Source organism: Agrobacterium sp. Azo12 (assembly GCF_029193765.2).
Lineage (GTDB): Bacteria > Pseudomonadota > Alphaproteobacteria > Rhizobiales > Rhizobiaceae > Agrobacterium.
The window spans coordinates 978,322-1,093,664 of sequence record NZ_JARFYO020000002.1; the positions used below are offsets into that span (position 1 = coordinate 978,322).

97 protein-coding genes and 1 pseudogene (1 of these 98 running past the window's edge) are annotated in these 115,343 nt (G+C 51.7%); 38 read left to right on the forward strand and 60 right to left on the reverse strand.

From position 1 onward, the window contains the following. The 3 genes in view from PYL13_RS20875 to PYL13_RS20885 are tightly spaced (each overlapping or abutting the next) and all read right to left on the reverse strand, a layout consistent with a single transcriptional unit that may run on beyond the window. Positions 1-146, reverse strand: the 5' end (the start) of a protein-coding gene (locus PYL13_RS20875; RefSeq protein WP_192489109.1) for an ABC transporter permease. The gene continues 679 nt to the left of window position 1, outside the view; only the first 146 of its 825 coding nucleotides appear in the window; the start codon lies at positions 144-146; the stop codon falls past the left edge of the window. Continuing rightward, positions 143-1,090, reverse strand: coding sequence for an ABC transporter permease (locus PYL13_RS20880; protein ID WP_192489110.1), 948 nt, complete (start codon positions 1,088-1,090; stop codon positions 143-145). Before PYL13_RS20880 ends, PYL13_RS20875 begins: the two co-directional genes overlap by 4 nt. Then, positions 1,090-2,652, reverse strand: coding sequence for an ABC transporter substrate-binding protein (locus PYL13_RS20885; protein WP_275642193.1), 1,563 nt, complete (start codon positions 2,650-2,652; stop codon positions 1,090-1,092). The genes PYL13_RS20880 and PYL13_RS20885 overlap by 1 nt, the downstream gene beginning before the upstream one ends. A gap of 241 nt (positions 2,653-2,893) precedes the next feature. On the opposite strand from PYL13_RS20885, the gene PYL13_RS20890 reads away from it, so the two are divergent. Beyond that, complete coding sequence (locus PYL13_RS20890) at positions 2,894-3,160, forward strand: CBU_0592 family membrane protein (protein WP_192489112.1); 267 nt, start codon at positions 2,894-2,896, stop codon at positions 3,158-3,160. A gap of 102 nt (positions 3,161-3,262) precedes the next feature. Here the strand turns inward: PYL13_RS20890 and PYL13_RS20895 are convergent, their stop codons facing one another. The 12 genes from PYL13_RS20895 to PYL13_RS20950 all read right to left on the reverse strand — a co-directional run bounded on the left by PYL13_RS20895 (position 3,263) and on the right by PYL13_RS20950 (position 16,656). Next, positions 3,263-4,162 (reverse strand): LysR substrate-binding domain-containing protein, encoded by a 900-nt coding sequence (locus tag PYL13_RS20895; RefSeq protein ID WP_259147097.1) that lies wholly within the window; start codon positions 4,160-4,162, stop codon positions 3,263-3,265. Between the two features lie 147 nt (positions 4,163-4,309). Then, positions 4,310-5,290, reverse strand: coding sequence for a galactofuranose ABC transporter, permease protein YjfF (gene yjfF / locus PYL13_RS20900; RefSeq protein WP_076846325.1), 981 nt, complete (start codon positions 5,288-5,290; stop codon positions 4,310-4,312). Continuing rightward, the gene (locus tag PYL13_RS20905; RefSeq protein WP_275642194.1) at positions 5,287-6,327 is read right to left on the reverse strand and encodes an ABC transporter permease; all 1,041 of its coding nucleotides are present in this window, start codon (positions 6,325-6,327) and stop codon (positions 5,287-5,289) included. The genes yjfF and PYL13_RS20905 overlap by 4 nt, the downstream gene beginning before the upstream one ends. Then, the gene (locus PYL13_RS20910) at positions 6,327-7,859 is read right to left on the reverse strand and encodes a sugar ABC transporter ATP-binding protein (protein ID WP_275642195.1); all 1,533 of its coding nucleotides are present in this window, start codon (positions 7,857-7,859) and stop codon (positions 6,327-6,329) included. The genes PYL13_RS20905 and PYL13_RS20910 overlap by 1 nt, the downstream gene beginning before the upstream one ends. Before the next feature lie 261 nt (positions 7,860-8,120). After that, positions 8,121-9,122, reverse strand: coding sequence for a galactofuranose ABC transporter, galactofuranose-binding protein YtfQ (gene ytfQ / locus PYL13_RS20915; RefSeq protein ID WP_275642196.1), 1,002 nt, complete (start codon positions 9,120-9,122; stop codon positions 8,121-8,123). A 252-nt stretch (positions 9,123-9,374) separates the two neighbouring features. After that, a complete protein-coding gene (locus PYL13_RS20920) occupies positions 9,375-10,499 on the reverse strand; it encodes a glycoside hydrolase family 88/105 protein (RefSeq protein WP_275642197.1) in 1,125 nt (374 codons plus the stop codon). Next, a complete protein-coding gene (gene pglA / locus PYL13_RS20925) occupies positions 10,496-12,007 on the reverse strand; it encodes a polygalacturonase PglA (protein ID WP_275642198.1) in 1,512 nt (503 codons plus the stop codon). The genes PYL13_RS20920 and pglA overlap by 4 nt, the downstream gene beginning before the upstream one ends. Positions 12,008-12,068: 61 nt before the next feature. Then, entirely contained in the window at positions 12,069-13,340 is a 1,272-nt protein-coding gene (locus PYL13_RS20930) for an ABC transporter substrate-binding protein (protein ID WP_275642199.1), read from the reverse strand. A 41-nt stretch (positions 13,341-13,381) separates the two neighbouring features. Beyond that, positions 13,382-14,491, reverse strand: a complete 1,110-nt coding sequence (locus PYL13_RS20935; RefSeq protein ID WP_192489120.1) for an ABC transporter ATP-binding protein — start codon at positions 14,489-14,491, stop codon at positions 13,382-13,384. Between the two features lie 4 nt (positions 14,492-14,495). After that, complete coding sequence (locus tag PYL13_RS20940; protein WP_192489121.1) at positions 14,496-15,401, reverse strand: carbohydrate ABC transporter permease; 906 nt, start codon at positions 15,399-15,401, stop codon at positions 14,496-14,498. Positions 15,402-15,403: 2 nt separating this feature from the next. Next, positions 15,404-16,288 carry a carbohydrate ABC transporter permease gene (locus PYL13_RS20945; protein WP_192489122.1) on the reverse strand — a complete coding sequence of 295 codons (885 nt, stop codon included), beginning with the start codon at positions 16,286-16,288 and terminating at the stop codon, positions 15,404-15,406. Further along, positions 16,285-16,656: a family 4 glycosyl hydrolase gene (locus tag PYL13_RS20950; RefSeq protein ID WP_275642200.1), complete on the reverse strand. Its 372-nt coding sequence runs from the start codon at positions 16,654-16,656 to the stop codon at positions 16,285-16,287. Before PYL13_RS20950 ends, PYL13_RS20945 begins: the two co-directional genes overlap by 4 nt. Positions 16,657-16,821: 165 nt before the next feature. Here PYL13_RS20950 and PYL13_RS20955 point away from each other — a divergent pair, with 165 nt between their 5' ends. The 4 genes from PYL13_RS20955 to kduD all read left to right on the forward strand — a co-directional run bounded on the left by PYL13_RS20955 (position 16,822) and on the right by kduD (position 20,240). Beyond that, positions 16,822-17,784: a helix-turn-helix domain-containing protein gene (locus PYL13_RS20955; RefSeq protein ID WP_275642201.1), complete on the forward strand. Its 963-nt coding sequence runs from the start codon at positions 16,822-16,824 to the stop codon at positions 17,782-17,784. Between the two features lie 148 nt (positions 17,785-17,932). Continuing rightward, positions 17,933-18,604 (forward strand): GntR family transcriptional regulator, encoded by a 672-nt coding sequence (locus PYL13_RS20960; protein WP_275642202.1) that lies wholly within the window; start codon positions 17,933-17,935, stop codon positions 18,602-18,604. A gap of 21 nt (positions 18,605-18,625) precedes the next feature. Continuing rightward, positions 18,626-19,474, forward strand: coding sequence for a 5-dehydro-4-deoxy-D-glucuronate isomerase (gene kduI / locus PYL13_RS20965; RefSeq protein WP_275642203.1), 849 nt, complete (start codon positions 18,626-18,628; stop codon positions 19,472-19,474). Positions 19,475-19,484: 10 nt separating this feature from the next. Continuing rightward, on the forward strand, positions 19,485-20,240 hold the full coding sequence (gene kduD / locus PYL13_RS20970; protein WP_275642204.1) for a 2-dehydro-3-deoxy-D-gluconate 5-dehydrogenase KduD: 756 nt from the start codon (positions 19,485-19,487) through the stop codon (positions 20,238-20,240). 187 nt (positions 20,241-20,427) lie between these two features. On the opposite strand, the gene PYL13_RS20975 is transcribed toward kduD, so the two are convergent. Next, the gene (locus tag PYL13_RS20975) at positions 20,428-21,150 is read right to left on the reverse strand and encodes a response regulator transcription factor (RefSeq protein ID WP_192489128.1); all 723 of its coding nucleotides are present in this window, start codon (positions 21,148-21,150) and stop codon (positions 20,428-20,430) included. Continuing rightward, positions 21,151-22,389 (reverse strand): sensor histidine kinase, encoded by a 1,239-nt coding sequence (locus tag PYL13_RS20980; protein WP_275642205.1) that lies wholly within the window; start codon positions 22,387-22,389, stop codon positions 21,151-21,153. It lies immediately after the preceding gene. Between the two features lie 298 nt (positions 22,390-22,687). On the opposite strand from PYL13_RS20980, the gene PYL13_RS20985 reads away from it, so the two are divergent. From PYL13_RS20985 to PYL13_RS21005, 5 genes are all read left to right on the forward strand, one after another. After that, entirely contained in the window at positions 22,688-23,698 is a 1,011-nt protein-coding gene (locus PYL13_RS20985) for an ABC transporter substrate-binding protein (RefSeq protein ID WP_275642206.1), read from the forward strand. 83 nt (positions 23,699-23,781) lie between these two features. Continuing rightward, positions 23,782-25,242 (forward strand): ATP-binding cassette domain-containing protein, encoded by a 1,461-nt coding sequence (locus PYL13_RS20990; protein ID WP_275642207.1) that lies wholly within the window; start codon positions 23,782-23,784, stop codon positions 25,240-25,242. After that, positions 25,242-26,183 carry an ABC transporter permease gene (locus tag PYL13_RS20995; protein ID WP_259147069.1) on the forward strand — a complete coding sequence of 314 codons (942 nt, stop codon included), beginning with the start codon at positions 25,242-25,244 and terminating at the stop codon, positions 26,181-26,183. Before PYL13_RS20990 ends, PYL13_RS20995 begins: the two co-directional genes overlap by 1 nt. Beyond that, complete coding sequence (locus tag PYL13_RS21000; protein WP_275642208.1) at positions 26,180-27,127, forward strand: ABC transporter permease; 948 nt, start codon at positions 26,180-26,182, stop codon at positions 27,125-27,127. The genes PYL13_RS20995 and PYL13_RS21000 overlap by 4 nt, the downstream gene beginning before the upstream one ends. A gap of 48 nt (positions 27,128-27,175) precedes the next feature. After that, on the forward strand, positions 27,176-28,090 hold the full coding sequence (locus tag PYL13_RS21005; RefSeq protein WP_250984908.1) for an SMP-30/gluconolactonase/LRE family protein: 915 nt from the start codon (positions 27,176-27,178) through the stop codon (positions 28,088-28,090). Positions 28,091-28,117: 27 nt separating this feature from the next. Here PYL13_RS21005 and zigA read toward each other — a convergent pair whose 3' ends face one another. Next, positions 28,118-29,347 (reverse strand): zinc metallochaperone GTPase ZigA, encoded by a 1,230-nt coding sequence (zigA, locus tag PYL13_RS21010; protein ID WP_275642209.1) that lies wholly within the window; start codon positions 29,345-29,347, stop codon positions 28,118-28,120. A gap of 406 nt (positions 29,348-29,753) precedes the next feature. Between zigA and PYL13_RS21015 the strand changes: the two genes are divergently transcribed. The 8 genes and pseudogenes from PYL13_RS21015 (at position 29,754) to PYL13_RS21050 (ending at position 38,909) form a co-directional block, all read left to right on the forward strand. Continuing rightward, entirely contained in the window at positions 29,754-30,683 is a 930-nt protein-coding gene (locus PYL13_RS21015; protein WP_275642210.1) for a sulfurtransferase, read from the forward strand. A 151-nt stretch (positions 30,684-30,834) separates the two neighbouring features. After that, the gene (locus tag PYL13_RS21020) at positions 30,835-32,016 is read left to right on the forward strand and encodes a YeeE/YedE family protein (protein WP_275642211.1); all 1,182 of its coding nucleotides are present in this window, start codon (positions 30,835-30,837) and stop codon (positions 32,014-32,016) included. A 29-nt stretch (positions 32,017-32,045) separates the two neighbouring features. Beyond that, a pseudogene (locus PYL13_RS21025) lies at positions 32,046-32,177 on the forward strand (phosphonate ABC transporter, permease protein PhnE); the annotation flags it as partial. 142 nt (positions 32,178-32,319) lie between these two features. Next, complete coding sequence (locus tag PYL13_RS21030; protein ID WP_275642212.1) at positions 32,320-34,227, forward strand: MDR family MFS transporter; 1,908 nt, start codon at positions 32,320-32,322, stop codon at positions 34,225-34,227. A gap of 986 nt (positions 34,228-35,213) precedes the next feature. Continuing rightward, on the forward strand, positions 35,214-36,068 hold the full coding sequence (locus PYL13_RS21035) for a sugar phosphate isomerase/epimerase family protein (RefSeq protein WP_275642213.1): 855 nt from the start codon (positions 35,214-35,216) through the stop codon (positions 36,066-36,068). 135 nt (positions 36,069-36,203) lie between these two features. Continuing rightward, complete coding sequence (locus tag PYL13_RS21040; protein WP_275642214.1) at positions 36,204-37,889, forward strand: GMC oxidoreductase; 1,686 nt, start codon at positions 36,204-36,206, stop codon at positions 37,887-37,889. After that, on the forward strand, positions 37,889-38,446 hold the full coding sequence (locus tag PYL13_RS21045) for a gluconate 2-dehydrogenase subunit 3 family protein (RefSeq protein ID WP_275642215.1): 558 nt from the start codon (positions 37,889-37,891) through the stop codon (positions 38,444-38,446). The genes PYL13_RS21040 and PYL13_RS21045 overlap by 1 nt, the downstream gene beginning before the upstream one ends. Before the next feature lie 67 nt (positions 38,447-38,513). Then, on the forward strand, positions 38,514-38,909 hold the full coding sequence (locus PYL13_RS21050) for a c-type cytochrome (protein ID WP_192489428.1): 396 nt from the start codon (positions 38,514-38,516) through the stop codon (positions 38,907-38,909). 160 nt (positions 38,910-39,069) lie between these two features. On the opposite strand, the gene PYL13_RS21055 is transcribed toward PYL13_RS21050, so the two are convergent. Then, the gene (locus PYL13_RS21055; RefSeq protein WP_275642217.1) at positions 39,070-40,485 is read right to left on the reverse strand and encodes a phospholipase D-like domain-containing protein; all 1,416 of its coding nucleotides are present in this window, start codon (positions 40,483-40,485) and stop codon (positions 39,070-39,072) included. 446 nt (positions 40,486-40,931) lie between these two features. On the opposite strand from PYL13_RS21055, the gene PYL13_RS21060 reads away from it, so the two are divergent. The 5 genes from PYL13_RS21060 (at position 40,932) to PYL13_RS21080 (ending at position 43,262) form a co-directional block, all read left to right on the forward strand. Further along, complete coding sequence (locus tag PYL13_RS21060) at positions 40,932-41,183, forward strand: glycine zipper domain-containing protein (protein ID WP_192489141.1); 252 nt, start codon at positions 40,932-40,934, stop codon at positions 41,181-41,183. Positions 41,184-41,379: 196 nt separating this feature from the next. Then, positions 41,380-41,601 (forward strand): hypothetical protein, encoded by a 222-nt coding sequence (locus PYL13_RS21065; RefSeq protein ID WP_192489142.1) that lies wholly within the window; start codon positions 41,380-41,382, stop codon positions 41,599-41,601. Between the two features lie 209 nt (positions 41,602-41,810). Then, the gene (locus PYL13_RS21070; protein WP_275642218.1) at positions 41,811-42,044 is read left to right on the forward strand and encodes a hypothetical protein; all 234 of its coding nucleotides are present in this window, start codon (positions 41,811-41,813) and stop codon (positions 42,042-42,044) included. 190 nt (positions 42,045-42,234) lie between these two features. After that, a complete protein-coding gene (locus PYL13_RS21075) occupies positions 42,235-42,591 on the forward strand; it encodes a hypothetical protein (RefSeq protein ID WP_275642219.1) in 357 nt (118 codons plus the stop codon). A 269-nt stretch (positions 42,592-42,860) separates the two neighbouring features. After that, a complete protein-coding gene (locus tag PYL13_RS21080) occupies positions 42,861-43,262 on the forward strand; it encodes a response regulator (protein ID WP_192489145.1) in 402 nt (133 codons plus the stop codon). Between the two features lie 149 nt (positions 43,263-43,411). Here the strand turns inward: PYL13_RS21080 and PYL13_RS21085 are convergent, their stop codons facing one another. Together PYL13_RS21085 and PYL13_RS21090 are read right to left on the reverse strand one after the other, a co-directional pair. Further along, positions 43,412-44,032: a response regulator transcription factor gene (locus PYL13_RS21085; protein WP_275642220.1), complete on the reverse strand. Its 621-nt coding sequence runs from the start codon at positions 44,030-44,032 to the stop codon at positions 43,412-43,414. Beyond that, positions 44,022-45,923, reverse strand: coding sequence for a PAS domain-containing sensor histidine kinase (locus PYL13_RS21090; protein WP_275642221.1), 1,902 nt, complete (start codon positions 45,921-45,923; stop codon positions 44,022-44,024). The genes PYL13_RS21085 and PYL13_RS21090 overlap by 11 nt, the downstream gene beginning before the upstream one ends. Positions 45,924-46,221: 298 nt before the next feature. On the opposite strand from PYL13_RS21090, the gene PYL13_RS21095 reads away from it, so the two are divergent. From PYL13_RS21095 to PYL13_RS21110, 4 genes are all read left to right on the forward strand, one after another. Further along, a complete protein-coding gene (locus tag PYL13_RS21095; protein WP_275642555.1) occupies positions 46,222-47,208 on the forward strand; it encodes an MBL fold metallo-hydrolase in 987 nt (328 codons plus the stop codon). Positions 47,209-47,327: 119 nt separating this feature from the next. Then, positions 47,328-47,945 carry a pyridoxamine 5'-phosphate oxidase family protein gene (locus PYL13_RS21100; protein WP_275642222.1) on the forward strand — a complete coding sequence of 206 codons (618 nt, stop codon included), beginning with the start codon at positions 47,328-47,330 and terminating at the stop codon, positions 47,943-47,945. Between the two features lies 1 nt (position 47,946). Next, a complete protein-coding gene (locus PYL13_RS21105; RefSeq protein WP_259147028.1) occupies positions 47,947-48,420 on the forward strand; it encodes a nuclear transport factor 2 family protein in 474 nt (157 codons plus the stop codon). Between the two features lie 124 nt (positions 48,421-48,544). After that, a complete protein-coding gene (locus PYL13_RS21110) occupies positions 48,545-49,285 on the forward strand; it encodes a GNAT family N-acetyltransferase (RefSeq protein WP_275642223.1) in 741 nt (246 codons plus the stop codon). An 88-nt stretch (positions 49,286-49,373) separates the two neighbouring features. On the opposite strand, the gene PYL13_RS27080 is transcribed toward PYL13_RS21110, so the two are convergent. Beyond that, the gene (locus PYL13_RS27080) at positions 49,374-50,156 is read right to left on the reverse strand and encodes a cell wall hydrolase (RefSeq protein ID WP_371815313.1); all 783 of its coding nucleotides are present in this window, start codon (positions 50,154-50,156) and stop codon (positions 49,374-49,376) included. Positions 50,157-50,697: 541 nt separating this feature from the next. Further along, positions 50,698-51,009 (reverse strand): hypothetical protein, encoded by a 312-nt coding sequence (locus PYL13_RS21120; RefSeq protein WP_275642224.1) that lies wholly within the window; start codon positions 51,007-51,009, stop codon positions 50,698-50,700. A 243-nt stretch (positions 51,010-51,252) separates the two neighbouring features. Here PYL13_RS21120 and PYL13_RS21125 point away from each other — a divergent pair, with 243 nt between their 5' ends. Then, positions 51,253-53,193 carry a DUF4139 domain-containing protein gene (locus PYL13_RS21125; RefSeq protein WP_275642225.1) on the forward strand — a complete coding sequence of 647 codons (1,941 nt, stop codon included), beginning with the start codon at positions 51,253-51,255 and terminating at the stop codon, positions 53,191-53,193. A gap of 121 nt (positions 53,194-53,314) precedes the next feature. On the opposite strand, the gene PYL13_RS21130 is transcribed toward PYL13_RS21125, so the two are convergent. After that, entirely contained in the window at positions 53,315-53,704 is a 390-nt protein-coding gene (locus PYL13_RS21130; protein WP_285200999.1) for a hypothetical protein, read from the reverse strand. Between the two features lie 709 nt (positions 53,705-54,413). Here PYL13_RS21130 and PYL13_RS21135 point away from each other — a divergent pair. Continuing rightward, positions 54,414-55,151, forward strand: coding sequence for a hypothetical protein (locus PYL13_RS21135; protein ID WP_250985362.1), 738 nt, complete (start codon positions 54,414-54,416; stop codon positions 55,149-55,151). Between the two features lie 5 nt (positions 55,152-55,156). Here the strand turns inward: PYL13_RS21135 and PYL13_RS21140 are convergent, their stop codons facing one another. The 4 genes from PYL13_RS21140 to dsr1 form a co-directional block, all read right to left on the reverse strand. Continuing rightward, positions 55,157-56,578: an ISNCY family transposase gene (locus PYL13_RS21140; RefSeq protein ID WP_250985346.1), complete on the reverse strand. Its 1,422-nt coding sequence runs from the start codon at positions 56,576-56,578 to the stop codon at positions 55,157-55,159. A 737-nt stretch (positions 56,579-57,315) separates the two neighbouring features. Continuing rightward, the gene (locus tag PYL13_RS21145) at positions 57,316-58,953 is read right to left on the reverse strand and encodes a DUF262 domain-containing protein (protein ID WP_275642556.1); all 1,638 of its coding nucleotides are present in this window, start codon (positions 58,951-58,953) and stop codon (positions 57,316-57,318) included. Between the two features lie 550 nt (positions 58,954-59,503). Further along, on the reverse strand, positions 59,504-61,219 hold the full coding sequence (locus PYL13_RS21150) for a restriction endonuclease (RefSeq protein WP_275642226.1): 1,716 nt from the start codon (positions 61,217-61,219) through the stop codon (positions 59,504-59,506). 547 nt (positions 61,220-61,766) lie between these two features. After that, a complete protein-coding gene (gene dsr1, locus PYL13_RS21155) occupies positions 61,767-65,483 on the reverse strand; it encodes an anti-phage defense-associated sirtuin Dsr1 (protein ID WP_275642227.1) in 3,717 nt (1,238 codons plus the stop codon). Positions 65,484-65,711: 228 nt separating this feature from the next. Between dsr1 and PYL13_RS21160 the strand changes: the two genes are divergently transcribed. Next, complete coding sequence (locus PYL13_RS21160) at positions 65,712-66,461, forward strand: metallophosphoesterase (RefSeq protein ID WP_275642228.1); 750 nt, start codon at positions 65,712-65,714, stop codon at positions 66,459-66,461. A 15-nt stretch (positions 66,462-66,476) separates the two neighbouring features. Here PYL13_RS21160 and PYL13_RS21165 read toward each other — a convergent pair whose 3' ends face one another. Next, positions 66,477-67,145 carry a hypothetical protein gene (locus tag PYL13_RS21165; protein WP_275642229.1) on the reverse strand — a complete coding sequence of 223 codons (669 nt, stop codon included), beginning with the start codon at positions 67,143-67,145 and terminating at the stop codon, positions 66,477-66,479. A gap of 154 nt (positions 67,146-67,299) precedes the next feature. Next, a complete protein-coding gene (locus PYL13_RS21170; RefSeq protein ID WP_275642230.1) occupies positions 67,300-67,530 on the reverse strand; it encodes a hypothetical protein in 231 nt (76 codons plus the stop codon). 114 nt (positions 67,531-67,644) lie between these two features. Here PYL13_RS21170 and PYL13_RS21175 point away from each other — a divergent pair, with 114 nt between their 5' ends. Next, positions 67,645-68,163 carry a PIN domain-containing protein gene (locus PYL13_RS21175; RefSeq protein WP_275642231.1) on the forward strand — a complete coding sequence of 173 codons (519 nt, stop codon included), beginning with the start codon at positions 67,645-67,647 and terminating at the stop codon, positions 68,161-68,163. Between the two features lie 7 nt (positions 68,164-68,170). Here the strand turns inward: PYL13_RS21175 and PYL13_RS21180 are convergent, their stop codons facing one another. Continuing rightward, positions 68,171-70,114, reverse strand: coding sequence for an AAA family ATPase (locus PYL13_RS21180; protein ID WP_275642232.1), 1,944 nt, complete (start codon positions 70,112-70,114; stop codon positions 68,171-68,173). Between the two features lie 36 nt (positions 70,115-70,150). After that, the gene (locus tag PYL13_RS21185) at positions 70,151-70,735 is read right to left on the reverse strand and encodes a hypothetical protein (RefSeq protein ID WP_275642233.1); all 585 of its coding nucleotides are present in this window, start codon (positions 70,733-70,735) and stop codon (positions 70,151-70,153) included. A 606-nt stretch (positions 70,736-71,341) separates the two neighbouring features. Here PYL13_RS21185 and PYL13_RS21190 point away from each other — a divergent pair. Next, complete coding sequence (locus PYL13_RS21190; RefSeq protein ID WP_275642234.1) at positions 71,342-71,584, forward strand: helix-turn-helix domain-containing protein; 243 nt, start codon at positions 71,342-71,344, stop codon at positions 71,582-71,584. A gap of 195 nt (positions 71,585-71,779) precedes the next feature. On the opposite strand, the gene PYL13_RS21195 is transcribed toward PYL13_RS21190, so the two are convergent. From PYL13_RS21195 to PYL13_RS21260, 14 genes are all read right to left on the reverse strand, one after another. Further along, a complete protein-coding gene (locus PYL13_RS21195) occupies positions 71,780-72,049 on the reverse strand; it encodes a MafI family immunity protein (protein WP_275642235.1) in 270 nt (89 codons plus the stop codon). 146 nt (positions 72,050-72,195) lie between these two features. Next, a complete protein-coding gene (locus PYL13_RS21200; RefSeq protein ID WP_275642236.1) occupies positions 72,196-72,459 on the reverse strand; it encodes a hypothetical protein in 264 nt (87 codons plus the stop codon). Positions 72,460-72,807: 348 nt separating this feature from the next. Further along, a complete protein-coding gene (locus tag PYL13_RS21205; RefSeq protein WP_275642237.1) occupies positions 72,808-73,131 on the reverse strand; it encodes a hypothetical protein in 324 nt (107 codons plus the stop codon). Positions 73,132-73,257: 126 nt separating this feature from the next. Then, entirely contained in the window at positions 73,258-73,692 is a 435-nt protein-coding gene (locus tag PYL13_RS21210; RefSeq protein ID WP_275642238.1) for a hypothetical protein, read from the reverse strand. Continuing rightward, positions 73,667-73,963, reverse strand: a complete 297-nt coding sequence (locus tag PYL13_RS21215) for a hypothetical protein (RefSeq protein WP_303299129.1) — start codon at positions 73,961-73,963, stop codon at positions 73,667-73,669. Before PYL13_RS21215 ends, PYL13_RS21210 begins: the two co-directional genes overlap by 26 nt. 45 nt (positions 73,964-74,008) lie before the next feature. Further along, complete coding sequence (locus tag PYL13_RS21220; protein ID WP_275642240.1) at positions 74,009-74,872, reverse strand: hypothetical protein; 864 nt, start codon at positions 74,870-74,872, stop codon at positions 74,009-74,011. 157 nt (positions 74,873-75,029) lie between these two features. Next, positions 75,030-75,299, reverse strand: a complete 270-nt coding sequence (locus tag PYL13_RS21225) for a hypothetical protein (RefSeq protein WP_275642241.1) — start codon at positions 75,297-75,299, stop codon at positions 75,030-75,032. A 32-nt stretch (positions 75,300-75,331) separates the two neighbouring features. Beyond that, the gene (locus PYL13_RS21230) at positions 75,332-76,186 is read right to left on the reverse strand and encodes a hypothetical protein (RefSeq protein ID WP_275642242.1); all 855 of its coding nucleotides are present in this window, start codon (positions 76,184-76,186) and stop codon (positions 75,332-75,334) included. 30 nt (positions 76,187-76,216) lie between these two features. Then, positions 76,217-84,232 carry a two-partner secretion domain-containing protein gene (locus PYL13_RS21235; protein ID WP_275642243.1) on the reverse strand — a complete coding sequence of 2,672 codons (8,016 nt, stop codon included), beginning with the start codon at positions 84,230-84,232 and terminating at the stop codon, positions 76,217-76,219. Between the two features lie 128 nt (positions 84,233-84,360). Then, positions 84,361-85,215 carry a tetratricopeptide repeat protein gene (locus PYL13_RS21240; RefSeq protein WP_275642244.1) on the reverse strand — a complete coding sequence of 285 codons (855 nt, stop codon included), beginning with the start codon at positions 85,213-85,215 and terminating at the stop codon, positions 84,361-84,363. Next, positions 85,215-86,981 (reverse strand): ShlB/FhaC/HecB family hemolysin secretion/activation protein, encoded by a 1,767-nt coding sequence (locus PYL13_RS21245; protein ID WP_275642245.1) that lies wholly within the window; start codon positions 86,979-86,981, stop codon positions 85,215-85,217. The genes PYL13_RS21240 and PYL13_RS21245 overlap by 1 nt, the downstream gene beginning before the upstream one ends. Further along, positions 86,978-89,002, reverse strand: coding sequence for a filamentous hemagglutinin N-terminal domain-containing protein (locus tag PYL13_RS21250; protein ID WP_275642246.1), 2,025 nt, complete (start codon positions 89,000-89,002; stop codon positions 86,978-86,980). The genes PYL13_RS21245 and PYL13_RS21250 overlap by 4 nt, the downstream gene beginning before the upstream one ends. After that, entirely contained in the window at positions 88,999-89,529 is a 531-nt protein-coding gene (locus PYL13_RS21255) for an invasion associated locus B family protein (RefSeq protein WP_275642247.1), read from the reverse strand. The genes PYL13_RS21250 and PYL13_RS21255 overlap by 4 nt, the downstream gene beginning before the upstream one ends. Before the next feature lie 397 nt (positions 89,530-89,926). Then, positions 89,927-90,679 (reverse strand): helix-turn-helix domain-containing protein, encoded by a 753-nt coding sequence (locus tag PYL13_RS21260; RefSeq protein WP_275642248.1) that lies wholly within the window; start codon positions 90,677-90,679, stop codon positions 89,927-89,929. A 29-nt stretch (positions 90,680-90,708) separates the two neighbouring features. Here PYL13_RS21260 and PYL13_RS21265 point away from each other — a divergent pair, with 29 nt between their 5' ends. Further along, on the forward strand, positions 90,709-91,380 hold the full coding sequence (locus PYL13_RS21265; protein ID WP_368077695.1) for a recombinase family protein: 672 nt from the start codon (positions 90,709-90,711) through the stop codon (positions 91,378-91,380). Here the strand turns inward: PYL13_RS21265 and PYL13_RS21270 are convergent, their stop codons facing one another. After that, entirely contained in the window at positions 91,381-93,075 is a 1,695-nt protein-coding gene (locus PYL13_RS21270) for a flagellin N-terminal helical domain-containing protein (protein ID WP_275642249.1), read from the reverse strand. 213 nt (positions 93,076-93,288) lie between these two features. On the opposite strand from PYL13_RS21270, the gene PYL13_RS21275 reads away from it, so the two are divergent. Both PYL13_RS21275 and PYL13_RS21280 read left to right on the forward strand, forming a co-directional pair. Further along, positions 93,289-94,116: a hypothetical protein gene (locus PYL13_RS21275; RefSeq protein ID WP_275642250.1), complete on the forward strand. Its 828-nt coding sequence runs from the start codon at positions 93,289-93,291 to the stop codon at positions 94,114-94,116. 253 nt (positions 94,117-94,369) lie between these two features. Next, positions 94,370-95,236 (forward strand): competence protein CoiA family protein, encoded by an 867-nt coding sequence (locus PYL13_RS21280; RefSeq protein ID WP_441296682.1) that lies wholly within the window; start codon positions 94,370-94,372, stop codon positions 95,234-95,236. A gap of 354 nt (positions 95,237-95,590) precedes the next feature. Here the strand turns inward: PYL13_RS21280 and PYL13_RS21285 are convergent, their stop codons facing one another. From PYL13_RS21285 to PYL13_RS21335, 11 genes are all read right to left on the reverse strand, one after another. Next, entirely contained in the window at positions 95,591-96,562 is a 972-nt protein-coding gene (locus PYL13_RS21285) for an uL13 family ribosomal protein (protein WP_275642251.1), read from the reverse strand. 7 nt (positions 96,563-96,569) lie between these two features. Beyond that, entirely contained in the window at positions 96,570-96,941 is a 372-nt protein-coding gene (locus tag PYL13_RS21290; RefSeq protein ID WP_275642252.1) for a hypothetical protein, read from the reverse strand. Between the two features lie 361 nt (positions 96,942-97,302). Then, entirely contained in the window at positions 97,303-98,400 is a 1,098-nt protein-coding gene (locus tag PYL13_RS21295) for a hypothetical protein (protein WP_275642253.1), read from the reverse strand. Continuing rightward, positions 98,397-99,848: a methyl-accepting chemotaxis protein gene (locus PYL13_RS21300; RefSeq protein ID WP_275642254.1), complete on the reverse strand. Its 1,452-nt coding sequence runs from the start codon at positions 99,846-99,848 to the stop codon at positions 98,397-98,399. Before PYL13_RS21300 ends, PYL13_RS21295 begins: the two co-directional genes overlap by 4 nt. After that, positions 99,849-100,661: a hypothetical protein gene (locus PYL13_RS21305; RefSeq protein WP_275642255.1), complete on the reverse strand. Its 813-nt coding sequence runs from the start codon at positions 100,659-100,661 to the stop codon at positions 99,849-99,851. Next, positions 100,648-102,093, reverse strand: a complete 1,446-nt coding sequence (locus PYL13_RS21310) for a hypothetical protein (protein ID WP_275642256.1) — start codon at positions 102,091-102,093, stop codon at positions 100,648-100,650. The genes PYL13_RS21305 and PYL13_RS21310 overlap by 14 nt, the downstream gene beginning before the upstream one ends. 53 nt (positions 102,094-102,146) lie before the next feature. Further along, positions 102,147-102,806, reverse strand: coding sequence for a thermonuclease family protein (locus PYL13_RS21315; protein ID WP_275642257.1), 660 nt, complete (start codon positions 102,804-102,806; stop codon positions 102,147-102,149). A gap of 108 nt (positions 102,807-102,914) precedes the next feature. Beyond that, on the reverse strand, positions 102,915-103,589 hold the full coding sequence (locus tag PYL13_RS21320) for an SH3 domain-containing protein (protein WP_275642258.1): 675 nt from the start codon (positions 103,587-103,589) through the stop codon (positions 102,915-102,917). Positions 103,590-103,811: 222 nt separating this feature from the next. Then, entirely contained in the window at positions 103,812-104,237 is a 426-nt protein-coding gene (locus PYL13_RS21325) for a hypothetical protein (RefSeq protein WP_275642259.1), read from the reverse strand. Between the two features lie 12 nt (positions 104,238-104,249). Continuing rightward, a complete protein-coding gene (locus tag PYL13_RS21330) occupies positions 104,250-104,924 on the reverse strand; it encodes a hypothetical protein (protein WP_275642260.1) in 675 nt (224 codons plus the stop codon). Positions 104,925-105,558: 634 nt separating this feature from the next. Next, complete coding sequence (locus PYL13_RS21335) at positions 105,559-107,424, reverse strand: AAA family ATPase (protein WP_368077696.1); 1,866 nt, start codon at positions 107,422-107,424, stop codon at positions 105,559-105,561. 79 nt (positions 107,425-107,503) lie between these two features. Here PYL13_RS21335 and PYL13_RS21340 point away from each other — a divergent pair, with 79 nt between their 5' ends. Continuing rightward, on the forward strand, positions 107,504-108,559 hold the full coding sequence (locus PYL13_RS21340) for a restriction endonuclease (RefSeq protein WP_275642263.1): 1,056 nt from the start codon (positions 107,504-107,506) through the stop codon (positions 108,557-108,559). Between the two features lie 912 nt (positions 108,560-109,471). Continuing rightward, complete coding sequence (locus PYL13_RS21345; protein ID WP_275642264.1) at positions 109,472-110,983, forward strand: AlbA family DNA-binding domain-containing protein; 1,512 nt, start codon at positions 109,472-109,474, stop codon at positions 110,981-110,983. Between the two features lie 271 nt (positions 110,984-111,254). Here PYL13_RS21345 and PYL13_RS21350 read toward each other — a convergent pair whose 3' ends face one another. Then, complete coding sequence (locus PYL13_RS21350; RefSeq protein ID WP_275642265.1) at positions 111,255-112,550, reverse strand: hypothetical protein; 1,296 nt, start codon at positions 112,548-112,550, stop codon at positions 111,255-111,257. A gap of 111 nt (positions 112,551-112,661) precedes the next feature. Between PYL13_RS21350 and PYL13_RS21355 the strand changes: the two genes are divergently transcribed. After that, positions 112,662-113,012, forward strand: coding sequence for a hypothetical protein (locus tag PYL13_RS21355; RefSeq protein WP_275642266.1), 351 nt, complete (start codon positions 112,662-112,664; stop codon positions 113,010-113,012). 771 nt (positions 113,013-113,783) lie between these two features. Here PYL13_RS21355 and PYL13_RS21360 read toward each other — a convergent pair. Next, positions 113,784-114,662 (reverse strand): hypothetical protein, encoded by an 879-nt coding sequence (locus PYL13_RS21360; RefSeq protein WP_275642267.1) that lies wholly within the window; start codon positions 114,660-114,662, stop codon positions 113,784-113,786. Positions 114,663-115,343: the final 681 nt, after the last annotated feature.

Consider the following 115,343-nt stretch of genomic DNA (forward strand, 5'->3'; position numbering starts at 1 on the left):
GCCGACGGAGCGTCAAACGGTGCGCCAACAATTTCTTCCTGTCCAAATGGTGCAATGCTTGGCCCCAGAACAAACAGGATGATGTTGACGGAAATGATAAACAGACCGACCCATGCGGTCGGAGTGATGGAACGAATGGTTTTCATCGTGGATGCCTCAAACGCGGGTTGAGGGCGATTGCCGAAACATCGGCGATGATGTTCAGAATGACATAAGCGGCACCAAAGACCAGTGCAGCCGCCTGAACCAGAGGCAAATCGCGTTTCGAAACAGCGTCAACCATGAACCGGCCAAGGCCGTTATAGTTGAACACCGCTTCCACCAGCACAACGCCGGTAATGAGATAGGCAATGTTGAACGAGACAACATTGACGATGGGAGCCGCAGCATTGGGAAGTGCGTGACGCATCACAGCACGTTTGGTACGCAAACCCTTGAGGTATGCCGTTTCCACGTAGGCCTGATCCATAACCGCCAGAACGGCAGTACGGGTCATACGCAGCATCTGGGCAACCGTAACCAGGACCAGCGTCAAGGCTGGCAATGTTGTCGCCTTTAACCAATCGGTAAAGCTCATGCCAGGATAGATATCAGCAAGGCTTGGTAGCAGGTTGTAATGCACCGATACGAACAGGATTAGCAGCAGGCCGAGAAAATATTCTGGCAGGGAAACAAATCCCAGCGCAACGACATTGACGATCCGGTCGAAAAGGCTACCGCGCCAGATAGCACTGAGGAGGCCGAGAAGGATGGCAACGGGTACACTGACGAGAGCGGCATAAAGCGCCAGCGCCATGGTGTTCCAAAAGCGTGGCCACAGAAGATCCGCGACAGGCTGACGGTTGGCCAAAGAGTTTCCGAGATCGCCGGTTACAAAACCGCCGAGCCAAGTGAAATAGCGTTGCAGGAGAGGCTGGTCCAGACCGAGATCGGCGCGAAGGACGGCAAGGGATTCAGGCGTAGCGTTCTGGCCGAGTATCGCTGACGCCACATCACCGGGCAGAAGCTGAGTGCCGGCGAAAATAAGCGCCGACACCAGCAGTAGCGTCAAAATACCCAAAGCAACGCGCTTCAGGATAAGTTTTGTCATTATTCTTCCAACCAGACCTTTTCAGCAAGGCGTGCGCCCATGAAGTTGAACATGGGGTGGGTGGTCACGCCCTTCAGTTTCTTGGAAGCAGCGTCAAGGTAATCGCCGAACATCGGGATAATCGCGCCGCCGTCATCGGAAATCAGGCCCTGAAGTTCAGCGTAGATTTCTTTGCGCTTTGCATCATCGAGCAATGCGCGCGCTTCGACCAGCTTCTTGTCGAAGCTGTCATTTTTCCAATGCGTATCGTTCTGTGCCGATGTCGAGGCATAAGCGATGGTCAGCATCTGGTCTGCAGTCGGACGGCCGCCCCAGTAGGACATGCAGAACGGCGCCTTCATCCAGACGTTATCCCAGTAACCATCAGCTGGTTCGCGCTTCAGCGAAATTTCGATGCCGCTTGCAGCAGCAGCTGTGCGGAAGATCGCAGCCGCATCGACAGCACCGGAGAACGCTGCTTCAGACGCAGATAGCTCAACCTTCAGGCTGTCGAGACCTGCCTGCTTGAGGTAGAACTTCGCCTTTTCAGGATCGTAAGGGCGCTGTGGCAGGTCCGCCGCATAAAAACGGTCCGAGCTTGGGATCGGATGGTCGTTACCGATGCGGCCGTACCCACGCAGCGCGGTTTTCAGCAACTGCTCACGGTCGATCGAGTGCTTCAGTGCCAGACGGACGTTGTTGTCCGTGTAAGGCGCCTGTGTGCAATCCATCAAAAATGTGAAGTGCTGGCCACCGGCCGACTGAACGATATTGAGGTTCGGGTTGCGGCGCAGCAGGTCAACGGTCTTAAAGTCGAGCTGGTTGATCGCATGAACCTGACCGGACATCATGGCGTTGGTACGGGCCGAAATGTCATTGATAACGATAACTTCTACCGCATCGACGTGGGCCGCATTCGGCTTCCAGTAGTTTGGGTTGCGGGTGAAGCGCGAACGGACGCCTGGATCATAGCTCTCGTAAACGAACGGTCCTGTGCCGACAGGCTTGCTGAAATCCGTCCAGCCATCGGGAACGACCAGGAAGTGGTAATCGGATAGAATGTAAGGCAGGTCAGCGTTGCCGCTTTCCAGCACGATCTTCACTTCGCTTTCGGAGACCTTCTCGACTGCCTTCAAGGCTGCCGCAACCGAGCGAGCAGCTGATGTGGTTTCACCACGGTGCAGGTTGATCGAGTAGATGACGTCTTCAACTGTCAGGGCCTTGCCGTTGTGGAACGTGACACCTTGACGCAGTTTGAAGGTCCACTCAACCGCACCAGGTTGCGCTTCCCAGCTTTCAAACAGTTCAGGAACAGCCTGATTGTTGGCATCGATTTCGACAAGGCCGTTCATGATCATGAAGGCCTGGTTGACCGGAACCCAGTCTTTCAGAATGCGCGGATCGAGGTTGTCAGTCGTGCTGCCACCGCCGATACCAAGCTTCAAAACACCGCCTTTTTTCGGAGTTTCGGCACCTTGGGCGCGCGCATCGGTAATGAAACCGGCAGAAAGCGCAGTCAAACCGGCGGCACCAGCAAGGAAGCCTCGCCGATTGATTGCAAAGGATAAGGGTGAAGACGTCATACTATGGGTTCCCTGTTTTTATCCAAGCCGCAGCGAGGCTCGGCCGAGGCCATTGCCCTATCGTACTCCATCGTTCGGTACTAGCTAAGCGACGCTCCGAGGGGGTATGATTTTTATGCATGGGGGCATGAAATCTCAATGTATTGGTTTCTTTTTCAAGCGGAGTAGATGAGCAACGCCGGAGCCTGTCCGGTGTCATTATTCCCCTGAGACACAGGGGTTATCGCGTATGGAGTGAACCATGGGGCTTGCTGATTTTGTTGGCCTTGCAGGAGCTTTTTTCTATCTCTTCGCCTATGCTCTGTTGCAGCTGCGTTTCCTGACGATTGAAGACGGGCGTTACACGCTTCTCAACGTTCTGGGCGGTGTTGCACTCATCTATTCGCTGATGTGGAACTTCAATATCGGCTCACTCATCTCGCAGGTAGCGTGGCTGATTTTTACGATTATCGGCTACACGCGTTTCCTGATGGAAAAGCGTCGTAAAGCCCGTGTTGTGCCTGTCTAGGATTGATCGTTGACGTATGTCAACCGCCACCAAAGCGCGTCAAAGACATGTTGCGCTTTGGTTTCTACGTATGGTTTTAGCAAACAGCGCAACTGTGCCGTATTACAAATTTTCCCGTGTAGTTTCCTGATTATTGGCGATAAGCCAATCTGAAACCTCGCGCACAATTTTGCGCTGATGGCGATCTGACGGACGCATAAGATAGAACTTTCCCTCAGAGCGCATGGTGTGCGAATGCATGGGAACAAGCGCACCGCTATCCAGCTGATCGCGGATAAGCCATGTCCAGCCCAAGGTTACTCCAAGCCCTTGCGATGCCGCAGCAACGCAAAGACCGTAGTCGCCAAGCCGCCATTGAATAGCGTCCTGCGGTGGGGTGATCTGTGATGAATGCCACCAGTCGCGCCAGTCCTGCCATTCGCGCATCGAATCTTCAATCGAGATCAGAACGGGCGCTTTCTGGTCCATGAGGTCAGGCATCCCCCCCTTGGAAACCGGCACCACTTCCTCCCGCCCAAGTTCGGACAACCAGACACCGATCGGGCGTTCCTTGCGGTAGAAAATTGCCAGATCAAATTCATCAAGACGCAGATGCGCGACATCATCGGTCACCCGCAGTCTAAGTTCGACACCGGCGATGTCCTGCTTCAGTTTCGAGAGGCGGGGTAAAAACCACTGGTCAGCAATACCGCGTGAACAGGCGATGGTGATCTGTCGTGCGCCAGACCATGAGCGCACACTATCTGTCACGCTGGCTATTTCGGAAATGAGCCGTGAGACGTCGATCGAATAGTTTTCACCCATCGTCGTCAGACGGACACCAGTCGGTACGCGATCAAACAACTTGGAACCAATGAATGCCTCCAGTTTGCTGATCTGGCGACTGACGGCACTCTGCGTCAGGCCCAATTCAATGCCCGCACGGGAAAAGCTGCCGAGCCGCGAAGCGGTTTCAAAAACCACCAGAGCCTCCAGCGGCGGAAGCCGAGTTGCCGTTCCCATGTGCCATCTCCAGATTTGAAGCAAATCATGGCCTGGGTTGCCTTTTTAGCCCTTATTCAGCACCCCGCTCATGCATTCAGCCTTATACGGCTGGACGGCCTTAATTTTCAACTGTCAAGAAAGGGCCTGCAACGGGAACGTTACCTATCAGGCATGCGCTGCTGCAGTCAGCTTGCGGTTGGAGTACCAGACAATTCCTCGCTGCAAGACAATAAAGACAAACAGCAGAATGCCGATGACAATCTTTGTCCACCACGACGACAGCGTCCCTTCGAACACGATATAAGTCTGGATCAATCCCTGAATGAGCAGGCCAATGAAGGTGCCCGCCACCAGACCGGCCCCGCCTGTCAAAAGTGTGCCACCAATCACTACGGCCGCGATAGCATCCAGCTCAACACCAACGGTTGCCAGTGAATAACCGGACGATGTGTAAAGCGTGTAGGCAATTCCTGCCAAACCCGACAGGAAGCCGGACAAAGCGTAGATGCCAATGGTGGTAGCGCCAACCGGCACACCCATCAGTTCCGCCGACTGTTGATTGCCGCCCAGCGCATAAACATTGGCACCAAAGCGGGTTCTGCTGGCAATGATGATGCCAGCTGCAAACACCAGCAACATGACGATTGCCAGTGCAGTCAATCGGCCGCCGCCAGGAAAACGGAAATAGAAGCCCTGAATGGCGTCAATAACCGGGTGCGAGATCGGCACCGACTGGGTGGAAATGAGATAGGCAGCGCCACGCGCCAGAAACATGCCAGCCAGCGTTACAACAAACGGGGGAATGCCGAGAAAGCGGATCATGCCGCCCATCAGGCATCCGAACAGCGTCGAGATAACCAGAACCGCTGCGAAAGCGACCAGCGGATGAACGCCATACGATCCAACCAGCACCGCGACAAAGACACTGGCAAAGGCAATGACAGAGCCGATGGACAGATCGATACCGCCGGACAGAATGACAAAGGTCATGCCAACGGCGGCAATGCCGAGAAACGCATTATCCGTCAGAAGATTACCGATAACACGGGTCGACAACATATTGGGGAATTGCGCCACGCAAAGCGCGTAAGCGATGAGAAAGATTACCAGAGCGGCCAGAAAGGGCAGATTGCGGGTGTGGATCATTGTGCCGGCCCTTCTCTGGTAACATTTGATGTCGTTGTCTTTTGTTTTGGCTTTTCAGGTCTCAGAAAACTGATGAAAGTCGAGATCGCCGGCGACTGCAGCGTCAGGACGATGATGATGATCCCGGCCTTGATGATCAGGTTGAATTCCGGCGGGAAACCGGAAACCAGAATGCCGGTGTTGATCGCCTGAATAATCAAGGCGCCGATCAATGACGCAGCGATAGAAAAACGACCGCCATTCAGTGAGGTGCCACCAATAACCACGGCAAGGATTGCATCCAATTCCAGCCACAGGCCGGCATTGTTAGCGTCCGCACCTCTGATATCGGCGGTCACAATCAGTCCTGCCAGTGCCGCACAAAGCCCGGAAATAGCATAGACAAAAAACAACAACACACGCGCTTTGACGCCAGCAAGTGAAGCAGCCCGGCGATTGATGCCGGTCGCTTCAATCAACAAGCCAAGCGCACTTCGCCGCACAAGAATGCCGATGATGAGCGCCGCACCGATCCAGATCAACACGGGCAGTGGAACGCCTGCAAATGACCCGGATCCGATGGCTGCAAAAGTGTCGTTGTTGAAGGTTAGAATAACACCCTCGGTAATCAGCTGTGCAATGCCACGCCCGGCAACCATCAGGATGAGGGTGGCGATGATCGGCTGGATGTCGAGAACCGCCACGAGTAGGCCGTTCCAGAGACCGCAAGCAATGCCGACCGCCAATGAAACGATGATAACCACAGGCAACGAGTGGCCATCACTGATGAGCGTGGCGGCAACTGCGCCGCAGATCGCGATCACTGCCCCAATCGAAAGATCGATACCACGCGTCGCAATCACGAGCGTCATGCCAATGGTGAGAAGTGCGACAGGCGCAGCACGCACCAGAATATCGATCAAGCTGCCATAAAGGCGGCCCTGCTGAAATGAGATCGTCAGGAAACCAGGTGATAGGACCGCAATGACTGCGAGGATAATGGCAAGCGCACAAAGCTGCGGCGCAAGACGTTTGAAGCGCGAAACAATCATGGTCATCACGCGGCCTCCGTTCTAGATGCGGCAGCGGCATCTGCAATCGCCTGCATGATGGCATCCGCATTGACGGCATCACCGCTCAATTCGGCGACGTGCTTGCGATCAGAGAGAACGATGACACGATGCGCAATCGCCGTCAGCTCCTCCAGCTCGGAGGAAATGACGACCAGAGACATGCCCTGTTCGCAGAGCCTCTCGATCATTTTCAGGATTTCCGCATGCGCACCAATATCGATGCCGCGTGTCGGCTCATCCAGAATCAGCAGCCGTGGATTGGTGGCAAGCCACCGTGCCAGAATGGCTTTTTGCTGGTTGCCACCGGACAAAAACTTGATCGGGCGCTCACGGTCAGCAGGGCGGATGTCCAGTGACTTGATAAAATCATCTGCCAAGGCAGCCTTCTGGCGTCGCGACAATGGTTTTGCCCAACCCTGCCGTGCCTGCAAGGCAAGCGCGATGTTATCAGCCACTGAAAAATCGCCAATAATGCCGTCGGTCTTGCGCTCTTCGGGACAGAAGCCAAAGCCATATGCAATCGCCGTTTCCGGTGTCGAAAGGCTGATCTGCTGTCCGTCAACCGTGGCAGTGCCACTATCGGATTTATCCACGCCAAATAGTAGAAATGCCGTTTCAGTACGGCCTGATCCTAGCAAACCGGCAATGCCAACAACCTCACCGTGGCGAATGGACAGATTGAACGGCGCAACACTGCCGCGCTTTCCATATCCTTCAAACCGGATCGGCGCCGTGCCATCCGCAACGGTTTCTTCCGTCGCATGGCTGTGATGTGTGACCTGCTGCAACTCGCGGCCCAGCATCATGGAAATAAGTTCCGAGCGCGGCAGACTGGCAATCTCGCGAGAGCCAACCAGACGACCATTGCGCAAAACTGTCACACGGTCGGCAATGTCATATACCTGATTAAGAAAATGGGTGATGATAACGATACCAAGGCCCTCATCACGCAACTGGCGAAGCACCGCAAACAGCATCTCGACCTCATGGCTGTCGAGACTGGCAGTCGGTTCATCAAGCACCAACACTTTCCCTGAGAGGTCAACAGCACGTGCAATGGCTATAATCTGCTGTACGGCGACAGAATAGCTGGAAAGCAATGACGTGACATCAATCGACAGACCGTAGCGGGCCAGCAAAACAGTCGCTCTGCGGTTCATTTCCTTGCGGTCAACCAGACCGAAACGTCGTGGCTGGCGTCCGAGAAACAGGTTTTCGGCGACAGTCAGGTTCTCAAGAAGGTTCACCTCTTGATACACCGTACCGATCCCCAGAAGCTGGGCCTCACCGACATTGGAGGGGGAGATTTCATCGCCATCCAAAAAAATCGCACCGCGATCACGCGTGTAAACGCCAGTCAGAATTTTGATGAGAGTGGATTTTCCTGCACCGTTTTCACCCAGAAGGGCATGGACTTCACCTTCGTTCAGCGTGAAGTCAACTCCATCCAGCGCGGGAATACCAAGGAATGATTTTCCAATGGTGCGCGCTTCAAGAAGTGGGGCCTTTACTGCCATATATCAGGTTCCTGCCAACTGCCTGCATCAAACCCTTGGGAACGCGGATAACCAGGGATTACGCAGCATTTCGAACACGTTACAGAGCCAGGGCTGCGGCACGCACAAACGGCGCGGCATTGTCCTCGCACTGTAGGGAAGACGCGGTGAGCTGCCCCCACCGCATCTCTCTCGATTGCAGGTAGGGCACTCCCGCTCAAAACCGCATCACGGGAATGCCCTATCTTTTGTCTTGTTGTTTCGACGGGAAGTTCCTGCGACTTAGTAGCCGAGGCCCTTCTTCGCTTCGTAGACCTTCATCGGATCATCAGCAGCGGTGTACAATTTGGATTCCGTCTGGATCCACTTTGCAGGCTCTTTCTTGTCCTTCAGATACGCATCCAGCGCATCAAAGGCAGGGCCAGCCATGTCAGGCGTCAACTCGACTGTCGCGTTGGCCTCACCATCAGCCATTGCCTTGAAGATATCCGGCACGGCATCGATCGATACGACCTTGATGTCCGTACCAGGCTTGAGGCCAGCTTCCTTGATTGCCTGGATGGCACCGACAGCCATGTCATCATTGTGCGCATAAACGGCACAGATGTCCTTGCCGCCGCCTTCAGCCTTGATGAAGCTTTCCATGACTTCCTTACCCTTGGTACGGGTAAAGTCACCTGTCTGCGAACGCACGATCTTTATGTTTGCCTGCGAAGCAATGGCTTCTTCAAAGCCTTTCTTACGGTTGATGGCAGGGGACGAACCGGTTGTGCCCTGAAGCTCCACCACCTTGCAGTCCTTGGAGCCAACATCCTTGACCAGCCATTCACCGGCGACCTTGCCTTCATGAACCTGATCCGAGGTGACGGCAGTCAGATAAAGGTCATCCGGAGCTTCGATCTGACGGTCAAGAAGGATTACCGGAATCTTTTCTTCCTTGGCTTCCTTCAAAACAGCATCCCAGCCAGTTGCAACAACCGGCGCAATAAGGATGGCATCAACGCCCTGCGCGATAAAGCCACGCACGGCCTTGATCTGGTTTTCCTGCTTTTGCTGGGCATCAGCGAACTTCAGTGTGATGCCACGCTTCTCCGCTTGCTGCTTGGTGACGGTAGTTTCAGCAGCACGCCAACCGGATTCAGATCCGATCTGCGAGAAGCCAACTGTAAGCGATTGAGCCGAAACGCCTGATGCAAGGCACACGGAAAAAGCGACAGTAAATGCCGCGAGTGCTTTTCTCACCTTAAATCCTCCCAGAGATGATAGTAGCAATGACACAACCATATGAGCATATAGTATTACTCTTGGGAAGAAGTTTTTATGTGCCTCCAAACAATTCCTGCGACAATTCAAAAAAATGCAAAACAAAACAACATAAAAACAGATATTTAGTATGACTTTTGCAACAAAAACCTTCAACGACAACAGCACGAAAACCTACGCGGTCACGAATTAAAAGTATGATAAATAGGCAAAAAAACGCCGGTTCTTCACCGGCGTTTTGTATAGATTGCTATTGTGTGACGAACAGTAGGGTTAGCTGGCTATACGTGCTGTCTGTTCCGAGACACCAACCATTGCAAGCAAACGCTCCGCATGTGCCATCATTAGCGGAGCAACACCCTTGATATCGTCATCCCTCAGGGTTTCAGAAACATAGTAGGCAGGCGTCCCGTCACGGTAGTTGCCTTCGAAACCACCAAGACCCGCCACACAACATATATCCTGAAGAACAATACGCCCGCTGGCATTTGGCTTCAGGGCATTCTCTTCCAGACTTGTGAGTGCCTTTATCCCAACCGTCGCGTCACCATTCTTGACGCCCAGGCGTGCCGCCTTGATGAAGGCATAGGCGAACATTGCCGTTGCGGAACTCTCGGCATAATTGCCGTCAAGTTGCGGTTGATCGATAACCTGCAGCCAACGACCATCGGCTGTCCGCAATGCCTCAAGCCGCACCAAAAGGCTTGCAAACCACTGAGACAAGGCATCGCGCTTTTCACTGGGCGGCGCAACCTCGATCGTGTCGGCAAGCGCCATACAGAGCCAGCCAATCGACCGCGCCCAATGGGCCGGCGAAAGTCCGGTCTGCGGGTTTGCCCATGCTTGCAGACGTTCCTCATCATAGCCGTGACGGAAAAGACCACTCGGCGCATCGAAGGTCAATTCGAGCGCTGTCAACATTTCATCCAGCGCCTCATCCACCAAGGCATTGTCACCTATAAGCGCGGCATATTCGACCTTGAAGGGCAGGGCCATATAAAGGCCGTCCAACCAGATCTGATGCGGATAACGCAGCTTGTGCCAATGCGGACCCGCCGATGTGCGCGGATGACTTTGCAACTGGCGAAGCAGGTGGTCCAGCGCCTTACGGTAGCGGGGCTGTGGATCTGCCATGTAGAGTGTAATCAGTGCCCGGCCGGGCAGAATGTGATCGATATTATATTCGGGAATGGAATAACCACGCAGTTCTCCATTGTCGCTGATCTGACCATCGACAAGACGTTTCATATGGCTGAACCATTGCCGGTTTCCGCTTGCCCCAAAAAGGGCGATCAGCCCGCGATAGAGGCAACCATCCTCGTAGCACCAGCTTCCGCCTTTGTAATAGCTGTAGTCACTGGCATAGGCGTTGAAATATTCATCAAGATTGAGGGTCATACGGCACTACTCTGGCTGATAGTCGACAAGACGATGCCTTCCTTTTTTAGGAATGCAGCGTTTTCACTGATGATGCCCGCGTGGCGGACAGGCTCCATATGGCAAGCCATGTCGGGGGCATCGGCGACCGCGTGAGGGTCAAATGTCACGCGATAATTTTCGATAGTGATTTTTTCAACCGGCGCTTCCGGCAGGCCGTAGAATGCAGCGGCGGCAATCGCAACACGATCGGCCACGACGTTGCGCACGGTAACTCCCGAAACACGCGGGGTCGCATCATTGATCGGCAAAGCCTCTCGGCTCTGTACGTAATCCGATCGTCCATCCTCATCACAGAAATAAAATGCATTGATGACCAGCGGCGCCTGAACACCGCGCATGGCACAGTCCTCAACGCTGATATTCTCAACAAGGCCGCCACGCCCGCGGCGCGTCTTGATGCGCAGACCGCGGTCAGTATCGACCATCTCACAGCGCCGAACCTGAACGTTGCGGACCGTACCGCTCATTTCGCTGCCAATGACGACACCGCCGTGCCCACGTTCCATGAGGCAATTCTCAATGCGGATATCCTCGCACGGCTGGTCCAGCCCACCTTTTGGGTCACGTTTGCCAGCCTTGATTGCGATGCAATCATCTCCAACCGAGAAACGAATACCTTGCAGCAAAACATTGGTGCAGCATTCCGGGTTAAGACCATCTGTATTGGGTGAGTTGGGATCATTCTCTATCGTCAGCCCGATGGCTCTGACATCGCGGCTCAACACCGGATGAACCGTCCATGCAGGGGAATTGCGCACCACGATGCCCGAAATCGTTACGCCGCGGCTGCCGGAGACAAAAATCGTGCGTGGACGGCGTGCGCCATCACGTGTTTCCTTGGGCCATGTCCACCAGTCGCCACGATCTCCGCCGCCATCGATTACGCCGGCACCGGTGATTGTCAGGTCTTCACAGTCGATTGCCGTAACAAGGCTTGCGTAACAGGCTTCAGAAACACCTTCCCATGTGCCAAGCACACGTCCATCATCATGTCTTGGTGGCAGGATTGGATAGGCCGCGCGATCCGAGAGGCCAGTGAGTACGGCACCATCCTCGACCAAAAACGTCATACGACTTTTCAGGAACAATGGTCCGCTTTGCCATTCGCCAGCTGGAATTCGTAAAGTACCATAATCCGGCAGAGCATCGATTGCTGCCTGAATGGCTGCTGTATTGTCGGGCGATTGGGGTGAGGCGCCGAATTTGGAGATATCGATCACACGGCTTTCCGCAGCCGTGTCAAAGGTGATTTTCTCTCCGCCCATCTCCAGCCAGTATGTCGATTTCGGCTCAAGATCGCACAGAGTGAATACAACGGTATTGCTTTCCCCTTTGGCGAGCGGTTGACCATCACCACCCAGCAAAGACCAGACCACCGGTTGGGTCAGGGCATGCAGATACTGGCCAGCACCAAAGGCGAAACTGGCGGTGCGTGCCGTTGCGGTTAACAGATCTATGCGCGCCATGCTGTTTAAATTCCTTTTCATTCAATGCGGTGGGCTATCTCAGCCCACCGCAATTTCTGCATTAGATGCCGCCAAGGGCGTCATCGACGCTTGCAATAATTTCTGCCGCCGTGTCTTCCGCAGACTGCTGGCCATAGGCGAAGGCTTCGAGGTTGGTATCGAAGGCATCCGTGACGCGCGGATGTTCATTGAGAGGTGAAACGCTCGGACCTTCCGATTCCATTACGATCTTGTAGGCATCGGCCTGCACGGGTTTGATCTTGCCCGCATCGGTCAGCGTCTTGATTGCAACTTTGCTGGAAGGAATGCCGCGTGTCGCACCAAGAATGGTGACAGCTTCAGGATCGTTGAGAAGGCAATTGATGATCTCCGCAGCGGCCTTTGGTTCCTTGCTGTTCTTGGAAATGGCGAGCAGCATGGACGGCTTACGGTAGATACCCTCGGTCTTGCCGCCCTCTGAGGTCAGCGACTTGGTTGGGACCAGTTCCTGACCCGCTTCAAGCGGACCGGCAATTTTTCCGTAGGTGCTGTCCCACTGGTAGGAACTGGCATAACGACCATTTGCCCATTTCGGGTTTTCAAACAGCGGTCGGTTACCCCCAGCCGATGAACTCTTCCAGGATTCGATAACACCCTTGTCGACCATGGACTGGTAGAAGTTCAGCGCTTCGGTCAGTTCTTCAGGCGACCATGCGACCTTGTTGGTTTCAGGGTCGATGAAGCTCTTGCCAGTCATTTGCGTTGCGCGCAGGATAACGACGATACGTGCATTCAGACCGTTCCCTTCAGAAGGAGCAGCCTCAAACGGATAATAGTCCGCTCCCAGCTTTTCTTTAAGAACAGGAGCGGATGCGAACAGCTCATCCCAGGTGGTCGGCAGGGCAACACCAGCTTTTTCATAGGTAGTCTTATTGAACATGAAGATACGGGCAGTCGTTGAGACCGGCACGCCGTTGAGCTTGCCCTTGACGGCGCCGCTTTCCAGATCGGCATCTGTCCACTGGCTGAGGTCGATTACATCCTTGTACTGGTTGAGGTCAGCAAAACCTTCACCGCCCTTGGAGAAAATCGGCAACCATGGCCAGTTGATCTGCATGATGTCAGCTTCGGTGCGTCCAGCTAGCTGAGTTGCAATCTTTTCCTGGTGCCCGCCCCAACCGGTAAACTCTGGCGAAATCGTGTGACCGAACTTCGCGCCGCAAACCTTCAGCGCTTCCTGCGTCGCAAGATGGCGGTCATCACTGCCCCACCACGACATGCGCAGATTGGCAGCAGTGGCGCTACTCAGGCTCGTGGCAGCAAACAGCACCGCTGTAATAAGTACTCTTTTCATAATAACTCCTCCCAAGGAATGACTGTTGAATGATGGATGGGTCAGTCCAGACTAATGTTGTCACCGGACTGGCGGTTGAAAATGTGGGCCGATGCAGCATCGGCGCTCAGCCAAACCTGATCATCGCGAAGGCTTTTGCGGTCATAGGCATGCGACGGAACAACCGCGATCAGACGATTTTTACCGGCCTGCACATGCAAATAGACTTCATGACCCATGAATTCGACATGGCTGATCTTGCCGGACAACGCGTTGGCGGTATCTGGTGCAGCAAGGCTGAAATGCTGCGGACGTATGCCCAGAATGATGTCCTTTGGCGCATTTGCTGCCAGGCGATCCATCAACTGCGGACCAAGTTGCAGTTTTTGACCGGCAATATTGATCGACCTATCACTATCAAGCGTCGCATCGATCAGGTTCATCTCCGGGCTACCGATGAAACCTGCCACGAATGAGTTGGCCGGTTTGTTGTACAGCGTCACCGGATCAGCCACCTGCATGATGTGGCCTTCCTTCATGACGCAGATCCGGTCACCCATCGTCATGGCTTCGGTCTGATCATGGGTCACGTAAACAACGGTTGCCTGCTGCCCCTCAGCCTTCAGACGCTTGTGCAGATCGGTAATACGAACCCGCATCGAGGCACGCAGCTTCGCGTCCAGATTGGACAAAGGCTCATCGAACAGGAAGACCTGCGGTTTTTTGATCAATGCGCGGCCCACCGCCACGCGCTGCGCCTGACCGCCGGAAAGCTGTTTGGGCAGGCGATCCAGCAAAGCTTCGATTTCCAGCGTTTTGGAAACATCCTGCGTTGCGTCTTCGATTTCGTCCTTCGGGCGACGCTTCAAACGCATACTGAACGACAGGTTCTTGCGCACCTTCATATGCGGATAAAGCGCGTAGTTCTGAAACACCATCGAAATGCCACGCTCGCCCGGTGGCTTGTCGTTGACAAGTTCACCACCGATCCGAATTTCCCCGCCGGTAATGCGTTCCAGACCGGCAATCATCCGTAAGGTCGTCGACTTGGCACAGCCGGAAGGTCCCACCAGCACCATAAATTCACCGTCCTCGATGTCGAGGTTGATGCCATGCACGGCGCGGAAAGAAGCGTAGTCTTTTTCGAGATTTCTGAGTTGAAGACGAGCCATTTTGTTATCCTTTGATGCCGCCAGCAGAGATGCCGTCGATGAAGTATTTCTGCGCGACGAAGAACACGACGAGTGCAGGGGTGATGGCCAGGACCGACATGGCCAAAATACGGTTCCAGTCAAATGCCTCTGTCGTATCGATCGACAGTTTGAGGGCTAGCGAGACGGGGTATTTCTCGACCGACGACAGATAGATGAGCGGACCGAGGAAGTCGTTCATTGTCCACATGAACTGGAACAGGCACACCGATATCAAGGCCGGCATCAGCAGCGGCACGACGATGAACAGCAATGTCTGCATGGTGGACGCACCGTCCACACGGGCAGCTTCTTCCATGTCGCGCGGGATGGCGCGCAGGAATTGCACCAGCATGAACACAAAGAATGCGTCGCCAGCAAAAGCGGATGGCACCCAAAGCGGCAGGTAAGTGTCGAGCCAGCCGAGATCACGAAACAGCAGGTACTGCGGAATGCGCGTGACGACATTCGGCAGAAGCAGTGTCGCAATCAGCGTTGCGAAGAGGATTTTCTTGAACGGAAAATCAAACCGCGCAAAGCCGTAAGCCACTGCCGTGCAGGAGATCGCTGTACCAATCATCTTTGGCAATACGATCCACAGCGTATTCAGGAAGAACGTGCCAAATGTGTACGGCGTCGATGTCTTCCAGCCATTGATATAGCCGTCAAGCGTTGGGTTTTCTGGCCAAAAGCCTGGATTATTGAAAATCTCGGCATTGGTCTTGAAGGATGCACCAACCAGCCAGATCAGCGGGTAAAGCATCAGCAAACCAACCCCTCCCAACATGGCATAACGAAGGACTGCACCGATGCGCTGGCGACGGACTTCCTTGTCGCGAATGCGCTCTGCTTCCGTGACACCCTGAATATTTGAAACAGTCTGATCGACCATAATCAGCTCCTCTTGTCGCCGGCGTAGTAGACCCAGTGGCGCGAGGACCAGAAGGCAACAACCGTAAGAACCATGATGATGACGAACAGCACCCATGCGATTGCCGAGGCATACCCCATATCGAACCGCTTGAAGGCCTCGTCATAGATGTACAGCGGCAGAAGATAAGTCGACTTCAACGGGCCGCCCTGCGTGATGATGTAGGGGCCGTTAAACTCCTGGAATGCCTGAACCATCTGCATGATTAGATTGAAGAAAATTACTGGCGTGATCAGCGGAAGGGTAATGTGGACAAAGGTTTTCCACTTGCCAGCACCATCAATCGATGCTGCCTCGTAGAGCGAGTTATCAACGCTCTGCAGGGCCGCAAGGAAGATCACCATGGCTGAACCAAACTGCCAAATGCGCAGCATGGTGATGGTGAACAACGCATTTGTGGGGTCACCAAACCAATTGATCGGCTCCATGCCAAATACCGCAAGGCCCATATTGACCAGACCGGTATCGGCAAAGATGTAGCGCCACAGAACTGCGATAGCGATGGAGCCGCCGAGGATCGACGGCACATAATAGGCCGTGCGGAAGAAATTGATGAACTTCAGCTTGTAGTTCAGGATCACCGCAATGAAGAGCGCAAAAGCCAGCTTCAGCGGCACCGTCGTGAACACATAAATGAGTGTCACCCATAGCGACTTGCGGAACGTACGGTCACTGGTGAACAGCTTGATGTAATTGGCAAGTCCGGTGAACGTGGGCGAGTCCAGCAGGTTGTAGTTCGTAAAGCTCAAATAGAGCGATGCAACGAAGGGCAGGGTCGTGAAGACCAGCAACCCGATGATGTAGGGCGTCAGATAGAACAGCCCGAGAAAACGGTTGTCTCCACTCATGCAGCAACTCCGGAGGTCAGTTCTTCCGGCAGGTAGTGACGTGTAGCGGCCACCCTTTCCCGGAACATTGTCGTGGTCTTGTCTGGCCCTATAGGCTGGACAAGCGGATGGGAAAGAGCATCTGCCGCACGAATGTCCTCGGCACGCTCTGCGTGATATACGACCTTCTCGCCGTCCGACGCCGCAGAATATCGCGTGCCGATTGCCGCGTTTCGCTCAGCTGCCGCATGATCGATGTCACAGAGTTTGATTGTTGCCGGGATAGTACCGTCATGGGCGAGGTCGCCCATCAGTTTCGTCGCCCAGTTGAGAGATCCGCCGCCTACATGGACGATACGGACAGGGTTTGTATATTCCGAATTGTGCATCCTCACTTCGATGGCTGAACAAGGAGAATCACCCCATACAGGGTAATTTCCCAGAACAGCCTCGCTCCTCCCATTGAAAAGGCCGTCAATCTGGTCAATCTGACACTTGCCGGGTAATATCAGCCGATGTTTTGTGAAAAAGAATAGATTCTTCGGGACAAAAAGATGGACAAAAGCGAACAAGGTATTCTCGGCAGCATTCCTGTTCAGGCGCTCAGCCTTTCCCTGACGCGCTCCGCCATCAAGATGGAGCACTCATCAAGCTGGCGGATCGATAAAACCAATAGTGTTCATGACCTTGTCATCTGCCTGACCGGTCGTGCGGAGTATGAAATCGAGGGCGAAAGAGTGGTGATGGAGCCCGGCTGCGCCATGCTGATTGAGGCCAATACCCGTTTCGTCGGTCAAGCTTTGTCGCGGGAGTTATACACCGGCGTCGCGCAACATTTCACGCTGGATGTGTTTGGCCGCATCGATATGATTTCACAGATGGAAAAGCGCCGCTGGGTGATGATGCCACGCTGGCACATGCTGGAACCGCTGGTACGGCACTTTCGCGAAACCGTGCCCCTGTCATCGACCACACTTGTTCAGCATCACCAATTCATGGTTTTTCTGATCGACTTTCTCGAAACAGCATTTATCGGTTGGCGACAGCAGAAACAGGCTCCCGTCGACAATCCGGATGCATTGTCACTGGCGATCATGGTGGCTGCCAGCCAGATCGCCGCTGAGCCACTCGACGATGAGATCGTGGAAAAATCGCTGACAGCAACGCCATACAATCCCGACTATTTCCGTCGAATGTTCAGGAAACAAGTAGGGCTAACGCCGGCAAAATATCAGGAATTCAAGCGCATGGAACGCGCCATGGGGCTTCTGGCAGGTGGCAGTTCGGTCAAAAAAACCGCTGAATTGGTTGGCTATAGCGACAGCTATTATTTCTCACGCATGTTCCGGCAATATATCGGTGTCAGTCCAGCCGGCTACAAAGCCGCAGAACGGCGCAACAGGGACGGACAGTTCCCGCGCGGCGAAGAAGATGGGCAAGTCAATTACCCCAAAATAAACAGAACACAGCCATCGCTGCAGGATTTGCAAATGGCTGACAAACTTAGTCACGACTGAAATCCCCAAGCAAAAGTTGCCCTAGGCATGGCTCGCACGCCGAAAGCAGCGGACTGTGCGAAATGCAGTTAAGCGCAGTTGCATGGTATTGTCGTTCATTGTATGGAAGTGTCGTCAATTATTGATGACCTCATCGAAGGCGAGCGCCATGAGCGGAAAAACAGCGTCAGAAAGCATGGCCCACAAGGTGGAGCGGCAATTGCGTGGCGATATTCTTTCGCTTGCCCTGCCGCCGGGCTCCCGTATTTCGGAACAGGAAATCGGCGAGCGGTACGGCTCCTCACGCCAACCGGGGCGCGAAGCGCTGATTGCACTTACCAAAAGCCGCTTGGTCGAGGTTTTGCCGCAGCGTGGCGCTGTTATCGCGAAAATCTCGGTCGCCAAGCTGATGCAAGCCGCCTTCATTCGCGAAACGATCGAGAAAGCCGTCGCAAAGACCGCCAGCCGTACCTTTCACTTCCATGCTCGTTCACGAATGGAAGACTGTCTGCGGGAGCAGGAAAGGGCGGCCGAGATTGGCGACCATGTCGAATTTCGACGATACGACGATCTGTTTCACAAAATTCTAGCCGAGGGAGCTGGTATTCCAATGGCCTGGCCGGTTGTCGAGGATTTGAAGGCGCATATCGACCGGGCCTGCAGCCTGTCGATCCACGATGCGTCCTCCTTCACGCGGCTCATCGGCGAACATCGCGCCATTCTCACCGCAATTGATGCGCGAGACGAAGAGGCTGCAGAAAAAGCGATGACAGCCCACCTTTCCGAACTGCTTCGTGACCTGCCAAGGCTGGAAGCAAAACATCCTGATCTTTTTGAGTAAACCAAGGGAGGTTTAAAACCCATGACAACGAAAATCGAAACACTCCACGCCGTTCACTACACCCAGTCGGAACGCATGACGAGCGGCGAACTACGCGAAAACTTCCTGATGGAAAGCCTGTTTGTCGCCGGTGAAGTCAATGCCGTCTACACCCATTACGACCGCCTTCTGTTGGCAGGTATCATTCCGCTTGCCTCCTCCTTGAGCTTTGGCGAAGAGATTGCCAAGACAGTCGGCACCTCGTTCCTGCTCGAACGCCGTGAGCTTGGCCTCATCAACATCGGTGGCGCAGGCCGCGTGATTGCCGACGGAAAGACCTATGAGATCGGTTTCCAGGATGCACTTTATCTGGGCATGGGCACCAAGGAAATCAGCTTCGAAAGCGTTGACGAAGCAGCACCCGCAAAGTTCTACATCAACAGTGCACCAGCCCATGCAACGTATCCATCGCGGACCGTCAGCGTAACGGAAGCCATCGAGAACAATCTCGGCGATAGCGCGACATCCAATAAGCGCAAACTTTACCAGTACTTGCACCCGGATGTCCTCCCAACCTGCCAATTGCTGATGGGTCTGACACGTCTTGAAGGTGGTAGCGTCTGGAACACTATGCCAGCCCACCTGCACGACCGCCGCATGGAAGCCTATCTCTATTTCGAAATTCCAAAAGAATCGTTTGTTGTACATCTGATGGGGCGCCCACAGGCGACCAACCACCTGATCGTTCGCAGCGAACAGGCTGTGGTTTCTCCTTCCTGGTCCATCCATTGTGGCGCAGGCACCGGCTCTTACGCCTTCATCTGGAGCATGGCTGGCGATAATCAGTCCTTCAAGGACATGGACTTCGTGCCCATGGGCGACCTGAAGTAAGGAGCGTCGAATGACCCTTTTTGATTTCACTGGAAAGCGTGCGCTTGTGACGGGCGCACGCAAGGGATTGGGCCAGGGCTTGGCTCTTGCCCTGGCTTCAGCTGGCGCTGACATCATTGCGCTTGGCTCACAGGAAATGCCGGAAACCCGTGAAAAGGTTGAGGCACTCGGACGCAAGTTTGAGGAGGTCGTTTACGACCTCACCAACCCCTCGGGACTGGCGGATGTGGTCACGTCTCTCACCACGGGCGGACGCAACATCGACATTCTGGTCAACAATGCCGGCCAGATCCGCCGCGCCGACTTTACGGAGTTTTCCGAACAGGATTGGGATGATGTGATGAACATCAACCTCAAAAGCATCTTCATGCTCTCGCAGGCTGTCGTACGCCATATGACGGATCAGAAAATAGCTGGCCGTATCGTCAATATTGCTTCGCTGCTGTCGTTTCAGGGCGGCATTCGTGTGGCATCCTATACCGCAAGCAAACATGCGGTCGCTGGCCTTACACGTCTGATGGCCAACGAGCTGGCTGTTAAAGGCATCACCGTCAACGCCATTGCACCGGGTTATATGGAAACGGACAACACTGAAGCACTGCGTAACGACCCTGACAGAAACCGCAGCATCATGGAGCGTATTCCGGCTGGACGCTGGGGCACTCCTTCTGATCTCGATACTGCACTTTTGTTTTTTGCAGCACCAGCAAGCAGCTACGTCACGGGCCAGATCCTCGCCGTCGATGGCGGCTGGATGGCACGTTAAGTTGTAAAAAGTACTTTCAATCGCCAAGATTGAATGTATGTATGTACGGAATTCCTGCCACTTAAGGGGGGCGGGAAGGTGATGAGGGGCATATCCAGCCATGTTGGGCAATATGGCTGGAGTTGGAGTGGGGGCTTTATGCCCCTCATCATCATGATTTCACAGAAGATCACGGCTCTTTACGCCGTCAATGGTGGCTGACCCATTCCGCCAGATCTTTTTCGGCTTTTTCAAGCGCGTTATAGTTCAACAACTTGCGCAGGATTGCGATCGTCACAGCGCGAGTGCGGAGATTATAGCGACCATCCGGCTCATCCTCACCGGTTGCTTGATAGACGTTCAACTTCTCATACAGCGCCTGAAGACGGTTCTGCACACTGCGCAGCGAGAGATTACGCCGCCGCGCTATCGTCTTGTCGGTCAGACCCAGCGCGATATCGATCAGTATTTCATATTCAGAATCACTGACGCCATTGACTTTGCCAAGGCTCTTTTCCTGCAGGCCACGCACCTCACGGTCGATGACACATTGTGCTTCGATGAAGATACCGCGCAATGCCAGCCGCAAACGTTCGTCAGATGCGGATTTGAGAACATATCCGTAAGCCGCACCTTCAGGAACGATACGGGACACGCCACGAACATAGGCCTCATCGGCATAGTTCGACCAGAACAGGATGCGTGTATCGGGGCGTTCCTTCCAGATGGTGCGGGCAGCCTCGATGCCATTGCGTTCATTCATCTGCAAATCCATGACAATATGGGCTGTGCGGTTTTCCCGCGCCAGTTTTTCGCCCACCTTACCGTTCTCCGCCTCCAGCACCCTTGCGCATTCCGGCAGGGCATTGCGCACGACTTCATTCAAGTAAGCACGGTGCAGAACATCATCTTCAACGATCAGCACGTCCATTTAACTCTCCTCCGCCGTTTTTCCCGCCAAACCGGGCTTTACGCTGACACCGACGCAAGTCCCCGGCCCATGACGATTTTTTCCAATCCCGAAACGGGCCGATATCAGCCTCGCTCGGGTTTTCATATTGCCAATGCCATGGCCAGTTGAGTTGCCGGATGCATCAAGACCGGCTCCGTCATCGTTTATCTCAACCGTCAGCCAGTCATCGCGACGGCGAAGCGTCACTAAAATACGATCTGGCTGCCCATGTCGTATGGCATTATTGATGGCTTCCTGCACGATCCGGAACAGCGAAGTAGCGACACCTTGCTCCAGTTCATCCACCATGCCCTTGCTGTCATCCACAATTTCCCAATGGATTGACGCACCGCTGTCGCGGACGGAGCGATCCAAATATGTTTCAATCGCCTGCACCATTCCAAAGAGTTGCAGGATCGAAGGTTTTGCCTCTTCGATGATCTGACGCAGATCATGCATGCAAAATTGCAAACTGCGCGCCAGTGGCTCCAGCATTTCACCGCTTACTTCAGGCAGATGGGTCATGCGCTCAACACGCCTAGTCAGCCGTGTCAAATCCGCCAGCGTCTGGTCATGCAGATCCATGCCGATACGCTGCCTTTCCGCTTCCAATGCCTGGGTGAGTTTCAAGGCGCCGGAGCGCAGTCCTTCCTCACGCGCAGTCGCTTCTGCCTCTTCAATGGCAGACCGTTTTGCCTGCTCGGCAGCGCGAATTGCAAAGAAATAGGGCGCCAACAGGTCTGCCACCGCACGTGCATTAAACACATCATCCATCGTGTAAGCGTCTGTCGTGTGAGACGAACAACTCAGCGCACCGATGATGTCGCCATGCACCTTCAAGGGAACATGCAAGCGGCTGTGCAATGACAGCGTAATGATCGGGCTGGAAAACGCTCCCTCGAAATGAAAGCGCGGATCAACGCAGGCATTGCCACTCAACAGAAACTCGACCTCGCCAGCCAGCAACGAACGGATCGGACTACCGGTCAACAGCGCAGGCGGATGTTTGCTCCAGTCGCTTTCCAGGCCGCTTTCATAGGCAATGTGATATTTGTCATCGACCAGCTTGATACAGACGTCGAGATGATCATGCGGAATGATATGGGATATTTCCGTCGCAACAGCCTGAATGATGGAGTTAAACTCCAACTGCCCCGCCAGCAAACGGGAAATACCGAGATAATGCTCGAATAACGAACTACGTAGGGAATTAAGCATTCTCGGCGCCCTCCCAAGCACCTGCGGCACAGTTTTCAACACATGCGAAGAACCATGCTTCTACCTGTCATTGTGCGCCTTGTAACGAGCCTCGTACTGCATTTTTGCGCACATTATGTGCGGGTTCCCGCAAATGGTTTGCCAAGATCAGCCTATACAACTGCGCCTTTGTTGGTCATGCTGGCGTTTACTGGGGGAGGAGCCTCAGGGCCATAAAAATCCGTTGAAAATCCGCGTCTTTTGCGGAGGGATCTCTATGCCCCGGTTATAGTTTTGTGAGCCATCAGGGAGGAAATCAATGGCTATCAAAAAAATGCTTATGGCTTCAGTCACGCTTGCATGCGCTGCCTTGCCGATGGTGGCACAGGCGGACACATCCGCAAAGAAAATCGCACTGTCCAACAACTACGCCGGCAACTCCTGGCGTCAGGCCATGTTGACCAGCTGGGACAAGATCACCAAAGAGGCTGTATCCAAGGGAACGGTTGCTGCTGCAGACGCTTTCACAACGGCTGAAAATCAGGCGACCGAACAGGCAGCGCAAATCCAGAACCTCATTCTTCAGGGTTATGACGCAATCGTCATCAACGCGGCTTCGCCAACTGCGCTCAACGGCGCCGTAAAAGAAGCCTGTGATGCCGGCATTACCGTCGTTTCCTTTGACGGTGTGGTGACGGAGCCTTGCGCATGGCGCATCGCCGTTGACTTCAAGTCGATGGGCGAAAGCCAGGTCGACTTCCTGGCAAAAAAGTACCCTAACGGCGGTAACCTGCTCGAAATTCGCGGCCTGGCCGGCGTATTCGTGGATGATGAAATCCACGCAGGTATCCAGGCCGGCATTGCCAAGCATCCAAACTTCAAAATTGCCAGTTCTGTAAACGGTGACTGGGCGCAGGACGTTGCACAGCGTGCCGTTGCCGGCATTCTGCCAAGCCTGCCGGAAATCACCGCTGTGGTGACACAGGGTGGTGATGGTTACGGTGCTGCACAGGCATTTGCAGCTGCAAAACGCCCAACCCCAACCATCGTCATGGGTAACCGTGAAGACGAGCTGGTGTGGTGGAAACAGCAGAAGGATGCCAGCGGTTATGAAACGATGTCAGTTTCGATCGCACCAGGCGTTTCAACACTTGCTTTCTGGGTTGCACAGCAAATCCTCGACGGCAAGGACGTGAAGAAGGATCTGGTTGTTCCTGTTCTGCGTATCGATCAGGCAAACCTTGAAGACGGTCTGGCAAAGACCGAAAAGGGCGGCGTTTCCAACATCGAATATTCGCAGGAAGACGCCCAGAAAGTTATCGCCCAATAACTTTTCCGATACCGCGATATCACCGCACGGCGCCGCTTTAGGGCGCCGTGTACCGCCTATCCCAATAAATCTGTGTCGTGCTGATGAACGAAATCCTGTCGAGAGAAGAGGTTGTCGCCGCACGTGGCGTCAAGGTGACCTTTGGTGCCGTAAAGGCACTGGATGGTGCCGACCTCATTATTCATTCTGGCGAATGTCTTGGTCTCGTCGGCCACAACGGTGCCGGCAAGTCCACCATCGTCAACGTCATCAACGGCAATCTCACGCCCCATGAAGGCACCTTGTCTTATCGTGGCGGCCAGGGAGAACACGGTATCGCCGTGGCACGCGCCAATGGCGTACGCTGTGTGTTTCAGGAATTGTCTCTTTGTCCCAATCTGACGATTGGCGAGAATGTCCGCATCATGCATGCTGATATGAAGGGCAGCAGATGGCGCGGTCGCGCGACCAGCCTCATTCAGCAGCAACTCGACGATATTTTCCCCGGCAGCGGCATTGACTGCACGGCAACCATTAGCGAACTTTCCATTGCCGAACGGCAGATGGTCGAAATCGCCATCAATTTCGCAGGTGTCGAAAACAAGCCAAGGCTAGTCATTCTCGATGAACCGACCTCGTCACTTGATGCCGGCCTTGCAGAACAGCTTATGGATTATGTCCGTCGTTTTGTGCGCTCCGGCGGCTCTGTTCTGCTGATCTCCCATATCCTTGGAGAAATCCTCTCAACCGCCACCCGCATCGTTGTGATGAAGGACGGCAAGGTGGTTGCAGACCGCCCCGCTTCGGAATTCAGCACCCGCAGCCTTGTCGAAACCATGGGCAGCGTGGTGAAGGAAAGCGGCTGGGAGCGATCGACAATTCAAAGAACCGGACAACCTGTTCTATCCATGCCTGCCCGCAAGGGCGAGGGCCATACGTTCAAAGCCTATAGAGGCGAAATCATTGGTCTCGCAGGATTGGGCGGCCACGGCCAGACCGAAGCACTGCTCGATCTTTATTTGTCGCGCAACAGCAACTGGTTTCCGACCAGACAGCAGGACATTGCCTTTGTTGCTGGCGATCGCAGCCTGAATGGCACGTTCCCGCTGTGGAGCATTCTGAAAAACCTTAGCATTGCATCGCTACGCGACCTCTCCAGTCTCAGTCTCGTCAACCACAAGCGTGAGGACGAACTTGGCGACAACTGGAAAAAGCGCATCGAAATTCGCACGCCCAACATGGGCAACAAGATCCTGTCGCTGTCCGGCGGCAACCAGCAAAAAGTGCTCTTTGCCCGCGCGTTAGCCACGACAGCCGAAACCGTTTTGATGGATGACCCGATGCGCGGTGTCGATATCGGCACCAAACAGGAAGTCTATGAAATCCTGCGCACCGAAGCGCGCCATGGCCGCACCTTCGTCTGGTACTCGACCGAGATGGACGAAATCCAGCTTTGTGATCGCGTCTACGTGTTCCGCGACGGCGTCATCCACGCGGAACTCGTCGGTGACGACATCACTGAACAGAACGTGCTTGCAGCGTCCTTTGCAGGGGAAGGCCACTGATGAAAATTTCTGCCAATACCATGCGACTTGTCATTCCGGCGGCATCCCTTGCCGTGCTGCTGGCCGCAGTCTTTTACATGCAGCCGCGGGCCATGAGCTACACAGGCCTGAACCTTCTTTTCAATCTGGCCGTTCCAATCATTCTGGCGACCATCGCCCAGATGCTGATCATGTCGGTCAATGACCTTGATTTGTCGATGGGCACATTTGTCAGCTTTTGCGCCTGCGTCACCGCGACCTTTTTGCAAACATCACCTGTGGTCGGCATTCTGATTTTCGCAGGCGCAATCGCGGTTTACGCGGCAATCGGCGCCATCATTCACATACGCTCGCTGCCATCCATCGTGGTGACACTCGGTATGAGTTTCGTCTGGGGTGGCCTTGCTGTTCTTATCCTTCCGTCTCCCGGCGGCACGGCACCGGGCTGGATCCGCTGGCTGATGACGTCAAAGCCACCGCTCATTCCAGTGGCGATCGTTGCCAGTATTCTGATCGCCATCATTGCCCATCTGATCGTCAGCCGATCGTCCTTCGGCGTGCTGATGCGCGGTGTGGGCGGCAATTTCCGCTCGGTGGAACGGGCAGGTTGGTCCGTGGTTGGTATTCGCGCTGCAACCTTCGCGCTTGCCGGTTTTTTCGCAGTGTTGGCCGGTATCGCACTTGTCGGTCTGACGACGTCGGCCGATGCCAATATCGCACTTCGTTATACGCTGTTGTCGATTGCCGGTGTAATCCTCGGAGGCGGTGAATTTGTGGGCGGCCGTGTGTCGCCGGTTGGTGCGGTTATTGGCGCGCTGACCCTGACACTTGCCGGCTCCTTCCTGTCCTTCATGCGCATTTCGCCGGACTGGCAGATCGGTGCACAGGGCGCCATCCTGATCGTTGTCCTGGCGCTGCGTATTCTGCTCAACCGGCTTGAAAAGCGGGAGAAAAATCAATGAGTGCTTTTCAAACCATCTCACGCAAACCCTGGATCTGGTCTTTTACGGCAACAATCGTGGTCTGGCTGGCAACGGTCATGTTCACTGGCGGTGCTAGTTCATTCGGCCTGTCGCACGCGGCTCTGACATTTGCTGCATTTTCGGTGATTGTCGGTATTGGCCAGATGTTTGTTATCACGCTCGGTCCCGGCAATATCGACCTCTGCGTGCCCGCGACTATGACACTGTCAGGCACGCTTGCCCTGAAATTCATGGATGTTTCCGACAGTCTGATCCTCCCAGGTCTGCTGATCGCCGTGCTGATCGGCATCGGCGTTGGCATTGGCAACTACCTGCTCATCAAGGCGCTGCGCATTCCGCCAATCATTGCGACACTGTCCATGAGCTTTATCGTGCAGTCGATTGCCATCTGGTCAAACCGGGGCCTTCGCATCAAGCCGCCGGAAAGCCTTGCCAGCTTTGCAACAGGAAGCACGCTTGCCATTCCGAATGTCGCGCTGGTTGCGCTTCTGCTCTCCGTCACTGCCTGGCTGTTGCTCGATCGCAGCTTCTATGGCCGCTGGATTTCTGCCATTGGTCAAAGCACCTTTGCAGCGCGCATGACCGGCATTCCCGTCGATGGCGCACGTTTTGTCACCTATGTGCTTTGCGCCGTTCTGGCCGCTGTCGCCGGTTACCTGCTTGCCAGCTTTTCCGGTGGCGCGGCCCTCAATATGGGCTCGGAATATCTGCTGATGTCGATTGCCGTCGTGGTGATTGGTGGCACTGCCGTGGCAGGTGGAGATTCCAACGTGCCGGGCATCTGGGGAGCGTCGCTGTTTATGTTCCTCGTGGTCTCGATGCTCAACACCTATGGTTTCGGGGCTGGCATACGCCTCATTCTGACAGGTCTCATCATCATCTCCGTCATCCTGCTGGCCGGCGGGCCCAAACCTAACCGCTGATCAGGCGACCCTGCGCGACTGACTGCGAAAGACAATATGGATAAAGCCATGCAATTCGACCCTTCGTTCCCCTATGACATCCGTGACGAGCGTTTCCGTCAGTACATTGTTGGAAATGCCGGACTGGAAGAACTCTACTCCGGCTGCCGCTGGGCAGAAGGCCCCGTCTGGTTTGCCGACATGGATTGCCTGTTGTGGAGCGACATTCCCAACCAGCGCATTCTGCGCTGGGTTCCTGATGGACATGTCTCGGTTTTTCGCCAGCCATCCAATTTCACCAACGGTAACACCCGTGATCGCCAGGGCAGGCTCGTATCCTGCGAACATGGCGGCCGACGTGTCACACGCACCGAAATAGACGGATCGATTACCGTTCTGGCTGATAGCTATAACGGCAAGCGGCTCAACTCACCCAACGACGTCGTCGTCCGCTCAGATGACACGATCTGGTTTACCGATCCGACCTACGGCATCCTCTCCGACTACGAGGGTTACAAGGCAGAACCCGAACAGCAGACACGTAATGTCTACCGCCTCGACCCGGCGTCCGGTGAAATCACCATCGTGGTGGATGACTTTGGGCAGCCGAACGGCCTGGCCTTCTCGCCCGATGAAACAAAGCTTTATGTCGCGGATTCATCATCCAGCCACGACATCACTCGCCCACGCCATATTCGCGTCTTTGACGTTGTTGACGGCAAGACCCTGGCGAATGGCCGGGAATTCTGCGCACTGGACAATGGTCTGCCAGACGGGTTCCGCCTCGATACGCTCGGCAATGTCTGGACGAGCGCTGCCGATGGCGTGCACTGCTTCTCGCCAGAAGGAAAACTGCTCGGCAAGGTTTTGGTGCCGCAGACGGTTGCCAATGTCACTTTCGGCGGTCCCCGCAAGAACCGCCTGTTCATCACCGCAACCAAATCGCTTTATTCGGTTTATGTTGCGGTGACCGGAGCCGTTTGACGCCTGAAATTTCAGGTAACCGCAGGCTCACGCAGCCTGCGGACGCCCCCAGATCGGGAACGGGTCGGGCAGGTCGCGATACATCTCGGCTTCAAAATGCTGCAGATCCGTTCCGACGAGGCAGGCGTCAAGCGCAGCACGAATGGCCTGTTCATCCATACCCGAACCAATAAATACCAATTCCTGTCGGCGATCACCCCAAACCGGATGCCAGCGCTTCTCCATTGCATCGAGAAAATCGGGATGGTCCGGCCAGCGGTTTTTTGGCACCGACACCCACCAACGCCCCATGGGCGACACGCGGGCAATGGCACCGGCCAACGAAAAGTCGCCAGCCCATTCCGGGCGGGTCGCCAGCCAGAAATGTCCTTTGGCACGGATCAAACCGGGCCATGTCTTGTCGACAAATTCTTGAAATTTCTCCGGGTGAAAGGGCTGTTGTGAACGGTAGACGAAACTCTGAATGCCATACTCTTCAGTCTCTGGCACATGATCGGCAAAGCCATACAGTTCCTTGAACCACAAAGGATGTGTCTCGGCCTTTTCCTCGTTGAACAAGCCGGTGTCGAGAACGTCGCTCAATGCGACTTTGCTGAAGTCGGTTTCAATAATCCGTGCATCAGCATTAAGGGCCATGATGATCTTGCGCACGACATCGCGTTGCTCTTCGCTGATATCGGAAACTTTGTTGAGGACGATAACATCGGCAAATTCGATTTGCTCAACCAGCAAATCCACAATCGTCCGTTCATCAGCATCGCCGTTTGATTCACCGCGTTCGCGTAAAAAATCATTCGATCCGTAGTCTTTCAGCAGGTTGATCGCATCAACAACCGTAACCATGGTGTCCAGCCGCGCAATATCCGAGAGGCTGGCGTCATTGTCGTCGCGGAATGAAAAGGTTGCAGCAACCGGCAAAGGCTCTGCAATCCCGGTTCCCTCGATCAGAAGATAGTCGAAACGTTTTTCCTCTGACAATCGACGGACTTCAACAAGCAAATCGTCACGCAATGTGCAACAGATGCAGCCATTCGTCATCTCGACCAGCTTTTCTTCCGAACGCGACAGGTTGCCACCGCCTTCACGAACCAATTCAGCGTCGATGTTTACCTCACTCATATCATTCACAATAACCGCAACGCGCTTTCCTTCACGGTTGTTGAGAATGTGATTAAGCAGTGTCGTCTTTCCCGCACCAAGAAAGCCGGAGAGCACTGTCACCGGCAGTCTGCGATCAATGATATTTGCTGTGGGCATCGGCTATCTTTCTAAAATGTTATAACGTTACATTTAATTATTCGAACCTGACGAACTGTCAAGTTGCAAACGTATATCGATTGGAAAATTGGCCGTGATGACCAGACAAGAGGGCAGTTTGTCACGGTGCCCAGAACGGACAAGGTATGTTCTTTGCCATCACCCTATGCAGCTAACAGTTCATCAGGAAATCAACAGTAAATTGCAATTCGTAAGCCATATATCGTACCGATCAGACTTTTTGCCAATTTTGCTATCATTGCGTGTTTTTCCGCAAAACGTCACTTGTGCACATGAATGTTCAAAATCGATACAAACTATAGAATTTTATAACTTCAACCTGCACCTTGTTTCATCGATGCTTTGGAGGACTGACCAATCACACCACGCATATTGAGGAGACACCATGACAACAATTACGAAGCCGGGCATCATCGCAACGACAACTCTTGCCGCGCTCTTGCTGGCTGGACAGGCTTCCGCGTCAGACGCACTGGTTGACGCCGACTGGCTACAGAAAAACCTCGACAATCCAAAGGTGCGTGTCTTCGAAGTAAGTGTTGATACCGGCGTTTATGAACGTGGTCACATCCCCGGTGCTTTGAATATCAATTGGCATAGAGATTTGGTCGACAAGGAACGTCGTGACATCGCCAAGAAAGAGGACTTTGAAAAGCTTCTGCAAGCATCCGGTGTCGACAAGGACACAACGATCATCCTCTACGGCGACAACAACAATTGGTTTGCAGCCTGGGGTGCATGGATATTCGAAACCTACGGTCTTGGTCAGCAGGTAAAATTGCTCGATGGTGGTCGCAAACTCTGGGAAGCCAAGGGCCTGCCTATAGATACGGCAGCGAAGGAACAGACACCAACCACATTGGCACTGCCGGAGCGTGACACCGCAATTCGTGCGCGCTTTACAGACGTCGTAGCCGTGGCCGAAGGAAAGCACGACATCAAGCTCATCGATATCCGCTCGGCGGATGAGTATTCCGGGAAGATTTTCGCCCCCGAAGGTGTTAAAGAGTTGTCCGTACGTGCCGGTCATATTCCCGGCGCGGTCAACGTGCCTTGGGGCAGCATCGTCAATCAGGACGGCACCTTCAAAAGCGTTGATGAAATCAAAAAGATTTACGCAGACAAAGGTGTTGATGGCAGTGCGCCCATCATTACCTATTGCCGCATTGGTGAGCGTTCCAGCCACACATGGTTCGCGCTGAAAAAGATCCTCGGTTACGACGTCAAAAACTACGACGGCTCCTGGACGGAATATGGCAATGCCGTTGGCGTTCCCATCAGCAATCCATCCGGCACCGTCTGGACTGGCAAATAAACACATTTCGGCTTGAGCTTTTCATGGGCTTTTCAATATGACGAGCGGCGTGATCTCTGCGCCGCTCGTCAATGTGTAAATTCGATTGATCAGAGCGGTCCACGCGGACCTGATGCAGTAAAGTGGCTCTGAAAGCATAATGAGAGTGTTTATGAGCCCATCAATCGGCCGGGCGGCCATTTCTCTGTTGCTGATCGCTCTGGTCAGTTGGTGGTCCATTTCTCTCGCAACAGATGCCACTGGCCGAATACTCTCGCTGTCTCTTATTCTTGGCTTGCTTTTTGGCATCGTCCTTCAGCGCGGACGTTTCTGCTTTCTCTGCAATTTCAGAGACTTTATCGAGCACCGTAAAATAGATGGTGTTCTATCCATTCTGATCGCCCTCGGTTTTGGGATCGTTTTTTACACTGTGATCATCATGGCCTGGGTTCCTGTGCCACAGCCAGATCGTCTGCCACCCAATGCCCATATCAGTCCAGTCGGTTGGGTTATGGCGCTTGCGTCGACTGCCTTTGGTTTCGGTGCAGCCCTCTCCGGCTCTTGCCTGTCAGGACATCTCTACCGGATTGGCGAGGGTGCTTTCGGATCCATTATTGCCATCCTTGGCGCTGCCTTGGGTTTTCTGATCGGCTTCCTGACATGGAACAGTCTGTTCACATTGGCGGTGCATGATGACCCTCCTCTGTGGTTACCCCATATATTCGGGCATGGCGGCGCACTTATCGCCGGGCTTATCGGCGTGGTTGCACTCATCATCATCACCTTGTGGCTTGGCAAACGGCAACCACAGCCTCCTTCCGATGACAACAAAAACTACCTGTCATTAGCAGGACAGGCGGTCTTCTCACACCGATGGCCGCCGGTCCTGACCGGCATCCTCGTTGCCGCAATCGGCGCGTTCGCCTATCTCAGAATTGCGCCTATCGGCGTCACTGCAGAACTCGGCAGTCTGGTGCGCACAGCCGCCACACCCACCGGTTTCGCACCGCAAACCCTCGCTGGTCTCGATACGTTGCGAGGCTGTGTTGCGGCCGTTAAAATCACACTCCTGTCTCCCAATGGTGTGTTTGTCATCGGTCTAATCATCGGTGCTTTTGCAAGCGCAGTAAATGCCAGACAGTTCCAACCGTCCTGGCCGGATGGAAAGGGCTTGGCGCGTCGGCTCATTGGTGGGGTGCTGATGGGTTGGGGGGCAATGACCGGACTGGGTTGCACAATCGGCGTTCTGCTTTCCGGCATTCAGGCAGGCGCTGTCTCTGGCTGGGTTTTCCTTGTCTTTTGTTCGCTCGGCGCTGCCGTTGGCCTTTTGACCCTCAGACGCGGTTGGCTTTGATCCCCAGAAGTTATCATTCAGACCTATGTCTCGGTCTGAAGCTGCAGTCATCACTGAATATGCTGGCATGGCCACAAGTCACAACGATCTTTGTCGTCATTCTTGCCACCGTGGTTGTGTCTGAATGGATTTTTGCCGGGGTGAGAAAGGCAATCAGCTGATAACTCCGGCATCAGCTCTCGCGAAAACATAATAGTCTAAACTACCATCATCAGACGACATACCGCGACAACCGACGTTGTCGCGGATCTACGGAACTAAATCGCCGGCGGAACGGTTTTTGACGACGCGCACGGAGATGTCATGACAGCCGCCGGAGAAAACCAGCCCCGCATTCGCACGGTCTTTGCTGCCTTGATGGTGGTGATGCTGCTCGCTTCACTTGATCAGACGATCGTTTCAACCGCCTTGCCAACCATTGTCGGTGAACTCGGCGGTCTGGAACATCTGTCCTGGATCGTGACCTCCTACATGTTGGCGACAACGGTGGTGACACCGCTGTATGGCAAATTGGGTGATCTCTACGGTCGCAAGGTCGTGTTGCAGACGGCAATCGTGCTGTTTCTTCTCGGCTCGGCCCTTTGCGGCATGAGCACCTCGATGTTCGAGCTGATTGTCTACCGGGCTCTTCAGGGTTTTGGTGGTGGCGGCCTGATGGTCACGACCATGGCAGTCGTCGGAGATATCATTCCACCGAAGGAACGGGGGCGGTATCAGGGCCTTTTCGGCGCGGTGTTCGGATTGGCAACGGTGCTGGGACCGCTGATCGGCGGCTTTATGGTTGATCATCTCACATGGCGCTGGATCTTCTACATCAACCTGCCGCTCGGGCTGATTGCCGTGCTTGTCATTGGTGCGGTCCTGCCTCGCACAACAGTTGGATCGCGCCCGAGCATTGATTATGCCGGTGCGGTGCTGCTGGCCACATGCCTGACGTCACTCATATTGCTGACCAGCCTTGGTGGACAAACATTGGGCTGGACGTCTGCGGGGGCGCTTGGACTCGTTGCGGTGATGATCGTATCGTTCGTGTCATTTATTGCCATGGAGCGTCGGGCGACAGCACCGATCTTTCCGTTGCACCTGTTCTCCATCAGGATTTTCGCGGTTTGCGCAGCGGTCAGCCTGGTCGTCGGATTGGCGATGTTCGGCTCCGTCACCTATCTGCCGCTTTACATGCAGGTTGTGAAAGGTTTGTCGCCGCTATCGGCTGGCATGCACCTTACGCCGATGATGGCAGGGGTTCTGGTCAGTTCGATTGCCAGTGGCCAGATCATCAGTCGTACCGGGCGCTATCGACTGTTCCCTATTGTCGGGACTGCGGTCATGACAACAGGTCTCTGGCTTTTATCGACACTGTCTGTCGATACGCCCGTCTGGACTGCGGCGGGTTACGCGCTGGTGCTGGGTTTTGGTCTGGGCATGGTGATGCAGGTTCTCGTACTGGCCGCGCAAAATGCCGTCCGTTATGAGGATCTCGGCGTGGCAACCTCGGGTGTTACGCTTTTCCGCTCGATTGGCGGTTCTGTCGGTGTTTCGATCTTCGGGGCAATCTTTGTCGCCGCCCTAGCAGCCGGCATTGCCGGGCTCGGTGGAAACATACCAACAGGGCTGGATCCGGCAGCAATTGCTGCGCTTCCGCAGGAAACACGTAACCTTTACCACCATGCATTCACAGAAGCATTACATCCGATTTTTGTGACGGCGGCGGTCATTGCTGCTGTGGCGTTTCTTCTGACGCTTCTTCTTAAGGACATCCCACTTCGCGCATCACACCGATCCGAAGATATCGTGACAACGCTGGCCATGCCGCGCAACGCGCATTCAGTTGACGAGTTGGAGCGGATCGTAATCGCGCTGGAGCAGCAGGAAAACAGGGCTGCAGTGCTGAAGGATGTAGCCCTGACGGCCAATCTCGACATGCCCCCGCCTGTACTCTGGGTTCTACTAAAAACCGGAAAGGAGGGCGCAATTTCACCTGACGATCCCGCCATGGCTGCACCGCTGATTGATCTGACATTACTCCGGAAAATCGATGGCAGTGATGTTGAACTCACGCAGGCGGGACACATCATCTACGATCGAATAGTGGCCATTTATCAAGACCGCTTCGCAAAGCTCGTTGCCAACTGGGAACCTGAGCACCACGACGAGGCGAGGGCAATGCTCAATCGCCTGGCGACATCTATTCTGTCAGAACCACCGGTATGACGGCTTCTGTCGGCATGAGACCTGCAGATAGTTTCAATTGGCACGGCATTGTCGAAAGTTTTTAGATCAATTGAATAGAAAGTTTGTTTGCCAAGCTTATACAGGAAAATATACGATGCCATCAATCATGTGCCGGTGCGGTACAAGACTTCGTTACGGAGAAATACCAAATCCTATAGAGTGGTTGGCTATTTCAGATACCAACTACGATCAGTTCACAAACACCGTTGAAGCTGAACAGCTTTACTCAGAGTTCACGCATATACTCAAATGCCAAAACTGCGGTCGGCTTTGGATTTACTGCGACGGATTTGGCAACGAGCCGACTTGTTATTTGCCCGAGCGAATAGACCTGCCTTAGGTCAGATAGGGCTGTCTTACAAACCGACCGCTGACGATCTTCTGTGAATGAGCGGCTTCATGCGACCGTCAAAATTCCCGTCATAGATGGCGTGGCATGAGAAGCGGCGATGTCGAAAAAAGCAGAAAGGCTGCCTTGGCTCTTATTCCCTGAAACTCAGTGCTTAGAGCCGATTTCTGTACAACGTCAGCTCCCGGTCTATGAGCCAAGAATTGATAAACCAAAATTTGTAGATTGACACATATATGAAACCGGTTACATTTACCGATGTAAACGGTTTCATTGGAAAATCCGTTGCTTGGAGGAGCAAAATTTTCATGTCCATACACTTGAGGTTTGCTGCAACAAAAGTTTGCGCAGACTAACGTCCGCTTTTGACATTGTTGTCCCAACTTCTTCGATTTCGTCCTCGACGTAATGGAAGCTGGGGCAGACGTTTGTTCATTGATGCGGCAGTACGGTCCAGTCAGACCACGTCTTGGGTCGGGATCGACATCTAACCCGCAGTCTATCTGAAACAGACGACACCACACATTGGAGGCTGCTTTTTCACCTCCGGCTGCAGGGCCGGGGAGGGTGGCGCTTGCGTGTCGTTTATCGCTCAAACGAAAAGGGAGTTACGCGTTTGAAATCCTTGAAATCAACATTCACAGGTATGGCATTTGTCGCAGCAATGGCGGCAGTTATCGCAAATCCTGTTCTGGCTGACGACAACAAAACCCTGCCAATCGCAGCGCAGATGTACACATTGCGCGATGCAGGCACGCTTGAAGAGCAGTTTGCCATTCTCAACCGCGCCGGCGTCTCGGCAGTGGAAACCGTCGACATGCAGAAGGTCAGCGCAGAAGAATTGTCCGCGCTGCTTGAGAAACACAAGATCAAGGTGATCTCGTCACATGTGCCTATCGACAAGCTGCGCGGCAATCTGGACGACGTCATTGCCGAGCAGAAGGCCGTTGGCAACCCGGTTGTGACCGTGCCATTCCTCAAGCCGGAAGATCGCCCAGCGGATGCTGCTGCATGGACGGCATTTGGCAAGGAGCTTGGTGGTTACGCAGACAAGCTGGCTGCTGCCGGTTTGGCCATGTCCTATCACAATCATGACTTTGAAATGGTCAAGTTTGACGGCAAGACAGCACTTGAGCTTCTGCTCGACGCTGCCGGTCCCAAGCTTCAGAGCGAGCTTGATGTTGCCTGGGTAGCACGCAGCGGCACGGACCCGGCAGAGTTTCTCGGCACATTGAACGGGCGGGTATTTGCGATCCACGCGAAGGATAATGCACCTGCGGGCACAGCGGAAAATGAACGTGGTTTTGCCACCCTCGGCACCGGCGTTCTGGATTGGAAAACAATCTTGCCAGCGGCCAAAAAGGCCGGCGCGAAATGGTTCATCCTTGAACACGACATGCCGCTTGATGCCGAAGCCGTCCTGACCAAGGGCAACTCCTTCCTCAACGAACACCTGCCAACAATTCAGTAATGCAACAACCATTCCCCGGTGGTCACACTACCGGGGAATAGCAGGCGCATGTGATCAACATAATTTTTCCCGTCGATATCTCGGCAGGACCGATGAGTTGCGCCTTTTTTCCAAACAACAGTTAGAGGGATTATCATGGCGAACAATCATTACGACGCGATTGTTGTCGGTTCGGGGATCAGCGGAGGCTGGGCCGCAAAAGAACTCACACAAAAGGGTCTAAAAGTTCTTCTTCTTGAACGTGGCAGAAACATCGAACACATTACCGATTACCAGAATGCGGACAAGGAAGCCTGGGACTACCCTCACCGCAATCGTGCCACGCAGGAAATGAAGGCAAAGTATCCGGTTCTAAGCCGCGATTATCTGTTGGAAGAAGCCACACTCGGCATGTGGGCCGATGAACAGGAAACGCCTTATGTCGAAGAAAAACGTTTCGACTGGTTCCGCGGATATCATGTCGGTGGTCGCTCGCTCCTTTGGGGACGCCAGACCTATCGCTGGTCACAGACCGATTTCGAGGCCAACGCCAAGGAAGGCATCGCAGTCGACTGGCCTATTCGCTACCAGGATGTTGCACCATGGTATGACTACGTTGAACGGTTTGCAGGCATTTCCGGCAGCAAAGAAGGGCTCGATATCCTTCCTGATGGTGAATTCCTCCCACCAATCCCTTTGAACTGTGTCGAAGAAGATGTGGCACGTCGACTGAAGGACAGGTTCAAGGGCACGCGTCACCTGATCAATTCCCGCTGCGCCAACATCACGCAGGAACTCCCTGATCAGGATCGCACCCGCTGTCAGTTCAGAAACAAGTGTCGGTTGGGCTGTCCGTTCGGCGGCTATTTCAGCACGCAGTCATCGACCCTGCCTGCAGCCGTCGCGACCGGCAATCTTACCCTGCGGCCGTTCTCAATCGTCAAGGAAATCCTTTACGACAAGGACAAGAAGAAGGCCCGCGGTGTCGAGATCATCGATGCCGAAACCAACATGACCTACGAATATACCGCGGACATTATCTTCCTGAATGCCTCGACGTTGAATTCGACGTGGGTGCTGATGAACTCAGCCACCGACGTGTGGGAAGGGGGATTGGGAAGCAGTTCCGGCGAACTCGGCCACAATGTCATGGACCATCATTTCCGCATGGGTGCGACGGGTGAGGTCGAAGGATTTGACGAGTTCTATTTCAAGGGACGCCGCCCGGCAGGTTTCTACATTCCTCGCTTCCGCAACATCGGCGATGAAAAGCGTAAATATCTGCGTGGTTTTGGTTATCAGGGTTCGGCAAGCCGCTCCCGCTGGGAGCGCGAAATCGCCGAGATGAATATTGGAGCAGATTATAAAGACGCGTTGACTGAACCAGGCGGCTGGACAATCGGCATGACAGCCTTTGGCGAGATGCTGCCCTACCACGAAAATCGCGTGAAGCTTGACCAGAACAAAAAGGACAAATGGGGGCTGCCGGTCCTTTCGATGAATGTCGAGTTGAAACAAAACGAACTCGATATGCGTGAAGACATGGTGAATGACGCTGTTGAAATGTTTGAGGCCGTCGGCATCAAAAACGTCAAACCGACCCGAGGCAGCTATGCACCCGGTATGGGTATTCACGAAATGGGAACGGCGCGCATGGGCCGCGATCCAAAGTCTTCGGTTCTGAATGGCAACAACCAGGTGTGGGATGCTCCTAATGTGTTCGTGACAGATGGTGCCTGCATGACGTCTGCCGCCTGTGTAAATCCGTCTCTCACCTACATGGCGCTGACGGCACGTGCTGCCGATTTTGCGGTGTCAGAGCTCAAGAAGGGAAATCTGTAATGAACAGACGTGAACTGCTAAGACTTATCACGGTTGCGACAGGCATCTCTCTCGTCGGCGCCGATGTCGCCTTCAGTCTGGATAAAGCCGCTGCGGCAAAGCCCGACCAACTGTTTACTCCGGAGGACATCCGTTTCCTGGATGAGGTGGCTGAAACCATCATCCCTCGGACATCCACCCCCGGCGCGAAAGACGCCGAGGTCGGCGCCTTCATGGCTGTTTATGCTGCCGATTGTTATACGGAAGACCAAAAGAAGCTCTTCCATTCTTCAATTTCACAGATTGAAGGCAGCAGCCAGGAAAAACATAAAAAGCCATTTCTCAGCCTGACAGCTAAAGAGCGGGAGGATGTCATTCTGGCTTTGGACAAAAAGGCCAGGGCAGAACAGACCCCAACCAATCCACAGGCATTCACCCTCGTCAAGCAGCTGACATTGTTCGGCTTTTTCACATCGAAAATCGGTGCAACCGAAGTTCTTGTATATGACGAAATCCCGGGCGAATACGAAACCTGCGTCCCTTACAAAAAGGGTACGCCCGCTTGGGGCACAGCCTGAGTTTATGTCCGTTCGTCCCGCGCGCCCCGCGTGCGGGACTTTTGATTTGCAAGACAAGGATGAAAAAATGCGTATTTCAATATTGTTGGCAGCGGTCTTGATGGCTGCGAGCGCTATGCCGGCGCGATCCGAGGGCGATGCCGCCAAGGGTGAAACAGTATTCAAACGCTGTTCGGCCTGTCATGCCATCGGGGAGGGCGCCAAAAACAAAGTTGGTCCCCAACTCAATGCTATCATTGGCCGTACTGCTGGCAGCTTGCCGGAGTACAATTATTCCAACGCCATGAAAAAGGCGGGTGAAGAAGGCCAAATCTGGACCTCGGAAGAATTGAAGGCGTTTCTCAGCGCTCCCAAAAAGAAAATACCTGGTAACAAAATGTCTTCAGCCGGAGTGAGCAAACCGGCAGACCTCGACAATCTCATCGCTTACATTGAGAGCGCATCGAAGTCCTCGGCGGACTAATCACGCCAGGATTTGATAAAAACCGCCTGGGGACGCATGGAACAAAAAGTCGAAACGAAAGTTTTGACACAGCCAAACCTCGTTTTCCCCCCGGGGTGTGGCTCTCGATGCGATCTCGGCACGTCTTTCAACAGGACGTGCCACTTTTTTGCGCTCGACCTTAACTGAGCGGCAGCGGTGTAGGACGACGGAAACGTTGTTGCAGAAAACTTGCCGTCTTGTACCGCACTCCCGCAGGTCTTTCCGGATCCGCAAATTCTGATTCAGCGAACACCTCATCAGCAGCGGTGAGTTCACGGATAGGCACAGGAATCAGGCCGCGGCCTGCATGCTGATTGAGGGTCTCGACAGCTTTGATCAATGAGCCCGAGGCTTTGATCTCCTCAGACACCCTTTCAACCGCGCATCCGAGGTGTTCGGCAATAAGCGTGTCTCTTATTCTGGTGATTGTTGCACGCGTTGAGTAATCATTTGCTTCAATCGCGATGTCACATTCCGTATCAAAACCCATTGAACGATTGTTGAGATTGGCTGAACCAAGTTTCAGAATATTCTCATCGGCAATCATGATCTTTGCATGAACATAGATCGGTGAGCGATTTTCATTCACTGGGTACAGCACCCGGAAGCGGTCGAAAATATCGGCATCCGTAACAAGTTTCATCAACCGAACGCGAGCAGAATCCATCGTTTTTGCCTCGAGCCAACCTCCTGCGCCTTCAGGATTGATGACCAGCACCTCCGGCCCGTCTTGCTCTCCGAGACGCGCAGCAATCGCCTCTGCGATGCGCCTCGATGCAAAATACTGGCTTTCGATGTATAGAGATTTTCGCGCCGACGCGATCATTGCGAGTTTGACCGTCTCAACTTCGCTGATCTGCGGTCTGCTTTCGTACTGCGGTGCGGTTCTGGAAATGGCGATCTCGACACCAGACAAGTCGACATCGAGACCATCCGGCCAGATTTGATCTGCACCTTCGCTTTTCGAAAGCTTTTCACCTGTCGCATAATACCAACGAGTTCGAGCCAATTCACCCAGCGCTGCCGCCGCCGGGCCTGACACGCACGTCGTGGCGTCATGCCAAGGACCTTGCGCAAAGCCCATGGGTGATCGACGTCGAGGTTCATTATCGCGGTGGTCAGTTGTGTCCCAACGCCCAACAGTCATATCGATCCCGCCACAAAATGCGAGCTCATCGTCAATGACAAGAAGTTTCATGTGATGAGCCGACATTGCGGGATGCGCACCGTCGAGCTTCAGGTGGATTTGATTGGAAAACATCCATTTCAAAACGTAGAAGGGCGTCTCTCCTCGCGCCAGCGAATTGATCACGCCGAGGTCCCACTTCAGAATCCGTATTTCGAGATCGGAATTGCGCGCCGCCAGCCAATCCAGCAACGGCCCTACTTTCACAGGCGCTTCATCATCCTTGCCATCATGTGCAAGCTCGATCCGGGTATCGAAATCCCATCCGATCAACATGATGTTGCGTTTGGCTTTCAGCATCGCATTGCGCGCATGCCTGAAGAATTTGTCCGCATCGACGATCACCGAAGCGCGATCTGCCTTAATCAAGCGCCAACATGTTTCGCCAGCCACCAAAATCGACACTTTGCCACCTTTTCAAAATGCTAACACATAAACTGCTCGTCACGACCGGAATGACACTTCGACTTCAATCTCGATTAGGGACTTTCGGTGCTTGAATACCCCACGCGCGTACGACCGCGATGTGAACGGGAGAGGAGCAAAATCGTTCCCTCTTCCGATCAGTGGTCACATGCAAATATCAATATTACAGGACAACCCGTTGCATGCCTTACGACAAAGGAGAGAACGGCTGCTTACAAGCAGGTTAAAACTGGCAAAGTTGAGAAAACTTACAGACGCCTCAAATATCGCTACTTCCTTGTTTTTGAGGTTTTTTGAAGATGATCGGCTGCTGCTTTAGAGTCCAAACCTAAAATAATCGGAACAAAACGCCTCTGGCATGGTTTGGTTTTTGAGAGAAGGAGACCACAATGCAAAAAATCATTATTCCAGTTCTTGTTGCTCTGTCGCTGGCAGCATGTTCCTCAACGGAGCGCGGTGCAACCGTCGGCGCAGCAGGTGGCGCCATCATAGGTGGCGCAGCAACCGGCAATCTGCGCGGTGCGGCTGTCGGTGCTGCAGTAGGCGGTGTTTCGGGCGCATTGATCGGTAGCGTCGCGGACCAGCCAGGCCAGTGCTACTACCGTGACCGCAACGGAAATCGTTACATCGACCGTTGCTGATCATCTTTCAACACCGCCGCAATGGTATAGCCACCCGCAGATAAGCTTATGCGGGTGGCTATATCTATACCGGCGCATTGCACTATTGTGCGCAATGAGAAATCAAGGCCACAGTGCATCCCTTGGATTCAATATCAACAACGAGATTATCAGCTTGTCTCGCAACAGGACAATCACAACAGGGCAATCGCCACTCATGAGCCGGTTTGAAGATACTGAAATCGCCATTTCCCAGCGACTTAAAGCGTTGAAGGCAAAGCCTGACAAAACACTCAATCGGCCTGATATTGATGAGCCATTAAAGGCAGATGGGTTCACCGACGACGAAATTACGGCTGTCCTGAATGCGCTCGAACAAGATAAAGTCCTTGCCTTTTTACCGGGGAACAGGCTGTCGGTGCTCAAAGCAATTCCATAAACTGTCGAATTAAAAGGCCTAGCATTGACAGGTTTGGCTTGTCGAATGTCAATACAGCGCCCCGGGGGCACTACTTATGTGACATTTGAGGTCGATGGTTGCCGCTTCGGCTGCAGCCCTGCATAGAGGTACAGTTTCTCAGGGTTGACTTTGTGCTAAAATAGAACAAAATGAGAACATTCACGGAATGTTATTCTCGGGAGTTCTCCATGTCTCAACAACTCGCTTTTAATATTTATCCTGATGACATCACCGGGCCCGTCTCTGGCGAAGTCGATCTAGCTGCGGCCGTGCTGGCGGCCCATGACGGGGATGCGCTGTCTGCAATCAGAAACCTTATGGCAGATGCCGACTTCTTGCGCGATCAATTATATCGAGCCTCTAAGGTCATGAGCCATGGAATGGTTCGGGGGTGGAGGCCACGTTACGAGCGCCCGGCGTAAAGCATGAGATAAACTCTGCCAGTTGCCGCGATTGGGGACATTCCCTTTCAATTATTGGCATACTACCAGTCGATTGTCCTTTGACGTACCGAGACCGATTGAGATGATCCGAGCCTTGCAAATGTTTCCGGGCCATTCATACTCATCTCTAAAACATCGCGGTAAAGCGGATCCGTGGAGAGGAAACAGGTTGAACAGGAAGATTTTTCAGAACCGAACGGAATGGTATAATGTAAATGGCCAGATCCATAACGATAATGGGCCTGCCATCAGTTACAATAATGGCAAACAGGAATGGCTGGTAAACGGCCGACATCACCGTGTTGATGGTCCAGCCCTATCTTCACCAAATGGCTATTGTGAGTGGTGGCTTGATGGTAAACGCCATCGCAAGGACGGGCCTGCAATAGAGTGGCCTAACGGTGATCAACAGTGGTACTTGAATGGCGAGCTTCACCGCCTTGATGGACCAGCGATCATGATTCAAAGCACCAGATTTTATTATATCGCGGGCGAGGGCCGCCCCGAGGAAGAATTTCAGGCATGAGTTCGGGCTGATGAGTAAGCCACAGATGAAATTTATCCTCAGCTGATCTCGGATCGTCATAACGTTCTTGGCCAATAATCAGTGAGAAATGTGGAGCAGGGTTCAATCCACCCAAAGAATTGAAAGCAATAATAGGCTGCCGGCTGTGGATAAAGGACAATCGATGAGATTGTTCGTATTTTATTAAGTTTGTTCCCAAAGACTACCTCACGGGGGCGATCTTAATCTGAACACGCACGTTGTATGCGTGATCACAATGGAGCCGACCCATGTTTCTGCGTACCGTGCTTATCGTCGATGACGAGCCTCTGATTAGAATAATGCTCACTGAAGTCCTCGAAGATGAGGGCTATCAAGTAATCCAGGCCAAAAACGCTCTGGAAGCGATCGTCGCTCTTGAAGCGCGCCAAGTCGATGCTGTTATTACTGATGTAGAAATGCCCTGCGGCATCAATGGCGTCGATCTCGCCCGACATATAAGGTCCACCAAAGCCAGCATATCCGTTATCGTGACTTCGGGTGGTCGATCTATCGGCGCTGACGAGCTGCCAAACGGTGTGAAATTTATTCCAAAACCTTACGACGTCGGTTTTCTTATCGACACGCTGAGTGAGCTGCTTTCCCACTGGGGTGAAAATCAACCATCACGCGTGGTCGGTCGAGGAGCCTGAGGTTCGCAGCCTGCTCCTTAGCAGTATCCTGGCGCAAGAGTTTGCGACCATGAAGGACCGATTATCGGCGCTGAGGCGCCGTGGTCGACCCCTATACTTTCCGCTACAAGCTAGATTTCACCGGAGCCCATAACAGCCCACTAATCGGTCTATACAAGCCCATCGGAAATTTTGACCAGTTGCGCCACCGATGTCGCTTTCATCTTACGCATCATGTGCCCTCGGTGAAGTTTCACCGTAGGCTCGGCGAGCTCCAGCTCTGCCGCGATCTGCTTGTTCAGCTTACCGGCAATGACAAATGTCATGATCTGCCGCTCACGTTCCGTCAGCGTCATATATCTTGAATGGGTCACAGCTTTTGCTTTTCTTTCGTTGCGGCGCGCAGCATCGTTGGCGATCGCACGGTTTACCGCCTCCAAAAGATCCTGTTCTCGAACCGGCTTGCTGAGAACGTCTATAGCGCCAGCTTTCATGGCCCGCACTGCCATGGGCACATCAACATGGGCGCTAATCAGGACGATCGACCGCGGAAGGTTGCTCTTCGCCAACGCTTCCTGAAATTCCAGGCCGCTTTGCCCGGGAAGCCGGATGTCGAGCACGATACAACCGGCTTTTTCAGGATCATCTGCCGCCATGAACTCCGTGACAGAACCATGCGTTTCGGCAGCAAGCCCCACCGATTCGAACAGCCCTTTCAGCGCTTCGCGTACGTTTTGATCGTCATCAATGATGATGACGGTAGGTTGCCGGTTCTTCCGTTCATCGATCAACGGGTGTTTCCTTAAAATGAGAGAGCGTGAATGTTAACGTGCTTCCACACGGATCGTTAGCGGTTGCCCAGATACGTCCTCCATGCGCTTCCACTATTGAGCGGCAGATGGAAAGGCCCATCCCAATCCCATCAGATTTTGTCGTATAAAACGGCTCGAATATTCTATCGAGTTCGTCAGTAGGTATTCCATTGCCGAAATCGGAAACACTGACCTCAACGTCACCCATCTGGCCCACGTTACAACTGATTTTGATAACAGCTTCCGGACGTTGTGATGTCGCCTCAGCGGCATTCATGATCAAATTTACCAGGACCTGCTGAAGTTGAGTACGATCGCCGAGAACCTCGATAGGTTCAGCCTTCAGTTCTGCAATGACGCCCAAGCCACGCGACCGCAATTCGCCGTGTAAGAGATCCAAAACATCCCTTAGCGCGAGGCTGAAATCCGTGCGTTGTATTTGTGCTGGCGTCTTCTGCGCCATGGAGCGAATGCTTGTTACGATTTCACCGGCACGATGACCGTCATGAACGATCCGTCCGGCGGCCAATCGCGCTTGTTCAAGATCGGTATGTCCCTCCTGAAGCCATCTGAGACAGGTGCCTGCATTGGTTACAATTGCCATGAGCGGCTGATTGATCTCATGAGCAATCGAAACGGCAAGCTCTCCGATCGTCGTCACTCTGGTAACGTGTGCGAGTTGACTTTGACTCTGACGAAGCGAGTCCTCTGCACGTTTGCGGTCTTCAATGTCGACAACGATGCCATACCACCGAACGACGTTGCCGTGAGTATCCAGAAGTGGGCTTTGTCGCAGATTAAACCACCTGTACTGGCCATCGAATCTTCTGATCCGGGCGTCAACAGGCTTGGGTTTTTTCGTCGTGACAACCTCTTCCCAACTCTCACGCATCCGTTCGACATCATCGGGATGAAACATGCGGTAGAACCCGAATCCGACAATCTCTTCAAATGGCAGGCCCACAAAATCGATCAGATTCTGGTTCCAGTATTCAAGTCGGCCATCCGGCGTACAGGACCAGGCCATGGCAGGAATGGTGTTGATGATGAGGCTGAGCTTATGTTCACTTTCCCTAAGTGCCGCTTCGCTTGATCGAAGGGCATCTTCAGCGCATTGCAGGTTTTCAATGTCGATATTGACACCAAACCAGCGCACGACACCATTCGCATCTATCAGCTTTCGTCCCGCAAAATAAAACCAGCGATAGGTTCCATCTGCCCCACGAATGCGCCCTTTCAATCGGGTATGATCTGAATGTTCGAGGTCTCGTTTCCAGATTTCCACCATCTCTGGAATATCGTCGGGGTGATAGAGGTCCAGAAAGCCCCATTCGAGAATTTCGGCGGCTGGTAATCCGGCATAATCAAGCCAGTTCTGGTTCACGAAATCCGCACTTCCATCCGGGCGTGCGGACCAGACCAGGACTGGAAGCGAATTGATGATAAGCCTCAGGTTCTCTTCACTTGCAGCAAGCGCAGATTTGGTCTCTCTGAGAGAGTCTTCAGCCAGTTTCCGATCTTCAATATCGAGAACGACACCGTACCATTTGATGACATCTCCGCCAGAATCAAACCGGGGTTTTTGCCGAAGCGAACACCACCGATATTCGCCGTCGGCACGCCTCAACCTGCCTTCGACTTCCCTCCCTATTTTGGAGATCATGATAGCGCGCCACTCGGAAGCAAGCCGAGTTGTGTCATCGGGGTGGAATAGGAGGTAAAAATTTTCACCCGCAATGTCTGCAAGCGGCAAACCGACATATTCGAGAAAATGCTGATTGGCAAAATCGAGCATGCCGTCAGACGTCGTCGACCACGCCATTGCCGGGATAAGGTCGATGATCGCATCGGTATCCTTATGCTTGTCCAACTTGGTCCCCTACCATTTCGTTGAGCGTAAACGCCCCATGTCAGGTTACGCTGTTTCTCGCCACCGTGTTAGGCGAGATTGATAGACGATGGTCTATTTTCGCACTGCCTTGGTCTAGTTTGCTGTGACCTAGATCGCAATTGAGGGCGGGCCTGAACCGACCTATTCATAAAAAAGATGGTTGAACCTGGCGCCGAACAATGACGGCTTGGGCGAAAACCCGTTTGCCAATCGCAGCCAATATACCGGCACATTTGCCGACGCCACCACATCATCAATCGATATGAAGGAAGACGCCATGCCGCAACTTTCACGCCGTGCATTTGCCAGTGCCTTGCCTCTTGGCCTCGTTGGAGGAAGTCTCCTCAGCGGGGGATTGGTTAGTGCTTCATCTGTGCAAGCCGCGACGCAGGCAGTCGACAAAACTCCTGTTGCAATAACCCCATTCGCACAGATACGGATCGGTCGCTTCACTGTTACAGCGCTGACGGATGGATATGCCGACATGCCCTATGACTACTTCCCGGGACGATCAGCCCCGGAGGTCGAGAAGGCGGCAAGCGCACAATTTACCGCCAGGCCAAGTGGCGTACGTTTCCTGTTCAATCAATATCTCGTCGAAGATGGTGAGCGCCGCATCCTGATTGACGCCGGTGCGGCAGGCTCTATCGGCCAGACAGGAAAACTGCCACAAGCACTCGCCAACTATGGTCTTCGACCCGATCAGATCGACGCAATCATCGTGACGCATATGCACCAGGATCATATGGGCGGGTTGGTACTGGCAGGCAAGAACAACTACCCTGACGCCGAACTCTTTATAGATCGTCGCGACGTTACCCACTGGACCGACCCAGCCAAGAAAAACGGTGCTCCTGATTTTCTGCAGCCAAGTTTCAACATGGCAGAAGAAGTGGTGCGGCTATATCCGAAACTCCAGGCAATAGATGGAGAGCGCGAGATCACACCGGGCGTTTCGATTGTTGACCTGACCGGCCACACGCCGGGCCACATCGGCGTGCGGATCGAAGATGGCGGCAGGAGCCTGATCATGGTTTCAGACATGATTTTCCCGGTTGTACATCCCGCCGCTACCGATGTGTTCTTCCTGTTTGAGCAGGACCGTGTCGCAGCAAAAGCCATGCGCGATCGTTTCTTTCCGCTTGCGGCATCGGAGGGTGCGCTTATCGCCGCCACCCACATGCCTTTTCCCGGTCTCGGTCGCGTCGTGGCTGATCGTGGGGAGATGCGGTGGGAGGTAGCAGACTGGGCCTTGCAGGAGTAATCTTTGTTTTAGGGGCCTCGGAGGACACAAAGTTCCTAACAAGAGGCGTTGCCAAAAGACATATCCATGCACGCATCGTGTTAAATCGATGCGTGCATGGCCGAACAAGGAGATCAGGCATGCCATATCATTTCCTTGAGGTGGCCGTGACACCGAGTGTCAGGGCAGTTCAAGCTGACATGGGCGCGGATCAGATATGGCTGGGATCTCATGACCGTCCTTCAGATACCCTGACAGACGCCGAAATCGCTTTCATCACGACACGCGACAGCTTCTATATGGCATCCGTCTCCGAAACGGGCTGGCCGTACGTTCAGCATCGAGGAGGCAAAGCCGGTTTCCTAAAGGTCGTCGACCAGCAGACCATGGCCTTCGCAGACTATCGCGGAAATCGCCAGTACATCAGTGCCGGCAATTTTGCAGCCAATGATCGCACCTGCCTGTTTCTAATGGACTATGTCCGGAGAGCCCGGCTCAAAATCTATGCCTATGTGGAACAAGTGGAGCTGGATGCGGACCAGCAGCTCGCAAAGTTTGTTTCCGATTCGGATTACAGGGGCAGGGCAGAGCGTATCTTCAAGCTGCGACTTGAGGCCTTTGATTGGAACTGCCCGCAGCACATCACCCCGCGCTACACCGAGCACGAGGTCGGACAAGCAATCGCTCCACTTCGCGACCGACTGCAGCAACTGGAAGCGGAGAACGCCGCCTTGCGGGCACGTCTGGAGGACCTTTGAGATGAGCGACGCTGAACGACCACCTAATCCTCCGTTTACATCAGAAAGTGCGGCCCAGAAAGTCAGGTTGGCTGAAGACGGTTGGAACAGCAGAGACCCTGTCAGGGTCTCACTGGCTTATACCGTTGACTGCCGGTGGCGGAACCGTGCCGAGTTTGTGACTGGCCGGGATGCAATACAGACGTTTTTAGCGACGAAGTGGCGGAGAGAGCTTGATTATAGATTGATCAAGGAACTCTGGGCTTTCGACAATAATCGGATCGCAGTTAGATTTGCTTACGAGTGGCATGACGACAGTGGCAACTGGTTCCGATCATTCGGCAACGAGAACTGGGAGTTCGATGATCGTGGCTTGATGCGAAAACGCTACGCCAGCATCAATGACCTGCCGATCAGCATCCAGAACCGCAGCTTTCACTGGCCACTCGGCCGAAGACCCGATGACCATCCCAGTCTCAGTGAACTTGGCTTTTAATCGAAGTACCCTGCTAACGCTCATATGACCCCAATCGTTACGGCTTAAGGAGCCTGTCTTGAATTTTCAGTCTTCAAAAAGCTTTGTCCCAACGGCTGAAGAGGCTATCGAGGCCGCGGCCTTCTTGAGCCTGCACAAGCTCTCACCGAACAGTTTCCGTGCCAGGGAAGTTTTTGACTGCATCACCATCAACGGCGGATGCGCAATCTCTCTGCCAAATGCCCCTGCAATAGGTCTCAATCGTATTCTCGGCTTGGGTACGGTCAATGATCTGGATAAGGCATATGACTGGATGCAGGGCAGGGCCGGCAACAGGTATCTGCAATTGAACCTTGAAGCCGTTGCGGATGATGTGAGAAGCTGGGTGAGCACAAAGGGACTTCATGAACATGGTCCCGGCTGGTCGAAGCTTACCCTAGACGCGTCATTACACAGCATCGATATGCCAGTTCGTGTCAGCACCCGAACGGTGCGCGCCGCCGAAGCTCCGCAGTTCGGATCAATGATGTGTAGCGGGTTCAGCTTTCCACCGACTTTGTCGGCCTTTTGGTCGGCCATCGTCGGGAAAGAAGGATGGTTGTGTTTTTTTGCCCTGGACGGTGAAACGCCTGTCGGCACCGGCGCCATCTATGTGTCAGGTTCATATGCATGGTTGGGCGGAGGTACGACAGTGCCTGAGTTTCGAAATCGCGGCGCTCAAAAGGCGCTCATCGCCGCTCGCATTAACGAGGGCATCGCGAATGGCGTGTCTACATTCGTGGTTGAAACAGAGGCGCCATCAATAGGCAGACCCAACATTTCCTACGAAAACCTGAGAAAAATTGGATTTCGGCGCGCATACGACCGTAAGAATTTCAAGCTGTAGTTCCGGGCTGACCGTCCTGATAGAACACATCAGTCTTGAAGCACAACGACAAAGACACATTCAGGCCACGATAGAAGACGGTGTGAGTCTATTGCCAGCTGTTGCTTGTGCGTAAAGCCCAATTTGCCTGACTAAGGCGTGGTGAACCATTTGCCGCTGCGCTTCCCGCAACTGGCCGGTTCTGCGCATCCGGGCGTGCTGCAGGCAATGGAACGCGTGCTCCGCTCTGAAGGCTGACCTGACGAAGACCACCAGAATTATAGGAGGAATTCTGCGGAACTGCGTGATCGGTCGCAAAAGTCTCTTCGATGCCTGAACGTATAATTTCTTCGGTAATGACCGGCGCCGCCGATGGATTCGGTGATGCAGAAGCGACCTGCACAGCATCAGCGGACGCAGTGTTTTCCAATGGTGTAACAGCCTGTGTCTGGGTCGGTGTCGCCGATGCGCTGGCCACGTCCGTCCCTGTCGCGGCTGCAACTGACGCTTCTGCAATGATCGATGAAGATAGGGCAGGATTCTGCTCTGGATCATTGGACGAGTAAGCGAGTATGTAGCTGTTGGCAGGCTTGGGCGCTACGGTTTGCAGATTGCCGTCTTCGTCGCGTTTTTCGTAGAATACATTACCGCCGGCTGCGGCAACGTAATGCATGTTGTTGTAGGGGAAAGTGTACCCCTCGGTATGGAAGAACATGGCGTTCTTCACGTCAGGATGGCGGGCGCCCTTCAGAACAGCATCTGCAGCAATGTTGAGGCTGGGTGCGGTCGACTCATCCATTTTGCGTGTCATGACACCAGGTGCAAACTGATTCTTCTGGCTGACAACGCCACAAATGCTTTCAGGATAGATGCCGGAAGTGAGCCGGTTCATGATGACGCTACCGACAGCAAGGAACCCGTTTTCGCTTGATCGTTTTGACTCGAAGTACATCGCGCGCTTCAAACACTCACGATCTTTGTTCGTATAGCTGTAAACCGTCTTTTGAGGCTCAACTGGCAGCTTGGTCGACTGGTGACTGGTGTCCACAGAAACGGTCTGTGCGCTCGTGCATGCAGAAAGCAGCATTGCTGTCGAAAGGCATAAAGCTGCCCTGCTAACAGCCGTCTGTAACTTTATCATCGTGCCGCCCAAAAATTTCAGAATATACACGTGGTAGGAATAACATACCTAAAAGCTAAAACTTTATCAATGCCCTACCAGAAACTCAAAAATATCTGAAATTCCATTCCCTTAAGAGGCTTGCCCTACATATTAAGATCGAACCGCGTCATCATGCTCCAGCTATTTGATGAGTCTATAGATGAGCGGAACTACACTGTCGTAACCCCACTATTGCTGCCCAAACGTGGTCTAGCGTTTTGGAGAGGTATGACACGCCTGAAGATGCAAAACCACGAATTACGCTGGCCTTTTACCTCACATGGTAGGCTGCCTTGCTTGCGGGGTAGGCGTGTGGCTGGCCATCCTGCAAGATGAAGCCCTTGCGCGACATGCAACGGCGTATTTCGGCAGAACCGTAGTCTCCACCGTAAAAACCAACCCTTTGATGTCTGTAATATCCCTCATAGCTGCAGTGGTCGAGAGCGGCGCGATAGGCGGCCTCAAGCACCGGATCACCCGCCACGGGAACCGCGCCGTAGAGATGCCAGTTGTTGTGCGCCTGCGCCGCTGCTGCCGAAAAGCCAACACCCAATACCACGCTCAAAACAAGCTTCAGTTTCATCTGATGTCTCCAAAGGAATTATCGCCAAGCAGAACGGCAATTTCGACTTATTTGTTCCACCGTTTGTAGCGCTCCAGCATTCTTTGCGCAGGAGCACCAACCAATGCCTTGTTATCAAAACAGGTCGATGACAGCTGTTTGCGGTTTTATTTGCCTCAAATAGCGCCAAAACCTACAATCATATGCGGTGAATGCAGCTGGGAGCTGCGTGGCTTTTTGCCATAGTTACAGTCGGGAGTTTTCATGATCACCACCAAACGCGTTCTTCCAGCCCTTTTTTTCGCACTTGTTTCAACCACAGCCTTTGCTGCCGTCAATGGACCCGTTAAGTCAGTGACGCTGTCGTCCGGGGGGCTTGCGGAAATTGTCCGGTCCGCTGAGGTGAGGCAGGATTCTGAAATCACCATAGAAGTACCGCTCGACCAGATCGATGATGTTCTCAAAAGCCTCGTGGTTCGGGACAAGGAGGGCAGGGTCAAGAACCTGTCGCTGGCTGGCCCAAACCCGCTGGAAGAGACATTCCGCACATTGCCGTTCAAGGCATCCGATCTCTCCTCCATGCCGAAGCTACTGGATGCCATCAAGGGAACGCGGGTGAAGGCGGGCGACAAACAGGGCGTTGTTCTTGGTGTCACGGCTAGTGAAAATGAAAAGACGGCAAAGAGCTGGCAACTATCACTGATGACCGATGACGGCGAAATCGCCATGGCGGCGATACCCGGCACCAAGGTTGAAATTCTCGATGCTGCCGTCAAAGACAAACTCAAGACCGCAATGGATGTGATTGCCAAGGGCAACACGGATGGCGCGCGAACCGTGACCCTGAAACTGGGTGGCGCAGCCCAAAGGGAGGTTGATATCTCCTATGTCGTGCCAGCGCCCATCTGGAAGACATCTTATCGCCTTGTCACCAGCAAGGAAGGTGAGGTGCGCCTACAGGCGTGGGCGGTTTTTGAAAATGCCTCTGGAGAGGACTGGAACAGTGTTGGCGTCACGCTGTCGTCCGGCAAGCCGGTCACTCTCAAACAGGCGCTCCATCGGCACTTCATGCGTGAGCGCATAGAGGTGCCGGTTGATACTGCCGCAGCTAGCCTGCCAGCGGGTTCGATGGCAAAACCCATGGTGGCGCGAAACAGCATGGGCGGTGCAGATTTTCTGGCATCCGCCCCCATGGCAGAGGCAATGGCTGCTGAAGCGCCGGCACCGTTTGCCATGGCAAGCGGCCAAGAGGCCAGTGCTGCCGAGCAGGATGTAACATCAACTTTCGCGCTGCAAGGCAGCTATGACATCAAGAATGGCGACACGATCTCTGTGCCGATCCTTGATCAGGGCGTGAAGGCAGAAATGGTTTCGCTTTACCGGGCCGGCATGGCCGGTGAACATCCGGTGGCTGCGGCACTGATTGAAAACAATGCCGGCATCAGCCTGCCGCCCGGCATCATGACGGTTTATGACGACAGTGTCGGTTATGTTGGGGACGCCCAAATCAATGGCCTCCCACGCGACCAGAAGCAATCGGTCAGCTTTGCCGTGGACCAGAAGGTCAATATCGGTACTACGGTGAAAACAAGCCAGAACATTGTCAGCCTGAAAGTTGTCGATGGCATGATCCACACCAAGTCCTCGACTGTTGAGGTAGCGACCTACGACATAACAGGCGCGCAAGACGGTGAGCGCATAGTCGTGGTCGAGGTTCCAAAACGCAGCGGCTGGACGTTTAGCGCTGAGGGACAGGACGAAGCGACAGCCAGTGACTACCGCATCAAAACCAGCCTGAAGGCCGGGGAAAAAAAGACGGTCGAAACCCGCTATGAGTTGGTCAATGACGAGACAGTCTCACTGATTGATGCTGACGCCTTTACGCTGGTTGCTTGGCAGGAGGCTGCCGCAGATGACGAGACAAAGGCCAAACTGATCGAACTTGCCGATGCTCGCCGCAGCCAGAATGACGCGCAATTGAAGCTGCAGGTGCTTGATGAGGATTATAGCCGCACGTCAGACGAACAGGCGAGGGTGCGTGAGAATCTGCAGGCCGTCGGCGATGGCGATACGAAAAACCGCTTCGACAAGCAGCTCAACGTGCTGGAGGACAAATTGACTGCCATCGAGGGTCAACGGATCGAACAACGCAAGGTGCTGGAAGATTTCACCGCGAAAGTTGGTGACATTATCAGGACGTTCTGAAGCGATTTACCGCAAAGTGAGTGGATGCGGCGCAAGCGCTTCATATGCATGCCTGACTAACTGGACCAGAGAGCAAGTGAGTGCCGACAGGGCGTTCGGCACAACTTGGCTCTTTAAAACCTCAGGCTCCGCGCCTGTCGACGCCAGTTGAACTGGAGCCCGCCAAAACATGGCTGGCTTCCCGACGTTGCAAGACATGGTGACTTTCGGCCAGTATCTCGCGATATCTCTGAATCTTGGTCGTTTTCATTCTGATTAGATCATCCTTCGATACGGAGGACTGATGCATCGGTAACACCGCTTCGTTCTCCAAAAGGTCCAGTAACAGGTTTCGCATCACAGCGTTTTCCTCACGGATTTTTGCAAGTTCAATAGCTTTGCCACTCGAGGCAAATTTGCTTGCGATGACCTTCTCGATATCCTTTTCGGCAACGAGGGTCTTGGCGGCGTAATAACGACAGACAAAGAATGTTGTGACCAGTGCGCAAATCGCAACGATAACGTAGAACATTTCGACCTCCAGGTTATCCTGAATGTCGATATTCACGAGGCAATTTTCAATACACGGCTGACGGCCTAATATCGATCAGCGATCTCCGAGAGGCTGCGCAGCTTGGTGATGACCGCCGTAAGCTCTCTTGATCGCGATCTGGCGGAGAAGACAAGACGGTCGTGCGACATCACCGAATAAGGCGGGTTTTAAGCTCGTTTCTCGTTAGTCTTCCTTGGGCTTCGGACGTTTAGTGTGAGTGCCATTCTTACTGATTGGAGCATGACAGGTTCCGTCTCTCCGATACTAGCAAGCCGCCTTACAAACTTAAGAAGAACAAAATGCATGCATGAACGAAACAGCACACCTCAAGACTGAAAACATCTGGCTGGATTCAAGCCACCGTTACGGATTGATCAGCCGGGCGCTGCATTGGATCATGGCGTACCTGCTGTTCTTTATTGCATGTCGCACTTGGAAATAGAATTTACCCCGGCTATATGCATTGTCAAAGCTGGATAGGGCTGCGACAGGGCCAGCCCGTTAGAGATGCGACACTGGCTCTGACGGTCAGCCCCCGACCGGACCGGCTGGGCGGGGTTGCAAGGGTAGGGAGGGGGCGGGTGATGAACTCGCTCTTCGGCTTTAGCTTCCTCAGTAGCAATTATCTCGTTGCCGGATGATAATCGTTTTGCACCTGCATCGGGCGGGTAGGGATCAAAGCGGCATGATGCTTCCGGAAATCAAGTTGCACGGTGACGTCGATGTCGCCGCGCTGTCACCACTTCTTCGCGGCATGCTGTTATCCGTCGCCTATGCTGACGGCGAAGGTGGCATAGGATTGACGGCGACCGGCGCGATGAACCGCAAGTTCGTGCATTGGGCCGCCGTGCACTTCCTCTGGCCCGACTTCACGGCCGTAGACCTCTACAGCATGAACAAAGTGCTGAACGAAAGCGACATGCCGCCGCTCTGGGTCGTGCGCGACATGACTCGTCATCTAAAACTCCTTCGCCGGAAAAAGAATGTGCTGCTGCCAACCAAACGCGGCCGGGAGTTCCTGATGAACCCGCAAGCCTTCTTCGATCTCGTCGCCACGGATTATCTCTATTCCTATGTCCATGACACCGAAAGGGAGGAGGAGGTCCAAGCTCGGTTACGTTGGTGGCGCATGCTCCTCAATCTTCTCAACATCAAGGCGAGAGAGGGCTGCACGCCATTGCAGATTGTAAAAATCCTCAAGCCAGACTTCGCCCCCCTGTCTGAGACCGAAATGACCCTGGAAGCCTGGGAGCTGAAATCCGATCTTCAGTATGGTGTCTTTCGACGCTTGTGCTGGCTGGGCCTGCTCTACGAGGCACGAGAGGGGCTCACGCTCCTCCAGGACGGATCCTTCCACAAGACGCCACTTTGGCCAGCGTGCCTGCAACTGGAGTCAGATACGCAGAGCGACATCGGCGTGCATTGAGATCGTTATTCTGCCGCCGGCTGCCTCATCAACGCTTTCTCTCGCCGTGCAATCACCGCCGGATCGTTCATGTAATCTGTCCTCGGCTTACGGCCACGCTTCTGATAGCCGTTACCCGTGCTGCCGTCCCGAATACCGAACATATGATCTTTCTGCCCGGTGCGCCGTGGTCCGCCCTTGCTGCGCTGCTGTTCTCTGCCGGTCTGCATCTCGGCAACAAGCGAAAGCATGTCATCCAGTCGCTTGTTGTCGACGACTTCAGCGCGATGCACCGAGCGCAACGTATCGAAGGTTCGATAGGGCAGGGCAAAGCTCTCATGCATGATCTCTAGCCGTCCGTCCGGATAGTCGCAGACGATCACCTTCTTACCCGCCAAAGGCGTGGAAATCTCGGTCGGATCGAGGATGAACAGCACCTTGTCATAGCGCAGCGTCAAAGCCTGCGACAGCGTGCGAACTTCCTTGCGACACATGGCGGCATCGAGGTTCTCGTGATCGGCCAATGGCCTGTGCATGTCCTTCGGATTGCGCGGCTCCTTGCCGAAACGCGCGTTGAAATCTAAAATGAACTCAGGCGCATAGGCGTTGGCTTCCTCGATCGTGTCGATGCCGCGAAGCCGCATCTCCTTGACCAGCCGGTCCTGCAGCGTCTGGTTGGCACGTTCTACGCGGCCCTTGGCCTGCGGGGTATTGGCGCAGATGATGTCAATGTTCAGCTCATAAAGCGCCCGGCCGAACTGCGTCAGGCCGCTCGTCCGGTCTTTCTTCGACGGGTGGAGTGAGCGAAAAACGCCGTGCTTGTCGCTGTAAAACGCCAGCGGTTTGCCCCATTGCTGCAAATAGGCCTTCGTCGCATGCAGATAGTCGAATGTATTCTCCGATCCGGCGAAGCGTAGATGCAGCAGCTTGCCAGTCGCGTCATCGATATAGACGAGCAGGGCGCATTTGGGGCCACGGTTCTCGAACCACCAGTGATGTGAGCCATCGATCTGCACCAGTTCGCCAAAGCAGTCACGTCGGCCGCGTGGCTGGAAAACCCGCTTCTTGCGTTCTCTGCGTGAGACCCAGATACCAGCCTCAGTCATCCATTGTCGCAGCGTCTCCTTGGCGACAGAGATATGGTGCAGCTCAATCAGCTTCTCACGCGCCAGTGTCGGACCAAAATCCAGATAGCGATCCCGGATCAGATCCAGCGCCGCATTGCGAAACTCTTCGCTATGGCGGCGGTTGCTCGGCCGCGATCGTTTCTTGGAAACAAGGCCGGCCGGACCATCCCGGTCATAGGCCTGCAGCAGCCGATGAACCTGACTTCGACTAAGACCGAGCTGTTCGGCTGCTTGGACAACGCTCAGGCGTCCATCATGGATCTTCTGGATAAGTTCGAGGCGATGCAATTCTTTCTGCGACATGGTGATCATAAAGGACATGACGACTCCGAACGCTCATGGTCTCAACCAGGCTGAAGATCGTCATCCTTGCTCCCAACGTTGGCTTTGACCAGTGCGACGAGAGGCGAGACTGTCGCATCTCTAACTGGCCCAACTGTCGCATTACTAAATAGCCCTTACATGCATAAATCGCATAACCTTGATTATGGAACTTTATTTGTCAGTTGTTTCTGTCTCTTCATGTAAAAACGGAACCAAGTATGGCCCAAACCGGGCTTTCGTGGCCCAAAACTGAACGTAGCGTGGCCCAGCCACTCATTGCGGTCGAAAAAACGATCTTTTTAGTAGTATGCTACCGTCCACAAGGCTCGGCATCGTGATGTACACTTCGCCCGTCGCAATCACCAGGCTCGTAGTTAATCGTCACTCCATAACCCTAAACATTCTGTCAGATTATCAAAACCGCGTCGCCTCTGATGCGGGTTCATTCGTACGGTTCGTACGGCTACATTTTTGACGATCAGCTTGAACGCTTGGTCGTTGCTGAGGTTATGAACGAGGATCACAAAATGAAGTTTGACGCTATGACCAAGTATGGCAGAAAAGCTGTTCCTTGTTTTCAAGGTCCAAAAAGCTTCGTGTTTATGCAAACATACGGGTTCGAACTCTCAAGAAGCGTCTAGTGTATCAATGCCCACCTTCGGGTGGACCTTTATCCACCCGAAAATCGAAGTTTATTCGTTTATGTATTGCTTTGGTATTAAATAAATGGATTTTTAGCCCCACTCTTTGCGTACAAAAGCGTCAATATCCTTGCCTCGGGCTAGAATATCTTCCTCCGTCCAAGCTGATTTCGCCACGATATTTTTTCCGACAAGCGTTGTAATAGTCAAACCACTGATGAGATAGCGTTCAGCTTTTTCAACTGGAGGCTTGTCTTTCAATGAGGAATTGACTCCTGGTGGCAGCATAGTGAGATTGCCAAGGTGGTGTATGTACGAAGCACCACTACTCTGAGGCTCAATGTGCTCGATTGACTTCGACGGTTCTTCAGCCCAGATTTTATTCCACTGCGACTTGTTTAACTTCTGTCCATTGGCTTCTGCGAGATGCTCTTCATAACGGAACAATATGTAACGGAGAGGTTCCGCCCAACCTTCGTAGGAATTATTCCAGTAACTAGGTTGATTAAGCTTCTCAGCAAGGCTGTAATCGCTCCCTAGTTTAAAAAGTCGCTTTTCAATTTCGTCAGCATCAAGATTGGCCGAAAATATCGCGTATCCAAGGCGAATATATTCTCCGACCTTGTGGCGCGTGTCAGCTTCAGCTAACACGAAAATTCTAAATGTCACCCTTTCCCATGCTCCCAGAAGCCTTTCACGAGTTGTAGAGTCAAAGCGGCGGAGCAATATCGCAGTAGCAACGAACCGTGCGTGGGCTATTTTCGTGACGGTCCTGAGGCGGACGTTTTCGTCAAGCTCTTTGATTGCTCCCACGACTAACTTGAGCCGTTCCCCAGACTCCATTATCGTATTCAGTTTAGTGCCAGCTAGTTGTGTTAAGATTACCGCTGCATCCTCTTGCGATGAAACACGATTTGGTTGCGTCTTTTGCGCCCACGTTCCTGCAAACTTCAACGCGTCGTCGCCCAGCTTGCTATCCAGACCAAGCGTGCGGTAAATATCACCCCATACTCTTTGCATCTCCTTGACGGCTTCAGAGCGTGATCCTTCTTCAATATGCTCGAAAAGAAGCGCCATTAACTGGCTTTTTAGTTTGTCTATCCATTTCACTTCAAGTCCGCGACTGTTGAGGACTTCAAATACACGGTAAACAGTCGCTTCGTCTGCAAGCTCGTGGTATACGAATGAGAGTTGGTTTCGAATTATGCTAACTAATTCGATAAGATCACATTGAACCTTCCAGTCCTCAACAAACTTTTCACACTCGATTGCCGCGTCTAGAACGTTCCGGTCCGCTGCAGTCCGTGACTCATTTTCCGCAATATCACCTGTCAAAATGTATCGCGTAAAGACACTGCTGCTGTCGTGGTTTGTCTGAAGGAGCAAAAGGGTTCGATCATCATCTTTGACCAGTAGCTCAGAGATGTCACGATGTGCCTTGCTACCAGGAACAAGACTTTTCTCAATTGCCTTGAGAAGAATTACAAGAGTTGTGATCCGTTGTTGGCCATCGACAATCTCGACGGCCGTGTACTTTTCCGCACCGATGACTCGTGCGTCGCGTGCTAAAGCAACCACTGTCGCCATAAAGTGTTCGCGTCCGGACCGATGTATGTCCAGAATATCCCCGAATAGATCAGCTCGCTGACGGCTACCCCAAGCATACGCTCGTTGATATTCAGGTATCCTGAATAAGCGACCAGAAAATAGCGTTGCAGATGTTAGATGCATCGGACTGAGTTGCACGAAGTCTCTCCAAATTTAAAAGAACGTTGCTAGTGGCTGCCGATGTAACCCAAATGGATTTCAAATTAGTTGCAAATTGTTTTTATAGGGCTCTCTCAGGTTGTTATTCACCTCTTGTCCCTGCCCTCGTTGACGACTTTGTCGGCTGTCCCGTTGAGCGACTCCTGATGATGGCTGCTGTATCTTGGTTGCCAAGGATACGCGACGAACCGGGGTAATCGTTCGTGGCACTAAGGACTAGGTCCATGGATTGTCGGCTGTCAGGTCCCCGGTCGATGATGTCACCAAGGAAAATGAAGGTCTGCTTGGTGCTGACTGTAGCAGCGTCCTTCTTAATCGGTTAGATGAGCTTTTCACGCAGATCGGCGTGACCGTGAACATCGCCGACGGCATATCGGAGTGACCGCTAACCGTCAATTTGTCGATCAAGACGTGGACGTGTTTCGACGTAGCAATTACCTTTGAAGCGCCACCTACCCTTCAAGGAAATGCTCGTTAGTTAGTCGGTCCAAATCGACGGCCGAGTTCTTTTAGGTCATTTTAAATTCAGCTCTTTCCTTGCTGCCTGAAGATCAATCTTCGCATTGTAACCGTGCTTTTCCATTAGATGCAGGAGATGAGAACCAGAGAATAGGCTGATTGGCTTTCCCGCCGCAAATTGATGAGCGTCCGGACCGTAATCGGCCGTGGAGATCAGTATTCCTCTCGACGCCCCCTCATGTTGAACCGTGCCAAAGAGATCGCGAACTGCGGAAACCCCAACCGTGCGCGTGTAACGTTTAGCCTGAATAACGATTTTGCCGCCTGTGATTGGGTCTGGGTCGAACGCCACCGCATCAACTCCACCATCGCTACTGGCTTGGGTGATTTTTACATCCCCTCCTCGCGAGGCGAATTCTTTTTCGAAGAGTTCACGAATGAGATGTTCGAAGTCGCTCCAGTCCATCGACGCGAGATTCGTCGCAGTATCGATGGCCGAAATTACTTCCCTGGCATCAACAAATCTTTTGTCCTGCTTGTTCATCTCCATTACCGGGGCGATAGGAGCAAGTGCGGCAAGTGAGGACGCCGAGACACCCTTCAACGATTTGAAACACGATTTGGGATCGACGCGCGATAGATCGATTTCTAGGAATTCAGTCTTTCTTGCGAGCAAGGACATGATGCAACTACGTGTGTTTTTGCCGTTCGCCGGGTTGATTGCAGTCGAGAAACCATTGAACAAAACGGCATCGAGATTTCCGGATTCGTCAGCCTCAAACAGCTCGTGCAAGGTTCGAAGGACAATCTGGTAGCACGCCAAGTCGAAATTGCTCCTTTGCTCCTTATCAGAAATGTACGTTTCCTTCACCTCGCCCGTCGAAGCGGTGAAACGAACACTTTTCAGCGTCGGCATGACATTTGGTGATGGCAAATCATACTCTACCAAAAGAAGCTTAGGATTAGCTTGATAGTCGATCTCGTAAGACTTTTCGAAAAGCCCCTCGTAATCTGAAGCATCGAGCACTAAACTGGCATGCTCGATCACGGAGCGAACGTCGCCAGTTTTAACGCTCAGTGCGAGTTCGTCGATGCTAGAATTTTGCGCAAGCTGTTCGGCAAGGAACGCAGCTTTCGCAGTTTCATATTCCAGCTTAAAATTAGACTTCCGATTGTTCCACTGCGTTAAAGCTTCCTGATGACGTCGCAGATTATCACCTTGAATCTTCTCCCACTCATGTACTTTAAGCTCGTAATGACGTCTGGCATCTTCCAGTTTGGCCGCTCTCTTCCCGAAAAGCCCCTCCCAGAAGCCAATCACTGGTTCCATGTATATTGGTTTAGCTGTTGTAACTTGTTTAGGAGCAAGCTCGGGAAAGTTCGCATTTCCGTGATAAGGCAACTTATCCTTAAGGGTTTCCCAATCTACCCGGTCGTCGACCGTAAGCGTTTTAACGAGGATTTTGCGAAGCGATTCGAGCTTTGAGACGGCTTCAATAGTAAGGGCGTCGCAGGCCTCTTTGCTGGCTGCAAGCCTCGATTTGTGAAAATGATCATCCGCCATTTTGTCCCAGCGGATTAGCAACTCCTGTACTTTAATTTCCAGAAGGTAAATCTCTGGTGCACTAACCTGCTTATGAAGACCAAGATCATTTTGCCAGAAGTCGATCATATAGCGGAGTATTCTGGTATTTGCGGCGTTCCACTTCGCTTCGATCTCTCCCGACTTTATCGACGAAAGGTAGCGAGAGCTGAACTTTATCTTGGCCATAAACATTACACCTTTACAATCCAACCGCTAAAACAACTGTTTCAGCAACTGGATTCCCCGACTCAATTAGGTGGATATCCCAGTTACTTATCTCGCGTACTTTGGCTGATACCAACATCCGCGTCGAGTAGCGTAGGTTGAAAAATAGATCGCGCTATTCGAGTAGCATGATAATCAGCTTAGGATCGGCACTTGGCTTTGTGGCACAGAATTGCGTCGTGAGGGCTTGCGTTAAATTGCCCTAGCAATTGGAATGAGCGTCTGCGCACGAGCGCGTTCTAACGCACATAAAACCCGTGCAACCGGCCATACCAACGTGGCCATCATCCCTGATGTGTCGGCGCGACGGGAAAATATACACTTACGAAACGAGAGCGGATTTTCGCCGTAAAACAACGATATCCGTCGAGCATGGCGTTCCTCACTAGCGAAAAATAAAGCGATGACCATTTTTTCGATCAATCTTCTTCAAGGAATACCGTACTCATCGAGATAGCAGGCACGCCTAAATGCTATTCGCACCACAAGATTGGCAATTTATCCAGCTTCAAACTCTTCCGTGTTGCTGGAGCAATTGTTGTAAGGCCACGAACCGAGGATCACGTCCAAGGTCCGGCATTACAGCTATTATTTTTTTAAGGCTGTTGTCTATTGAGCTAAGTGAGAAATTAACCTCCCGGTTAACAACCAGATCGAGAAAATTTAGAGCCTGGACAGGGAAGCGTGTTGCAGTATTATTTTCATCCAAGAGTTGAAGAGCATAATCCGCTTGTTCCGTTCTTTGAAGCCAGTCTTTCAGATAATCCACGGCTTCAGGAAACTTGTCACCAGTTGAGACAATTAGCCTAGCAAAAGCAGCTGAAATCATGGGTGTTAATAGAGCCTGCGACTTTGGCCAGACATATCTAAAGTAAGGTTTGGCACGGTTTTCCCAAAATTCCTCGATTTTCCCACCTGAACTGTCCAAGCCATCAGTCACTGTCTGGATTGCTTGAACAAGCCCTGCTTCGGGAAGTGTGCCCGTCGCCAAAGAAAACTCGGATTTCAGAAAACCTTCCACGGAATCCAAAGCTGCGAAAGTAAGTAGCCCGGCGTACTGATCCGAAAGTTCCCCAAGGGCATCGTAATGTGTCGCCGTGTGTAAAAACTCATCCTTCAGTTTTCTAATCAGTGGTAGAAATAACCTAGGAGACCAAAGGAACCCCGACCAGGCGATCTTCGCTTCGTACGCTGACAAGTTCCAATCGAAGAGCGGTAGTAAGTTCGCCGTCGTCCATTCCTGATCTACTCGATAAAGTGAAATGGCATTCGCACAAAGCAATAGCCGACCATTTGCGAAGGCTGGAATTTCTGAGTCGCACAGTGCCGTCAGCAAAGGCTCGATATCTTCGTCGAGCCCCTGCCCGTCATCCAAGTCCCGCGAATACCAGAGTTTGATCAAACCCTCGGTCAACTCGCCGATAGGATTATTCAAAGCGTCAGAAAGAGGTGAATCGCTAGGGGCTTCCTGAGTATTCCTATTATGGTCGAGAAGACGTCCGGTAAGTTGTAGGAACGCAGTACGATGCACAGCTGCAAATTTCCCGCAGGTCTGAAGCCAATTGCTAAGGCCCCTGTTAATGTCTGAAAGGACATTGGACGGGACATCGATAATTCTAGGGCCTACGCATCGCCATGAACGAGCTGCAAGGTCATCGCCTGACCAAGCTTGTAACGCCTGCCGCCAACGCGCAGTGACCCAATCACCTCCTTGGGCAAGCTCTAAAAGGGCGAGTGAAGTTCTTGGGAAATCTCGGCGGCATCGCTCCAAGAAGTCATCGCTATCGTGAAAATCAGCAGCTCCACGATGGTTTTTGAGCCATTCTTTCAGCTCTCTGCGACTTACTGGCGCGGCTTCAAAGGCCTGCTCAAAGTTTCCAGCATCCATATAGATCGGGAACTGATCTCTCTCACGAACCTCTCCCCACTGTGGGTATTTTCCCCGAATTGATTCGAGCCTTGCTTGCGTCTGGCCATTAATTCGCCCTCCCGATTGCTGATACAAGGCCAGTATCCGCCAAGTTTCCCGCTCATTTCGCCGTTCCCTCCGATCCGCATCGCCCTCATCCCACGGCTGGTGGGGGCGATTGAGAACAGATGCGCTGAACTGATCGGCTTGCTGTTGGTCTAGAACAGGAGCAATTGCAGCGACGAGCTGCAGTACCTCTCGTTGAGTTTCTATTGACCAGAGCCACCTTCCGTTGTCGTCAAGCAGTACGTCAACGGCTTGCTGCGGTCCGAATAGGTCGAGATTGGTTGCCAGCGCGAAAAATCGTAGTCGTCGAAATATGACGTGTTCAAACTCGCCCCATCGATCAAACTCTCGAATAGCTCGGGAGGGAAAGTTAGTAACGTTGGAAAGCCATGCATCACGCACAAAATCAATAAGCGCCGTCCAGTCTCTGAAGGCTCGGTTTTGTTTGTGGTCCGCGATAGAAGGGCGATGGAAATAGGTTCGGTCCACCTTCCCTTTTCCACCATCGACCAAAAAGGCCATATCCATCGCGTCAAGCAGCAGGTCTGTCGCATCAGTAAGGAGCAATGGCAGCGCGTCCTTCCAAGCCTGTGTCTTGAACAAATCCCGCAGAGCATATGCGGTGTGGGCTCCTGAAAAAGTAAGCTCCCAGTCAATGCTGCCGTTGCCCTGAACGCCGTCCTCCTCGTCGGATAGCCTGTATCCTTCCGAGATTTTCAAAAGAGTGGTCAGGTGTTCCCTCAGCCTTGAGCGTAGGAGTGGCGTAAGTCGCCCCTCCTTTTTCAGCTCCTTGCTCCAAGTGTAGAGATCGGAAGGATCGTTTGGATGATAGAGCCGTCCCGCAAGCACCACTTGCCAGTAGACCCTCATACTTGGAGACGTGATAACGCCATCTTCTAACGCCTCTCCGATAAGAAACCGGAGATGATCAGAGATCGCTCCGCCTTGCTTCGAAAGCCATATCAGAGATCGCGGATCGTCTGCGTGCTTGGAAAACCACCTCGCGATATGCCGCATCACTTGGTCAGAGCTATCCCAGGAAGCTCGCCGATGCACCAGCCGCATCCAAGGTGCCTTGTCATAAGATGACGGTCGCTCGATCAGGCTAAACTTAAGCGTCTTGTCTTCTTCCATGGTCGGCGTAACCTGGAAACGGATGAGGTCCCTGTGGTTGAAGTAAGGCATCTCGAACTCCTGCAGCCACTCAAACGGTGCTATGGGTTCAAGATCGGCAAACGCCTTTGCTGGTAATCCGCTCTTATCACTTAGCGCCCAAAGCATTCGTCCAACGAAGTTGTCCTGTCTCGTGCTGCCTTGGGGCCGCGAGCGACCATGTCTGGAGACGATCCCCTCCTTCCCTCTCACTCCATCTCGGTAGCTATCGGCCCATGCTCTAAGCGTCTTATGAAGTAATGAATGGTCTTTGCTACTATTATTGTACAGAATTGGCCGGACATTTTTGGCTTTCCATTCTTCAGCTGCTTCTGTTTCTCTGCCTAGAGCGTGCCCGCCGAAAGCGTACGCATCCGGTGACTTCTCACCTAACAACCGGTCAGCAGCCAACGCGTCCATCATATATCGAAGAACAGGGTCATCTATACTGTACCCTACGAAACACAAAGTGTAGCCACGTAGAAGCTCACTAACGAACCGAGAAGCCCAACGCTCTGTCAAATAAGCCAAACCGAAATCACCGCTGGAAACAACCAGACGCTCCAAGTCACTGGCGGTTGAACTTTCAGCTAAGAGGCCATGAAGATAAACTATACCATCCCATTTCTGTTTCTTCGGCACAGGAAGAAGTGGAGCGCAATACGACGGATAATCGACGTTCAATCGCTTCATCGCCTCAATGAAGAGACGGTCGAAATTCGTTGTGATGAGCCTGACGCGGTCGTCGGCAGTTTTGCTTAACGATAGGAGCGCCTCGTGGGTCGCAAGTGCATTTCGCTTTGACAAATTTGGAGTTAAAATTTCCGCGATTGCGCTTCGAACCCGCTGACGATGTCCAACAATGCGGTTCTCTAATAGGCCGATTGCCATGTCATACGAATGATTTGTAAGTGCCGACTGCTCAACCGGTGATGGTGCCTCACCAATCTCCTTGTAAATTAGGCTAACGAGACCGCTGAACCCAGGCAGGTCGGCTGGATAAGATATACCAGCACCGCAGAAAAATACGACTTGCCCATCTTCATGTGCCTGAAGCAACTCTTCCGGAACGTTAGGACCTTTCGCTACAAATTGCACCGCAACTGCCTTTCGAAAATCGATTGTTTATTAAAATTGATACTATACTGATTGAGCCGACCCAAGGGTGTATTTATGGTTGTAGCAACTGTTTTAAATTGCGTCCTGATGCGTCGCGCACATCTTTGCAGGACCGCTTTAATGCATTATCCGTCCGCTGAGGTTCCTTGTAGAATATGACTGTTAATTGGTTCACTTTTGGAACCATCTGACGAAAGGAGATCAGCGTTGGCCTTGAAAAAGAACCTGATCGCTATTGGTGACATCCACGGAATGGCCCGGACACTGGAACTCCTTCTTTCGACTCTGACGGAGGAATTTAAGCCGGAGAATACCAGCTTCGTGTTCCTCGGTGACCTGATTGATCGCGGTCCGAATTCCTTGGAGGCTGTCGATCTCGTTTGCGAAATAATCGACCACTATCCAGGTTCTTTGTGCATTCGTGGAAATCACGACATGTACATGGACAGTATGTCCAACCTGTCGATTGCTCCTGACGAAGCCGCCACCTGGATGTGTTTAGGAGGAAAGACGACGATTGAATCCTACGGCCTTGATCCCGACGATCTGATCGAATCTGGAAAGACATTTAACCGATCACAGCCACGACACATGTCGCTCTTTAGAAACGCGCGCTCTTATTTCGAAACCCAGAGGTATTTCTTCACGCATGCTGGTGTGGACCCGTCTGTGCCTTTATCGGAACAGGACAATCATGTTCTGATGTGGATCAGAAAAGGTTTTCTGGACAGTACCAAAGTCTTGGAGAAGATCGTTGTGCACGGACACACGATCACAGGAAGCACCCTGCCCGAGATATATGAAAATCGCATAGCGCTCGACGTGGGGTCTTACCGAACTAACAAAATCGCCGCTGCAATTTTCGTCGATGATGAACTGGATGGATTTCTTGTCAGCCAAGTCACCGCAAGCTTGAGTGAAGTGCGCCGTTTCGACAAGCAAATGAAAGAGATTTAAGCCAGAAGCTGGATGCTACTGCACTTCACCTGACTGTCCCTTCCCTTTCTTGTCGTGTTCATCATCCCAAAACCTTGCACTGAAGTTGTTCAATCCGCCAGAGCGGTCCACCTTGAGCAAAAAGTTCTCGGGTATAGCGTTGCCATCTCCTCCTTCGGCGAAATAATCGCGCAACGTGCAGAGTATGGTACTCACCATGCCTTCCCAGGTGGAGACCAGTGCATCCTCATTTAATTGCGCCTGCATGGCAGCACTCAGCTTCCGCTTTGGCTTCGTAAGGACGTAAGAGTGATCGCGGACAACCCTATGCCTGAAGGTAGTCTGTCCAAGTATCCAATCGTCTTCCACCTTTTCTCGCCACCGGTACGAAACCGTTGCTGTGAGGTCGTTTGTGAAGCGGAAGGGCGGGTAAACGTTGTCATCAACGTAGAACAACAGTCGCTGCTTTTCCTCTGTCTCCACCCGATCCTTCATCTGCCTAACGGCGAACAATAAACGATGACGGTAACGGTGGACCTCAGAGAACTTGTTTTCTCTGTTTTGCGCTGATTTAGCTTGTTTGTATCGAGACAATGCGTCCTGGAATGATCGCAACTGCGTTGCGATATAATCACCCGCTTTTAGTAAAACCTCACGTGGGAGACCGTCGAGATTCTCTTCAGCCACGTCAATTTGCTTGTCCATTGCAGTTCATCAATTGACTTAATGGCGAGGATTTCAGCTCCTGTAAGGTTGATGACACTCATATTTTTTCTCTGCGAAAAACACCGTGCGATAAAGATCACTCGCGAATTGGTAGAGCAACAAACACATGTTCCCGTAATCGCTCTTTTCACAACTAGGACGCAGGCCCTCCCCCCGCGAGAAACCTCCTCGCGTCGCCGGAAATGCGCCTCTGCGAAACCTGGACCGTATAGTGGTCTCCGTTGTCGTTGATGGTAAGCTCACCTTTTTCGAGCAGTAGTTCAAAAAAATGCCGGAGGTCTCCCTCGGAAGGAATAGTAATTTCCTCACCGGTTATGTTGCCGTTGGTGCCGTCCGATGGCGAGAAATGCTCGTCTTCAGTCATTGTAGCTTCCTAGATGATAAAGTGCCGCTAGTGTGACTTACCACTACATGCGATTAACTTTGCCTTAACTATAATTGTGGACCGTGCCCGCATTTTTCAGGTGAGCATACTTCGATGGCAGCAGGATATATTCTGGACACATGTGTTCTTAGCGAAACAAGCAGGGTAAGGCCCAACCCCGGCGTTGTCCGCTTCATCGAGACGGCCTCAAATTTGTTTATCCCAGCCGCCGCAATCATGGAGTTCCAACAAGGCATAACCCAACTCTGTTCACGCGATCCGGTGAAGGCAGTTCGCCTGACGCGTTGGTACCAAAATCTAATGGCGTTAGGCATGCCCATCCTAGAAACGGGTAAAGAGGTGGCCGAAGCTTGGGGAACTTTAGCTGCCGATCAGAGGCTACGCAATCTCATCGTTTCCCACCCCGGTGCAAAACGTCTCAGGCATGGTCAGGACCTCCATATTGCAGCTACAGCTTTGGTACATAGAACGCCAATTGCAACTTTCAATACTAAGGACTTTCTTCTGATTCACTCGTGTTACCCACTTCCGGGAATCTATAATCCTGTTAGCGATACTTGGCACGCAACGGATGACACACTCATTCACCCCGAAAAGATCGGAAGCGACTGATCACACATCAGGAAATTCCTTTCCTTTGAGAGTTGAAAGAGCCTCGATCTTCGAGTGAGCTTTCAAGTTCCCTGACACGTTGTGGAGTAAGTAAACCTACCGCATCCAGCTCTTTCGCCAGCAACTCAAGCAATGCTCGTCTGCTTTCCAAGATGCCTTCCACTCTCTCATATTGGTCTGCGAGGATTTTTTCTACGCGGGCTTTCAGAGCGTCATCACTCAATCTGAGCTTTTCGAGTTCCTGATCGGTTTGTGCGTTGCTGTGTAGAAATGACGCCCCCATTCCCAGATTAGCTTCCAAGAAAGTCGCAAGACGTGTAGCTACGGCAAGATCAGATTGTTCGCCTCCCCCTGCTCCATCGCTGAAGTCGCCAAGATACAGTTTTTCGGCAGCCAGGCCAGCCAGCATGACCGCGACGCAATTGAGATAGAATTGCCGGTCGCGACGAGCAACGCGAGGAATGTCAAAATAAGCTGCCCCACCTGGCTGATGTTTCAAGTCCGGCCGTACGACATCCGCGATGTTGGTGCGAATGTAAGTGCCGTATCCCAGCTGAATTCCAACAATTGTGTGCCCAGCCTCGTGCACAGCAATGCCCCAACGATGCTCACCAGAAATTTTTGTTCCTTCTGGAAGTCCGGCTTTCAAGTCTTCTAGAGTCAGCTCCCGCCTTTCCCTTCTTGCGAGTCGGCGTCCATCTCGAACTGTTTTTGCCAAATCTGCACCGGTCATACCTCTCGTAAGTGTTCCCAGCCGCAGCAAGTCGGAAACCGGGATAGAATGTGCTGTCAGTTGGGAAAGGATTGCAATTCTATCCGCAGCTGATGGCAGTGGGATTTCGACATGTCGGTCAAGGCGACCAGCCCGAGTGATTGCTGGGTCAATACGATCAGTGTTGTTGGTCGCCCCCACCACCACAACGCCTTCTCTTCCATCTAAGCCATCCAGACATTCGAGCAACGCGTTTACAACTTGGATGCTGTAATTCGCATTTTCATGGTCGAAACTGTCCCTTGATCCAAAGGAGTCGATTTCGTCGATGAAAAGGATAGACGGTGCATTGTTACGAGCACGGTCGAAATCAGCTCGCATAGATTTCAGCAAGTCACCCAAATGCCCTCTACTCTGCCAACGCCCGAGCGATGATGCGACGAGAGAAACATTGCATTGTTTCGCCAACGCTCTGGCAAAAATGCTTTTTCCAACGCCCGGGGGGCCACTGAGTACGATGCCTTTATCGACATCACCCCAATCAATCGTACCGGCCTTCCAATCCGCCAAATCGGTTGCGAGCTGGGTGCCCCATTCTTTTGCAGGACCGTAACCATGCATCTCTGCGAGCATGGGAGTTTCGGGCGCTGATCGCATCTTAACTTGATCCGTCCCTTCAACTGGTGAATTAACCTCCACTTCCCTTAACCGTCGCATCGCCTCGCCGATTGAGCGCATTGGACGGAAAGCCGCCCAGAGATGTTCCCGAGGATAACTGAGTGCAGTTTCTGCTTCTTCATCCGTCATAGGACGTCGTACCACTGCTCTTGCTGCAGCCTTCAAATCGTCTGGCGTAATCGGAGGAATATGAATTACCAGGTCTGCAGCAAGCTGGATGATCGGAGGCAACTCAACACCCCTTTCGATTACAGCGATCACGCGTTCCCTCTTACAGCACTCGGAATACTCATCTTCGAACTTCGACGATTTGTCTGTGAGAAAAACAAGGATACAACCTACGCCATCTCTTCGGTAGAATCTGTCGTCATCATAAAGTTGGTCTAGTACCGATGATTGGTAATCGGATGGGGAGTATCCTTCAGGCGTCACGAGCACCAAAAATCCAGGCCCTCCTGCTTCAAACAACGAATGCTCTCTCAGCGCACGCTTGATGATGCTGTCGAATACGTATCTGCGCATGGAATTAGGCGCACGGCTTTGCTTTTTGCTGCGTGACATGGTGGTCCCTTGGTGATCTGAAAATGCAATAAGGAATTAGCGGGAAAATTTGCGGACGCTGGTTTCAGGCCCTAGAAGCGCGGTGTCGAGATCGATCTGAATGAACCGTGCTAAAATCATGTTTGCCAGTGCGACTATCGGCTGGCTCTCCTGCAAGAGTTGCAGGCACTCAGATAGCGTCAGGGTGCCTTGATCTTCTAAAGCAGAAAGCAAACGGATGCGGTCTCCAAGACGAGCATCGGGTCCTGAATAACGAAGCAGGTCTTTGCAATTTTTTAGACGGATCGGATCAATTTCGCCGCGTGACCAGACCTGATAAGAGTAATTTCCTGCTCGGACGGCCTCAGCGATCCATGATGGTGGAGCGCCTTTTGATGCGACATCAACGACCAAGATATCGTGATCGCGCTCGATAACGAAATCAGGGCGGTGGGTATCAAAGCCCCTCCGGAACTCCAGCGACTGGCATGCCCATGCCGAAGCTGTGTCGTCAAAATCCAAAAGACATGAAACGTCTCGGGCCAACTGGCTTCTGAAGCGGATAGGACCGACGCATCTGAAAAATTTATGTTGGAAAATAGCTTGCGATGTCCCTTCCAGGGACCGCACTTGAATACTCATCTGCAACACTCGAATACACACAGTTAATCGTAGCCTCTACGAGGCGGCGGATTAGCGGGATATTCGTATTAGGTGCACAATGACGTTTTTCATGGTGGAACATTTAGAGAACGCACCTGAATGAGTCAACAAGATTTTTACTAGGGTTTGGTTGAGCACCCGAGCGTCAGCAACGCTTCAGATGCGGTGCTGATCTCAAACGGGACTACTCGGCGATTTTTGTTTTAGAGAATGCGCTTCTGACGCAGGGACGGTCTATGCCGTGCCGCTTTAGGAGGGTAGCGCAGGAGATAGCTCCACACGTCGTCAAACGAGGACGGCTGCTGAAGGTGCGCAACCAATCAAAGCGCCTTATAAAGGTTGCCGTCCTCCACATAATAATCCGAAGACCTTATCGCCGAGCAAAGGGTTCTAATCGAAATCTCTGAAGCGCCAGCGAGCACTATTTCTAAGGCGCGTTATTCGATCTAAAGAACAAATCGCGATGGAAATTTCAGTCAATTGCTATTATATGCGCAATAAAGGCGGAATTTTCATTTTAAGGCTAATATGTGCGCATTTACTCTCACATCCCCTGCTAGTGTTATTAACGAACTCGCAACCAGAATGAAGCGCCGTCGTATTGATGCGAACCTCACACAGAAGGAACTGGCAGAGAAATCCGGCGTATCGTACGGCTCACTTCGGCTCTTTGAGGAAAAAGGAAAGATTTCCTTCGAAGCGCTGGTGAAGATCGCCTTCATACTGGAGGCAGAATCTGAATTCGAAAACCTGTTTCCTCCTCGCCCAAAGCGAACAATTGATGAGATCGTCGGGCACCCTCTGCGGCAAAGGGTGCGGAAGAAATGAAATTTAAGCCAGTTCGTAAAATGAGTGTCTGCCTCGACCGTGAGGGCACTCGAAGAGACCTTGGCATGCTCGCATGGAGTCACGAATAGCGGCGTGCATACTTCGAACACTCGTCCGACTTTCTGGATGCGCCACTGGTCCCAAGTATCGCCCGCGCCTTGAGATATCAGAGCAGACAGTGCGCCGAATTTACCGCTAGCTAACAAGAAGCTGCGAGAGGTAACGATACGGCGGCGCATTTTCATCCAATCCCATATCGGCGACTAGTTTGCATAGTTCATCGTACTCATCGCGTTGAATTCGTGTTTCAAATTCAAGCAAGTGCTCGCAAAAAGTGTCAATTGCCAGATGATCTTCATTGTGATCGACGTAAGATAGTGCGCCATTAAGAATTCCGACATCAATTCTGTTTGAAAACTTGTGGCCGATTTCCAGTATTCTATCACCAATGCTCATATTATTCATTTAGTCTCATAGTATCTGGGGATGAAATGTTTATCTGTTGCTAACCGCCCGTTTGCCGGTTCACATACCACCCCTATCGAGAACCATCACAAGTTTCATTCCCCCCATCTCCCTGCACCCACCAAACACAAAGTTCTCATGCGAAATCATCGATTTTTCTCGTAGGCAATCGACTCGTATTTTTTCACCAAGTCCCACCCTCCGAGTTTACCTTCCTTTACAGCTTCGAACTCCTCTTTCGTTACGATATGCGTTATGCTTCCTCCGCCATGCCGGGCAGCAATAAACGAAAGTTCGTAAACGCCTTTGATAAGTTCAATTTTCCAACAGTCGCCTTTGATTAGAGTGTCCGTAAAGATAGGGTCTTGAACTTGCGGATAATGGGTTTTTCCATATTCAAATACTGTCATTTCTCTTTCTCAACCGCGTGGATAGGCATTGTTAGATTATAGTGTCGGTTCGCTTGGAGCGCCTATTCACTTTCCGGAGCGTAACAAGTCGGATCGTTGCTAAATCCGTTCCAATATATCCAAAGGCGTCTGCAGCTTGGACATTTGAGTATATGTTTAAACTCATCGTAAAGCTCCTCGGCATGGATCATATCTTTGAACCGATCATAGTTCGTGTCAGATATTGCTAGCCACTCTATGGGATTTGGTATTTCGCCAAGTCGAAGCCGTGTACCGCATTTACATATGATTGATGGCATTGAATCTTTCGTCATTCGAACAACGGGCCAGCCGATAACTATGCGGCGTCTAAAACTTCTTTGATTTTTCGTAGAGCCTGGCCAGTTGCCCTCCAGCCATCCCTGGGAAACCAGCTAATTTCCAAGCTAAAAAAAACTCAGGAAAAGGAGAGAGCACATGCTTCCCCTTTTCAATAGGCCCAGAAACGTTGCCGAACTCTGCGACGAATTCAAGATGCAAAATAGTCATTCCGCGAAGCCGATTAGAATGCCTGTCGAGTTTCTCTAAGGCCTCAACATCTGCATACTCGTTTTCGGCGGTCAGCATTCGCTTTAACTCTAGCGCGAAGCCCTTGTCTGCCAAGTAATCAATCATGTCCGCGTTGGATAACACACGAAGCTCCTAGGTCTCTAAGTGACGAGTGCCACAACCTCACTTGTAAGCCATTAAGGCATCGGTCTGAAGTTGTGGCGTGTTTGTCCAATACTTTGATCAGAGCAAGTTCTCTCCCCCATGAAATCAAATTTCACGTCTGGTCGTTGTGATGTGCAGAGACGCTCTCGGCCAGATTTTAAGTTGCATCTGCTGGAACAAGTCACTTGTCCCAGGTACGATAATGATCGACTGACGCTTCTCATCTAAGGATATTTTCTGCAGGGATTCGCTGTATATTTTCACCGTCTCAAAATCATCTGACTTGATGCTCAAGCTGAACGTGTTGTCAGCGATCCCGATCCACAAGTAGATTGTACTGTTATAGTCATCCGCAAACACGTAATTCTCTGTGTAAGACAGTTCATCGAAACTGAAAACGCAACCAAACGTCGCAATAAAATCATCAGACGACGGGATGCTAAGGTCTCCTCGGGAAATCGCTAAACGGCTCATGTTGACCTGATTATGTGTTCGGCGTGGAGCGTTTTTGCTGTCATAGGGTTTTGGCCCTCTCATCATGAAGCCGCTCCAATGTTGCGGAGCTTATCCCCGGAAAACCAGCAAGTTTCCACGCCTCATAGTATTCAGGGTATGGAGAGAGCAGGAGTTTCCCTTTCCAGACTGGCTCTGAGATATCACCGAACTCCGCGACGAATTCGAGGTGCCGGGCAGCCATCCCTTTTAATCGGTAGGAGTGCTTATCGAGTGACGCAAGCGCTTCAAAGTCAGCGTATTCGCCCTCACCCAGAAGCATATTGGCCAACTCCATCGCGAAGCCGTTTCTGATCATAGCCTCTATCATCCGCTCGTCGCTGGTTAAAACACGAACCATTGGCTAGAGGTCTGACGTGAACTCAAGAAAGTCGAAGCGTCCCTCTTTACGTAACAGGACGTGCTCACAGTAACGGTCGACTGCTTCTGCAGGCTCAGAAACGATACGCATGTTCTCGACGTCCTTTCCTCGGATGTGATAAACAGTCCCATCTTCGTGGAAACTCTTCACCCAGAGATAGTCCACTTCACCGCTTTTCTCATCCGGCACGCTTTCCAGGAAGCAGCGGAAATCGAAGTAGCCGTACTTCGACGGTTTGGATGGTTTAACGAGTGGAAGTCGCTCTTCCAGCCATGGAATGTATTTTTTTTTGTAGCCTCTGAACTGCCCTAAGTAATTATTCCAGAGCGTCCAGTTACTAACGTTCCTTGGCATAAATCGGCCGAAGACAGATACATATTCGCCGTCAGGAACCTTCATTCCATTGAAAGTGGTGTAGTAAGACTCTCGTAGCGAAGGCGGCAGTGCCCATTCTAAGCTTATCGGCTGAGGTTTTTCGTAGCCAGGATCGTTGAGGTTCTGGCCATGGTACAGCCGTTCAATCATCACCATCTGCCCCTCCACCTCCAAGCCGAAATCCAAGGCCCAACCTGACGGGGAATTGGATGGTTTGTCGTAGTATGAGCGCGCTCGCAGAACTAACGGTTTGGCATTCATCAACAGATTGGCGGTGTGTGGTTGGTGCCGAAGCAGACCTTCAAACAAAATCTCCTTAACATCTCGCAAAGGTGTATAATAATCGTATCTGCCTTGGCCACTCAACATCAGGTCACGCAAATCTGATGGAACGTCGACTGCGTTCGTCCAAGAGCCTATCAATTCAGGAACATCGAAGAACTCTGTTTGGGTAATTGTAGGATAATGCATATGCCCTGCTGTGAAGTTACATTCGGCTCGTCTCGTAGGTGCCCCTCAAACAGCTCGATCAATATGATCCGTCGTCAGATAGGATACTAAATCCCGCCCTTTGACCTTTACGACATTTCTTATGGAGTTTGAGCTATCTGCTGGGATATACAAACAATCACGGTCGGCGAGCTGCGGAGGCTTTGCGCACGAACTCGTACAACAATCTGGCAAACTCACTTGGCGAAGTAGCCAATTTGTTCATTGAGATCGCCCCTCTGTCTCTTGCTGAGAGGTACAGTTCGTTTTGAGCTACTATCCGAATGTACGGCACACCAAATTCATCGACAGCTGTAGAAAATGGAATTTTGCCTGTGATACCGCCAAACTCATCGCAAAGTCGACTGTATTCGATTTCTACCTCGTGCAGTATCGCATCTTTTTCCATTAGACGAACACTCGTGTCGTACAGTTTGTCTCTTACAACTCGGACGTAAACTCCAGGAAATCAAAACTGCCTGGCTTACGAAGCAGGACATGTTCGCAATAGCGGTCGACTGCTTCAGCGGGTTCTGTGAGGATGCGCATGTTCTCTACGTCTTTTCCTCGGATGTGGTAAACGGTCCCATCCTCGTGGAAACTCTTCACCCAGAGATAGTCCACTTCACCGGTTTTCTCATCCGGCACGCTTTCCAGGAAGCAGCGGAAATCGAAGTAGCCGTACTTCGACGGTTTGGATGGTTTGACGAGTGGAAGTCGCTCTTCCAGCCATGGAATGTATTTTTTTTTGTAGCCTCTGAACTGCCCTAAATACTGATCCCAGAGGGCCCAATTATTGATATTCTTCGGCAAAAATCGGCCGAAGACAGACACCACCGGAGATTCTGGCAGGTTCATACCGCTGAAATTCGTGTAATAAGCCTCTCGCAAAGCAGTCGGCAACGACCACTCTAAGGATATCGGATCGCGTTTCTTGTATTCAGGATCATTGAGGTTTCTCCCGTGAAACAGGCGCTCAACCATTACCATTTGCCCCTTGACCTCTAAGCCAAAGTTCAACAGCCACTTGGCCGTGTAGTCTTTTGGGTAATTTTCCATATGGATGGCGCGAAGCAGCAAAGGGCCTGCATCCATCAACAATTTACCAGTGCGGGGTTGGTAGCGACATAAGCCTTCGAATAGCTTTTTCTTACCATCGTGCAACGGTGTGAAATAATCATCCTTGTTGCACTCGACCAACATGATTTCACGAAGCCCAGACGGCACATCTTCCGCTCTCTGCCATATGCCGACGAGATCGTTTACGTCGATGAAAGCTTCTTTAGAAATTGACATATAATTCTCTCTTCAGTCCAAGCAACGGGCTTATTTTTTCTGGCTAATCATTTCATTTATCTGAATTTGGAACATGTCCCTTAAATCTGCCTGCGCCTTACGAAGCCAATCTCGGTAATTGGCATCAATAGGTTGTCCCTTGTAGGTCAGCCATGGCTTTGTCCCGTCCATTATGCAATTGCTTTTCGAGCAATTCATGCTTCCGTCCAATGGCTGTATGTTTCTTGGATCATTAAACAGCTTTGCTCTTTGTTGTGCATCGAGTTCATAGAAACCATCTAAACGAGTGATACCAGATTTAGGGTATATGTGGTCCTTATGAAATACTACGTCGGCTGGAATAGGTTCTATTTTATTTGTTAGCGGATTGCGCCAATGCGTTGCGGTTCCATCGGCACTGTAAAAATCGATAGGTTTTCCGTTTGCGTGATATTGTAGGGAGAGGTTATTTCCGCCACCGCCACCGCCACCGCCACCGCCACCGCCACCGCCACCGCCACCGATAGTCTTTCCGGTCTTGGCGTTGTACTCAAAACCATCGAGTTTACCGATACCGGCCAAGTTACTGCGCGAAGCAACGCGATAAATTTTTTCCCCACCGACGACAGCGACTGTGATCACGAGAACGCCAGTATCAACGTAGGACTGATATTTTTCCGCCTCGGCTTCACTCATGCCAGAGGCAACAAGGCCCTGAATAAGTGCACTTTTGGCCTCTTTACCGGTAATGACCTGTTGGGCGTTCCCATACAGCTCATTTGCACTCGCAATAGCACCCGCTGTAAGAGCAACACACGCTCCTGCTGAAACAGAACCGCACGCTGCCATACCCACGACACCTAGAGTGTTCAAAAAGGCATTTAAGCCACCGGCAGTTCGGTGAATCTCTTCGAACGCGCTTTCAAGCGCTGCCTGGGGTGTTTTCCCGCCATCAATAGCCTGCTTAAGATGTCTAGCTAGGATTTGTTCGTGATAGGTTGGTCCGACACTAAAGACATATGGAGAAGCCCCGTTATCACTGTTCGGGTCAGTGGCGTATTCAACTAGCTCTAGTACAAATGTCTGTAAATCATTCATTCTCTGAGAGCATTCGGCACTCACGCCTTTTGAGCAGACTGCTATCAGGTCCTGCGTGTTTTTTTGCGAAAGCTTCTGATAGTAAGCCACTTCGCTGGCAGCCTCTGCCAGTGCCTCGGCTGAGCATTCGTTGTCGTTGTTGCAATCTCTCAACCTGCGATTTGCAGCTTGAGCTTTCTTCAGTTGCTCATGAGTGAGATAATTGTGTTTCTCGGCATCTAGTGCAGTTGCAGCACCTTGAGCACCTCCGATAGCGGCTCCAACAGCGACAGCGGCCCATTGGCCAAGAGTGGCTCGTTGCGCGTCAGTCAGGTTGGGGTTTTTAGCAAGTTCAGAACGGATGATGTCGCCAATTATTTCCTGGGCCACAGCTGAGAGTGCTCCCAGTGCGATATCACCACCAGATATCGCTCCCACCACAGCGCCGACGACGCCGTGGGCGAATACTTTACCAACGCTGCCTTCGTCCCAGCCGAGTTCCATAGCGATATCGCCCACGGCAAGGTTTAGCGCTTGGCTGATGATCGCAGCATCTCGTTGGCGCTGCTTTAGTGCCTCAATATCGAAAATCGGCACTTGTTCATTGGCGCGCGTCACATCCCTATTAAGGGAAGCCAACTCCTGCTGTTGCGTCCTTAAATCCAAGGTCGCCGGTGAGACTGTCGCACGAGCAGTGCCAGACGCGTTCTCTTCTGTCGGCCGATCAACGATTGGTGTCGGAAGACCTCCGGGCGATAAACTGATCCCTCCGCCTTGCGTTTTAGACTTCGAAACATTCTGAAGATCACGGTATCTCAGTTCTGTCGCAGAAAGCGTATTTTTATCTTCCGAGGCAGATGAGACAATTAGACCGCCTGTTAGGTCAACCGTGCCTGCAACATCGATATCAAAGCCATCTTTTCCAGCGATGATACCGCTTTGAGTGTAGACATTGGCAAAGTCACCGGTTGTTTTGCTGGCACTGACCGAACCTCCAATACCTGCCGGTGAGAAACTGATCGATGCGCCGAAGTTCTTTTCGCGATAGATGCTGGTGTCGTGCAAACTTGTGATATTCAGATCACGACCGATGTCCGCAAGGACACTCTTTCCAATGATGTTGCCACCAGTCAGCGTGACGTCACGACCTGACTGAATATTTACAATGCCAGCAGCCTCGATGGCCGCGTTGGTGTAACGTAGGTCGTTGCCTTTTGTATTTCCGACGTTGAACCCTGCTTCGAGCGCAAATGGCTTGATCGAGAGGCTGAAGGATTTCGAACGCGTGCTGACGTAGTCCTCAAGCGCAGCCAGAACAATGTCACGCTGAGCAAAGACGTTTGCGTCGCCACCTGCAATCAGCTGAGTACCGTCACCAAGGATAGCATCGAGGCCAGCCTTCATGATCACATCGTTTCCTGCAGCAAGCTGTGAACTATTGCTGTCAGACCAATGACGCTCGGTTTTCCATTTGCTGATATTGATGCTGATGCTTGATGCAACGGACCCAGCGGTAACTTCACCGTTCACGCTGAACTTGCCGGTCGGGTCAATCAGCCTTTTAAGTGCATCCGGTCCAGATTTCAGGCCATTCAAACCGCCAACGGTGACATATGCGGAGGCAAGTGCTGCGGCGATGCCGTTCTCCGATTGGGAGACACGGGCAAGTGTCTCCGTAAAGGAATTAACGGAAGCTAGACCCTGCAGAATTTCCTTGCCACTGGCACCGCGCAGGGCGGCATCGATACCTGCAGAACCAGGGAACGACAGCCCAATAGAGAAGCCCTTCTCCGTAAAGTATTTGTCACTCTGGGCTGCCTTGAAGCTGATCGTACCATCTGACAGGATGAGAAGGTCGTTGGTTGCCGCGATTTTGGTACCGATACCACTGATATCGCCGCCAGCTTTTACGGTGACGTTTTCACCAACAATTCTGGTGGTGCGCGTATCTACTGTGTTCCAGTTTTGCTTGACCTTACTCCAGGAAAGGCCTGCAAAACCGCTTTGCTTGAGCTTGTTGTCGACTGACTTGGTGACAGCTCCCAGCGATACGTCGCCTGCCGCAGCGATGGTCACATCTTCATAGGCAGAAATGACCGCACCATTAAGAATGGCGTCCGCGTGAGGGTTTCCAGAGGCGCACAGTTTGCCGCCATCACAGATAGAGTATCCTGCAAGGATCGAGAGATTGCCGGTGAGCGACTGAACCTCAGCCTCTTGCGTGGTAATCACATGCTCAATGATGTGGCTCTTTGAGAACCGTCCTCTAGCTTTGACGTCTTTCTGCAGGAAAGAATCCTGCAGTGTTTCCATACGGATATCGCCTGCTGCTGCTAGAAGTGCATCCTCTCCCGCGCCGATACGACCACCGATATTGAGCAATTGCCCACCAGCGACGAGGGTTAAATCTTCGCCAGCGGCAATCTCGCCAACGCTCCATGCAGTGCGTTGCGTTCCGCAACCCTTACCTTCGCAACCGTCAAGGAAATCAACTGCTCGGCTGACCTTCAACGTTTCATTGACAAAGTCGCCGCCAATGTTGAGGTCCATTTGACCGGCGGATGTAAGCTTGCCTCCGCTGTTGGTGAAGGAACCGTCGGTTTGTACGAACAGCGAACCCGCAGAGATAAGACCGCTGTCGTTTCTACCAAGCACGCCACCGTAGGTACCGCCAAACTCTGTGTCTCCCCGACGTTTGGCCTCCAGGTCAGCGAGCCGTTCGTTCACGATCTCCTTGGCCGAAATGCTTGCAATATCCTTCGCGACCAACGAGCCCGTATTGGTGAGAGTGTCTTTGACCTTTACGATAAGGTCGTTGCCTTCGATTAGGCCTGGACCACGACTTCCCCGAAGCAGGTCATCCTTAGCAGGTAAATAAACTACGGGAACAAGGACCTGCTGGCCGTCAACGATACGAGTTTCGTACCAAGCCAGTGGCTTATCAAGAGCCGCACGCTGCGCCTCTGTCAGAGACGTACCATAGGACGCACCGGTCTTCTTCGAGAACTCCAATGCGTTATTATAAAGTTCAGAGCGAATATCCTCGGGGGCCTGACTTGTGGTGACAAGTGAGTTGCCCTTCGCCCGTGCCATTGCGTCCGCAAACGCTGTTGCCTCTTTCTGAGGGTCGGAGAAAATAGAAAGCTGCTGTCCAAGCACGGATACGCCAGCCAACAAAGTGGCGGCCTCGGTCGAACCCGTTAGCTCCTCCAACTTGCCGAAATCAGAACGATTGACTGGAATGCTTGGAAGAACAGGCTCCTCCGTAAATTTCAGAGGAGGAACGATAACGTCGTCCAGGACGATATTTATAGGACGAGTATTGCCGGATGAATTGACGACCGCCGCACCGTCGATTGCCGCAATTGCAGGCAGTCCATTCTGCAATGTACCAGCGTCGATGGTGACCGTATCACCAGACATGGTACCAACGTTGGAAACCGTTGCGACATCAATGTCCAGGACAGCCTTGGCGTTGATCACCGAGCCGAGAGAGACTGTTGTCTTTCCAACCAGCTGTTTGCTCTGCTTGGTGTAGTAATATTCGCCGAGTGTCGTGAAACGCGTGCCGATAACAATGGTATCGGGAATGTTATCTGGGTCGATACCCAGCACTTCGAGATTGAGGAGTTGTGCTGCGTCGACATACTCGAAAGTCTCAAAATGAGCGTGTTCGTTCAGACGTTTTCTGTACTTCTCTTTACCGTTATAGGTCTTCGAGACGGGAGCCGCACCCTTCGAAATGATAATTGTGATATCGCCACTCTGCGCCCGTGACAGGAGCGAGGGGTCGCGGAACGCTGATGCTTTGAACTGGTGGGTGGACCAACCAATGTCTGTGGGTGCGTAGAATGGCTGCGTCCAAACCTGTTCAGACCCCCAGACGTTCCGGTAGTGGTTGAGTGCATAGGTTTTAGCGTCGTTGCGAAGGCTATCGGCCTTGATTGAAAGGTTAGCCGCAGAGAGAATCCTTCCCTCTGTGTTACTTAGATTGTCTGCCTCGATGTCGAGGTCCTCGCCCGAGCGAATGGTTCCGTATTTTTGCGTGACGATGTCACCTGAGAACTCATCCTGATAGGCTTGGTGGACCGTATTGTAGCTGCTAGGCCGATTGAGAATATAGGCGACAGTTGCGACACCGAGCTTCTCAACACGCGTGACATCGCCTTCACTTCCCGCGACGGCATCGTTGGTAATGGATGTCGCTTTGAGTTCGAGCTTTCCACCTGTTTCGATCCGGCCTGAAAGGTTGGCCAATAAGTTGTCGACGTGGATCGTACCGTTTTTGGCAGCAACGATTTCACCGAAGCTGTTGGTGAGATTTTCAGCTTTTACCGTGAGGTTCCCAGACGTATGGATACGTGCATCGTCTCCATCGTTTTCCAGCTTACCAACGACAAGAGACAGGTCTTCAAGAGCCGCGACAGTTCCGCTGTTGCTCAGAATCCCTGTGATGACGACGTCCATCGCCCCATTTGAAAGAATATCGCCAAGGTTTCGCAGGTTGCCTTGTATATCAAGTGCGACTTGGCGGCTGTTTATCTGACCAAGTTCCTGATTAACGAGGTTCCCAGAAATCTTGAGGGAAAGCTCATCGGTCGCTTCGAGAATGCCGTTGTTGGAAAAGTCCCCAGCTAAGATGAGGTCGAGTTTACGTGCAACAGTTTGGCTTTCAGCTGTCGCCTCTAGAGCATTTACGTCAACAGCCAGACGATTACCGGAAACCAATTGTCCCTGTTGGGACAACACGTTTGCATTGAGTGAAAACCCATCAGCCGCACGAGCAAGTCCTTTGTTGCTAAGAACCCCGCCGACCACAATGTTCAATGTGGACGATGAGACCAACTTACCAAGGTTCGAAAGATCACCTTGAACGGCAGCGTCAATCTCTTGTGCGGTTATAATCCCGTTCTGGGCATTCGTAACACCTGCACCGGCTGTGATTTTGACTTCATCAATAGCGCCGAGAAGCCCATGGTTCAGGACATCGCCGGTGACAATAAGCGCTAGATTTTCAGCGATTACGCTCGAAAGCTGTGAAGAACCTTCATAGGATTGGGCTTGGATTGTAAGCGTTTTGCTGCTTGCGAAAGCGCCAGCATTTGCGACTTTACCGGACGATTTAATGTCCAAATCACCGCCAGTTTCAATCAGTCCGCTGGACGTGTTCTCGACGGCTGTTGTAGCGACTACCGACGCGTCTGTTGCTGCTTTGATAGTGCCGGAGTTGGAGAGTGAATCCTCCGCAATTATATTCAGTGTAGACGACGAAAGAATTGAACCCAGGTTCTGAAGACTTCCGGTGATGTTGAGTTCTAATGGCCCAGCACTTTGAACAACACCCGAAGAGGTGTTTGCAAACGAACCTGCGGTGATTTCCGATTTGTCGCGGCCGAGAACGACACCATCGTTTGTCAGCTGGCCTGCAACGTTAAGGGCGACATTATCATCTGCAAAGACGCCGGTCTCTGTGATGTGAAGGTTGTGAAATGCGAGAGCCAGCGAAGGATAAAGCTTCTTGTCGATCACAGTTCCAAGCGTAAGTGTGTTGTTCGCTTGAATGTTCGTTTTGGTGTCGCTTAGGGCCGTGCCTTCACGTAGGAAGACATCGTCGCCACTAACAAGCGTTTCACTATCCGAGGTGAGCCAGGTATCTCTTAAATCTACTGTCTTCCCCATGATCGACACTTCGGAGCCAGTAAGCCCCAACATGTCGGTCGTGATGGTGCCAGCCGATATAGACAATGCATCCCGTGCTGCGATCAGCCCGGAAAGGGTGCTCGTGCCATCGGCTTCAACATTGATGTCGCCGCCCGATTTTACCTGACCTGCTGCGGCGATATCGTCCCGAGTTACGATTGAGAGATCGCCACCAGCAGTGAGCCCCGATGATGCCAGGAATTTGGCACTTCTGGCCGTAATGGTGATTTTACCACCGGCAGTAAAATCGCGCCTAAGCTCAAGATCATCGTTTGCATCAAACTCGATGTCACCGGAGGATTCTGCGGAGGTCAGGTCAATGGAGCCAGCAGACTTGATCGAGATTTTGCCGGTGCCATTTCCAGCGAGAGCCTGCAAGCTTCCTTTAAGTTGGACGCCCATCCCTACGTCGGAGGACAGGATGCCAATTGAACCTGCTGACACAACACCCGCACTTGTGGACGTTATCGCCTGCCCTGGCGCTGAAACACCAGTTCCAAATCCTGAAGCCGTCAGAACGCCTGAATTTACGTCGTATGTCGTCTGCCCTGCAGCAAGTGTAACTTTACCGGAAGCTTTAACCGCGCCATCAAGGGATACAGTGCGGCCAGTCAGCGTTACTGCCTCCAGCATCTTTCCTTGAGGAGCACTAATTCCAGAGCCGGAAACTGTGACATCTCCTGTCGGGTTAGCGAGTGTAACTGCACCGGACACGGGATCGACTTGAGGCGTAGAACCCGACAGGGTTACGCCAGCCGCATTGATAAATGTACATCCTACGCAACCAACCCCATTTGGATTGGCGACAATGATGTCAGCTTTGCTACCAAATACCTCCGTCGGACCGGCTAGACGCGATGCGTTCACACCGTTCACTTCGTTGATAATGACTTTGGCGCTATTTCCACCGACGAGGTTCGGATTACCTGAAACTGTTCCTCCGATGATACTTTGACCACCAAGGGAGGAATTGTTGAGGATGATGCCGCTCGTGTCGACGTTGTACTCACGGAACTTGTTATGACTGACGCCATTTGATCCCGGCGTCACAATGTTGACCGTTGGAGTTCCATTCGCCGAATTCGAGATGGAAGGCTGGAATGTTATGGGTGCGGTTGGATCGACAATTGTTTGAGCATAGGCGGGTGCAAGGCTGCCAAACAATGTGGTGAAGACGAAGCTCACCAGCGTCACTGAAGATGCAAACCGCCCAAAGAAACGATTTGTCATTTTAGTCATAACGCCGGAGCGGAAAGAGCTAACATTCTGACTTTGTTTGACGAGTGACATAACTCAAAACCTTACATGAACTCGAAAATTCGATTTGGTTGGCCTCGTTTCAAGAGGCCAACACCCGCGACGCGTTATTATTTTTGGATGTGTTTGAGGAAATCAGGGGCCGCTTCTTCCATCCTGCCTCACTGAGAATTCTGCTCATTGCTGGCAGGTTTCCAGTCGCGGGCCAGCGTTTGAGCTTCTTCAATCTGTTCCTTGGACATTTCTGCGGTAATCGTCTCAAGCGCCGTTCCGGCCGATGGATGGCCCCGTTCGTTGGCAAGATTGAAGTAGAGATGAGCCTTTACCGGATCAGCTGCCGTGCCCTCACCGCTCTCAAGCATTTCGCCGAGATTAAAGAGGGCCACTGGATTTCCATAAGCGCCGATTTCTTCGAACAGTTTGAAGGCATGTTCTGCGTTTGCAGGTGTGCCCGTGCCCTGCCGGGTCATGACCGCCAACATATTTTTCGCGCCGACGTGGCCGGTTAAAGCAGCTTTCTTGTAGTTGTTGAGTGCAGCAGCCGGGTCCTGTTTCAACCCTGTGCCATCCAGTTCCAGGCCAGCACAATTGAACTGGCCTTCCTGGTTGCCGAGGTCGGCAGACTTGCAGATCAGTTCAGCAGCCGCGACGTAGTCCTGGCGAACATTTTCCCCACGCAGATGCATCAGTCCAAGCCGGTTCAATGCTGAAGCAGAACCTTTCTCTGCGGATGCCAGATATAGAATTCTCGCCTTGTTCGTATCGGCCGGGAAGCCGACGCCCAGTTCCACCATACGCGCGAGATAGAACCCGGCTTCACCGTTCCCCGCATCGAAGCCCTTCGCAAAGGTTGCTGCAGCTTGCGTGAATTCTTGCTTCTCAAGGAAAGCCCTACCTTGTGAAACCTCATCTTCAGCCAGCGCGTTTCCAGACAACACGAAGGTCACGGCAAGCGCACCCAGACCGGTAGACAGAGCACGTTTCATTTTTTTGAGTGAGGAAGCATGTGTATTCATCAGAGTGCCTTGAAACGTAGGTTGAAAAATAGTTCGCCTCTATCCGGCGACATGACGATTGATGCGGTACGGTCTTCCGCGAGCCGGAACCCGTAACCGACGTCAAATGAAAGGCGGGAAGCAGCGTAGCGAACGCCTGCCCCTGCAGAAATCCTGTACGGGGTGCGCTTGTTGGCGTTGTCATAGCCAGCGCCAAGATCGCCAAAGACGTACAGGTTTGTACGGGAGGTCAGATCGCGCAACCAAACCGGATGATCTTCTTTCGATGGCAATGGAAAGGAAGAAAGGGCAAAGCCAACTTCGTTACGCCAGATTGCGCCACTGTCGACTTTCGAGTTTCCGCCCGAATAGCCGCGAACAGAACTTCTCGACCCTAAAGTCAATTGATCATCGGAATACAAAACATCGTTTGTGAACTGACCCGACAAGACACTATTGAGTGACGCAATGTTCGGAATGACATGCTCAGCCGACAGTGACCCTTCAAATTTCGAAAACTGTGCACGAGGCACTGTGCCTGTAGGGTCAGAAAAATCTTCATTGGCTCCGAACGCATTTAGTCCAAAGCTACCGCCAGCCCGTCCGCTAATCGATGAGTTGCCGAAATATTGGCTGTACGATAACCCCAAACGGATTTGTGCCAAAACCTGAGGCGTTAAAGGCGTGCCATTTATGTATCTAAGCAACTCACGTCGCTGCAGATCAAAATCGGCGATAAGCTTGTGATCTTTTGCTGCGCTGAGGGTCCAGTCGCCCCCCGCACTAAAAGTACGCGTTGTTGAATAGAATTCTGCAAGATCGGACAAGTTCACGAGTGAATCTGACCATGTACCATTCAATCGGAAATTCAGGTTTCCGATAGGAATGGCAAACGCCCCACTTAACTCATTGCTGTACAGACCCGTCTTTGCTGTCGCACGCCAGGTTTCGTTTACGCCCAAAAGGTTGTCTTTTTCCAAGGTCAGACCGAAGCGTAACTGATCGAAACCTTGGACGTTTTCAGTGTCATAGCCCGCGTAAAGTCGGAAGGTATCCTTGATGGTATTTTGGATTACCACTGTGGATGTTGCAGGTTTCTCTCCCGGCTTCAGTTCAGCTTTTGCTTTGTTCGAGGGGACCCGGTTGAGGCTGTCGACGGTATTCTGGACCTCATCCATGGTAAGGATGTCGCCAGGTTTCACGGTTTTTGCGACAGCGATACGAACATTCGGCCCAAGTATTGTGAAGTTGTCGAGATCGTCGTCGAGAGATTCAAACCACGCGCTTATGCGGCCCAGCACAGTCTCTGGAGATTTTATCCGCTCCGCCCTCGCTGTCTTGCCCCGGAAAAGTTTACTCAACCTTCCTTGCTGATCAGCTCGGACTTCAACATATTCAACTCGATCAATACGTCCCGGTACAATCTGGACAAGAAGCTCTCGGCTTTCCGCGATGTTTTGTTCTGGAAGCCATGCTTGTGTCGTCACATAACCACGCTCAGACAAGAAACCATTCACCGCCTTCAAAATGGCAGAAACACTTTCATTGTCTTGGCATGCCAAAGCGATTGGCTTCACGATTCCTTCAATCTGGTTTTCTTTAGCAACGTCCTGAAACCCATCAATTTTAATGGTTTTCACTTCAAAACACGATGTGGCAGCGTCGTCCGGGTGGTTGCTTGTCGGGATGTAAAGTGTACTCGCAGAAACTGGAAAAGCTGCAGTCAACATCAGAGCGCTTGCGAAAGTTGCTTGAATGCAAAGATGCCTTGGAGAAGCACTGATCATCGGCTCTCTCCAGGTACAAAAGGTCGGAACAGCCCGATAGGTGACTGCCAGAGCTTCACACCAGTTTGTGGAGCGACCATCTCCATTATGCCGTTCGGTACAGCAGTGCCATTTCGAGCGCTTAAAACACCAGCCTTGAGTTTAACTGGTTCAAAGGCATCGATATGGAGGGAACCAAGAGGAGCGCTTACCAAACCTCCAGAATCTCCCTCACCAATCCATGCGTAGGGACCACTCCAGAAATTATAGACACCACCCGGACGCGTGAATACGGTTGCTGTCCTGACGCCCTCAATGCTGACTTTCGGAGCGCTTAGATGGATGTCACCGTAACCAACGATCTGGCCTTGGTTCATAATGCTCGTTGCGGCAACAACACTGACATCCTTGGTAGCATTAATCTGTCCACCAGTCGTTCCAATGGCAGATGTTCCAAATGCTGTGCACGTTAGTCTGCATACACGGGTGTAATCGAGACTTCCTGTTTTGAGAGTTTCAATCGTCACTCTGTCGGCAGCGATCTCGACGCCACCATCGTTTGCGTTAATGACGCCACGATTTATTAGGTCGGCTCCAGCCACAAGATGGACATTGGACCCGACGATGTAGGCCTGCTGACCGACGAGACGCTCTCGTCCGTAATCTATTTCCTTCTTGAGAACGGTCTCACGCTTCTGCCAAAGGGTGTACCACAGTCTCTTACCCTGGGTGGTGGACGTCCATTCACGAATACCGTCACTACCAGGCAATACATCAACCGTATTTTCGATTGCGCCACCGGCAACCAAACTGGTTTTGGCATTCGATAGCAATCTGCCTGTGTTATTCTCGATGTTGCCGCCAGCTTGAACATCGAGATCATCCTGCGACGAAAAGACGATGGCTAACTGTTCGGCGCTTTCGGTCAAAAGCCGAACCGACCCTGCAGCTTGTAGAGTGACACCACCCTTTGAAGCTGTGTTGGTTGCTGCGCGTTGGCTGCCCGAGAGCAACGCACCGGTGTTGACGATGTCTCCTGTGGAAGCAAGGAGAGTGAGCGCCCCGTTTACGGCCTCAAGTTTTGTCTGGGTTTGGCCAGGGTTAGACCTCACCTCGATCTCTGAACCAGTGACCGTAGCATTTCGAAATGCCTTTACAGAGCCTGTTACCGAAATCCGTCCACTACTGTCGAGACTGAAGTCACCAAGTGAGGCATAGGTATTGCCCGCGTGGCTAACGCCTGCTCCTTGTGCTGTGGTTTCAATTCGTACTGTGTTGGCTTTCAACGACCCACGTTGGGTAATCTCGACAGCAACCGACGCATCGGGGGTGGTCGTCACGGCATGCCGTGTTCCCCAATTTTCAACATCGGAGCTTGGCAAAACACGGCTATCAAATTCTACACGACTTGATCCTGCCACAAGCCGGATATCGGAGCGCGAATTCTCAGAATTGTTCGTGACAGGTCCATCAATTCGAATACTCCCAGCGTATAGCTGAAGCGTCGTCATCGCTCCGGATAGACCTAGCCCCGACACGTCAATGCGTCCTTCAGCAGTGTCCAGCACGACATTTTGAGATATTGTTCCAGGAGCGATCTGATGGGAAACGATGCTTGAACGGCCGGTTGCAAGGACTACCCCGCCAACGTTCTCAAAGCTTCCACCATCAACGGATATCCCATTGGGGTTTGCGATGATGACATGGGCTCGGGCACCGAGCACTTCTAGTCGCCCATTTAACTCGGAAATCCTCGATGAGGTGACCTCATTGACGATGGTAGTAGCAACCGCAGTTCGATTGTCTAAATCTAAGCCTGCAGCACCAACTGAAAACTGCGTATATGTATTCAGACTTACGCCCGAGGAATTCGGCTGCGCAATTGAAACCGTTTGGTGTCCACCCGGGTTGGTCGTTATGGTAGTAGCAGTTCCACCATCAATGATGGCTTGTGCCAAGGCTACAGACGGGACCGCCAGCGTAATCACCATTACGCTGCATGCAGTTTTCAACGTACTGAGGTGCTGAAGCCTTGCACTCATGGCTGCTTTGCCTTTTGCTCTGACAAAGCATTCAAACCTGCAGAAAATCCCTTGAGAGATACGGCAACATCAATTTTCGTAGATTTTGTATCCATCAATGTCGCGGTAAGGACCGCGCCACTTTTCAGCGCCGACAGAAGTTGCGCATCCAACTGAAATCCAGCATGGCAGCCTGATAAATTGCATGTCTCGAACGCAGCCTGGCGTGTCTTACCCTTATCGACACGTAGGGAAATGCCAGCCGGAAGATACACCTCCAGAGGCGTAGAAATTAATCCTACGTTGGCTTTTCCTTGGGAGATGACGTTGAAAAGGAATACAACGTCCTTTCCTCCATTGACCGCCTGAGCCTGCTGCAGACGGCACGGGGCATCAGAGTTTTGAGAATTGCACACTAATTCCCAGTCCTGGAAAACCTCCGCAGAAGCTGGCCTGAGTGTTAGTACACTTAGCCCAACCACCAAGATCAGAAGTAGTATTTGACGCGTCTTTGAAGACACGGAAAGAATTTCAGCTGCAAGAACCATAGCTTCCGCACAAAACATCTATAGATTGTATTGATATAGATGCTTCGAAGTAACTGATATCAGCTACTCATCCTCACAGGACACCTCAGCCATTACATACGGCCTTAGAAGCGCGGCTTACTAGAAGGGGAAGTGGAAATTGAAATAATTGATTTAATTCAAATTCTTATACGACTGCCCTGCCATTAACTCACTTCGAACTGTCTCAAATTTCAATTACTTTCCACCGAGTTGTCACGAACCATTGGAAGCGTATGTTGAAATGTGATTCACCAGAAGCGCAACCGAAAGTTACATAAATCACAACTGTGGCGCAACCGTGTGGGACTTTTAAAGTTAAAAAGTCGCCAACAATTCTTGCTCAATTGATTTCGAAGATAGCCCAATGCGCTGCAAACTATAGGTTGCTGGTAATCCACAGTGCTACCAGGTGCTGGAGGTTTTTCGCACCAATCCTCGCCTTTAGCCGTTCGATGCGATGTTCGATTGTCCGGTAAGATAAATCCATCTTCGCAGCGATTTCCTTTTGCGACGCACCCTCAGTTAGGAGCTGGAGGATACAAAGATCGAAGCCCTCCGCATGAAACTTTGGTACTTCCGCGAGCAACAGGTCAATCTTTGAGAGCAAGATGCACCACTCTCCTCGCCCAACAGACGATTTCTGTGGGATAAGTAATTGTTCATATATAATCTTGCAGCTCTCAAACGTTGCGTTTCCCTTCGTGAACGATGGTCGCTTGTTGTGGATCACCTCAATCAACGCGGGAATGGCGGCGCTTTTCAGATAGTCGGAATCAGCTAAATCTTGGAGATCAAGCGGCCCTCGCCGTTGTAGAGCAAGGAAATCCAATGCAGTCGTTGGGACGCTGTATGGTCGTATGAATTCGACTGAGAATTTACCAGCTATTGCATCTCTACAATCAATCACAGCAAGGATTACGTTCGGCTCCATTGGGCCGACCACGGCCTTGTAGACGTCAAGAGCCGCGATTGCATCTCCACTATCGATCCAAGAATCCATCAGGTCCTGCACGCACATTGAAAAGGATTTCACGACCCGCACGAGAGTGACCTTGTGCCAGGAATTTGATTCTCGACGTGATTCAAGACTGACAAAATGAACCAATTTTGCCATCCAACCGATAGTCATCTGGTTGTTTGCATAATTCCTTGAGAGCCTTGAACAAACATAAACTCACCACGTCGAATAACCCACCCGGACAAAATTGGTTGGTTGTGTCAACGGTGATGGCACCAAGGAAATCTGGAAACGCGATGAGATTAGGTTACGCGAGGGTATCGACCGTTGAACAAAATCTGGATTTGCAACTAAATGCCTTAGCCGCAGCCGGTTGTGAGATCATTTTTAAAGACCACGGAGTGTCAGGTAAAAGCACGAAAAGACCAGGTCTAGCCAAGGCATTACGCAGACTAAAAAAGGGGGACACTTTGGTAGTTTGGCGACTGGATCGGCTTGGGCGTTCGCTTATCCATCTCATCAAAATCATCACGAAGCTCCGCCAACGCGGCGTGGAATTTTTGTCGTTAAATGAATCGATCCATACAGGCAACTCGGCCGGAGCATTGATTTTTCATATTTTCGCTGCGCTTGCTGAATTTGAACGAGGTCTCATTTCGGAGCGATCCGCCGCTGGGATTGCTGCAGCACGGGCGAAAGGGCAACGCTTGGGACGACGCCCGAGCTTGGGACCTGAATTGCTTCACGAGATACGACGAGCCCACAATAACGATGGACTGTCGCTCCATGAAATAGCTACGCGGTATATGGTCCACCCCCGCACGATCCACCGTTATCTCACGAAGCATGAATTGATGCCCAATCAGGAATAACTACCGGAACAATTGTATAATGTTCTCGGATACGGCGTTCGCTATGCTCAGCGACTGGATTGTCAATTGTTGTTGTGTCTGAAGCGCCTTCAAGCGCGTCGACGCCTCATTCATGTCAGTGTCGACCAATCGGCCTATGCCCCGGTTGACGGAATCGATGACGCTCTGGTTATAGCTCTCCTGCATTGCTAATCTGGTTGTCAGAGCACCTAGAATTGCCGCGCCATCAACCGTCTTCGAAAGCATGGACTGGATGCCATCGATATACCTGTCGATGCTGTAACTGCCAGTGATATCGATATCCAACAATCCGAACTCCGGAACGTCTCCGACGTTATCAGTAACCCCGACTATGCCCAGAGACGTCTTTCTGCCCGCTTCCGGATTTACAGTCTCGATTAGATCGTAACGAATGAGACCTGATCCAAGGTTCTTAGCCTCAATTCCGAAACCCTGATCGGAAAATGCATAGTTGAGTACCTGAATGTAGTCACCAATAGACGTCACCTTGCCGTTCGTAGTTCCGAGGGCGGCCATCACCGTATCTTGCGTCAGTGTGAGCGTTTTACTGCCATGGTTCTCAATGACTGAGACGTACGCTTCGACTGTGGGCTTAAGCTCGAATGCATCATCCCATATGCTGTAGGAATACGCCCGGGTGCCGTAAATGATCGCTGGGCTATCTTGAAGCCCACCCGTCTTGCCTCCACCAAGCGTGGAGGTCACTACGCTCATTTGATAGGAAGCGCCCCGCCCCGACGTTTCAGTAGTTTCAATTGAGTATTTTGCGGGATTCGACACGTCTTGAAAGATTCGTACTGAACCACCGATCACCGACTGCAATACCTGTCGCCATTGGGCCCTGGTTGACACGACGCCATTCCAGCCTGAGTTGACCGTATCAATAGCACTGCGATCAATTGTGTATGTTTGCGTCGTCCCTGTCTGTGCGCCGGTGGTATTCGATGGATCATCAGCATCCAAGTTCAAGGTAAAGGAGATGGCAGTGCTATTATCTGGAAACGTCAACGGTCCATCGAAAATGTAATTTTCCCAAGCGGACTGTCCACTAGGATCGAAGGAATACATTGTGTTCCGGATGCCGCCAACTGTCCCAGGGCTACGGTAATCAGCTTGAAGCAGGCCGCCTCCCGTCGAGTTGAACAACGACAGGCGCGACAAATCTACGTCAGTAGTTTTCACAGCAATGGAACCGTTATTTGACCGAACAAAGGAACTGATCAGTTTATCTGTGGACTGCGCGACGTCAAAAATGTTCTCAAATGAGGTGTTCAGCCAATTTACGCCGCTGAAGCTCGCGGAATTTGCAACGCTCACGACTTGGTCTTTAAGTTGATCAAGTTCCGACTGAATTTTATTGCGGTCGGCGCTCTCTTCCTTTGCCGCAACCAATTTGGCTTGAAATTTTGTCAGAACTTCCACCGTTGAACTCATCGCCGCGTAAGCAGTGTCAACTTTCGCTGCTCCAAGTCCTATTGCATCCTGAACTGCGCTCATCGCCATTTCATCGGACCGAATCGTTGATGAAATTGACCAGTACGCTGCGTTGTCTGCGGCACCTGCAATTCGGAGTCCGGTCGATAAATCGCTCTCGGCTGCACCAAGTTGCCTGTTGATTGTTCGCAGAGTTTCGATAGCAGAAGTTGCAGCGCTATTGGTCAAAATACTGGTCATGAAAATCGCCGAATTATTGATTTGAATGGCTTCTTCATGAACCCAAAGCAGTCTCCTGCTACCCGGCAAAAATGCTCTACAAACAGTTAACGGTTGTACTGGTGTTGAAGGGGGAAACTACCTTCCGGGGCGTTTTTGGAATAAAGCTCAATTGATTGCATTATCAGTGCAACAATTACATAAAGTAGAACCCAAATATCTCCGGAGGCCTGCTTGAAACGGTTTGCTCACGTCTTTTTTTTCATAATCGCGTCCGTCTTAGCAGGTGGTCCGGGTATTGCCACTGCTGCCTCCATCGACATAAAAATGTTCGGACATCATGTCATCATTCAGCAACGAGATTTTGAGCAAGTCCTATCCATCGACGGCCGCGACGTATTGAAAGACTCCATACTCACCGTGGACGATGTTCGTATGATCTCGGGAATTCCAACGATCATCGGGTCGTCTTCACCAGGCGGAAACGCTTGTGACTCCTCCCCTTTTGTTGTGTCATTCCCAACCGACGGGAATCCTCGTGTCGATGGCCCGATAGAGAGTTGCTATCCGGTGAACGCAGACGTTCTACCTGACAAGATCGTATTCTCAACGAGAGCGCTGCCAACTTCTCCTGGTCAAACGTGGACGTGGACACCGAAAGATGGTCTTGCGAAATCCGCAGACCAACAGTTCGTTGCGGATTCATCAAAGGGTTGGTCTGCGCTCCGGGAAAAGACAGCTACGCATCCAAGCGACCTTTTGTCATATGGAGAGATTGCAGCACAGATCAACGGACTTCTGGCGACTGAAAAGGACTTCTATTCCGACATTATCCTCGGAGTCGGCTCTGGCTCGTTCGAAGGAGATTACTTCGTTGGTTCCGCATGCACACGCCACATGTGTAATGAACAGGAAGCTCTTCTGGTTGCTGGCATTCAAGAAAAGAAGGTGTTTCTTGCGTGGAAACCTTCGGGTGAAAAGATCGTGGTTCGTCCGCCTGTGAAGGAATGGCCGGACAAAGCGAAATTTGCACTGCGCGAATGGGCGGAGAAATGGAAATAGGTTTCCTTCGACCACCTATAATCGGCAAATAGAAGTTAGATTGCTAGTTGAACCGGATAGAAGGTAGACCGCGAGAGGTACGATGCCACTACGTTGTATAGGTGAAGATGGTGCTGACATTTTCGCCTTCGACCTCAACTCAATCGAATGGAAATCACTCGCGTCTCTTAACCGCAGAAGCAACCTACTGAGAATGCCGTGCTGTAATGCTGGTGTGACATTACGGAGATCAAAGCGAGGCATCCAACACTTCGTGCACAAAGTGATTGGTAACTGCACCTCCGCTCCGGAAACCGAGCACCATCTCCGTCTGAAGGAAATCGCAGTTGAAGTTGCACGCCGTTATGGGTGGACAGTGGAAACGGAGGTGAGAGGCGTCACTCCCGACGGAGAGGAATGGATCGCCGACGTACTAGCGCGCAAAAACAACGCCAAAGTCGCAATCGAAATTCAATGGTCACCGCAAACACCGGAAGAAACTTTACGCCGTCAAGAGCGCTATCGTAAGTCTGGCGTACGTTGCCTGTGGTTGTTCCGTCATGCAGGGTTTCCGATTGCAGCTGAGCTTCCCGCCGTGCAAGTTTCCGCAGTAGATGATGGATATGCCACGCGCCTCTCAGACATTAGTATGCCGTTGCAAACATTCCTTGATGCGGCGTTTGATGGGCGATTGAAGTTTGGACTGCCTTCAATTGGCAAAGCGGTTGTCCAGATTAAAGCGGGAGACATTGAATGTTGGAAGTCTCAATGTAAGGCGACAACCAAAATAATCACCGGAATTGACGTGATATTTGGGTCGCGAACATACTCTTGGATCGTGAAAACCCTTGATGGGGCACCTCCGTCAGTTCTCCACTCAGTCATCGAAAACCTGCCCAAGAACCTAAATATTGGGACGTTGAAGAAACGCTACAGCAATACCATTGGGGACAGGTATTTGAGCAATGGCTGCTATCGCTGCGACAGTCTAATCGGGCAGCATTTTGAGTCTGAGGTCTGGTATAGCGACGAAATTATAAGCTCGTTTCAAATTGATATAAGCGGCGACTGGAGGCGAATGATCGAGCAGGAATATGAGCCCGAATGGGCGGTATACCGTGTCAACGAGCTGTTATGTTGAGCAGTCGTCGCAATAGACAGTCCGCCTACACAAGCATTATTGAACGGGCTCACCTTCAAGTTTTATTTCCGATGGACCGACTGGGGATTTTGCCAGAACAGATCATTGTCATCGCCTAAAGAATTTCGCCCAAGCATTCCAGTTCAGCTAAAATCCTTAGCAATGAGAGTGCTCGCTTCCCAACTGGTGCTACACATTTAGTAACCGTCCGACCGATAACCTCCCCCGGACGCGCGACCTTTTAAGGTTGGCGACAGCGATGGCGTAAGTCATACTAAAAGAGGTCTAAAGGTCGCATCTGCGTCGGGCACGATCAGTAGTCGACGAATTGCCCGTAGTCCCAATGCATCGACGTCAACGTCGTAGGACCGTGCCTCCAAGGATATGTCCACGAGAGGAAGTCTCAACCCGGACACCCGTCTTATCAGCAATTGTTTTCGCAAGTAGCGGGTCATCGCTGATCAGCTCGATTTCCTGAAGGTCCTTCCAATTGTCGGTCGCGGGGAATTCCGATCCAGAATAAATGAGGAGATTTTTGATGAGCACACGTTCCATTTGCTTGCCACTTAAGGCCCGGCGAACGGCTTGACGAATTTGGAATTGCTTTGGAAGCTTTGCTAAGGGCTTCCCGACCAGCCGAGAAGAACGCTGAGCAAAAATGTGTGAGCGGTTCACGCGTTGTTGCGCAAGTGAAGTCTCTACTTTCGACGAATTGACCACAACAACTCTGCCTACGGTGCCACCTTTCCTCGCTTTCGTTTGACCGAGCGTCGCTGCAACGACCCTAGCCAACTGACCGAGAGCGGTGCCGTTGGCATCTATTATCACCCACCTCTGAGCGCTCTCATATGACGACTTACCGGGCTTTTTGGGCTGGCCAGAAGTCGCTTTGCCGCGATCCGAATTTTGGGAGCCATTTGGCCTCAATCGGACTACATCCGTCACGGATGTACGTGAGTGTGCGTGATCGTTCGACTTGGCAATCGGCGCTGAGGTTTCAAGCGCAACCTTGATTTCGTCGACATCAATTAGCGGCTCACCATCGTATTTTGTAGCAGCTTTAAGCTCGTTGCCCTTCACGTTTAGCAGCTTCAATGTCGCAGCCAAAGCAACGCTATTTGAGGGGTCGTGGAAGAGTACGTGCGTCCAAGCTCTTTCGCCTTCTGATACAAGGTCGCCTAGCAAGCCGAATTCTGGGTCAGTTGTGGAAGGAAGATATACGATCTGCTCGTCATCCTCAATTTTATGCAATTCGAGTGCCGTGAAGGTCTTCACGACATCTTCAATATTTCGATTGATGAATAAGAAAGTTTCTTGGAGCGCCACGACTGCTCTACCTTTCCTCACTGTAGTTCAGCTTATACACCTTAGCTTCCAAAGCTACAAACTCGTCATCGACTTTCCTTACACCGGGACGCTCTGGTTTAAACTCCCAATACACTGTGCCTCCGGGTGTCACCACGTCGGGCTTAACGTGCGTGGTGAACTCAACGCCTTCTTCATCAGCGCATGCCACCGCTACTGTTTGTCCAAAACAAAGTGGCAACAGGTAGGCCTTCGCCTTCGCGAATTTGCCGCCAATTACGATAGCTCGCCCCCATATCTCCTGTGATTCGATCTGCATTTTTGCGACTGTGTAGTCCTGTTTCCTTGTCTTTATTCGATGAAACGGACCGTAAACACCATCGTTGTGGGTGAGCTTCAATTTTCACTTCCTAAGAATAATATGCGGTCTTAACGCAAAAGCTAAATCTTGCGAGTTACCGCCGAAAATACAAGTTAAAATTGAGATCAATCATTTTTAGCACTACGCTCTTATGCTGTGTAAACGCTCAGCTATTTCTGTGAGTGGCGCTTGCTCTAACGTCGAGAAACCAACCATGCCCGTTAGGGGAGTTTATTACCGCCAAAACTTCTGCGAACTACATCGCAGACCAGACCAGACCAGACCAGACCAGACCAGACCAGACCAGACCAGCACATGAAAAGAATTACTAACTCTCCCCATATCTGAACGTCACAACTAAAGTTTCTTGCTGGAATTGACCGACCTGGAATGGTCAAAACTATTGTCCGGCAGCCACCCCGTTTTGCGTTATAGTTGTGTTTTCGCCTCGCCGAATCCTGATTTCGATGCGCCTACGTGTCTCGACGTTCCCTGCTTGGCCGGTGCTAATTTCGTCACCAGGCAATACCAACTGCGCTGCGGAAAGAGGTAGGATTTTGACGTTCGCAAGATCAGGGTTTTTGCGCAAGATGTTCGTAACGGAAATCGCTCTCGCTAACCCAAGACCTGCGTTGTCAGCCGGGGCCAGCTGCTTAACTGAAGCCTTCGAAGACAACACATCGAGCGAGATGTTGTCCATGTTGGACTCTCCACGACCTAATGGTTGCTCATCAGTGTGCCCAATCACTTCTACGATATCTACGCCGTACCGTTCCAGACTATCTGCAATCTGGGCAGCAACCGGACCATTAAGATTGCTGGTAAAGGTATCAGTCAACTCTGCACTACCTGACCTGAAGTAATAACCGCTGGCTTCGCTTAGACTGATGATTGGAGGCCACTCGTGCGGCTTCGATGCGCCGCTCTCAATGAGTTTCTTCTCGGCCTCCGCAAGCCGGGCAGCGAGGTCGGTCGTCGAAGCCTCAGAAGCCTTTAATTTTTCCTCCAAACGAGCCAAAAGCTCAAGGGATTTACCTGCATCCGCCAAGGCAGTCAGCTTTTCCTCAAGTTCAACTGGTTTTGTTGGATCAAGCCCAAACTTTTTCAGTATTTCTATACTGGAGACAACTTCTTCAATTTGCGTGGATTCGATTCCGGTATCAGTCAGTTGTTTGACAGCCGTCCTCGCCTCAACGAGTTCACGCCAATCTTCATCCAATTTTCGTTTATCGACCAGTGACAACTGACTTGAAAGCGCCTCAAGCTTCGCCTTGAACACCTCCTCCTGAACAATCTTCTCGGTTAGCTGTGCCTGCAACCTTTTTGCTTCTTCAACGGCAGTGGTGGCTTTAAGACGTTCATTCGAAATGATAGCCCCGGCGACAAGGAGCAAGCAAAACACGAGCAGCAACATGGATTCGGCCATCGTGAATCCAAGGATGAGCCCTCGATTGTAGCCTTTGTGCTCTAACTTCGTCGCCGTTTCTTGATTGGTCATCTAAACCAACCCTTCTTAACCTTTTCGGTCTCGGCAGCTGTTGGCGCGGGTATCGGGATGCTTTCAATATTGATGCCGCTAGTAATACCGTTGGAACGTGCGCTTCCTTGGTCATCAGGCGCTTCTGTCAAAGCGTCGGAGCCTTTGACTGTCGCCAGTACATTCTCAAGCAAGGCGGATTGTCGCGTAGAGGCCGCTCCCAAATTCGTTACACTCGCTGAAATCGTTGCAATTGATGCCGATTGGTTAGCGAGCGAAGTCAGGAACTCCGACAATTTTGACGTAGCTTCCACTTGCGCCTTGGACCCATCCTGCGAAATTGTGTTGTAATTCTTTATATCCGAAACGAGAGCCGTTGATGCGTCTGCGACGGACTGAGTATTTGCAGAAATGGTTTCCCACCGCTCCAGCATCGATTTGATTGCTTCTGTTGAACCAATTGCCGAGGCGTTCACGCTCTCCAGTTTTGCGCCCAAAGCTGTAAGGGTGGCATTCGTTTGTTTGAACGGGGTGATCGCAGTGAGGACCTTCTTCGTCACGTCGCGGTTTGCAGCAGCGGTTTCGTTAGCGACCTTGCTCTGCTCCTCGATGATGGATCGCAGCGACGTTACAACGGGAGCGACCTGTTCAGTGAACAACTCATTCGGCGACTTTGAGGTTTTCAGGCGTTCAACAACATCATCGACGGCTTGGCCAAGTTTTGTCGTTCCTTCATGTACCGTCGCAACAGAAGCGTTGAGCTTCTCACTCATCTCTGAAACCGACTTTGCATTCAGGGCGGCAAACTCAATGATCTGCTGATGTGTTGTATTCAAAGTTGCAGTCAGCTTGTCAGCGGCTTCTTGAATGGTTTTGGTTGCTTGTAGCGACATGGATTCGATAGACGCGCGCACGGCATCGCCACTCTTTTCAGCCTGCTTCGCGATTTCGTCGAAACCTTCAAGCAGCATCTGCTGACTTGTTCTTCGATAGGTCGAAAACTCCATTGCAGAAGTGTCGAGTTCCGTACGAACGCGCCTCGTCATTTCGGCCAGATCGTGCCGGACAGCTCGTTCAATATCGACTGGATCACGACGCATCTGATTGAAGAGAATGCGAAGCGAAATACCCGCAATAGTCGATGAGATTGCAACACCAAAATTGCGCACAACGTCCTCAATAGAGGCTTCACCAGTGAACTGGTAAAGAGATACGCCAAGGCTGGTCAGGGTGAACAAAAAACCCATGTAGTAGAGGTTATCGCCTGCTTGTTCATTGTGGAGGGTAAGTCCAGCTGCGAAGAATGAAATCAAAAAATAGGTAGCCATCATCGCAAGCGGGATAAGCGTGATCGTTACGGTATCAACTCCGTACAGCTTTCCAAACCAGATGATCACAGCACCGATTAAGGTCATGAGGGCAAACAGAATGATTGGCCCGTTTTTACGAACAAAATTTCGCGTACTCATTTACTTCGTTCCCACCAGGCGTTTGTAACCGCCCCATTCGCCGCCGTTTGACCGAACCCATTGCAGCCAGAACTCTGGCAGCCGTGCCAATTCCAGCGGACTTTCACGATCAAACGCGAGGACATCAAACGTGATTCCGTCCAATGGCGTTCTAAACCGCTCTTTAGCGTCACTTTTTTCAAAGGCGGCGTAATCGACACCGCTTTTGTAGATTGAGAACGAAGCCGTATGTTCGATCATATCGGAAGCAACGATCAATGTTTTTGGCTTATTCTCATTTCGGAGATCGGAAAAACTTTCGATTACAATTCGCTGCACGCCCGCCATAATAGGAGATTGCTTGCCCTCTGCGGCCGCGCCCATTTGGTCTTCAATCTCTTTGAGAGGTCTATTGAACGCTTTATCCCACCGCTCTTGAATGCGCTTGGGATTAGAGGTCAGTTGATCGGCACTTGCGCCGTCGCCCGGGTTGCAGCCTCTATAAGTTCGTTTGAGTGTACCTAACTCGTCAGAGAGTGAGTAAACCTCGACGAGACCACCTTTTTCCACTGTGGACACAATGCGCTGGAAATTCCGCTGTAAGTCCACCTTCGTGATATCGGAGATTGGATCAGTAACATCCAATAGGACTGCCGTGACTGAAGTTGGACCATCTGCCACGGAACAAAGATCAGCGTCTAAGGCTCCCGTCCCGGATTTGCTCCATAGATACAGCAATCCACCACCAGCACCCAATATGCACACGATGAGTGAAACAGCGCCAATCACAGCACCTGCTGAAGGTCCATTTCTTCTTGATCTACGCCTTGCCATTGTTAGCCTCCGGGAAGAGGTCATCCAACTGACGGTAAGCTGATACAGCGGCCTCGAATTCATTACCGATCTGTTTCATCTGCTCCGCGAGTTCCGCCTCTGCATGCTTGATACGGTCAGCCAGTTCTTGGTCGGTCCATTCATTTGCTGAGGAGATCACCGCTTTACGGCGCTCAAGCTTGAATTGGCTTGAGAAGTATTTGGGTTCGGGTTTCGTGCGAGCTTGCCGATTGGCTTCCCGATAAGTCGCGATGAGGGTCCGAGCCACTTCTTCAAGACGATCCTGCTGTTCGTTGAACAGTCGGATGATCCTGGCTCGGTTCTCTATAATTGATGCACTCTCTCGACGCCGAATTGAGAGGTCACGGATGATCATTTCCACTTTATCGTTATGGTCATCACGGATAAGTTTCAGCTCTCCGATCAAGTCTTCTTTCTGAAAGGCATAGTTCTCTTCGGCATCTACGTACCGTTGATAGACACCGCCATATCCGGGGTAGATATCGCGAATGCTGAGGACATCCAACATCGCAATTACGGAGAACATGAAGCCCGCGCCGAACAGCATCCAGGAATCAATTTCTTGGAAGTTGAAAGTCGCAGTTTTTAGACGATCCATGACAAGCGCGCTTATCTGAACTTCATCACCTGTCGAAGCCTCTCGATAATGAGCCATCGCCAGATTGATGCCTATAGCCAAGGCCAACCAGAGAAGAACTCCCAAAAAGCCCCATAATTTACGGAAGAATGACCTGTGAACGATGTTTGGGATCATCGTCCAGGCAATCACTACCGTTCCCAAGACATTGGTGATAGCAAATCCCATCGCGATAGCGATACCACCGATCACACCCTCATCGCTGCCTTTGGCCAGATAGAGACCATTCACAACGGTCTCAAAAATCAAGAGCGCAACGATAACAAGCCATTTCACGATTGTCGCGAACTGCGATTTGGTCTGCGCAACCCGGCGAAGCCCGTTCCGGTCCTTGAAGTGAACCAACTCCTCGTCAGCTTCACGAAGCTTTTTACGAAATCCGAAAAGCACGTCGGTACCGCCAGCGACGTCAGCTTTGAAATCTGTCAACGAGGAAACATTTGCCTGGCGGATGCGCCCGAAATGCCCATCGAAGTCAAGATTCCGCATGCGTGAGCTATAGGTATGAAGTTGGTCTTCAAGTATCTGATAGGATGCGTCACGTTCCGCTTCCACGCGCGCAACGATGCTCTGTTCAGCCTCGTTGCGAGATTTAGCAGATGGCACAGGCATGTTCTCCACGCCATTCTCAGTGCCTTTTCGCAAGATATCGAGTGTTTTCTCCACCTTCTCGGCGTCAAGCGGAGGAAATGGATCGGTCGTGATGCGAAAGTCGTGATTTGAATCACGTACACTGTCCATCAGGCGATTTAGTGCTTCGAAGCGTTTTGCCATCTATTTCACGATTGTCTTTGTTGAAATGTTGGGTTGAGCAAAAAAGGGTAGCGTTACTGGCTCCCCCACAGGGGAGCACGCCACCCAGCGGCTATAGCTTCCGCTTCAGAGCAGAACCATTTTTCGCCTTTGGAGGTGTCAATTCTGGTTTTGTTGTAATCTTTGGACCACGGGACGTGATAAATCCGCTCATTCTTCCGGTTGATGTTACCCTTTATCGGGCAATCTCCATTGTCTCCGCTCGTTACAGAGACATTCCATTTCTGAGCACGAAAATCCCAAGCAGTTTCCGTATTGAACTGCCAGATTCCGACGCCATGCTGGCGCGCCGCATCCTCATGTTCAACATAGTCGATGGAGTATTTGCGGAATGCCCAAGCAAGGCCGACATTGACCATATGCGCGTTGATTTCTTGATCACCAGCCCAACAGACAGCAAGCACGCGCCCGTAGACATCTTGACCCCGATCTTCACATCTCACCGTTTGTCCGGCGATAAGGTCTTGCAGTTCTTCCGTCGACTTTTGACCGCAAGCCCACATTTTACCTTTTGGCAAATTGCACAATTGGCTTGCCTCAGGTGCATCGATCCCGTGCAACCTATAGGTAATCCCGTCGATCTTTAGAGTGTCACCGTCCACAACGCGGGTATTAACATCCGCATGCGTCGCACTGGCGAACGCCAACGTGAATAATATGTACAAAATTCGCAAAACCAACCCCTTAGCCCTGTAGCGGACGCTAATTCAACCAGAGGGGGATAGCAACAACAGTATGACTATTACTTGTGCAAATGGTAAAGAACCGAACGTGACGATTACCTACTGTCGTCGGTAGGCATCGATCATTGCACTGGTCACATCTTGCGAAAAACAAATCGGCGAATACCCGCCAGGCTTAGAGTACGCACTTCTTTTTCCGCACCGTCTGCCGCCACGATCTGTGTTGTAAGGACAGGCACAAGAACTCGGATAACTGGCCAAGGACTCCGCAATGATCCGTTGCACGATCACTGAGTCCGGTATTTTTGGCGCTATCTTCGGGAGTTCTTTGGACTTAGAAACCTCCTGCCGGGGTTTCTCTTCAGGAGCCTCGTACTTCTCCACCAGGAATCGTGAGGCTATCCATCCTTCGCGTTGGGAGAGCTTATCGCGGACGCGGGACCAATCCTTGGATCGCTTAATAAGGAGAACTTCTCGCCCATTATCTAAACGGTCAATGATCCCGTCGGATGTGGAGGGTCCTTTGCGGAAAGCGACGCGTGAGCCGATAATAAACCGCAACTCAAACGCTTCAGCTTGTGTTGGAATCTCGTCCGTCCCCTGAGGAGCGTTGGTCTTGACGGGGGGAGTTTGTTGCGGGGTGTAGTGGCTCTGCTGGGACGTACTTTGAGAAGTCGCAACGGAATGAGCGACGTCCTTGTCGGATTTTGTGCCAGTGTTGTTGATGATGGCGTACAGGAAAATTCCTGCAAGCGCCCAGTACCGCTTTTTCATCCCCACGTTCCCCCAATAGAACATTGGCGCAAACGCTCATTGAAAACAAGCGTAGGCTGTACTCCAATCGTAATTACCACCGCCTATTCTGGTTCCGGCTCTTCGCTTTCAATGTGTCGATGTGACGGTCTGGTCACGAGGCATCGGAGTCGAAGTTGTTTCCGTATGACGTGCTGTACACAATGATCTTTAGTGCACTTCAGTTACTGGTGTCGCATCAAGTCACGTGGGAGAGGCCTTCTCCATCTCTTCGAATTGACCGTCTTCAAGGAAGAATATGCCGTCTTTGTCTTCACTGGTCATACTACTTTCTGGTGCAACATCGCTGATATGAAGAAGCACCTGATAGAGCGTGTTATCGCGTGGTCCATCGTGCCTATAATCATCCCAATGGAAGCCATCTTCACCGATCAGATACAAAGCGGTATTGACAGTTGTTGGCATAGCAACACCGACTGTAACCAACTTTCCATCGACATATATCTTGGCGAAACCCTGATCTAGAGCGAACACATTTCCGTTCTCGATGAACTTGGAATGGTCGTCATCATCTGGCGGCTCAACGGCAAGAAGTACCTTTGCATTCTTGAGATCAAATTCGGATGAAACGTCGTCTGCATCCATTCCAATTGGTTCAAGATATGGCACTGGCAATTCCTTTTAATCGACAAGTTTCAGGTACGGCAGAAAGTGACCTTCGTAGGTACTGACTACGGTGTTTTCAAACCACGATATTTCGATGTTTTGTTCTTCATCTAGCGTGGCACCGGAAGTCAGCACCTGAAGGATTTCCGTAAGATGATTCACCCAAAGCGAAGGCGGACTACTCTTGCCGAACAACGCTTGCACTTCGATATTTAGATGGAGGAAATCTATGTAGGTCGCCTCCCTATGCAACACCCCAATATCCAAGTCCGCGTATTTTCGCAGTTTGCTATAGAACGCGACTCTCTTATCGTACAAAGCCACCTGTAGGTTCTTATTGTGTGCTTCAACTGCAAGATCGGCTTGCTGCTTCATAATTGAAGTCTGTTGTTCCACGAACTCTTTATGGGCCTTTGTGGCATCGGCTTGCTCTTGCATCACCTTGCGATTGTCAGCCAATTCCTGACGTGTAAGAGCCAATTCTTTGCCCTGAATGAGCACCGTTATGATCAACCAAAAGAATGCAAGCGGTGCGAATAATCCTGCAAGAAAGTCACCGAGTTCATTCAGGTTGTTTTGCTCAACCCACTTGCCGGTAATCTGCTGATTGTATGCCTCATATCCAACAAAGCCCACGTACAGAACTGTCACCAACACCGCCGCATTCATCAAAGTGAATATCTTCTTCACGGCTTGATCGATCCTTTACCGCATACGTGCCACTTCATTTGATACATCGCTTGCTCTTCCTTGCCGTAGCACATCCCTTCTCTCCCAAGCAGCGTCGCGACTTCTTCCCGGCTGTTACAAGCGTACTCGGCTATGGGGCTGTCACTTGCGTGCCCACGGCAGATATCGTCGTAGGCTATATACTGACCAAGCAACCGCTCAACGTGTGGTTCAAAGGCCATTCCTGGTGAAGTCATCAGAGGAATAATGATGGCTGTGGCGTATAGAGGCTTCATATTTAAGTGCACCATTTAGTTGCATGTGTGTACCGAACGAAAACAGAAGCATTTAATAAATATTTATTAACCCATCTGCGATGGAGCAGTTATAGTTTTCGACCATATTCCCGCTTCCTGATCATCTGCAGCTGCTCGCCAATAGACCTTGTGTTTTAGAACCTGCAACCAACGCGGGCCGAGCTGGCGACATTTTGGAACTGCACAACCAGATTATACGAGGGGCAATCTGCTTGAGCGGCACCAGCATAGACACGGGAACGCCGCCTGAGATCGCTTTCAGGCCTTTAGCAGGCCTGAAATAAGGATTTTGAACAATATTTCTTTTGCTGCTGTCTGACGTTGTCCAAAGGACGTAACTACACCAATTCTAGCAGCCTTTTCACGACATCCTGTATTTCTGAGCGTGTTTCACCACCGATCTGAAACTCCGAGCGCACAATGATTTTCTCCGCCGTCATGTGTGGCCAAAAACGTTCAATTACGTCGTCTGGCTTCATAGCTACAGCGTTGCCGATGATTTTTTTGGCGTCGCAGGTGGCAGTGTAAGCCACCTGCACACCGGTCAATTCGTTGATTAGATCGGGGCACAAATAATTCTCAATCTCGCGTTTTTGCGTGGAATAGAAGGGCCTCCCAAGCGCCTCAACCTCGCGTTGTCGCTTCTGAATTGACTTAGATTGGCTAATGTCACCACCAATGTCTGAATCAAGAAAAACGCACCACGGCAGGCCAAGGTCATTGGCTAGGTTAAGGGTAACCCAATGCTTAACGCTCCCGCAGCCACCGACAAGGATCGGAACAACCCCGACGTCTTCTAGGCTTGACGCAACGTAACCGCCGTCCTTTAGAGTTTTGGCCGCGTGCCTCAAAAAGATCACATCGGACTTACCTTCAACCAAGACCACAGCTTTCGCTCTCTCCATCCCAGTTTCTGGCAGCACCCCCAGGCTCTCGGCAGCCTCCCTCAGCACGTCATTGTCAGGAAGTTTAACAACAGGCATTCCTGCGTCATCCTTGGTGACAAACCGGATTCCCTCGACCGGCATCAAACCGGCGAGCGCCGGAACATGTGTGGTGACGATAATCTGCCGGTTTGGCTGGTCAGCAAGCGCAAGAAGAGCCTTCATCAACATAATCTGATAATTGGGATGCTGAGATGTCTCTGGTTCTTCAATGGCGTAGATCACATTGCGTTTGGTGCCAGTCACCACCCTCTCCGCTTCGGCTCGAAAGAAATTCAGCAGGATCAAACGTCGCACGCCACTTCCGCGCTTATTTATTGGGATGCCATTCTCGCCATCCAACGTGAAACTAAATGCCCACTTAGGCTTTTCTTTAAAGCGTGGGACCAGTTCGCTAGCCAACTCAGGTGCCATTTCCCGCAGTTTGTCGAGTGTGCGTCCTGCAACATCAAGGACGCTCTTCTCAATCTCCTGCTCAAGGGCGCTGATACGATTCTGCAATGCGGCCTGTGCGTCCCGTACCGCTTGTTGCAGCGGGTTCTTCGCCTCATTATCCCCGTCATTACTCTCGCGATCTGATTTGAACAGGGCAAACGTTGGAAGCTGATCCTGGATTTTTCCCCATATTGATTTGCTTTCAGAGGAGAGCCCTTTGTCGATATCGAGCATTGTCTCCTGTAGTGCAATATCACCGGCCGCCGCCCGTATAGCGGCGCGCCATTGAGACGCTACACGTTTGTCTTGAACTTCAGCAGCAACGCCTCTATCGTCGCCCAGCTTCTTCAAATCGGCCATCTTTAATGAGAGTAATCCGCTCAGAGCATGATCTGCAGGGTGCATGCATCTAATTGCAGTTTTCTCTAGCTTGCCCGTCGTTGCCTTGAAGGTCTTTGATACTTCAAGATTTCCTAATCCATTTGTTAGAAATTCGCTGCCAAGCGTCGTTTCAACATTTTCATCTAGAACGAGCGTGTGGGGTAGGTCGTCAAATTCGCAAGCGATTTCAAAACTTTCAAGTCCCTCCGCAAAACTCAAGCAATTGACGTCAGATTTATCTGGCTTAGCCCCATCAGTTTCAAAAAAAATAGCCAACGCCTCAAGAATTGTGGATTTTCCGTAGTCATTCCGACCAACAATGCCCGTCATGGCCTCCTCAATAGGAATTACCACCGTCTCTCGATATCCTCGAAAATGTGACAGTTTAACACTCTTCAATCGCATTACAGCCTCCCCCAATTTAGAATTGAATAATACAACCATTGCGCTTGATTCGAAAGACGAATTGTGACTTTTAGTAGTTTATCTAAAACGACAACTCTGTTGAGGCGTGTACTATTATATGTCGATGCGCAAACACCAAGACTTTAAAGAATTAGTTCTGCAACTGCTTATTAAAATGGGTTACGACGTTACTCGTGAACAGGAGATGCTTGGGGAGCTGACTGGTCCGCAGCCTGATATCAGTGCATCGAACATAGAGACGACACTGTACGCCGAAGTGAAGTGGGCTTCGTCCCCAAACATACCGCTGAAGCTGATTAGAGACTGGGCTGCCCAAACTGCAAGGTTTTCGAGAAGCGGAAAGCGTGCAGTTTTGATCTCATCTGGCCGCATTGCGCCATCGAGGAAAAAATGGGCTGAACGTGAATTTAAAATTGAAATTTGGGATCGAGAGTACCTGTTAGAAAAAAGCTCGGACCACCAGCTTTCGGACGAATTTCTAACCTTTTTTGATGAAGTAACAAATCTCAAATTGCCCGAAAGCTTACCGGCAACGGACGCTTCTGACACTCAGTTAAGCGATCAAATTCCAGAAGATGCGCCGGATTTTCCAAAGGGTCAGCAGTTGGCCGACCAGCTATCCGGGATCAACACTGGTAACGCAAATTCCGCCGATTTTGAGAGGATTTGTGAAGAGATACTCGATTATCTATTCGGTGACTCATTAACCGATGCGAGAAGGCAGTCGCGTCTCGACGATGGACTAAGTATCCTCGATATCGTTTACCGCGTAAAAACACAAACTCCCTTTTGGGCCGCACTAGCACGCGATTTCCGAGCCCGCGTTATTGTGTTTGAATGCAAGAATTACCAAGGTCCAGTTGGTCCAATGCAGGTATTCACCACAGAGCGCTACATGAGCGCCGTGGCATTGAGGTCGGTATGCTTTGTTCTCAGCCGAACCCCTGCACATCCTCACGCGAAGGTCGCCGCGCAAGGCGCTATGCGCGAAACAGGGAAATTAATCATTTTCCTTGATGACGAAATACTGAAAACAATGCTGAGCATTCGCGATGCGCAAGTTACTAGTGCCGGTTCCGAATGGAGCGGCAACGGGCCTTCCGAAATCCTCGATCAGGAAATTTATGACTTCCTTGCCACGATGCCCCGATAGTCCCTCCACGTCTCCTGAAGATGCAGCTATGGCCGCCAAAGAAGTCGACGATCCTTCATCAGCAATCTGACGATGCTGCAGACATAGAGCACTCTGTACTTACTGACGTAATGGAAACGATGGTAGTCGCGATCCTGCTGGTCACTTGCGAGCCCTTCGCGCACCTTTAAGAGACATCACGGGATACTGGATATCGATGTCTTGCCACTTGCCAACTACAGGACAATCAAATTTTACCTCCTTCACAGGAGCGGATCAATTTGCAAAGCGATTAGATCATCAAAACCTATATAGCTCGATAGCTTGGTATCCAAAGAATTGGAAAAGTTGGAAGCTCGAACTTTTAATTGGGCGACAAGACGATGATACTATTGAGTTCTACATGCAAAATTGCAGCACCAAAAACTGTGCGAACGTTCGGATCATATGTGGCCACTTAGACGAGTTGCAAGCGGCCTTAGATGAATTCTTTACTGACCAAAATGACTCTTCCAGAGTAAATCTCAACATCCTGAATGTAGACCGGCAGCCAAACCCCGTCTTGCCAAGTGCACTGACCTCTGAAATCCAGGGGTTGTTGTGAAAGAATTTGCCAATGGCGAGATATTGCGAGCACGCCATTTGGGGCAGTTGTGAACCCTAAGAAAGCTCTACCCTTTCCTCAGCAATGTCCTGTTTCCTGAGCTGCGTCATTTTATAATGCACTACCTAGTTCCATCGCTTCCTAATTGCGGCAGTATTTACTGGTTTTAGAAGGTCAATGACTATCTGTCCGCAAATAGCTGTCATTCTCATGAATGTTTATATTTTTCTCATCAAGGTTGTGCTTCGATAACGCAAAGTTGGCCGTGCTGCGTTCACATTTATTGTGGACTGCTATGCAAACCTTTGGCACGTTGCTGGCAATCAAGCTTGTATGAAGACATCAAAATGCTGACAGACGTAGAACAAATGGCGCAAGACCTGGCAAACGGGGAGAGTCGCCGGGTCGAATTCAAACGTTGGATGGATATTACGAAGGGCCCCGGGCAGCAAAAGATCGCTCGCAGCATCTCGGCTCTGTCGAATTCGGGTGGTGGTCGACTATATTTCGGCATAGATGATGGCGGGATTGCACTGGCACCATCTTCTGAATTTGCGCTGGAGATGTTCTCACAGGAAACGGTTCACATCCTTTTGCGCCGCTATGTCGGCGAGCTTGAGTGTCAAGTGAGAATGACAGATTTCCAAGGCGCGGTATATCCTGTTGTGCACATTCCCCGCCATGGTGACATTCCATGGATAGCCCCTGATCAACACGGCAATACTGGCGGCATCTATATTCGTAGCATCAAACCTGAAACCGTGACCCCATCCACTCCAGAGCAATGGGCGGAACTGCTAGAAAGCCTGATGCAAGTGCGCGAGCAGAAGGCCGTGCGGTCCTTGGAGGATGGTATCGTCGCAAGAACGCAGGAAATGGCGGGTCTGGTTGCAGAGCAACTCAGAGGACTGCTGGCAGCAGCAGATGCTCCCCCCAAACCCGATTGGCGTTCCATCGAAGCACTCGCTGAAGCGACCAGAGAGTCATTTATTGAGCAGATACGGAAGGTCAGTGCGGCACGGAATTTCCGCAAGATGGATTACAAAGGAGACATGGCAGCGTATGAGCGGGAAACGCAATTCATCAACAGCATGGCGAAAAATAATACCTTGGACGGCTACGCCCTACTGACTGCGAGTGACGAGTTGGTTTCGGTAGACGAACTTCAGAAAAAGCTCCGAAAGACGAGTAACACGATGCGAGAAGTTTCGTACGATGGTTGGGCAGACTTCTTAACACTGGGCGATCCTTCGGTGTCGCCTAGAGCCTGTTTTTGGAACATTGACAATCGTAAGCTCACCGGCATCGAGGGCATACGTCATGAGCAGCGGAATGTCTTTTCGCATTGCCTCGACTATTGGAGGGCCTACTCCAATGGTGTTTTCGTCACCTGCAAAAGCTTTGACGAGGACGTGCCTGGCAATGATGCAAAACCTAAACGTTACCTTGCAACAAGCATGTTCGTATTGAGAATGCATTCTATTCTTGCACACGCGGGTCTCATCAGCCGCCAAGTGTCAAACGTCGAGCGAATCGCCATATTCTCGGAACCCGTTGGTGTGGAAGGAAGGAAGCTTATAAGCGGCGAGTCTTACGACCGGCGAGTGCTTGGGCATGGTGTGACAAGTGACCGGTATCCTTCCCGAAAAATAATTTCTGCATCTGACTTGAAGAACAATTATATGGAAACACTGGCGAACGTTCTAAATGGCTTCATGGAGCCATACCTTCACCAACAATTTCAAGGCTTTATGACAAAGGAAGCTCTCGAAGGGGAGTTCAAGAGGTTGAATGAGCGTCTGGTCACCATCAGGCCTCTCCCACCGCCAACCATGGCGTAATCGCATAGCACCAGTGTCGAAAGCAGTGGAGAAAAGTGCGAGCAAATTGCCGTCATGAGCCAGCGCGAGCAAGGGACAAGTGTCGCTGGGCCGTGCAGCGTGTGCTTAAAGACACGACAACAATTTGCCGACGCTTCCAAAATTCGGGTGGATAAGCGTCGGTATGGAAATCACACGAGAAATATAACGACGGAGGACGTTGACCCCAAATTCAAACATTTCTCATTTGGCTCTGTAGTGCCACCACCGAGTAGGCTCTAGAAGGACTGTGCTAACCTCCAATTGAGAGTTCGACTAAACATTTGAACAATTCCTCATAAAATCCTACGTGAGCGCTTTCATCGTCAGGGAAAGCTGTGGGATCGTGATACACCATGCTTGCATTAACACCCGAACCTCGAACATCAATTCGTTCAAAATATTCCCGCATCCGCTTTTTCCGGTTTCTGTAACGAAGGTCTGTGTACCCCATCGTCTCCACCACAACCGTAGGAATCTTTTTTTCACCTAGGAGTTCGACAAGGAAATCCGGAATGCAGACCGGCTCATACTCAGATGGATCGCGATAATTACAATCGAACAGCGGCTTGGTGATTTTTACGCTTATATTCTTATTTTTCGACAGACCAAAGCGACAACGTTGGGCCCTGTTTACCGTCTCGCGTTCGAGCTTACTGTCTACCAGGGTCCACTTTGACCAATTCAGGCACGGATGGACATACGCCCGCAGGACCTCTGGATAAGACGATGTATAATCGTCCTTTGCAACAAGGCAAATAGCTAAATATGGCGCGCGATCTTTTGCATTCCGCTCGCCGAAAACAGCGATTCGTCCCAAGACTGGCAACGGATCAAGCTCAACGCTATCAAACATCAGCTCTTTGTCACCAGCTTCCGCAATATTACAAATAAGAATTCCATGGGGTCTCATGCCTGCCCAATTTTCAGGTTGCTCTGCAGCAATTCGCCTCTTTAGACCGGGTAAACCATCGAGACCAACCGCAATCCAGTCGCAAAGATACCGGTTTTCAGCGATCTCAAAGTTGGCGGCAGCCAGCATAATATCATTAATCATCGTGTCATATCGGGCTTTCCCAGGAAAGTGATCCTGGGGATTGATCTCTTGAACACCCGCGTCGGTCAGCAGCTCGCAAAGCAACCGTGCAAGACCGGGTCGATAAGTCGATCTATTAATTTTATTGCTGGGTGGGGGAAGGTCATCCTGCTTCTTCTCAGTAAATCCCGTTGCGAGCCTAAACTTCAAAATTCCTTCTGAACGAGTCTTGCGTTGGAATGACGCACGCACGCGCTTCGCAGGAACTGCGTCTTGGTTAAATTCGCATTCTGTCGAATGTTGAGTATGTTTTGAGTTTAGGTTTCGCCGAAAACCTTTTTTTGCAACTGGCCAAAGTCGCGGACTAATTGCTTTGGAAGGCTGGCAATCACAACCTACCCATAGTTTATTGCCACTGTATTTATTAATTAAATCGATAGCCGCAGGCTTAAGCTCAGCAGCGGCGTAATAGCCAAGGCCTTCCCGGAAGATTTCCTCGTCCTCCCCGCTCATGGGTACATGTCTGGTAACTGGGTGGCGATGGATTACGGTTAGAACCAAAATGCGTGTCCCTTGCAAAAAACACTCTGATATTAACCACACAAGTATTCGGGAACGATTTCTGTGAACTTTATCCAATCAGTCGAATTTGAGCCATCTGGTTTTTATCTGTATGAAACGCCGAACGGCGGGAGTTGGAAATTCTCTATAAATTTCTTCTACGACGCATTCCGCTTCCGCTTTCCAGAACTTTGGATTGAGCGCCTCGGTTGTAAAAAAGGGATTATCGTTTTCCAAGATGTGACATCAACAGAAAGCGTAATAAAGCGCTTTTGCGACCTCCAGAACGAAGAAGAAAATGGTGGGTTACTTTCCGAATTCTCTTCATGCCTCGGCCGGGGCCTAATCGAAAACCTGATTGCTATTCACCAAAACGAATGGGAAAAATCCGAAAGCAACCACAAGGCGCTATGATCACCGCCTGAATGGCAATGACTGAGGAAGATGTTGGTTGGGTCGTCTCGTCTGAAGCCCAGAGTTCAGCCCGTTTCATTTACTGGCTATAAAACGTATAAACTTCGTCAGCATCATACTGAAACGACAGTACCGCTCGATGGCTAGATGAATTGATAGCGCAACTTATGGAAAGCTATTTTACAGCATACCTAGAAAAATGCCTCGCACCGTTGAATTTCACTGAGAACTGACCGGGTATTTCCAACGAGATTTGATCCGCCTTGTAGATAGGTTTCGCGCTGGTGATTTAGTCAAGTCGGCTTTGCTCCTTCGTATCTTTCGGTTCGTGGTCCGAGCTGTTGTGAAGCGGAAGCTGTCGTTTCCGGTTTCGAGGATGTGGCAATGAGAGTGAACCGTTCGCCAAATGGTGGTTACAACGGCACTTAAAAAGAAGGCTATCCCGACGACCTTCTGTGCGTACTTTGGAGTATCACCGAGCAACCCAATCTTGATGAGATGAAGGTGCTAACTGGTTCGAAGAAAGTGCGAGTTCGGTCACTTCGTCATAGACCTTATGCGAAAATATTATCTTTGTAATACAGGAAGGCCAATTTACTGACGAAAATTCCTCGCGCCCGTCGGACCCCTGATCCATTTCGGCCTATCAACGCCGTATAGGGTCTGGGATCATTTATTCATTTTCCCCAGATCGAGACCTCGTATACATAAAGCATCAGGATTTCAGCGAGCTGGAATAGTGTAGGTCTAGAAAGCCTCTTTTACTTCGCCTCATATCTTACCGCTCTTTGAAACCTTAATTGGCCGCTGTCGGTCACCAGCACCGTGAACCACAATGGCCTTCCACATGACATCAACTCTCGCCAAAGCATACTCAGCGTCGAGCTTGGACTGTGACATGAGTGGCTCCGTAGTGTAGATCAGCGCGAAGAAATGCGTCCATCGTGCATCGCCCGAATAGCCCTTCATGTCAGAATAAATTCCATCCAGTTCTTGCTTCAACTCCTGTGAGTTATGCGCATATTTAACCTCAACAACTGCCTTAAGCGACGGGATGGCTAAGTCTGCCTTATACGTCTTATGCACGTGCGGTATTGCGACTTCGCGCATTACATCCGGGAATAGATGACTAAGGAATGCCAGCAACGTAGCCCTTATGTCTTTCTCGGAATGGGGGTCATTTCCGTAGTCTTTTACAATATATGGAGTGTTTTGAAGAATCCGTTCCAGAATAGATAGTTCGGTTGTATTGCTATCCAATCCCACTACCATCTCGGTGAAAGACGAAAACGCGCTTTCAAGATACAGAAGCGCCGGGCTCTCAAGTTGCTCCGGGAAGTATTTGTTGGGCATCACGTCTGACAGATTATCGAACTCATCGAACCCATCGTTAAAGCGATCCAGATATTTTAGACAACCGTTCTTTTCTATCAGAAGCTGCAGTTGAACATACGCTTTTTCAATAAGGTATTTAAGGTACTCAGTTTCCTGTTCCTGTTCCTCGCTGCAAATCAAGTTGCCATTAGCATCTTCACCAGGATATTGTACAAGTTCGCATCGAGATACCTGTTTGCGACATGCTGCCAGAGAGCTATTGACGATTTCCCATGGTCCAGAATGCTTTTCACTATTACGTTTTTTGGGGGACATTAAAACACCTCACAGAGCTTCCGGTAAGTCAATAATTGATGTTTGGTATATAGCTGCATTGCAATCAATAATTGGTGAACTGGCCGTTACACCCGGCATGATTAAGCAGCGAATATTCAGTGTAAACCGACTCAAATTTGACTTCGGCGCGCTCTTTCGCAATAGTCGTGTGAATACATGCTCCCCACCCAAGTTGTGCCTCTGACCGTGCTATGGTGATACGTTAACCATATTCCTAACACTTTGAAATCCCCGGTAGACTCCCGGTACCACCTCTGACTATCTTCCGTCCCAGTTTAAAACGCGGAGCCCCACGATGATACGCATTCTAGGAAAGACCTTCCTCAGCTCCATCTGAAGTAAGGACACATGTCCTGACCTCCGGATGGGCTGCCACCCTTGTGCGCCCTCGGAGGTTTCTGTGCGCCCATCCCAAACTGAATCTCATCACCTGTTGATGCGTTTTGCCATTTTGAACCAATTGCGTTCTGCTCACGGAGCGGACGTCAGTTCGGGCGTTCAGGTGTCAAGGAACATCGCACTGGACGCGGACGTAATCGCAGATGCGAGTGCGGCCCAATGGTAAACACTGCCCTCACTTCCGTTCCATCGCCGATGTATGAAATTCAATTGTGCTCCACCTCCGTCGTGAAGCGCATTCGCGCCGTCATGGCGTTCTCC

What these genes read in the sequence shown, in the direction of transcription:
- PYL13_RS21000 (WP_275642208.1), top strand. Translation starts at nt 26,180, where the DNA reads ATGAGTGCTTTTCAAACCATCTCACGCAAACCCTGGATCTGGTCTTTT.
- zigA (WP_275642209.1), bottom strand. Translation starts at nt 29,347, where the DNA reads ATGCCCACAGCAAATATCATTGATCGCAGACTGCCGGTGACAGTGCTC.
- PYL13_RS21260 (WP_275642248.1), bottom strand. Translation starts at nt 90,679, where the DNA reads ATGACTATCGGTTGGATGGCAAAATTGGTTCATTTTGTCAGTCTTGAA.
- PYL13_RS21305 (WP_275642255.1), bottom strand. Translation starts at nt 100,661, where the DNA reads ATGGCAAGGCGTAGATCAAGAAGAAATGGACCTTCAGCAGGTGCTGTG.
- PYL13_RS21070 (WP_275642218.1), top strand. Translation starts at nt 41,811, where the DNA reads ATGTCTCAACAACTCGCTTTTAATATTTATCCTGATGACATCACCGGG.
- PYL13_RS20950 (WP_275642200.1), bottom strand. Translation starts at nt 16,656, where the DNA reads ATGCACAATTCGGAATATACAAACCCTGTCCGTATCGTCCATGTAGGC.
- PYL13_RS20975 (WP_192489128.1), bottom strand. Translation starts at nt 21,150, where the DNA reads ATGGACGTGCTGATCGTTGAAGATGATGTTCTGCACCGTGCTTACTTG.
- PYL13_RS21200 (WP_275642236.1), bottom strand. Translation starts at nt 72,459, where the DNA reads ATGACAGTATTTGAATATGGAAAAACCCATTATCCGCAAGTTCAAGAC.
- PYL13_RS21175 (WP_275642231.1), top strand. Translation starts at nt 67,645, where the DNA reads ATGGCAGCAGGATATATTCTGGACACATGTGTTCTTAGCGAAACAAGC.
- PYL13_RS21140 (WP_250985346.1), bottom strand. Translation starts at nt 56,578, where the DNA reads ATGTCCTTTATGATCACCATGTCGCAGAAAGAATTGCATCGCCTCGAA.
- PYL13_RS21225 (WP_275642241.1), bottom strand. Translation starts at nt 75,299, where the DNA reads ATGGAAAAAGATGCGATACTGCACGAGGTAGAAATCGAATACAGTCGA.
- PYL13_RS20985 (WP_275642206.1), top strand. Translation starts at nt 22,688, where the DNA reads ATGGCTATCAAAAAAATGCTTATGGCTTCAGTCACGCTTGCATGCGCT.
- kduI (WP_275642203.1), top strand. Translation starts at nt 18,626, where the DNA reads ATGACAACGAAAATCGAAACACTCCACGCCGTTCACTACACCCAGTCG.
- PYL13_RS21220 (WP_275642240.1), bottom strand. Translation starts at nt 74,872, where the DNA reads ATGCATTATCCTACAATTACCCAAACAGAGTTCTTCGATGTTCCTGAA.
- PYL13_RS21295 (WP_275642253.1), bottom strand. Translation starts at nt 98,400, where the DNA reads ATGACCAATCAAGAAACGGCGACGAAGTTAGAGCACAAAGGCTACAAT.
- PYL13_RS21080 (WP_192489145.1), top strand. Translation starts at nt 42,861, where the DNA reads ATGTTTCTGCGTACCGTGCTTATCGTCGATGACGAGCCTCTGATTAGA.
- PYL13_RS21105 (WP_259147028.1), top strand. Translation starts at nt 47,947, where the DNA reads ATGAGCGACGCTGAACGACCACCTAATCCTCCGTTTACATCAGAAAGT.
- PYL13_RS21150 (WP_275642226.1), bottom strand. Translation starts at nt 61,219, where the DNA reads ATGGCCAAGATAAAGTTCAGCTCTCGCTACCTTTCGTCGATAAAGTCG.
- PYL13_RS20980 (WP_275642205.1), bottom strand. Translation starts at nt 22,389, where the DNA reads ATGCTTAATTCCCTACGTAGTTCGTTATTCGAGCATTATCTCGGTATT.
- yjfF (WP_076846325.1), bottom strand. Translation starts at nt 5,290, where the DNA reads ATGATCCACACCCGCAATCTGCCCTTTCTGGCCGCTCTGGTAATCTTT.
- PYL13_RS21165 (WP_275642229.1), bottom strand. Translation starts at nt 67,145, where the DNA reads ATGGACAAGCAAATTGACGTGGCTGAAGAGAATCTCGACGGTCTCCCA.
- PYL13_RS21145 (WP_275642556.1), bottom strand. Translation starts at nt 58,953, where the DNA reads ATGCATCTAACATCTGCAACGCTATTTTCTGGTCGCTTATTCAGGATA.
- PYL13_RS20905 (WP_275642194.1), bottom strand. Translation starts at nt 6,327, where the DNA reads ATGACCATGATTGTTTCGCGCTTCAAACGTCTTGCGCCGCAGCTTTGT.
- PYL13_RS21030 (WP_275642212.1), top strand. Translation starts at nt 32,320, where the DNA reads ATGACAGCCGCCGGAGAAAACCAGCCCCGCATTCGCACGGTCTTTGCT.
- PYL13_RS20940 (WP_192489121.1), bottom strand. Translation starts at nt 15,401, where the DNA reads ATGGTCGATCAGACTGTTTCAAATATTCAGGGTGTCACGGAAGCAGAG.
- PYL13_RS21270 (WP_275642249.1), bottom strand. Translation starts at nt 93,075, where the DNA reads ATGACCAGTATTTTGACCAATAGCGCTGCAACTTCTGCTATCGAAACT.
- PYL13_RS21100 (WP_275642222.1), top strand. Translation starts at nt 47,328, where the DNA reads ATGCCATATCATTTCCTTGAGGTGGCCGTGACACCGAGTGTCAGGGCA.
- PYL13_RS20960 (WP_275642202.1), top strand. Translation starts at nt 17,933, where the DNA reads ATGAGCGGAAAAACAGCGTCAGAAAGCATGGCCCACAAGGTGGAGCGG.
- PYL13_RS20890 (WP_192489112.1), top strand. Translation starts at nt 2,894, where the DNA reads ATGGGGCTTGCTGATTTTGTTGGCCTTGCAGGAGCTTTTTTCTATCTC.
- PYL13_RS20895 (WP_259147097.1), bottom strand. Translation starts at nt 4,162, where the DNA reads ATGGGAACGGCAACTCGGCTTCCGCCGCTGGAGGCTCTGGTGGTTTTT.
- PYL13_RS21190 (WP_275642234.1), top strand. Translation starts at nt 71,342, where the DNA reads ATGAAGCGCCGTCGTATTGATGCGAACCTCACACAGAAGGAACTGGCA.
- PYL13_RS21255 (WP_275642247.1), bottom strand. Translation starts at nt 89,529, where the DNA reads ATGGTTCTTGCAGCTGAAATTCTTTCCGTGTCTTCAAAGACGCGTCAA.
- PYL13_RS21050 (WP_192489428.1), top strand. Translation starts at nt 38,514, where the DNA reads ATGCGTATTTCAATATTGTTGGCAGCGGTCTTGATGGCTGCGAGCGCT.
- PYL13_RS21235 (WP_275642243.1), bottom strand. Translation starts at nt 84,232, where the DNA reads ATGTCACTCGTCAAACAAAGTCAGAATGTTAGCTCTTTCCGCTCCGGC.
- PYL13_RS20935 (WP_192489120.1), bottom strand. Translation starts at nt 14,491, where the DNA reads ATGGCTCGTCTTCAACTCAGAAATCTCGAAAAAGACTACGCTTCTTTC.
- PYL13_RS21170 (WP_275642230.1), bottom strand. Translation starts at nt 67,530, where the DNA reads ATGACTGAAGACGAGCATTTCTCGCCATCGGACGGCACCAACGGCAAC.
- PYL13_RS21020 (WP_275642211.1), top strand. Translation starts at nt 30,835, where the DNA reads ATGAGCCCATCAATCGGCCGGGCGGCCATTTCTCTGTTGCTGATCGCT.
- PYL13_RS20880 (WP_192489110.1), bottom strand. Translation starts at nt 1,090, where the DNA reads ATGACAAAACTTATCCTGAAGCGCGTTGCTTTGGGTATTTTGACGCTA.
- PYL13_RS27080 (WP_371815313.1), bottom strand. Translation starts at nt 50,156, where the DNA reads ATGAACCGGCTCACTTCCGGCATCTATCCTGAAAGCATTTGTGGCGTT.
- PYL13_RS21245 (WP_275642245.1), bottom strand. Translation starts at nt 86,981, where the DNA reads ATGATCAGTGCTTCTCCAAGGCATCTTTGCATTCAAGCAACTTTCGCA.
- PYL13_RS21065 (WP_192489142.1), top strand. Translation starts at nt 41,380, where the DNA reads ATGAGCCGGTTTGAAGATACTGAAATCGCCATTTCCCAGCGACTTAAA.
- PYL13_RS21215 (WP_303299129.1), bottom strand. Translation starts at nt 73,963, where the DNA reads ATGATCAGAAACGGCTTCGCGATGGAGTTGGCCAATATGCTTCTGGGT.
- PYL13_RS21015 (WP_275642210.1), top strand. Translation starts at nt 29,754, where the DNA reads ATGACAACAATTACGAAGCCGGGCATCATCGCAACGACAACTCTTGCC.
- PYL13_RS21340 (WP_275642263.1), top strand. Translation starts at nt 107,504, where the DNA reads ATGTCGATGCGCAAACACCAAGACTTTAAAGAATTAGTTCTGCAACTG.
- PYL13_RS21120 (WP_275642224.1), bottom strand. Translation starts at nt 51,009, where the DNA reads ATGAAACTGAAGCTTGTTTTGAGCGTGGTATTGGGTGTTGGCTTTTCG.
- PYL13_RS21320 (WP_275642258.1), bottom strand. Translation starts at nt 103,589, where the DNA reads ATGAAAAAGCGGTACTGGGCGCTTGCAGGAATTTTCCTGTACGCCATC.
- PYL13_RS21210 (WP_275642238.1), bottom strand. Translation starts at nt 73,692, where the DNA reads ATGATGAGAGGGCCAAAACCCTATGACAGCAAAAACGCTCCACGCCGA.
- PYL13_RS20990 (WP_275642207.1), top strand. Translation starts at nt 23,782, where the DNA reads ATGAACGAAATCCTGTCGAGAGAAGAGGTTGTCGCCGCACGTGGCGTC.
- PYL13_RS21185 (WP_275642233.1), bottom strand. Translation starts at nt 70,735, where the DNA reads ATGAGTATTCAAGTGCGGTCCCTGGAAGGGACATCGCAAGCTATTTTC.
- PYL13_RS21360 (WP_275642267.1), bottom strand. Translation starts at nt 114,662, where the DNA reads ATGTCCCCCAAAAAACGTAATAGTGAAAAGCATTCTGGACCATGGGAA.
- PYL13_RS21335 (WP_368077696.1), bottom strand. Translation starts at nt 107,424, where the DNA reads ATGGTTGTATTATTCAATTCTAAATTGGGGGAGGCTGTAATGCGATTG.
- PYL13_RS21350 (WP_275642265.1), bottom strand. Translation starts at nt 112,550, where the DNA reads ATGAGCGGGGAGGACGAGGAAATCTTCCGGGAAGGCCTTGGCTATTAC.
- PYL13_RS21250 (WP_275642246.1), bottom strand. Translation starts at nt 89,002, where the DNA reads ATGAGTGCAAGGCTTCAGCACCTCAGTACGTTGAAAACTGCATGCAGC.
- PYL13_RS20955 (WP_275642201.1), top strand. Translation starts at nt 16,822, where the DNA reads ATGGACAAAAGCGAACAAGGTATTCTCGGCAGCATTCCTGTTCAGGCG.
- PYL13_RS21130 (WP_285200999.1), bottom strand. Translation starts at nt 53,704, where the DNA reads ATGTTCTACGTTATCGTTGCGATTTGCGCACTGGTCACAACATTCTTT.
- PYL13_RS21195 (WP_275642235.1), bottom strand. Translation starts at nt 72,049, where the DNA reads ATGAATAATATGAGCATTGGTGATAGAATACTGGAAATCGGCCACAAG.
- PYL13_RS20885 (WP_275642193.1), bottom strand. Translation starts at nt 2,652, where the DNA reads ATGACGTCTTCACCCTTATCCTTTGCAATCAATCGGCGAGGCTTCCTT.
- ytfQ (WP_275642196.1), bottom strand. Translation starts at nt 9,122, where the DNA reads ATGGTTGTGTCATTGCTACTATCATCTCTGGGAGGATTTAAGGTGAGA.
- PYL13_RS20910 (WP_275642195.1), bottom strand. Translation starts at nt 7,859, where the DNA reads ATGGCAGTAAAGGCCCCACTTCTTGAAGCGCGCACCATTGGAAAATCA.
- PYL13_RS21180 (WP_275642232.1), bottom strand. Translation starts at nt 70,114, where the DNA reads ATGTCACGCAGCAAAAAGCAAAGCCGTGCGCCTAATTCCATGCGCAGA.
- kduD (WP_275642204.1), top strand. Translation starts at nt 19,485, where the DNA reads ATGACCCTTTTTGATTTCACTGGAAAGCGTGCGCTTGTGACGGGCGCA.
- PYL13_RS21310 (WP_275642256.1), bottom strand. Translation starts at nt 102,093, where the DNA reads ATGGCAAAACGCTTCGAAGCACTAAATCGCCTGATGGACAGTGTACGT.
- PYL13_RS20995 (WP_259147069.1), top strand. Translation starts at nt 25,242, where the DNA reads ATGAAAATTTCTGCCAATACCATGCGACTTGTCATTCCGGCGGCATCC.
- pglA (WP_275642198.1), bottom strand. Translation starts at nt 12,007, where the DNA reads ATGGCGCGCATAGATCTGTTAACCGCAACGGCACGCACCGCCAGTTTC.
- PYL13_RS20920 (WP_275642197.1), bottom strand. Translation starts at nt 10,499, where the DNA reads ATGACCCTCAATCTTGATGAATATTTCAACGCCTATGCCAGTGACTAC.
- PYL13_RS21125 (WP_275642225.1), top strand. Translation starts at nt 51,253, where the DNA reads ATGATCACCACCAAACGCGTTCTTCCAGCCCTTTTTTTCGCACTTGTT.
- PYL13_RS21045 (WP_275642215.1), top strand. Translation starts at nt 37,889, where the DNA reads ATGAACAGACGTGAACTGCTAAGACTTATCACGGTTGCGACAGGCATC.
- PYL13_RS21135 (WP_250985362.1), top strand. Translation starts at nt 54,414, where the DNA reads ATGCTTCCGGAAATCAAGTTGCACGGTGACGTCGATGTCGCCGCGCTG.
- PYL13_RS21240 (WP_275642244.1), bottom strand. Translation starts at nt 85,215, where the DNA reads ATGAATACACATGCTTCCTCACTCAAAAAAATGAAACGTGCTCTGTCT.
- PYL13_RS21095 (WP_275642555.1), top strand. Translation starts at nt 46,222, where the DNA reads ATGCCGCAACTTTCACGCCGTGCATTTGCCAGTGCCTTGCCTCTTGGC.
- PYL13_RS20945 (WP_192489122.1), bottom strand. Translation starts at nt 16,288, where the DNA reads ATGAGTGGAGACAACCGTTTTCTCGGGCTGTTCTATCTGACGCCCTAC.
- PYL13_RS21040 (WP_275642214.1), top strand. Translation starts at nt 36,204, where the DNA reads ATGGCGAACAATCATTACGACGCGATTGTTGTCGGTTCGGGGATCAGC.
- PYL13_RS21060 (WP_192489141.1), top strand. Translation starts at nt 40,932, where the DNA reads ATGCAAAAAATCATTATTCCAGTTCTTGTTGCTCTGTCGCTGGCAGCA.
- PYL13_RS21300 (WP_275642254.1), bottom strand. Translation starts at nt 99,848, where the DNA reads ATGAGTACGCGAAATTTTGTTCGTAAAAACGGGCCAATCATTCTGTTT.
- PYL13_RS20930 (WP_275642199.1), bottom strand. Translation starts at nt 13,340, where the DNA reads ATGAAAAGAGTACTTATTACAGCGGTGCTGTTTGCTGCCACGAGCCTG.
- PYL13_RS21230 (WP_275642242.1), bottom strand. Translation starts at nt 76,186, where the DNA reads ATGTCAATTTCTAAAGAAGCTTTCATCGACGTAAACGATCTCGTCGGC.
- PYL13_RS21005 (WP_250984908.1), top strand. Translation starts at nt 27,176, where the DNA reads ATGCAATTCGACCCTTCGTTCCCCTATGACATCCGTGACGAGCGTTTC.